The organism is Capnocytophaga sp. oral taxon 863 str. F0517, assembly GCF_000466425.1.
Classification (GTDB): domain Bacteria; phylum Bacteroidota; class Bacteroidia; order Flavobacteriales; family Flavobacteriaceae; genus Capnocytophaga.
The window spans coordinates 114,688-230,030 of record NZ_KE992171.1; the positions used below are offsets into that span (position 1 = coordinate 114,688).

97 protein-coding genes and 4 tRNA genes (1 of these 101 running past the window's edge) are annotated in these 115,343 nt (G+C 42.4%); 52 read left to right on the forward strand and 49 right to left on the reverse strand.

Features of this window, described 5'->3' with window-relative positions; all coding sequences use genetic code 11:
- Nucleotides 1-280: 280 nt before the first annotated feature.
- The 10 genes from HMPREF1551_RS09870 to HMPREF1551_RS09910 all read left to right on the forward strand — a co-directional run bounded on the left by HMPREF1551_RS09870 (nt 281) and on the right by HMPREF1551_RS09910 (nt 7,257).
- Complete coding sequence (locus HMPREF1551_RS09870) at nt 281-730, forward strand: hypothetical protein (RefSeq protein WP_021628988.1); 450 nt, start codon at nt 281-283, stop codon at nt 728-730.
- A gap of 181 nt (nt 731-911) precedes the next feature.
- Nucleotides 912-1,253: a hypothetical protein gene (locus HMPREF1551_RS09875; protein WP_021628989.1), complete on the forward strand. Its 342-nt coding sequence runs from the start codon at nt 912-914 to the stop codon at nt 1,251-1,253.
- Nucleotides 1,254-1,349: 96 nt separating this feature from the next.
- Nucleotides 1,350-1,907, forward strand: coding sequence for a hypothetical protein (locus HMPREF1551_RS09880; protein WP_021628990.1), 558 nt, complete (start codon nt 1,350-1,352; stop codon nt 1,905-1,907).
- A 200-nt stretch (nt 1,908-2,107) separates the two neighbouring features.
- Nucleotides 2,108-2,698 (forward strand): DUF416 family protein, encoded by a 591-nt coding sequence (locus HMPREF1551_RS09885; RefSeq protein WP_021628991.1) that lies wholly within the window; start codon nt 2,108-2,110, stop codon nt 2,696-2,698.
- A gap of 68 nt (nt 2,699-2,766) precedes the next feature.
- Nucleotides 2,767-3,834: a hypothetical protein gene (locus HMPREF1551_RS09890; protein ID WP_021628992.1), complete on the forward strand. Its 1,068-nt coding sequence runs from the start codon at nt 2,767-2,769 to the stop codon at nt 3,832-3,834.
- A gap of 59 nt (nt 3,835-3,893) precedes the next feature.
- On the forward strand, nt 3,894-4,427 hold the full coding sequence (locus HMPREF1551_RS09895; RefSeq protein WP_021628993.1) for a hypothetical protein: 534 nt from the start codon (nt 3,894-3,896) through the stop codon (nt 4,425-4,427).
- A gap of 11 nt (nt 4,428-4,438) precedes the next feature.
- A complete protein-coding gene (locus HMPREF1551_RS13715; protein WP_021628994.1) occupies nt 4,439-4,594 on the forward strand; it encodes a hypothetical protein in 156 nt (51 codons plus the stop codon).
- A gap of 132 nt (nt 4,595-4,726) precedes the next feature.
- Nucleotides 4,727-5,101 carry a fluoride efflux transporter CrcB gene (gene crcB, locus HMPREF1551_RS09900; protein WP_021628995.1) on the forward strand — a complete coding sequence of 125 codons (375 nt, stop codon included), beginning with the start codon at nt 4,727-4,729 and terminating at the stop codon, nt 5,099-5,101.
- Between the two features lie 131 nt (nt 5,102-5,232).
- Nucleotides 5,233-6,594, forward strand: coding sequence for an ATP-binding protein (locus HMPREF1551_RS09905; RefSeq protein WP_021628996.1), 1,362 nt, complete (start codon nt 5,233-5,235; stop codon nt 6,592-6,594).
- 72 nt (nt 6,595-6,666) lie between these two features.
- A complete protein-coding gene (locus HMPREF1551_RS09910; protein WP_021628997.1) occupies nt 6,667-7,257 on the forward strand; it encodes a Uma2 family endonuclease in 591 nt (196 codons plus the stop codon).
- Nucleotides 7,258-7,353: 96 nt separating this feature from the next.
- On the opposite strand, the gene HMPREF1551_RS09915 is transcribed toward HMPREF1551_RS09910, so the two are convergent.
- The 19 genes from HMPREF1551_RS09915 to HMPREF1551_RS10010 all read right to left on the reverse strand — a co-directional run bounded on the left by HMPREF1551_RS09915 (nt 7,354) and on the right by HMPREF1551_RS10010 (nt 28,815).
- Complete coding sequence (locus tag HMPREF1551_RS09915) at nt 7,354-8,217, reverse strand: cbb3-type cytochrome c oxidase N-terminal domain-containing protein (protein ID WP_021628998.1); 864 nt, start codon at nt 8,215-8,217, stop codon at nt 7,354-7,356.
- 194 nt (nt 8,218-8,411) lie between these two features.
- Nucleotides 8,412-10,607, reverse strand: coding sequence for a cytochrome-c oxidase, cbb3-type subunit I (gene ccoN / locus HMPREF1551_RS09925; RefSeq protein ID WP_021628999.1), 2,196 nt, complete (start codon nt 10,605-10,607; stop codon nt 8,412-8,414).
- Nucleotides 10,608-10,628: 21 nt separating this feature from the next.
- The gene (gene ccoS, locus HMPREF1551_RS09930; protein WP_021629000.1) at nt 10,629-10,847 is read right to left on the reverse strand and encodes a cbb3-type cytochrome oxidase assembly protein CcoS; all 219 of its coding nucleotides are present in this window, start codon (nt 10,845-10,847) and stop codon (nt 10,629-10,631) included.
- A gap of 105 nt (nt 10,848-10,952) precedes the next feature.
- On the reverse strand, nt 10,953-11,600 hold the full coding sequence (locus HMPREF1551_RS09935) for an alpha/beta fold hydrolase (protein ID WP_021629001.1): 648 nt from the start codon (nt 11,598-11,600) through the stop codon (nt 10,953-10,955).
- A 5-nt stretch (nt 11,601-11,605) separates the two neighbouring features.
- Nucleotides 11,606-12,016 (reverse strand): copper resistance protein NlpE N-terminal domain-containing protein, encoded by a 411-nt coding sequence (locus tag HMPREF1551_RS09940; protein WP_034544619.1) that lies wholly within the window; start codon nt 12,014-12,016, stop codon nt 11,606-11,608.
- A gap of 16 nt (nt 12,017-12,032) precedes the next feature.
- The gene (locus HMPREF1551_RS09945; RefSeq protein WP_021629003.1) at nt 12,033-12,977 is read right to left on the reverse strand and encodes a glycosyltransferase family 2 protein; all 945 of its coding nucleotides are present in this window, start codon (nt 12,975-12,977) and stop codon (nt 12,033-12,035) included.
- Nucleotides 12,978-12,986: 9 nt separating this feature from the next.
- A complete protein-coding gene (locus HMPREF1551_RS09950) occupies nt 12,987-13,493 on the reverse strand; it encodes a DUF4199 domain-containing protein (protein WP_021629004.1) in 507 nt (168 codons plus the stop codon).
- Nucleotides 13,490-13,885 (reverse strand): hypothetical protein, encoded by a 396-nt coding sequence (locus HMPREF1551_RS09955; protein ID WP_021629005.1) that lies wholly within the window; start codon nt 13,883-13,885, stop codon nt 13,490-13,492. Before HMPREF1551_RS09955 ends, HMPREF1551_RS09950 begins: the two co-directional genes overlap by 4 nt.
- 1 nt (nt 13,886) lies before the next feature.
- The gene (gene pyrE / locus HMPREF1551_RS09960; RefSeq protein WP_021629006.1) at nt 13,887-14,525 is read right to left on the reverse strand and encodes an orotate phosphoribosyltransferase; all 639 of its coding nucleotides are present in this window, start codon (nt 14,523-14,525) and stop codon (nt 13,887-13,889) included.
- Between the two features lie 5 nt (nt 14,526-14,530).
- On the reverse strand, nt 14,531-17,410 hold the full coding sequence (gene infB / locus HMPREF1551_RS09965) for a translation initiation factor IF-2 (protein ID WP_021629007.1): 2,880 nt from the start codon (nt 17,408-17,410) through the stop codon (nt 14,531-14,533).
- A gap of 70 nt (nt 17,411-17,480) precedes the next feature.
- Nucleotides 17,481-18,716 carry a transcription termination factor NusA gene (gene nusA / locus HMPREF1551_RS09970; RefSeq protein WP_021629008.1) on the reverse strand — a complete coding sequence of 412 codons (1,236 nt, stop codon included), beginning with the start codon at nt 18,714-18,716 and terminating at the stop codon, nt 17,481-17,483.
- An 8-nt stretch (nt 18,717-18,724) separates the two neighbouring features.
- The gene (gene rimP / locus HMPREF1551_RS09975; RefSeq protein ID WP_021629009.1) at nt 18,725-19,189 is read right to left on the reverse strand and encodes a ribosome assembly cofactor RimP; all 465 of its coding nucleotides are present in this window, start codon (nt 19,187-19,189) and stop codon (nt 18,725-18,727) included.
- Between the two features lie 131 nt (nt 19,190-19,320).
- Entirely contained in the window at nt 19,321-19,989 is a 669-nt protein-coding gene (gene mnmD, locus HMPREF1551_RS09980) for a tRNA (5-methylaminomethyl-2-thiouridine)(34)-methyltransferase MnmD (protein ID WP_021629010.1), read from the reverse strand.
- The gene (locus tag HMPREF1551_RS09985; RefSeq protein WP_021629011.1) at nt 19,986-23,975 is read right to left on the reverse strand and encodes an AAA domain-containing protein; all 3,990 of its coding nucleotides are present in this window, start codon (nt 23,973-23,975) and stop codon (nt 19,986-19,988) included. Before HMPREF1551_RS09985 ends, mnmD begins: the two co-directional genes overlap by 4 nt.
- A gap of 118 nt (nt 23,976-24,093) precedes the next feature.
- Complete coding sequence (locus tag HMPREF1551_RS09990; RefSeq protein ID WP_021629012.1) at nt 24,094-24,903, reverse strand: enoyl-ACP reductase; 810 nt, start codon at nt 24,901-24,903, stop codon at nt 24,094-24,096.
- A gap of 178 nt (nt 24,904-25,081) precedes the next feature.
- Nucleotides 25,082-25,528, reverse strand: coding sequence for a PIN domain-containing protein (locus HMPREF1551_RS09995; RefSeq protein ID WP_021629013.1), 447 nt, complete (start codon nt 25,526-25,528; stop codon nt 25,082-25,084).
- Between the two features lie 3 nt (nt 25,529-25,531).
- Entirely contained in the window at nt 25,532-25,798 is a 267-nt protein-coding gene (locus HMPREF1551_RS10000; RefSeq protein ID WP_021629014.1) for a hypothetical protein, read from the reverse strand.
- 143 nt (nt 25,799-25,941) lie between these two features.
- Nucleotides 25,942-28,536 (reverse strand): DNA mismatch repair protein MutS, encoded by a 2,595-nt coding sequence (mutS, locus tag HMPREF1551_RS10005; protein ID WP_021629015.1) that lies wholly within the window; start codon nt 28,534-28,536, stop codon nt 25,942-25,944.
- Between the two features lie 3 nt (nt 28,537-28,539).
- Nucleotides 28,540-28,815, reverse strand: coding sequence for a twin-arginine translocase TatA/TatE family subunit (locus HMPREF1551_RS10010; protein ID WP_021629016.1), 276 nt, complete (start codon nt 28,813-28,815; stop codon nt 28,540-28,542).
- Between the two features lie 218 nt (nt 28,816-29,033).
- Here HMPREF1551_RS10010 and HMPREF1551_RS10015 point away from each other — a divergent pair, with 218 nt between their 5' ends.
- Nucleotides 29,034-29,738: a phosphoadenylyl-sulfate reductase gene (locus tag HMPREF1551_RS10015; protein WP_021629017.1), complete on the forward strand. Its 705-nt coding sequence runs from the start codon at nt 29,034-29,036 to the stop codon at nt 29,736-29,738.
- 23 nt (nt 29,739-29,761) lie between these two features.
- On the opposite strand, the gene HMPREF1551_RS10020 is transcribed toward HMPREF1551_RS10015, so the two are convergent.
- Nucleotides 29,762-30,415 carry an alpha/beta hydrolase gene (locus HMPREF1551_RS10020; protein ID WP_021629018.1) on the reverse strand — a complete coding sequence of 218 codons (654 nt, stop codon included), beginning with the start codon at nt 30,413-30,415 and terminating at the stop codon, nt 29,762-29,764.
- Nucleotides 30,416-30,556: 141 nt separating this feature from the next.
- On the reverse strand, nt 30,557-31,807 hold the full coding sequence (locus tag HMPREF1551_RS10025) for a dihydroorotase (protein WP_021629019.1): 1,251 nt from the start codon (nt 31,805-31,807) through the stop codon (nt 30,557-30,559).
- Nucleotides 31,808-32,113: 306 nt separating this feature from the next.
- On the opposite strand from HMPREF1551_RS10025, the gene HMPREF1551_RS10030 reads away from it, so the two are divergent.
- The 5 genes from HMPREF1551_RS10030 to HMPREF1551_RS10050 all read left to right on the forward strand — a co-directional run bounded on the left by HMPREF1551_RS10030 (nt 32,114) and on the right by HMPREF1551_RS10050 (nt 36,891).
- Nucleotides 32,114-34,675 (forward strand): TonB-dependent receptor, encoded by a 2,562-nt coding sequence (locus tag HMPREF1551_RS10030; RefSeq protein ID WP_021629020.1) that lies wholly within the window; start codon nt 32,114-32,116, stop codon nt 34,673-34,675.
- Between the two features lie 177 nt (nt 34,676-34,852).
- Nucleotides 34,853-35,230 (forward strand): hypothetical protein, encoded by a 378-nt coding sequence (locus HMPREF1551_RS10035; RefSeq protein WP_021629021.1) that lies wholly within the window; start codon nt 34,853-34,855, stop codon nt 35,228-35,230.
- Between the two features lie 6 nt (nt 35,231-35,236).
- Nucleotides 35,237-36,190, forward strand: a complete 954-nt coding sequence (locus HMPREF1551_RS10040; RefSeq protein WP_021629022.1) for a transketolase family protein — start codon at nt 35,237-35,239, stop codon at nt 36,188-36,190.
- 1 nt (nt 36,191) lies between these two features.
- On the forward strand, nt 36,192-36,512 hold the full coding sequence (locus HMPREF1551_RS10045; protein ID WP_021629023.1) for a translation initiation factor: 321 nt from the start codon (nt 36,192-36,194) through the stop codon (nt 36,510-36,512).
- 19 nt (nt 36,513-36,531) lie between these two features.
- On the forward strand, nt 36,532-36,891 hold the full coding sequence (locus tag HMPREF1551_RS10050) for a diacylglycerol kinase (protein ID WP_021629024.1): 360 nt from the start codon (nt 36,532-36,534) through the stop codon (nt 36,889-36,891).
- Nucleotides 36,892-37,028: 137 nt separating this feature from the next.
- Here HMPREF1551_RS10050 and purE read toward each other — a convergent pair whose 3' ends face one another.
- Nucleotides 37,029-37,502, reverse strand: a complete 474-nt coding sequence (gene purE, locus HMPREF1551_RS10055; protein WP_021629025.1) for a 5-(carboxyamino)imidazole ribonucleotide mutase — start codon at nt 37,500-37,502, stop codon at nt 37,029-37,031.
- A 227-nt stretch (nt 37,503-37,729) separates the two neighbouring features.
- Here purE and obgE point away from each other — a divergent pair, with 227 nt between their 5' ends.
- The 4 genes from obgE to HMPREF1551_RS10075 all read left to right on the forward strand — a co-directional run bounded on the left by obgE (nt 37,730) and on the right by HMPREF1551_RS10075 (nt 42,050).
- Nucleotides 37,730-38,728 (forward strand): GTPase ObgE, encoded by a 999-nt coding sequence (gene obgE, locus HMPREF1551_RS10060; RefSeq protein ID WP_021629026.1) that lies wholly within the window; start codon nt 37,730-37,732, stop codon nt 38,726-38,728.
- A 153-nt stretch (nt 38,729-38,881) separates the two neighbouring features.
- Complete coding sequence (locus tag HMPREF1551_RS10065; protein WP_021629027.1) at nt 38,882-39,352, forward strand: hypothetical protein; 471 nt, start codon at nt 38,882-38,884, stop codon at nt 39,350-39,352.
- Nucleotides 39,353-39,443: 91 nt separating this feature from the next.
- Nucleotides 39,444-39,713: a 30S ribosomal protein S15 gene (gene rpsO, locus HMPREF1551_RS10070; protein WP_021629028.1), complete on the forward strand. Its 270-nt coding sequence runs from the start codon at nt 39,444-39,446 to the stop codon at nt 39,711-39,713.
- A 135-nt stretch (nt 39,714-39,848) separates the two neighbouring features.
- Nucleotides 39,849-42,050, forward strand: a complete 2,202-nt coding sequence (locus HMPREF1551_RS10075; RefSeq protein ID WP_021629029.1) for a polyribonucleotide nucleotidyltransferase — start codon at nt 39,849-39,851, stop codon at nt 42,048-42,050.
- A gap of 134 nt (nt 42,051-42,184) precedes the next feature.
- On the opposite strand, the gene secA is transcribed toward HMPREF1551_RS10075, so the two are convergent.
- Nucleotides 42,185-45,547: a preprotein translocase subunit SecA gene (secA, locus tag HMPREF1551_RS10080; RefSeq protein ID WP_021629031.1), complete on the reverse strand. Its 3,363-nt coding sequence runs from the start codon at nt 45,545-45,547 to the stop codon at nt 42,185-42,187.
- Between the two features lie 707 nt (nt 45,548-46,254).
- Here secA and HMPREF1551_RS10085 point away from each other — a divergent pair.
- Nucleotides 46,255-46,686: a hypothetical protein gene (locus HMPREF1551_RS10085; RefSeq protein ID WP_021629032.1), complete on the forward strand. Its 432-nt coding sequence runs from the start codon at nt 46,255-46,257 to the stop codon at nt 46,684-46,686.
- A 2-nt stretch (nt 46,687-46,688) separates the two neighbouring features.
- On the opposite strand, the gene HMPREF1551_RS10090 is transcribed toward HMPREF1551_RS10085, so the two are convergent.
- A complete protein-coding gene (locus tag HMPREF1551_RS10090) occupies nt 46,689-48,599 on the reverse strand; it encodes an ATP-dependent DNA helicase RecQ (RefSeq protein ID WP_021629033.1) in 1,911 nt (636 codons plus the stop codon).
- A 127-nt stretch (nt 48,600-48,726) separates the two neighbouring features.
- Here HMPREF1551_RS10090 and hemC point away from each other — a divergent pair, with 127 nt between their 5' ends.
- Nucleotides 48,727-49,647: a hydroxymethylbilane synthase gene (hemC, locus tag HMPREF1551_RS10095; protein WP_021629034.1), complete on the forward strand. Its 921-nt coding sequence runs from the start codon at nt 48,727-48,729 to the stop codon at nt 49,645-49,647.
- Nucleotides 49,648-49,698: 51 nt separating this feature from the next.
- Here hemC and HMPREF1551_RS10100 read toward each other — a convergent pair whose 3' ends face one another.
- A complete protein-coding gene (locus tag HMPREF1551_RS10100) occupies nt 49,699-53,283 on the reverse strand; it encodes an AAA domain-containing protein (RefSeq protein WP_231374978.1) in 3,585 nt (1,194 codons plus the stop codon).
- 231 nt (nt 53,284-53,514) lie between these two features.
- On the opposite strand from HMPREF1551_RS10100, the gene HMPREF1551_RS10105 reads away from it, so the two are divergent.
- The 4 genes from HMPREF1551_RS10105 to HMPREF1551_RS10120 all read left to right on the forward strand — a co-directional run bounded on the left by HMPREF1551_RS10105 (nt 53,515) and on the right by HMPREF1551_RS10120 (nt 58,008).
- Nucleotides 53,515-54,702 carry a phosphoglycerate kinase gene (locus HMPREF1551_RS10105; protein WP_021629036.1) on the forward strand — a complete coding sequence of 396 codons (1,188 nt, stop codon included), beginning with the start codon at nt 53,515-53,517 and terminating at the stop codon, nt 54,700-54,702.
- Between the two features lie 246 nt (nt 54,703-54,948).
- The gene (locus tag HMPREF1551_RS10110; protein ID WP_021629037.1) at nt 54,949-55,815 is read left to right on the forward strand and encodes a DUF58 domain-containing protein; all 867 of its coding nucleotides are present in this window, start codon (nt 54,949-54,951) and stop codon (nt 55,813-55,815) included.
- On the forward strand, nt 55,815-57,413 hold the full coding sequence (locus tag HMPREF1551_RS10115; protein ID WP_021629038.1) for an LPXTG cell wall anchor domain-containing protein: 1,599 nt from the start codon (nt 55,815-55,817) through the stop codon (nt 57,411-57,413). The genes HMPREF1551_RS10110 and HMPREF1551_RS10115 overlap by 1 nt, the downstream gene beginning before the upstream one ends.
- Before the next feature lie 10 nt (nt 57,414-57,423).
- Nucleotides 57,424-58,008, forward strand: coding sequence for a non-canonical purine NTP diphosphatase (locus tag HMPREF1551_RS10120; RefSeq protein WP_021629039.1), 585 nt, complete (start codon nt 57,424-57,426; stop codon nt 58,006-58,008).
- 100 nt (nt 58,009-58,108) lie between these two features.
- Here the strand turns inward: HMPREF1551_RS10120 and HMPREF1551_RS10125 are convergent.
- The 6 genes from HMPREF1551_RS10125 to HMPREF1551_RS10150 all read right to left on the reverse strand — a co-directional run bounded on the left by HMPREF1551_RS10125 (nt 58,109) and on the right by HMPREF1551_RS10150 (nt 61,494).
- Nucleotides 58,109-58,183: transfer RNA gene (locus tag HMPREF1551_RS10125), tRNA-Pro, on the reverse strand.
- 5 nt (nt 58,184-58,188) lie between these two features.
- Nucleotides 58,189-58,262: transfer RNA gene (locus tag HMPREF1551_RS10130), tRNA-Arg, on the reverse strand.
- A gap of 40 nt (nt 58,263-58,302) precedes the next feature.
- Nucleotides 58,303-58,377 (reverse strand) — tRNA-Pro (locus HMPREF1551_RS10135).
- A gap of 21 nt (nt 58,378-58,398) precedes the next feature.
- Nucleotides 58,399-58,482: transfer RNA gene (locus HMPREF1551_RS10140), tRNA-Ser, on the reverse strand.
- Nucleotides 58,483-58,685: 203 nt separating this feature from the next.
- A complete protein-coding gene (locus HMPREF1551_RS10145) occupies nt 58,686-60,620 on the reverse strand; it encodes a DUF349 domain-containing protein (protein ID WP_021629041.1) in 1,935 nt (644 codons plus the stop codon).
- Between the two features lie 148 nt (nt 60,621-60,768).
- Nucleotides 60,769-61,494, reverse strand: coding sequence for a 16S rRNA (uracil(1498)-N(3))-methyltransferase (locus HMPREF1551_RS10150; RefSeq protein WP_021629042.1), 726 nt, complete (start codon nt 61,492-61,494; stop codon nt 60,769-60,771).
- Nucleotides 61,495-61,660: 166 nt separating this feature from the next.
- Here HMPREF1551_RS10150 and HMPREF1551_RS10155 point away from each other — a divergent pair, with 166 nt between their 5' ends.
- The 7 genes from HMPREF1551_RS10155 (at nt 61,661) to HMPREF1551_RS10185 (ending at nt 68,438) form a co-directional block, all read left to right on the forward strand.
- Complete coding sequence (locus HMPREF1551_RS10155; protein ID WP_021629044.1) at nt 61,661-62,224, forward strand: DUF1599 domain-containing protein; 564 nt, start codon at nt 61,661-61,663, stop codon at nt 62,222-62,224.
- Nucleotides 62,211-63,308 carry a BT_3928 family protein gene (locus tag HMPREF1551_RS10160; protein ID WP_021629045.1) on the forward strand — a complete coding sequence of 366 codons (1,098 nt, stop codon included), beginning with the start codon at nt 62,211-62,213 and terminating at the stop codon, nt 63,306-63,308. Before HMPREF1551_RS10155 ends, HMPREF1551_RS10160 begins: the two co-directional genes overlap by 14 nt.
- Nucleotides 63,308-64,132, forward strand: coding sequence for a twin-arginine translocase subunit TatC (gene tatC / locus HMPREF1551_RS10165; protein WP_021629046.1), 825 nt, complete (start codon nt 63,308-63,310; stop codon nt 64,130-64,132). Before HMPREF1551_RS10160 ends, tatC begins: the two co-directional genes overlap by 1 nt.
- Before the next feature lie 10 nt (nt 64,133-64,142).
- Nucleotides 64,143-64,793, forward strand: coding sequence for a hypothetical protein (locus HMPREF1551_RS10170; RefSeq protein WP_021629047.1), 651 nt, complete (start codon nt 64,143-64,145; stop codon nt 64,791-64,793).
- Between the two features lie 150 nt (nt 64,794-64,943).
- The gene (locus HMPREF1551_RS10175; RefSeq protein WP_021629048.1) at nt 64,944-66,848 is read left to right on the forward strand and encodes a helicase associated domain-containing protein; all 1,905 of its coding nucleotides are present in this window, start codon (nt 64,944-64,946) and stop codon (nt 66,846-66,848) included.
- Nucleotides 66,829-67,563: an LPS export ABC transporter ATP-binding protein gene (gene lptB / locus HMPREF1551_RS10180; RefSeq protein ID WP_021629049.1), complete on the forward strand. Its 735-nt coding sequence runs from the start codon at nt 66,829-66,831 to the stop codon at nt 67,561-67,563. Before HMPREF1551_RS10175 ends, lptB begins: the two co-directional genes overlap by 20 nt.
- A gap of 29 nt (nt 67,564-67,592) precedes the next feature.
- Nucleotides 67,593-68,438: a transketolase gene (locus HMPREF1551_RS10185; RefSeq protein ID WP_021629050.1), complete on the forward strand. Its 846-nt coding sequence runs from the start codon at nt 67,593-67,595 to the stop codon at nt 68,436-68,438.
- Between the two features lie 41 nt (nt 68,439-68,479).
- Here the strand turns inward: HMPREF1551_RS10185 and HMPREF1551_RS10190 are convergent, their stop codons facing one another.
- Nucleotides 68,480-69,547 carry a branched-chain amino acid aminotransferase gene (locus tag HMPREF1551_RS10190; RefSeq protein ID WP_021629051.1) on the reverse strand — a complete coding sequence of 356 codons (1,068 nt, stop codon included), beginning with the start codon at nt 69,545-69,547 and terminating at the stop codon, nt 68,480-68,482.
- Nucleotides 69,548-69,848: 301 nt separating this feature from the next.
- On the opposite strand from HMPREF1551_RS10190, the gene nirK reads away from it, so the two are divergent.
- The 5 genes from nirK (at nt 69,849) to HMPREF1551_RS10215 (ending at nt 74,986) form a co-directional block, all read left to right on the forward strand.
- Entirely contained in the window at nt 69,849-71,282 is a 1,434-nt protein-coding gene (gene nirK / locus HMPREF1551_RS10195; RefSeq protein WP_021629053.1) for a copper-containing nitrite reductase, read from the forward strand.
- A gap of 49 nt (nt 71,283-71,331) precedes the next feature.
- On the forward strand, nt 71,332-72,105 hold the full coding sequence (locus HMPREF1551_RS10200; protein WP_021629054.1) for a formylglycine-generating enzyme family protein: 774 nt from the start codon (nt 71,332-71,334) through the stop codon (nt 72,103-72,105).
- 79 nt (nt 72,106-72,184) lie between these two features.
- Nucleotides 72,185-72,838 (forward strand): SCO family protein, encoded by a 654-nt coding sequence (locus HMPREF1551_RS10205; RefSeq protein ID WP_034544621.1) that lies wholly within the window; start codon nt 72,185-72,187, stop codon nt 72,836-72,838.
- Between the two features lie 86 nt (nt 72,839-72,924).
- Nucleotides 72,925-74,352 (forward strand): L-serine ammonia-lyase, encoded by a 1,428-nt coding sequence (locus tag HMPREF1551_RS10210; RefSeq protein WP_021629056.1) that lies wholly within the window; start codon nt 72,925-72,927, stop codon nt 74,350-74,352.
- 1 nt (nt 74,353) lies between these two features.
- The gene (locus HMPREF1551_RS10215; RefSeq protein ID WP_021629057.1) at nt 74,354-74,986 is read left to right on the forward strand and encodes an endonuclease III domain-containing protein; all 633 of its coding nucleotides are present in this window, start codon (nt 74,354-74,356) and stop codon (nt 74,984-74,986) included.
- A gap of 173 nt (nt 74,987-75,159) precedes the next feature.
- Here HMPREF1551_RS10215 and metE read toward each other — a convergent pair whose 3' ends face one another.
- Nucleotides 75,160-77,466 (reverse strand): 5-methyltetrahydropteroyltriglutamate--homocysteine S-methyltransferase, encoded by a 2,307-nt coding sequence (gene metE / locus HMPREF1551_RS10220; RefSeq protein WP_034544641.1) that lies wholly within the window; start codon nt 77,464-77,466, stop codon nt 75,160-75,162.
- A 286-nt stretch (nt 77,467-77,752) separates the two neighbouring features.
- Here metE and HMPREF1551_RS10225 point away from each other — a divergent pair, with 286 nt between their 5' ends.
- The gene (locus HMPREF1551_RS10225) at nt 77,753-80,512 is read left to right on the forward strand and encodes a TonB-dependent receptor (RefSeq protein WP_021629059.1); all 2,760 of its coding nucleotides are present in this window, start codon (nt 77,753-77,755) and stop codon (nt 80,510-80,512) included.
- A gap of 80 nt (nt 80,513-80,592) precedes the next feature.
- On the opposite strand, the gene HMPREF1551_RS10230 is transcribed toward HMPREF1551_RS10225, so the two are convergent.
- Nucleotides 80,593-82,593, reverse strand: coding sequence for a hypothetical protein (locus HMPREF1551_RS10230; protein WP_021629060.1), 2,001 nt, complete (start codon nt 82,591-82,593; stop codon nt 80,593-80,595).
- Between the two features lie 53 nt (nt 82,594-82,646).
- The gene (rpe, locus tag HMPREF1551_RS10235) at nt 82,647-83,294 is read right to left on the reverse strand and encodes a ribulose-phosphate 3-epimerase (protein ID WP_021629061.1); all 648 of its coding nucleotides are present in this window, start codon (nt 83,292-83,294) and stop codon (nt 82,647-82,649) included.
- 356 nt (nt 83,295-83,650) lie between these two features.
- On the opposite strand from rpe, the gene HMPREF1551_RS10240 reads away from it, so the two are divergent.
- The 6 genes from HMPREF1551_RS10240 (at nt 83,651) to HMPREF1551_RS10265 (ending at nt 91,361) form a co-directional block, all read left to right on the forward strand.
- Nucleotides 83,651-84,514, forward strand: a complete 864-nt coding sequence (locus HMPREF1551_RS10240) for an RNA polymerase sigma factor RpoD/SigA (RefSeq protein ID WP_021629064.1) — start codon at nt 83,651-83,653, stop codon at nt 84,512-84,514.
- Nucleotides 84,515-84,631: 117 nt separating this feature from the next.
- Nucleotides 84,632-87,115: a tetratricopeptide repeat protein gene (locus HMPREF1551_RS10245; protein ID WP_021629065.1), complete on the forward strand. Its 2,484-nt coding sequence runs from the start codon at nt 84,632-84,634 to the stop codon at nt 87,113-87,115.
- A gap of 2 nt (nt 87,116-87,117) precedes the next feature.
- Entirely contained in the window at nt 87,118-87,516 is a 399-nt protein-coding gene (locus tag HMPREF1551_RS10250) for a polymer-forming cytoskeletal protein (RefSeq protein ID WP_021629066.1), read from the forward strand.
- Complete coding sequence (locus HMPREF1551_RS10255; protein ID WP_021629067.1) at nt 87,497-87,718, forward strand: AtpZ/AtpI family protein; 222 nt, start codon at nt 87,497-87,499, stop codon at nt 87,716-87,718. Before HMPREF1551_RS10250 ends, HMPREF1551_RS10255 begins: the two co-directional genes overlap by 20 nt.
- 47 nt (nt 87,719-87,765) lie before the next feature.
- The gene (locus HMPREF1551_RS10260; RefSeq protein WP_021629068.1) at nt 87,766-89,484 is read left to right on the forward strand and encodes a phospho-sugar mutase; all 1,719 of its coding nucleotides are present in this window, start codon (nt 87,766-87,768) and stop codon (nt 89,482-89,484) included.
- A gap of 44 nt (nt 89,485-89,528) precedes the next feature.
- The gene (locus HMPREF1551_RS10265; protein WP_021629069.1) at nt 89,529-91,361 is read left to right on the forward strand and encodes an ABC transporter ATP-binding protein; all 1,833 of its coding nucleotides are present in this window, start codon (nt 89,529-89,531) and stop codon (nt 91,359-91,361) included.
- 36 nt (nt 91,362-91,397) lie between these two features.
- Here the strand turns inward: HMPREF1551_RS10265 and HMPREF1551_RS10270 are convergent, their stop codons facing one another.
- Both HMPREF1551_RS10270 and HMPREF1551_RS10275 read right to left on the reverse strand, forming a co-directional pair.
- The gene (locus HMPREF1551_RS10270) at nt 91,398-92,294 is read right to left on the reverse strand and encodes an ion transporter (protein WP_021629070.1); all 897 of its coding nucleotides are present in this window, start codon (nt 92,292-92,294) and stop codon (nt 91,398-91,400) included.
- 57 nt (nt 92,295-92,351) lie between these two features.
- Complete coding sequence (locus tag HMPREF1551_RS10275) at nt 92,352-92,762, reverse strand: BrxA/BrxB family bacilliredoxin (protein WP_021629071.1); 411 nt, start codon at nt 92,760-92,762, stop codon at nt 92,352-92,354.
- A gap of 236 nt (nt 92,763-92,998) precedes the next feature.
- Here HMPREF1551_RS10275 and HMPREF1551_RS10280 point away from each other — a divergent pair, with 236 nt between their 5' ends.
- From HMPREF1551_RS10280 to HMPREF1551_RS10290, 3 genes are read left to right on the forward strand one after another with little or no spacing between them, the layout of a single operon-like run.
- A complete protein-coding gene (locus HMPREF1551_RS10280; protein ID WP_034544622.1) occupies nt 92,999-93,466 on the forward strand; it encodes a hypothetical protein in 468 nt (155 codons plus the stop codon).
- Nucleotides 93,467-93,510: 44 nt separating this feature from the next.
- The gene (gene ribB / locus HMPREF1551_RS10285) at nt 93,511-94,638 is read left to right on the forward strand and encodes a 3,4-dihydroxy-2-butanone-4-phosphate synthase (protein ID WP_021629073.1); all 1,128 of its coding nucleotides are present in this window, start codon (nt 93,511-93,513) and stop codon (nt 94,636-94,638) included.
- Between the two features lies 1 nt (nt 94,639).
- Nucleotides 94,640-95,800 (forward strand): GlmU family protein, encoded by a 1,161-nt coding sequence (locus HMPREF1551_RS10290; protein ID WP_021629074.1) that lies wholly within the window; start codon nt 94,640-94,642, stop codon nt 95,798-95,800.
- 99 nt (nt 95,801-95,899) lie between these two features.
- On the opposite strand, the gene HMPREF1551_RS10295 is transcribed toward HMPREF1551_RS10290, so the two are convergent.
- The 5 genes from HMPREF1551_RS10295 to mrdA form a co-directional block, all read right to left on the reverse strand.
- A complete protein-coding gene (locus HMPREF1551_RS10295) occupies nt 95,900-97,195 on the reverse strand; it encodes an NAD-dependent succinate-semialdehyde dehydrogenase (RefSeq protein WP_021629075.1) in 1,296 nt (431 codons plus the stop codon).
- A 129-nt stretch (nt 97,196-97,324) separates the two neighbouring features.
- On the reverse strand, nt 97,325-99,472 hold the full coding sequence (locus HMPREF1551_RS10300; RefSeq protein ID WP_021629076.1) for a prolyl oligopeptidase family serine peptidase: 2,148 nt from the start codon (nt 99,470-99,472) through the stop codon (nt 97,325-97,327).
- A gap of 42 nt (nt 99,473-99,514) precedes the next feature.
- Nucleotides 99,515-101,671: a prolyl oligopeptidase family serine peptidase gene (locus HMPREF1551_RS10305; RefSeq protein ID WP_021629077.1), complete on the reverse strand. Its 2,157-nt coding sequence runs from the start codon at nt 101,669-101,671 to the stop codon at nt 99,515-99,517.
- Nucleotides 101,672-101,801: 130 nt separating this feature from the next.
- Nucleotides 101,802-103,067: a rod shape-determining protein RodA gene (gene rodA, locus HMPREF1551_RS10310; RefSeq protein ID WP_021629078.1), complete on the reverse strand. Its 1,266-nt coding sequence runs from the start codon at nt 103,065-103,067 to the stop codon at nt 101,802-101,804.
- 8 nt (nt 103,068-103,075) lie between these two features.
- A complete protein-coding gene (gene mrdA, locus HMPREF1551_RS10315; protein ID WP_034544623.1) occupies nt 103,076-104,941 on the reverse strand; it encodes a penicillin-binding protein 2 in 1,866 nt (621 codons plus the stop codon).
- Between the two features lie 564 nt (nt 104,942-105,505).
- Between mrdA and HMPREF1551_RS10320 the strand changes: the two genes are divergently transcribed.
- A complete protein-coding gene (locus HMPREF1551_RS10320; protein WP_021629080.1) occupies nt 105,506-106,957 on the forward strand; it encodes a hypothetical protein in 1,452 nt (483 codons plus the stop codon).
- A 109-nt stretch (nt 106,958-107,066) separates the two neighbouring features.
- On the opposite strand, the gene HMPREF1551_RS10325 is transcribed toward HMPREF1551_RS10320, so the two are convergent.
- The 5 genes from HMPREF1551_RS10325 to HMPREF1551_RS10345 form a co-directional block, all read right to left on the reverse strand.
- Nucleotides 107,067-107,891 (reverse strand): hypothetical protein, encoded by an 825-nt coding sequence (locus HMPREF1551_RS10325; RefSeq protein ID WP_034544624.1) that lies wholly within the window; start codon nt 107,889-107,891, stop codon nt 107,067-107,069.
- A 91-nt stretch (nt 107,892-107,982) separates the two neighbouring features.
- Nucleotides 107,983-109,536 (reverse strand): DUF4301 family protein, encoded by a 1,554-nt coding sequence (locus HMPREF1551_RS10330; RefSeq protein WP_021629082.1) that lies wholly within the window; start codon nt 109,534-109,536, stop codon nt 107,983-107,985.
- A complete protein-coding gene (locus HMPREF1551_RS10335) occupies nt 109,533-110,081 on the reverse strand; it encodes an AAA family ATPase (RefSeq protein WP_034544625.1) in 549 nt (182 codons plus the stop codon). The genes HMPREF1551_RS10330 and HMPREF1551_RS10335 overlap by 4 nt, the downstream gene beginning before the upstream one ends.
- Complete coding sequence (gene pnuC / locus HMPREF1551_RS10340; RefSeq protein ID WP_021629084.1) at nt 110,027-110,719, reverse strand: nicotinamide riboside transporter PnuC; 693 nt, start codon at nt 110,717-110,719, stop codon at nt 110,027-110,029. The genes HMPREF1551_RS10335 and pnuC overlap by 55 nt, the downstream gene beginning before the upstream one ends.
- Nucleotides 110,703-110,963 (reverse strand): thiamine-binding protein, encoded by a 261-nt coding sequence (locus HMPREF1551_RS10345; RefSeq protein WP_021629085.1) that lies wholly within the window; start codon nt 110,961-110,963, stop codon nt 110,703-110,705. The genes pnuC and HMPREF1551_RS10345 overlap by 17 nt, the downstream gene beginning before the upstream one ends.
- A gap of 136 nt (nt 110,964-111,099) precedes the next feature.
- Between HMPREF1551_RS10345 and HMPREF1551_RS10350 the strand changes: the two genes are divergently transcribed.
- From HMPREF1551_RS10350 to hflX, 3 genes are read left to right on the forward strand one after another with little or no spacing between them, the layout of a single operon-like run.
- Nucleotides 111,100-111,765 carry a vancomycin high temperature exclusion protein gene (locus HMPREF1551_RS10350; RefSeq protein WP_021629086.1) on the forward strand — a complete coding sequence of 222 codons (666 nt, stop codon included), beginning with the start codon at nt 111,100-111,102 and terminating at the stop codon, nt 111,763-111,765.
- Between the two features lie 2 nt (nt 111,766-111,767).
- On the forward strand, nt 111,768-112,481 hold the full coding sequence (locus HMPREF1551_RS10355; protein ID WP_021629087.1) for an SAM-dependent methyltransferase: 714 nt from the start codon (nt 111,768-111,770) through the stop codon (nt 112,479-112,481).
- Nucleotides 112,482-112,517: 36 nt separating this feature from the next.
- Nucleotides 112,518-113,735: a GTPase HflX gene (hflX, locus tag HMPREF1551_RS10360; protein ID WP_021629088.1), complete on the forward strand. Its 1,218-nt coding sequence runs from the start codon at nt 112,518-112,520 to the stop codon at nt 113,733-113,735.
- Here the strand turns inward: hflX and HMPREF1551_RS10365 are convergent.
- Both HMPREF1551_RS10365 and HMPREF1551_RS10370 read right to left on the reverse strand, forming a co-directional pair.
- Entirely contained in the window at nt 113,732-114,577 is an 846-nt protein-coding gene (locus HMPREF1551_RS10365) for a 1,4-dihydroxy-2-naphthoyl-CoA synthase (protein WP_021629089.1), read from the reverse strand. The genes hflX and HMPREF1551_RS10365 overlap by 4 nt on opposite strands.
- On the reverse strand, nt 114,577-115,343 hold the 3' portion of the coding sequence (locus HMPREF1551_RS10370; RefSeq protein WP_021629090.1) for a S41 family peptidase. Its footprint extends 679 nt past the window's final position; 767 of the gene's 1,446 nt are visible here — the last part of the coding sequence; its start codon lies beyond the right edge, outside the window — the gene reads right to left on this strand; it ends in the stop codon at nt 114,577-114,579. Before HMPREF1551_RS10370 ends, HMPREF1551_RS10365 begins: the two co-directional genes overlap by 1 nt.

The window sequence follows — 115,343 nt, forward strand, 5'->3', positions numbered from 1 at the left end:
GTATATATTTCTAGTTCTTTAACTATTGATTCGCGTTAGTAATAGAATTATAGAAAAATAACCCCAACAAATATAGATAATGACAAGCGATTTTAAAAATAAAGTAGATTCCTATCTTTCTTCAGAAATAGGTAGACTTTTTATTCGATATAAGAACTTATGTTGATGGAATAGCTACTTTTAAAGAACAAGAATATCCCTTTGAACTCTTCTGTAATGGTACAAAAGTAAGCGGGAGTTTGCAGGAATATTTATTAATGGAAATAGAAGAGGAACAAAAATGATAACAAATCGATTAAAGAAACTACTTCTTGAGAACAATATGGTTATTGATTATAAAATTAGCTCTACAGAGTTTAATACTAAGAAAGAGTTTATAATCAACATGTATCAATCCAAAGGATATGAATCAATTAATGATTCATTGATACTCTTTTTAGGGTATTTCCTAAATAAAAGTTTCTCAGCAAGAGGTAATAATATAGATTTTACCTTGGAAAAAGTATTGACAAACAAGAACAAAGGGAGTTATTCCTACATAGAGAGTTGTTTTGACTTAAAAAACTTAATTCCTTTTGCAATGGCGTATGATGATTATTATACGTTGGTTATTGGTGAAGATAATAGCGTTTATGCGGAAGGGTTTGAGCTTCTATTTTATGGAAGAGATCCTTTTGAAGCTATGGAAAACTTGTTACAAGGCACTCCTATAGAGGCATTTAAGTTTTAATCTGTAGATTTCATAAGACACAAAAGGAAGTTGTTACAGGCTTTTACTAAATATCCTCCGTACGTTCCTTGTAGTTTGTAACTTTATTACAAAACGAAGCAGTAAGAGTATGGTGTAATTATATTCCTAAAAATTTTCTGGACAGCCACAGTTTGGAAAAAAACGTCATTAATGTATAAAAATGGATAATTCATTAGAAAAACTTAAACTTTTAGGCAAAATGCCAAATGAAGATCTGGACAATGACTCTCAAGATGTACTTGATTTATCTAATAAATATAGAGAGTTATTGATGGAAATAGAAGAACCTATTTCTATAGAAACTGGTTATACTCTTTTATCTTTTTTACCTTCTAAAAAATTTTATGGTTTAGAATTTGAAATCTTGTCAAAAATAGAAACTATAGAATTAAATAATGAAGAGCAGATGAAGAGCTATGAGAACCTTATAAATTCTTGTCCTAATGAAGAGATTAGAGATAATTTAATAGTTGGATATGAAAACTGGAAAGAAGACTGTTAGTTAGATGATATTTCAAATGTGTTGTTAAATCCTCATTGATAAGGCACGAGCTACAAGCTCGCTCCAGCGGAGGAAATATAATTAATAAATATAAAAATGGAAGATTTCAGTTCATATTTAAAGGGAATAGATGAAAAAACATCAAAAATACCAGAAAATAATTTACTTTTTTTGGGTAGTTGGTTTTGTGAAAATTTACTTCAAAGGTGTAAAAATCATATTCAAGTTTTATTGACTGATGAAGAGGTTTCTTTGATAAATGAAATCCTAAGTTATTTGTGGAATCTCGTTGATGAGAAGGAACAAATGGATAGGAGTAAAATTAATTTGTTGTACGAAAAACTCAATGACATAGATGAAACAGATTTAGATGCAACAGACTATCAACAAGAAGAAATATATCAGCTAATAATTTATCTAGATGAAGTTTTAAAATATTGCAAATCAGGTATAAGAGGTTTTGAAAATAGTATTTCTCAATCAATTATAAATGTAATTGATATAATGCTACAAGATGAAGATAAGGATATTTTATCAAAGGAAGGATTTCAAGATGCTTTGGTTCAAAATGAAATTAAAGCCCAATTTGAAATGATATCTTTGCTCAAAGAGAAAAAATTAACAAGTGAGTTTAAACATTGGTTACGCAAGTAAGGGGGGAAGTAATTGATAAGGAATGAGTAACACACTCTTATTATAGTAGGCACGAGCTAAAGTCGCTGAATATCTGTAAGCGAGTATGTGACTTGCGCCAGCAGGGGGGCGAACTTATAAAAGAATACTTTGTGGGATAGATGAACATAATTGCTTAGGGCAATTGAAAGATAAAGGTATGAAAATAGATTGTAATTAAAATGAATATCAAAAATTTCAAAGAAAAGCTAATAGAGAAATTATATAGCTTATCTGATATAAACAAATCTATATATTCTATGTATTGCATGGAAAGAATCTATGGGTTATATTTGTTATATACAGAAAAATTCAATATAAATACTATTTATGCTAATCAAATAAAGCAAAGATTATGGGAAAGTATTTTTTATAGCAACAAGGATTTAAATAATTTGAATAGAGAAATAGAAAATATTTTGCCAAAAGAAGATTTTCAAGGATGGGAAGTTGCATTAGCAATTAATATGAGTATTTGCTTTGATATATCTTTTAAATCAATGAATAATGATCATAAAAATGAGGTGTCGGGTTTATATGTATATGATTCTATATTCCAAGTATGCTGTTTTTTATCTCATAAAAAATTTATAGATAAATATTTACTTAACAGAATAGAAAATAGTGTTATTATTGCAGAAGAAGTAAATTATCAAATTCAGTATCTTCAGTATTTAGAAGACAAAAAAGTGTCATTAGAAGAATTAAAATTTTATAAAAATTATTGGGAGAATAATACTCTATCCATTCAATATATAAAAGATAAATGGTAGAATAATGTTTCAGATGTGTTGTTAAAAAAATTCTACTCGAACTACACCAAGAATCCAAAAAAAAGTAAATGGAAGAAAAAGCATCACTAATTTTCAGAAAAATGGACTTAAATAAGATATTGCATTTCACCCTGTTGAGGTTTTGCGGGGAGCAGCAAGAAGAAAAAGAGGAACTTTTGAAAATTACAAACTACCAAAATGAGGAAGGTGATTTTCTGTTGGCTACACTGCCTAAAAAAAGAGGACTTGATGAACTGCTATATGCACTGAAAAATGATGTTTTGTATGATAAACTCCAAACAGAGATTTCTCATTCTTGTTTTGAGGATGTCTTTTCTCTTTTAGAAGTCTGTTTAAGAGCTTTTTATTACTACGACAACCATTATATCAATGATAGGTTACAGTTCTTTTCGTTGATTCAGTTACTTAAAAAAGAGAATACTGAACACGCCTTTAAGTATTTATTGTTCTTTAACCCTTGTGGAGAAACTTTTATAGATAGTAACCAACTCACAAAGCAGGGGTATTTTATGGATAACATAGCTATTGATATAAAAGAGGTTTTTGAAAAGCTGTTTTCTGCTGTCTTTGAGCTAAAAAACAAGAAAGAATGTTATTACCCAATAGCTAAAAAGGATATAGAATGCTTGTATTCTCTCTTAAAAGAAATGGTATATACTATTTTTGGAGCGCAAACGCTTACGCTTTCGCAGGCTGTAAAAACGTTTTTTGAGATAGACGAGGATAGAGAAAAGCTATACTTATCTCTTTCAAAAGCTATTGATTTTTACAAGTTAGTTAGCTTTGATAATGAAGATAATAGCGCCTCTCATTATTATATGAGAGATTATATGGGAGAAGAAATTCCTACTATAGAAAACAAAGTTTGTAGGAGTGCTAAAACTAAATATAAAAGTGAATGCTTGATAGATAGTTATCTTTTTAAGTATGCTAAAACTCCTGATGAGTTCATAGCTTTTTTGGGCTTTTTAAAAGCGCATAATTTTCAGCAATATATAAAATTCTCTATACTCTTGTTTTCACACCCTCTTATTATTTTCGATTGGGAGTTTAAAAGGGCTTTATGCCATTCTAAAATAAGAGAAGTTTTGCCCCAAGGGGGGGATATGCTATGAATCTATTAGACAAACTTAAAGCAATCATACAAAAGAACAACTAATTTCTTTTTACCATTATGAAAGAATTATTTTCAATAAAGTCTTTTCCTGCTGAAGGGTTAAACAAACGAGATGTTGAGGATAGTACTGTAAGTGAGGCTTTGCAAACTATCTATCCTAAAAATAAATCTTCTAACTTATGTATGATATGGGAAGGGGTGGCTTTGGATTTAGAAATGCACGATGAGGTTGCCGATATTTATTGGGATATTGTCAAAATGCTATACGATATGTATGAACAACCTTTATCCGAAACAAAAGTGCATTGGGGTAGTAATGTATTTATGGCAGAATGGATAATAAAACCCTACAATGATATGCTTTCCATTAGTGCTTATTGGACAGTTTTAAAACACAAAAAGCATCTTTTGCCTGAGCTGAACACGCCTAATGATACAATTCACATCAAAAGAGAGGTTTTTATTGCTTATTGGTTACAATTACTAAGAAAAATACAGGTTGATTTAAAGCAACAAGGTTATAATGAAAGTAATTTAGAAGATTTTTACCATATTGATACTATTTTTAAACATTATTATTTTCATATTTAAATTAAACTACAATGAGAACTGTAAAGAAAAAAGCAACTAATATACAATTAAAATATACTCCATCAGTAGGTTGGATATCAATTTTGGTATTACAAACTACTCTTGAGCGATTGCTAGAAATAGGAAGAGGGAAAAAGAATATGAATATTTCAAAACCTTTCTTATAAGAGAGAAATTCGGACTGTTCACTATACCAACACAGAAGATAAGGCAGAACGTTATGGTAAGAATATGTCCGCTAGATGTAATATTAAAATCTCAGTAAATGAGCTATTTATGACGATACAAACACTAAAAAAATGACAAAAGAAATACTATTTGTAGGATTGGGTAGCTTTGTAGGTGGAGCCCTACGCTATATACTCTCTGGAGCCTTTAGTAGGGTAGGACGTGAGTGGGCATTTCCCATAGGTATTATGGTGGTGAATGTCTTAGGCTGCTTTTTGATAGGGCTGCTGTATAGCTACTTCAAAAATAGGGTAGGGGAGTCTCTTTTGCCTTTATTGCTAATGACAGGGGTTTTGGGTGGTTTTACTACTTTCTCTACCTTCTCACTTGAAACCGTCCAGTTATTAGAACAGCATGAATATCTAAAAGCAACTCTTTATGTAGTAGGAAGTGTAGGATTGGGAGTAGGAGCGTGCTTTGGAGGAATGAGACTGTTGGGTAATTAGGTAATTATTTCTTTGGATTTTTGCAAAAAACGGCAATTTATTTCTTTGGATTTTTTTAAAAATGGGCGAATTATTTCTTTGGATAATTTAATTTTTGTATCTTTGCCCTCTGATATATAACTACTTATAAGATGTATTACCCAAGGTTAATAGACAACTACTTAAAAGAATGGGCTTTGCGACCTGCTCGTAAGCCTTTGTTGCTAAGAGGTGCCCGTCAGGTGGGCAAATCAACAGCCGTAAGACAGTTGGGCAAACAGTTTGAGAATTTCGTAGAAATAAACTTAGAAAAACAACCTTCGTTTATACCATTTTTTCAGGGCGACCTCGATGTGAAGCGTATAGTACCCCAGCTTTCGGCTATGGTGGGCAAGCCTATAATAGCTGGGCAAACACTGCTTTTTATAGACGAGATACAGACCTCCGCCGAGGCGATTATGGCATTGCGTTTTTTTAAAGAAGATATGCCTGATTTGCACGTAATAGCAGCAGGATCGCTCTTGGAGTTTGCCCTCGAAACATTGCCAACCTTTGGGGTAGGGCGTATCCACTCTATGTTTGTCTACCCAATGACCTTTGATGAGTTCCTAAGGGCTAGTGACGAAACTTTGCTGTTGGAAGCGCGCAATAGTGCTACTGCCGAAGCGCCTTTACCTCTTCCCTTGTATGAGAAGTTAGTAGGGTTATTTCGTTCTTACATGTTGGTAGGGGGTATGCCTGAGGTAGTAGCCAAGTGGGTAGCCACACGCGATTATTTGGCATGTCAAGAGGTGCAAGATGATATTGTACTTACCTATCAGGACGATTTCCCTAAATACCGAAAGAGAGTAGACCCAACCTTGCTCAGGCTTACCCTGCAAAGTGTAGCTCTACAAATAGGTAGAAAGTTTGTCTATTCACAAGTGGGGGGAGGATATAGCACCCATGAGGTGAAAAAAGCGTTGGAAATGCTCATTTTAGCAGGGATAATCACCCCTGTAACGCAGACCAATGCCAATGGACTACCCTTAGGCAGTGAAGCCGACCCTACTTATAGGAAAATGCTACTGCTTGATAGTGGGTTACTACTGCGTTGGCTTGATATGACGGGTGATATCACAGCGCTTACTGCTCAAATACTCACCCAAAACCCTACTGACTTAGTAAACAAAGGGGCACTTACAGAGATGATAGCAGGGCTTGAATTGTTGCGCTACCGTACCCCCAATATGCGACACGAGCTGTTCTATTGGGTGCGCAAAGCCAAAAATGCACAAGCTGAGGTAGATTATCTGGTACCCCACCAGTCGGCAGTATTGCCTATAGAGGTAAAAGCAGGTACACAAGGAGGCATGAAGAGTCTGTGGCTGTTTATGCGCGAAAAGAAGCTGAAGAATGCTGTTAGAGCCTCATTGGAGAACTTTGGAGTGTTCACCTATACCGATACAGAAGATAAGGCAGAACGTATAGTAAGTGTATGTCCGCTGTTTGCTTTATCGCAAATGGGGCAGTAAGTTCTGAAAAATGATTTGGCAATTTGGTGATTTATCACTATCTTTGTCTCTGATAATCTAAAAATACTTACTATGAGTGACATTATTACCAATATTGAACAATTAGACCCTATCAATGGTGTATATACCTATGCTGACTATGTACTTTGGAAAATAAAAGATAGGTTGGAAATCCTCAAAGGTAAAATCTTTAAGATGAGTCCAGCCCCTGCTATTTCTCATCAAAAAATATCTGGGAATTTGTATGGCGAGATGTATCATTATTTCAAAGGAAAATCTTGCAAACTTTTTGCAGCTCCTTTTGATGTCGTACTCAAGAACAAAAAAGGCATAGAAGATAGCGTTGTACAACCTGATATCTGTGTGGTGTGCGACCCTAAAAAATTAGAGAACGATAAGCGTTGCTTAGGTGCTCCTGATCTGATTATTGAAATACTATCACCAGGCAATACTAAAAAAGAGATGCGTGATAAATACGAACTCTATGAAGAAGCAGGTGTCTACGAATATTGGGTAGTACGCCCTATTGACAAGGAAATTACCCAGTTTGTACTTGAAAATGACAAATACCGCGCTCTTCCTCCTATCATAGAGGGAGATATGATTTCTTCCACTAAATTTCCAGAATTGACAGTAGCAACAGAGGATATTTTTAGGCTATAAATATAGGGGAAACTAAAAAACACTTATTATATCAACAAAAAAAGTGCTTGTAGTTCTAAGTTCTACAAGCACTTTTCAATTAACAATTGATAACGATTATTCTTTTTTCCAGATGATATCTCCTTCAGGAGCTTTAGGGCTAGCTGGAGCGCTTCCTTGTAGGGAGAGCACATAGCTAGCTACCTGTTGGCGTTGTTTAGGAGATAGGGTAGCCTTCCATGCAACCATACCTTTACCTTCACGTCCTCCTTCAGAGATGGTGTGGAACACATTCTTGATACCACCACCTAGGATCCAGTGATCATCGGTAAGGTTAGGACCTATACCTCCACCAGCGTCAGGAGCGTGGCACATGATGCAGTTGGCTTGGAAGATGCTCTTCCCTTCTTGTAGGCTGGCTTCATCAGAGAGTTCTGTTACGCTATCGGCATCAATCATACCAGGGTTGGCTTTTTTGAAAGCCTCAATGGCTAACTTGGCATCGGTAAGCTCTTGCTCATACTCGGCTTTTTGGTCAGCTCCACCGAACACTTCGTACTTGAACAGATACACTACAGCAAAGATAATACATGCATAGAAAAGATAAGTCCACCAAGGGGGGAGGTTGTTATCAAGCTCTTGGATACCATCGTAGTTGTGGTCAAGGATAATCTCAGATTCCTTTTCCAAAGGCTTTTGGTCAAGCATTTTGGCGACAAAGCGTCCCCACCAGCTGTTTTGTTCGGCTAATGCTCTCTGGCGTTTCTGTTCGTCAGAAAGCAAGCGGTCTAAAAGGTCTTCCTTGCGGTAGGCAATCATCTCGATACCAATAAGGACAAGGGTTAAAAAGATCAGAAAGCCGCCAATGGAAGGGATAGAAGTGATCGCCGAAGCCGCTTCTGTCCCATATATATATTCTAACAATAAGGCAGCGAAACCTACAATGATAAGAATACGTATTAAAGCTAATAAATTTCTCATAAAATGTTGTTGTTTTGATCGTCGTCGTTTAAAGGAAGGTTACTTATCTCATTCAAGTCCTTTTTCTTATAGGAGAATACCCACCAGAAAAGGGCAATGAAAAAAGTAAAGCAAATAATCAAAGAAATAATCGGGTAAAGTGAAACACCTTCAATGGAAGCCATATGGTGTTTGATAAACTTCATCATAACGAATTATTTTTCAGCGGTTTCTTTCTTTGCTTTGATATCTACACCCAATCGTTGTAAGTAGGCAATCATAGCCACGATTTCACGTTTTTCGATGGGGATAAATTGCTCTCCACGAACCTCGGCATTTTTCTTAGAAGTCTCATAGTCAGCTACAAAGTTAGGATCGTTCTGCAAGCTATTGGCGATAGCACGCGCTTGTACGGCTAAGTTTTCGTGGGCAAACTTGAAGTCGGATTCATTGTAAGGTACACCTAATTTGGCAAGGGTACGCATCTTCTCTAGGAGCCTATCGGTGTTAAGCTCATTCTTAATCAGCCAAGGATAAGAAGGCATGATACTTCCTGCAGAGGTCTGTCTGGGGTCTAGCATGTGGTTGAAGTGCCAGTTGTTGTTGTACTTACCACCCAAGCGGTGCAAGTCTGGCCCGGTACGCTTACTTCCCCATAGGAACGGACGATCATAGACGAACTCTCCAGCCTTGGAGTATTCTCCGTAACGCTCTACCTCACTACGGAACGGACGTACCATTTGGGTATGACAGCCCACACAACCTTCACGGATATAGAGGTCGCGGCCTTCCAATTCAAGTGGTGTATAAGGTTTTACTTCGGCTATGGTAGGAATATTTTCTTTAACCAATAGGGTTGGGATAATCTGTACCGCACCTCCTATAGCTACAGCTATAGTAGCCCAGATGGTCATTTGTACAGGTTTTCTCTCAAGCCAGTGGTGAAGTGTTTCACCTGCTACTCTTCTCTTGCTGATAGGAGCTAAGGCAGGTGCCTGAGCAAGCTCATCGGTGACAGTTTGTCCCTGGCGGATGGTCTTCACTACGTTGATAACAGCCAAGATAGCCCCAGTGATGTAGAGGGTACCTCCGATGGCACGCATAGCGTACATAGGCATAATAGCATTGACAGTATCAAGGAAGTTTCCATATACTAAGTTTCCATCAGGGGAGAATTGTTTCCACATAGTGGCTTGGGTAAAGCCTGCGATGTATAATGGAATGGTATAGAAGACAATTCCTAAGGTACCTATCCAGAAGTGGGTGTTGGCCATACGTACAGAATAGAGGTTGGTTTTCCACATCTTAGGCACTAAGTAGTAGATCATACCAAAGGTAAGGAATCCGTTCCAGGCCAAGGCTCCTACGTGTACGTGGGCGATAATCCAGTCGGTGAAGTGCGCAATGGCATTTACATTCTTCAGAGCTAAGGTAGGACCTTCGAAGGTAGCCATACCGTAACCGGTAACAGCCACTACCAAGAACTTAAGCACAGGGTCGGTACGTACCTTATCCCAAGCCCCACGTAGGGTAAGTAGCCCATTGATCATACCACCCCAAGAAGGAGCTACGAGCATCACGGAGAATACTACCCCAAGGTTCTGTGCCCATTCAGGAAGGGCTGTATAGAGCAAGTGGTGAGGCCCAGCCCACATATAGATAAAGATCAAGCTCCAAAAGTGAATGATGGAGAGTCGGTACGAATATACCGGTCTGTCGGCAGCCTTAGGAATGAAGTAGTACATCAGTCCCAAGAAAGGAGTCGTTAGGAAGAAGGCTACCGCATTGTGTCCGTACCACCACTGCACCAAGGCATCTTGTACTCCTGCATATACGGAGTAGCTCTTCATAGAGGTAAGGGAGATAGGGAACTCTAAGTTGTTGAAGATGTGTAGCAAGGCCACCGCTACGAAAGTAGCCAAGTAGAACCAAATAGCTACATAGATGTGGCGCTGTCTTCTCTTGATAAGGGTTCCAATCATATTGGCACCCCAAGCCACCCACACAATAGCGATGGCAATATCAAAAGGCCATTCTAGCTCCGCATACTCCTTGGAGGTGCTAAAGCCCATAGGGAAGGTAATTGCGGCTCCTAGGATGATCAGCTGCCAACCCCAAAAATTGAGTTTGCTCAAGAAATTACTATACATACGTGCCTTAAGCAAACGCTGCATAGAGTAGTAACTCCCTGCAAAAATAGCATTCCCTACGAAAGCGAAGATGACCGCATTGGTATGCAATGGACGCAAGCGACCAAAGCTCAACCATGATATACCTTCGGTAAGCGTAGGAAACAGAAAGTAGTAGGCCAATAGCAAGCCTACCCCCATCCCTACAACACCCCAAAAGAGGGTCGCATAGATGAAGTTCTTAACAATTTTGTTGTCGTAATAAAATTGTTCCATTTCCATAAAAAAATGATTTAGCAAGTTTTAAGTTGTTGTTTGCTTTTCTTTCTTGTCTTTGTGGTAAGACGTATCTATTTTGTCCTCCTCTCGGGCAGGAGGTACTAATTCATCTTCAAAAAGCATGCGAATAGCAGGACTTTCTACATCTTCATACTGGCCGCTGCGGATAGCGCGTAGGTACAAAAATAAGAATAATCCCACCACTATAGTGCTTATAGATATGAGCATATAGATGACACTCATCAGCTGTCAAATTTGGTGCAAATATAATATTTTTTTCCGAAAGCAAAAAATAAAATTTTGCTTATTTTTCACGTTTTATTTCATTAGTTATTTAGTTACAAGTCACTAACTACTAAATCGTTCTATAAGTGGAAAGAAATGCTCCCTGAACCAGCGAAAACGGCTGAGGATCATAATATGGGTACCATTGTGGATACGAATACAGTCTCTGATGTTTTTTTCAGGAAAGACGATGTCTTTATCTCCTTGTATATGAATGCACTTCTCTGGTAGAATAACAGGAAATTGCCAGTCGAGCAACTCTCGAGCACACCAAGCCAAATAGTGAGGCGATGCAAGGCCTATATATTTGGAATATAGTTTTTTATATCGCTTGGTATGCTTCCAAATTTCAAAACTGGCCAACCATTCCAAAGGTAGCAGATGGTGCAGCCTCAGCCATTTGCTCCATCGCATCCAGCGGGGAAGTTCTTCTGCTGATTTGATACAGGAGATAAGCACTACCCCTCTATAGGCTGGTAACAAAGTAGCAATCTGTTGTACCAACACTCCACCTAAGGAGACTCCTACAAGAATGGGATTGGGCGCGGTAATCTGCTGGGCTATACGAGCAGCGTATGCCGCAAAAGATTCTTTAGGTAAGGGTTCGTCCCAGTCCAACAGATGTACCTCATATTCTTCAGGCCATTCTATATACTGAAAAATACGCGAGCTGGCCGCCATACCGGGCATACAATAGACAGGGATAGCCATTTTACTTATTTTTGATGTAGCGTAACCTTTGCTTCTTCCTCTGGGGATAATTTTTTATTGGGGTCTGCCAAATAGATGAGTACTTGGGCATCTACCTTGTAATATTCCTTTTTTCCATCTTCTCCTATGAGGGCAATGGTCTTATCAGCGCCATTCCATTCGAATTTTCCTTTATGAGTGACAGGTTCATGCCCTGGGAATACGACTGTTTGGGTATATTCATTATTGCTACTCAATAGGATAGTAGTATCAACCAATTCTTGGGTCTCTTTCTCTATAACGCCTTCATAATGAATTCCTTCTTCAGTGGAGGTGTTGGCCTCTGTGTTTGTTTCTTCCTTTTGTGGAGCGGATTCCTTAGGGGTGTTGTTACAAGCCATCAAAGCGAATAACGAAAAAATATATAAATATCTCATTATATAGAATATTAAATTAACTAATAGTTTCTCGGATATGATATCTTGGCTCCGTCTCTCGGCTTCTTAGTACCAATTCAGCCAAGAATCCAGCTAAAAAGAACTGCGTACCTATGATCATGGAGGTGAGTGCCAAAAAAAACTGGGGTCGATGAGTGATCAGGCGTCCTGTAGGGTCTATAAAGAGCTTATCTATCCCTAAGTAAAAAGCAAAACAAAAGCCTATGAAGAACACCAATACGCCCAAGGCACCGAATAAGTGCATGGGACGCTTGCCAAATTTGGAGAGGAAGCCTATGGTAAGCAGGTCTAAAAAGCCATTGATAAAGCGTTCCATACCGAACTTTGTCTTTCCATATTTGCGAGCCTGATGAATCACTACTTTCTCGGTAATGCGCGAAAAGCCGGCACTTTTGGCCAGCACCGGTATGTAGCGGTGCATTTCTCCTCGTACATCTACTGTTTTGACAACCTCCTTGCGGTAAGCCTTTAGGCCACAATTAAAATCGTGAAGGGTAAGTCCTGATACCTTCCGAGCTGCCCAATTGAAGAGCTTGGAGGGTAGATTTTTGGTGAGCTTATGGTCATAGCGCTTTTTCTTCCAGCCCGACACAAGGTCATAGCCTTCTGTTTGAATCATCTGGTAGAGTGCTGTAATCTCCTCAGGGCTGTCCTGCAAGTCGGCATCCATGGTAATGACCACTTCGCCTTCAGCCTTGGCAAATCCAGCATTGAGCGCCTGGGACTTGCCGTAATTTCTTAGAAAGCGAATTCCCTTCACATGCTTATCTTTGGCTGAAATCTGTTGTATAACTTCCCAAGAATGATCCGTAGAGCCGTCATCTACAAAGAGGATTTCATAAGAAAAAGCCTCTCGCTCCATGACCTGCTGTATCCACTGGTGGAGTTCAGGTAGGGATTCTTCTTCGTTGAATAAGGGAATGACGACCGATATTTGCATGGATGAGGATTAATTTCTGTTGAAAATTTTGAAAAAGGAACTCGCCAAAAGGGAGAGGATGAGACCAAAAAGCATATTGGAGGCGATCGATTGGTTGAATTGTATCCATGACGACTTGTTGCCTTCCAAGGTGGTACGTAGCTTCTCTATTTCTTGGGCATCTGCCTCTGGATGTTGGGCTATATAGGCCTCCAATTGTAAATTATTGAACATATCCAAGTGTGTAGGGGCTATATAATTAATAAATACGACCCAGAAAATAGCTGTAATGACTGCAAAAAGAATAGAGATACCCAATCCTATTTTCATCATCTGCCGGAAACTACGTTCTTTACTCTGGTAGATTCCTAAAAAAATACACAAAGCAAGGAGTAAAATAGGTAAAATACCAAAGAGAAACACCGTAAGGGGCTTACCATTATAGCTATCTAAAGAATATTGTAGCATCGTAAGGGTAATACTAGCGATCCCCATGAGCCCCCCATATCTTAGCATGAGTTTTTGGTGTTTTTTCATAAGGTCTTTGTTTTTTCAGCCATGGTTTCTAGGAGCTTGGTAATAGGGCTTTTGACGACCATAGCCAGCATCGGATTGAACTCCCCTTCGAAGGTATAGCTAACCTCTGTTTGTACTTCTGATTTGGGGTCAAGCCCAATGCGAAGGGTGAAAGGGAGTTTGCCTTCTGGAGCTCCATAGACCAATTCGCTCATTGGAGTGAGTTTTTTCTTTTCTAAGAAAATCTCAGGCATGCCTTTTAGCGCAAAGGAAAACGAGGTATTATCCTCAGCAGCGCTAAAGTGCGCCAAGCTTTCGGGCATAAGGTCTTTGAAAAGGGCTACATTCTCTAATTTCTCATAGATACCATTAACAGGTAAGCCCACGGATACGATAGGGGAGGTGATTTTCATATTAGTTCCATTTATCAGGGGCTAAGCGCCACTTAGCCAAGGTTTCCAATTGCTGTTCAGAAATATAGTTTCTGTCTTTTGCTTCTTCTAATAAGGAATTATATTGGCTAAGAGTATCTAAATGGACACCAGCGGATCGGAAATTGTTTTGAGCTACTTCAAACAAATAAGAAAAAATAGCCACCATACCAAGTACCTCTAAGCCGCTTTCTCTCAAGGCTTTTACAGCGCCTATACTACTCATTCCGGTACTGATGAGGTCTTCGATCACAACGGTTTTCTCTCCCGAGGTGAAGGCGCCTTCTATTTGGTTACCACGGCCATGCTTTTTCGGTTCAGGACGTACATACACAAAGGGAAGTCCTAAGCGGTCAGCCACGAGCATTCCCATGCCGATAGCTCCGGTAGCCACTCCTGCGATGAGCTGTACTTCAGGATATTTTTCCCGAATAAAGCGGCTCATGGTAAGGGCTACTTTTTCCCTTGCTTCAGGGTAGGAGAGTAGCATGCGATTGTCACAATAAATAGGTGATTTCCAGCCCGAAGCCCAGGTGAAAGGCGCATTAGGACTGAGCTTAATAGCCTCAATATCAAGTAAGGTACTTGCTACATCTTTAGCAATGGAAGCGGTTATTTCCATGATAGTTATAATTTTTTCTTGACAGCGACTTCTTGGAAGGCTTCTATAACGTCTCCTTCCTTGATGTCATTATAATTCTTGATTTGCAGACCACAGTCATAGCCCTTGCTAACCTCCTTCACATCGTCTTTGAAACGCTTGAGAGAGGAGAGCTCTCCGGTATAGATGACTACATTCTCTCTTAAGAGGCGTATCTTGGAATTGCGATAGATTTTTCCATCGGTAACCATACAACCGGCGATAGTACCCACTTTGGAGATCTTGAAGAGTTCTCGGATTTCCACAGTACCGGTGACCTCCTCACGCATTTCAGGGGAGAGCATCCCTTCCATCGCATCCTTGAGGTCATTGATGGCATCATAGATGATAGAGTAGGTACGAATATCGATTTCTTCCTTCTCGGCCAAGGAACGTGCATTGGACATAGGACGTACATTGAAGCCAACGATAATCGCATTGGAAGCTGATGCCAAGAGGACATCGGATTCGGTGATGGCACCCACTCCCTTGTGAATGATAGAGACTTGGATCTCTTCGGTAGAGAGCTTTTGGAAGGAGTCGGTGAGGGCTTCCACGGAACCATCCACATCCCCCTTGAGGATAATGTTGAGTTCCTTGAAGTCGCCCAAGGCAATACGGCGACCGATTTCGTCCAAGGTAATATGGCGCTGGGTACGTACGGACTGCTCACGAAGGAGTTGGGTACGCTTGGCAGCTATTTGTTTGGCTTCTTTTTCATCTTCAAATACATAGAATTTATCTCCCGCCTGTGGCGCACCATCTAATCCTAAGATGGTTACCGGAGTAGAAGGGATCGCTTCTTTTACATTTTTCCCACGCTCATCCTGCATAGCACGGATTTTCCCTGAATGGGTACCAGCCAGTACATAGTCCCCAATTCTGAGGGTTCCTTCTTGTACCAATACAGTGGAAACATAACCACGACCTTTGTCCAAAGCGGCTTCTACGACAGTACCCACTGCATGTTTGTGAGGATTGGAGCGAAGCTCTAAGATCTCCGCCTCTAAGAGGACTTTGTCCAAGAGGTCGCTCACCCCGATCCCTTTCTTGGCAGAGATGTCTTGGGATTGGATTTTTCCTCCCCATTCTTCCACCAAAAGGTTCATGTTGGCTAAGTGTTCTTTAATTTTTTCAGGATTAGCCGTAGGCTTGTCTATCTTATTGATAGCAAATATGATAGGTACCCCAGCAGCTTGCGCATGGCTGATGGCCTCTTTGGTTTGTGGCATGATGTCGTCATCGGCCGCAATGACGATGATGGCGATGTCGGTAATTTGAGCACCACGAGCACGCATAGCTGTAAAGGCTTCGTGTCCAGGAGTATCAAGGAAGGTGATACGTTGCTTACTACGCTTGAGAGTTACCGAGTAGGCACCTATGTGCTGGGTAATACCTCCACTCTCTCCGGCGATAACATTCTCATTGCGGATATGGTCGAGCAAGGAGGTCTTTCCGTGATCCACATGTCCCATCACCGTTACGATAGGGGCACGAGGTATTAGGTCTTCAGGGCGATCTTCTTCGGTAGGAAGTACCTCATCAATACCAGCGGTGGAGAACTCTATTTGGAAGCCAAACTCATCGGCAACGATAGAGAGGGTCTCAGCATCCAAACGTTGGTTCATGGTGACAAAAATACCTAAGGACATACAAGCTCCAATGACCTTATTTACAGGTACATCCATCATTGTAGAGAGTTCGTTGACTGTAACAAACTCGGTCACACGTAGGATTGTACTTTCTCTTTCTTGTTGTGCGATTTCCTCCTCGCTTCTATGGCGATGGCTATCGCGTTTTTCTTTACGATACTTAGCCCCCTTGGATTTGACAGATTTTCCTTGTAGTTTTTCCAAGGTCTCACGTACTTGTTTTTGTACTTCTTCCTCGGTAGGTTCTGTTCTTACAAAGACTTTTCCGTCTTTTTTCTTATTGTTTTTATTCCTATCCTTGTTATCTCTGTTGTTAGTATTTCCAGACTTTTGCGCATTGCCGTTGGCAGGGGTTTCTTTTTCAGAAGAAATACGTTTGCGCTTGCGCTTGCCTTGCTTATCAGCAGCGGCAGCACCATCTTTAGTTTTATCCTTGTCTTTTCCGTTCTTTTTCTTTTTAGGCCGTTCGAACTGAGACAAGTCTATCTTTTCACCTACGAGCTTAGGACCGGTGAGTTTGGTATATTTGGTTTCTATGACCCCAGGTTCTGGTTCTGTTTGAGGTTTTTTCTCTTCTTTTTTAGCAGCATCTTTAGAAGAGGCGACAGGCTTGCCAGAGAGTAGTTCTCTACTCTTGTTTTTGAGATCTTTTTCTTGTTTGTTAAGGACTGTTTTAGTCTCTTTCTTATCTTTTTCTTTGTCCTTATGTTTGCTTTTATCATCCTTATGTTTGTCGGAGGTGTTATCCTCATGAGTGATTTCCTTAGGTAGTTCTTTTTCTACTACTGTAGGTTGCTCTGGAGCTACTTTCTCCTCTTCAGGTGTATTTTTAGGTTGAAGCTCTTCTTTGGCAGCCGTTTTCTTAGGTTGATCAAGGTCTATTTTTCCGACAACTTTAGTGCCAGCAATAGTGGCTGCCTTGGCGCGAATAACCTCTTGTTCTTTTTGTGCCTTTTCCTGTCTTTCTTTCTCTAAGAGTTCTTGGCGGATAGCCTCTTTCTCACGGCGTTGCTCCTCGGTGATCTCCTTGGAGGTCTCACGACTTTTTTTGTCAGAGCGGAACTCTTTCTCTAACAGAGCAATCAGTTCTGCTGGAATTTTAGTGTTAGGTTTGGACTCTATAGTGTGCCCCTTTGATTTGAGAAACTCAACAACTCTATCGGTAGAGATGTTGTATTCTTTTGCTGCTTTATTTAATCTTTTATCCTCGGCCATAAATTTTTCTAAGCTCGTTTTTATATTGGTTAGATATGTGTTGGTTGTGTATGATTAGGTTTTAGCGGATTTAGTTTTCGAACTCTTCCTTGAGAATGCGCAATACCTCTTGGATTGTTTCCAGTTCTAAGTCTACTCGTTTTTCGAGTTCTTCGGCACTGTATTCCAAGACACTCTTGGCAGTATCAAGCCCTATACGGCGGAATTCTTCTATTACCCAAGGCTCAATATCATCCTCGAATTCAGAGAGTTCCACATCTTCTTCAGCACCTTCACGGAATACATCAATCTCGTAACCGGTTAGTATACTCGCCAGGCGTATATTGCTTCCTCCTTTACCAATAGCCTTGGAGACTTCCTCGGAGGCCAAGAGTATCTCGGCACGCTTGGTCTCTTCATTGACGGTGATAGAGGTAATTTTGGCAGGTGCCAAGGCCTTGCTAATAAATAGGTTGATATTGCTTGAATAGCTGATCACATCTATATTTTCATTGCCCAGCTCACGTACAATGCTTCGGATACGTGCTCCATTGACTCCCACACAAGCCCCTACTGGGTCTATGCGATCATCATAGGTATCAACGGCAATTTTAGCTTTTTCTCCAGGGATACGAGCTACTTTCTGGATCGTAATAAGCCCATCGGCAATCTCTGGAATTTCTTGTTCGAAAAGGCGTTCCAAAAATACCGGTGAGGTACGAGAGAGAATGATAGAGGGCTTATTTCCCTTGAAATCCACAGACTCGATAATTCCCTTGGTAGTTTCTCCTTTTTTGAAGAAATCAGAAGGGATTTGTTTGTCTCTTGGTAAGAGAATTTCATTACCTTCATCATCGAGCAAGATAACGGTTTTGCCCTTGATGTGGTGTATCTCAGCGGTGTATATAGTACCGATGAGTTCTTTGAATTTTTTATAGACAGTATTGTTGTCATACTCATGTACCTTGGAGATGAGATTCTGGCGTAGCGCCAAGATCGCACGTCGGCCTAATTGGCTGATTTTCACCTCTTCGGAAACCTCTTCTCCTACTTCAAAATCGGACTCTATCTTCAGCGCTTCGCTCAGTGGGATCTCTGCATTGGGGTTTTCCACCATTCCATCATCTACAATAATACGGTTGCGCCATATCTCTATGTCACCTTTGTCGGGGTTGATGATAATATCAAAATTCTCATCTGAACCGTATTTTTTCTTCAAGGCAGTCTTGAACACCTCATCCAAGATGGACATTAGTGCCTCGCGGTCTATGAGCTTGTCGTCTCTAAATTCAGAAAAGGATTCTATCAAATCGAGATTATTTTCCATGAGGGTATCTAAAATTTTAATTTTAATGTTGCTTCTTTAATATCTTCTATAGGGAGAAGGAAGGTCTCGGTAACGGTAATTTTTCCTTTTCCCTGAGGTTTGGGCTGGCGAGAGGTTACCTCAAGGGTTATTTTCCCTTCGCTTACCGTTTGGAGGATCCCTGTGTGGCTGGCTGTAGCGGTCTTTACCTCTATCTCACGGCCTATGTTTTTAGTATATTGTCTCTCTAAAGTCAAGGGAGCAGCGATACCACAGGAACTTACTTCTAAGGAAAAATCTTCTTCCTCTCTATCCAAATTATGCTCAATGGCACGGCTCAAGGCGACACAATCCTCTATGCCAACACCGTGGTCACCATCAATAATTACCTTGATGAGGTTGTCCCCACCTACTGAATAGTCGATGAGAAAGAGATCAGGATGTTCCTCTAATCCCTTGTCTATCAGTTCTTTTACACGTTCTTTTAAGTTCATATAATTATAAAAAAAGAGGACTTAACTGCCCTCTACCTCTTTAGTACCAATTCCGAGGGCAAAAATACAACTATTTATTCTAAAAAACAAATAATTATTAAAAAAATATTTCTCTGTATTCCATGAGGGGACTACTCCATTTCTTTTTTAGCACGGAGCATGTCTCGCTTTCCTAAGGCTCCAGGGAGCTTTTCTACCTTGAAACCAACGGCTTGCATGGCTCGGCGGGCGCTTCCTTTGGAGGCATAGGTTACCAAGATACCCCCTGCCTTCAGTGCCTTGTACATGCGCTCAAAAATGGCCTCTGTCCATAGCTCTGGCTGTACACTGGCCGAAAAAGCATCAAAGTAGATAAGGTCAAAACGCACTTGGTCGCTGATCTGCTCAAAGGATTGTAGGCGTTTTTTAAGGGTAAAGGTGGGGGAGAGGGAAACCGTCTCCTCCCATGGGGCGCTGTGTAGTTGCTGGAAAAAGGCTTGCTTTTGTTGTACTTCCAGTATCTCGGTATAGTTCAGGCAAGCAACTTCTTCAGGGGTGAGGGGATAGGCCTCCACGCCTTCGTAATGAATGGTTTGTCGTAATCTCTCATGTTCTAAGAAGGTAATAAAGGCATTCAGCCCTGTACCGAACCCTATCTCTAACAATTGCACCTCTTGTCCGGCGAAAAGTTCCAAACCTTGGCGGATGAAAACATGATAGGCTTCCCCTATGGCTCCTCGCATGGAGTGATAGTGTTCGCCCCAGTCTTCTATTTCCAGGGTAGTGGATCCGTCCTGAGTGTGTATGATTCTTCTTTTCATCGGAGGGTAAGTGTTTTTTTAAGGTTAGAAAGGGTATTTTCGATGGGCATATCGGCATGGATACGCATATAGTCAAGGCCTGCTTCCTTCAGGATTAGCTCCTTGTGTAGGTCTTCCAAATAGCCCATGGATTGCTGATAGATGGGCTTGCTCAGGCATTCGAGGGCGATAGATTTCCCCGTAGGGGGGGCAAGTAATATATCAATTGTATATCCACCGAAAGGCTCGTCTTGGCTTAGCTTAAGGGTAGGAAATTCCCTCTGTAGCAAGGCAAATATGGCTTCTTTGAATAATAATTGCCCAGGGGTTGTAGCCTCTTTTCTTAGGGCACCGTAGTGGCTGAGCTGTTGTAATACTTCCTCCATAGCTTGGAAAGTTCCCTCACTTACCGCCTTGGTATAAGCCAGATAGGCATAGAGGACAGCCTTGCGGTTATTGGCCTGCTCTTGGGCTAAGGCATCGGCATAATTGAGGAAAACTCCTTCAGGGATGGAGTTGCATACATAGATTTTTTCCTTGGCACGAGTGATGATTACATTGAGCAATTTGTAACCTTTTTGCTGGTTCAAGGGGCCAAAACTTTGGGTAAACTTGCCGTCTTTCTTTTTGCCGTAGGTCACCGAGAGGATAATGATATCGCGCTCATCTCCCTGGATATTCTCTAAGTTTTTGATAAAGAGGCCTGCTTTCTCCAGTGCGGTAAGTTTTTCGGCAAAGGCTTGTTCATGCTCTTGGCTCTTGAGCCATAGGAGCTTTTTGCGAATCAGGTTGCGCTGGGTGATGTTGAAGGTAGCCACTCCTACCGAAGGGTAACTACCATCCTCCCTTGGGGTGATTTCCCGAAGAATCTCTATGACTTTGAGGGCTTCGGCTTCATTGGTATAGTCATGAAAGGTACCATCTACCTGATAGAAGCAGATGGGGTTTTCACTCTCAAAGCGAGGCAAGGGGCGCAATTTTCCATTGTAGAAGGCTATATTGGAAAAGTTTATCAAGTAAGGATGCTTCGAGCGGTAATGGAAGTCCAAGTGATGCTTGTCATACTTGTAGTCAAGAGCAAAATCAAGTAGGGATTCTACCGATAGCAGACTGTTTTTCTGAAGCGCTTGGTCTTCATCTTCGATTTCTTCCTCGTCTTGGTAGTTGCCTTCGAATATTTTACTGAAGTAGTTGCTTGGAGGCATTTGGTGTTCGTCTCCTGCGATGATGACCGTCTTCCCCTTGAGAATAGCCGGGAGATTGTCTTCCAATTTGAGCTGACTGGCTTCATCGAAAACCACATAATCGAAGTAGAAGTTCTTCCCTTGGAAAAGATTGCAACAGCTATCAGGGGTGGTGAGTATTATGGGGAAGAAGGTGGTGAATAGGTCGGTATCTCGACTGGCGATCTCCCTGAGGGATAGTCGGTTGTGCTTTTCACTTCTACGCTTGTTGTATAGGTTGGCTACGGTTAGTTCTTTGTGTTGATTTTCAAAATTCTTTACAGCAGCTATTTGAGCTTGATCCCAGTATCGGCTAATGATCTCCTGTTGGCAGGAGGCAAAGTCCTGATGCTTTGTCCTAAAATCCTCATAGGTATTGGCAGAAAAGGGAGTGAGTGTTTCTGATTTTTCGAGTAGGAAGGCCTTGTAATAGGCGTATAGGAAGGAGGCTTCCCAGTGGGTAGCTTGGGCTTGTATCAATAGGGATACACATCGTTGGAGTAAAGGGCTGAGGGGCTGCTCGAAGGCGAACCATTGGTAGCCGGCTTCCAAGGGATTGTTGTGATCGTTTTGGTAGCGTGCATGTTGGTCAAGGCAGGCTTCTATGTAGTTTTTAAAATCAAAGAAAGTAGTCCCCTCTATAGGGGTGGCGATATAGTTGGCCTCCTTGATCTGTTCTTTGAGTTGCGCCAAAGCTGCGACGAGCGAGCGCAAGGTGTCGTTGGCAAACTTGGGATCGGAGTAGTGGGCTACATCCAAAACGGCAAAGTCTTCTTCGATCTTTTCCTCGAACTGGGCTTTGGTTTTACGGATTTCTTCTCGGTAGCCGAGCACCTGCTCTTTGTTGGCAAAGAGGTTGTCAGTGAGCCAGAGGCTAGTGAAGTTGGGATGTAGGCTTATTCGTTTGATTTCTTGCAAGAGCCATAGCAGTCGTTTTTGCTGCTTTATAGCTTCTTTGCGTTGGCTTAGAAAGAGCGCACTAAGCCTATAGAAAAGCCCTTCGGTACGCTTGCGGTTGTACTGATCGGCATCCTGGGGGAGCAGACTGGTGAGGGCTTCCATCTCATCTATATAAGCGGTGAGCTGTTGGACTTGTTCGGATAGTTCTTCCTTACGCTTGTAGAGATATTCTCCTTTGTATTGTTGGTATAAGCTAAGGATGTGTGCCCATTGTTCTTTGTAACTACTGAAAGCCGTCTCTATATGGTGGAGGGTCTGCTGGTAAGGCTTGGCAATGAGGGTCTTAGGGTGGTATAGGTATCCTTTTTGGTAAGGGGCAAAAGGGGTATAGAGCCGTTGGGCAGGGCGGAGGGTCTCTCTAAGGACGTTATGCTCCTGATCACTGAAGTGTAGGGGCAATCCTTGTAGGGAGATAGGGGTATGCTCGGGGGCATATTGGAGCATTCGGCCGCTAAGCTCTGTCCAGTTTTCTCCCGAAAGTAGGGGGGTGAATAGTTCCTTGTGGTGCTGGTTGATAGCCTCTTTTAGTTGTTTTAATCCATTGATTTTTAGTTCTTTTTCCTCTTTAGGGTAAGGGAGAATGGCTTTTTTGAAAGTAGGGTCGTCCAAGATGTTACGTACGGTATCCACCACCCATTTTCTATCGGCGATACTGTCCTTGATAAGGATGGTGTATTTGCCCAACCCTCTTTTTTGTAAGGCATGGAGTAGCACTTCCAAGGCGGTTTGTTTTTCACATACCACCAATACTTTCTGTTGGTTCTCCAAGGCATTGACTAAGATAGCGGTAAGGGTCTGGCTTTTTCCCGTCCCTGGAGGGCCTTGTATGAGTAGGTGTGATTGCTGTCGGAGTTGTTCCAATATTTCTTGTTGGGAGGGGTCTGTAGGGATACTGGTGAAGCTTTGGAAGTCCTCCTTGGGGGTGCTATTACGGGGTTCGAACTGTTCCTTTAGTGTTTGGTAATCGTTGATGATGTTCTGCTTTTGTACCTCAAAGAGGGAGAAGAGGCCTGCTTTTTCAATGAGGGCATCTCCTTTTTGTGGAAGGAGGGCTTCGTAGGCTGCTTTGGTCTTGATAGGAAGTATCTTGGCGTAGTTGTTTTCTAAAAAATCAAGGTTTTGACTGATTTTTAGTTGTTGGAGAAGGAGAGTACATATTTGGAAGAGCTCTCCCTTGTCTATCTTCCCATCTTCAAGCATTTCGTCAGGGATAGGAGCAAGGGTGATATGGGAGTCATTCTGCAGGTGATTGATAAGCACTTCGTTCAGGTAGATAGGATCGTCCTCATGACGGCTGACTTCCCAGGTGTTGAGCTGGGAGGTAGGTCGTATCCTCACCGACCAAATAAGCACTGGTGCTACTGTAATCTGTCCGTCCGAGAGGTCACGCCTGGCCAAGATAGGAAAGCCAAAGCCTAAGGCATTGACTCCTTTTTCTTGAAAAATGGCCTCACTTTGGAAGATAAGATTATCTACCCCATCGGCTAATTTTTCTAAGAGTAAAGTTTTTTCTTCCAAGGCCTTATTATCCGAGGGAGCCTTTTTAGGCTTAGGTACTTCTAAGGTATCTACGATGGTATATTCACGCTCATCTATATTCGTTGTGGGGGTGTCGTGTAGCGAAAAGGTGAATTTGAGGTTCTTCAGAGTGAGTAAGTCCAAGACAAAGCGCTCTGGAAGGCTCTCAAATATAGTAGAAAGCCTCGATAGGTCAAACTTATAGCGAGAGTTGTTCACTACTGCATTGAGGTGTACCCCACGGCGGTTGCCTACTTTTAATTTCTGCTGAAAGAGGTCAAAGATTTCTTTGTTGAAAGGCTCCATAATAATGACTAATGATAAGTGACAAATGATAAATAGTTAAGCTAGTAGCAAATGGTATATAATAAAAAACTATCATTTAGAATAATGATAGTCTTTCGTGTTGTAAAAAATATAAAAATTATTTACTCATATGAGCAATTACTTCAGGGGTTACACCTACATTGGAGAAGCCGCCATCGTGGTAGAGGTTCTGCATGGTAACCTTGCGGGTAAGGTCGCTGAAGAGGGTCACAGTATAGTTGGCACAATCATCAGCAGTAGCATTACCAAGGGGAGACATCAGCTCTGCATAAGTAATAAAGCCATCGAATCCCTTTACACCTTGTCCGGCAGTGGTCGGAGTAGGGGATTGGGAGATGGTATTGATACGTACATGCTTATCCTTTCCATAGAAGTAACCAAAACTACGAGCGATGGACTCCAAGTAAGCTTTGTTGTCAGCCATATCATTGTAGTCAGGGAAGGTACGTTGGGCAGCGATATAGGTAAGTGCTACGATGCTACCCCATTCGTTCATGGCATCATTCTTATGAAGCGCTTGGCATACCTTGTGGAAAGAAAGTGCCGAAACATCCCAACCTTTGGCGTAAAAATCATAGTTGGACTCAGTATAAGGGATGTTCTTGCGAACATTGACCGACATACCTATGGAGTGTAGTACAAAATCTAGTTTGCCACCGAGGATTTCCACCGCTTTGGTGACCAAGTTTTGCAAATCGTCCATATTGGTGGCATCGGCAGGAATGATCTGAGCACCTGTTTTTTCAGCCAATTCATTGATTTTTCCCATGCGCATCGCAATAGGCGCATTGGTAAGGACAAACTGACCTCCTTCTTCATGTACGCGCTCAGCGGTTTTCCATGCAATGGAGTTCTCATCTAAAGCACCAAAGATGATGCCTCTTTTTCCTTTTAATAAATTATACATAATATATTGTATTTAATTCTGTTGCACAAAAATAAGTATTTTATATTACTATATTACATTACCTAAGTTAGGGTTTTCTTTTATTTTTTTATTTACAGATATAGATAAAATTTTCTCTTTATACTTGAGAATATTTAATTGAATAGTGAAAAGTTTTTGCAAAGATACAATATAAAAACTATATTTCCTTTTTATATAATCTTTCTTTTAATTCTTTTGTAGAAATACAAATATCATATCCTTTTTTCTTCAAACCATTGGAGAGTACTTTATCCAAAGTCCATATCTTATGACCTGTTTCTAAATAAAGTTCTACAAAGGGAGCATCCTCAGTATCTATAGTAGCAACTATTTCTGCTGCTTTTCGGATATTTGGTATTGAAATATCGCTTTCTTTATAAAATATAATGTTTTTTGTAAACTTCTTTATAAGAGACAAAATTTCTTTTTTTGTTCTATGTGTATTTTCTATTATAGTAGGAAGATGTTCTTTCACTTCTTCTAATAGAAAAAGAGGAGCTATAAATTGGATCTTCTGCTTCTTTGCAGTTAATATAGAGGCTACAACTCCTTCAGGAGCATAAAGGCAGCTGAAAATAATATTACTATCAGAAATGACTACCATTTATTATATAACTTGTTCTTTTTTAAGACGTTTTTCCCTCTCTTCATTCCAACGTTGAGCTATTTTCTTATTTACAGATTTAGACATAGATAGAATTTCCTCTTTATACTTGAGAGGTAACCCATCTTCATCCTCTTCTAATGACTGAGAAATGAGTTCAGACTTAGCTTTTCTACTGTTTACAATTTTTACAAAATTAAATTTTTTTAAATATTCTATAACTTCCAAAGCCTGTCTGTTGCTATCATCAATGGTTACTATATATTCCATAGCTATATATTTAATTGAATAACAAGTAGTGAAAAGTTTTTGCAAAGATACAATTTTTTCTTGTAAATAACAATTAGTTACTTCTCATTAGTCGTTTGTCATTAGTCGTTTGTCATTAGTCGTTGGTCACTTGTCGTTAGTCACTACTTCTTGAGCATTTTCTTAATACTATTGAGCTTCATCAGTGCCTCTATAGGGGTGAGATTGTCTATATCGGTATGAATGAGCTGTTCTTTGATACTTTCCAAGAGGGGATCGTCCAATTGGAAGAAACTCAGCTGCATGCCTTCTTTGTTATTCTTAAGTTGCTCTTTATGGTCTTCTAACTGGTGGGTTTTCTCTAATTTCTGAAGGACTTTTTCTGCCTTTTCTATTACATAGGTCGGCATTCCGGCCATTTTGGCTACATGAATACCGAAGCTGTGTTCGCTACCACCCTCCACAAGCTTGCGCAAAAAAAGGATACTCCCCTTGACTTCCTTGACCGATACGGAGAAATTCTTGATTCGGGCAAACTCATTTTGCATCTCATTGAGTTCGTGATAGTGAGTGGCAAAGAGGGTCTTGGCATGAGTAGGATGTTCATGAAGATACTCCGCTATAGCCCAAGCAATGGAAATACCATCATAGGTGCTGGTACCACGACCTATCTCGTCCAAAAGAATTAGACTCCGCTGGGAGAGGTTATTGAGAATCAGGGCTGCCTCATTCATCTCGACCATGAAGGTGGATTCTCCCTGGGAGATATTGTCACTGGCACCTACACGGGTGAATATTTTATCTACGATGCCTATTTTTGCTTGCTGGGCAGGGACAAAACTGCCTATCTGTGCCAAGAGGACGATCAGGGCGGTCTGTCTCAGTAAGGCTGACTTACCACTCATGTTGGGCCCGGTGATCATCATAATCTGTTGGCTTTCATTATCAAGATAGATATCATTGGCAATATAGGGCTGAGTGGGGGGGAGCTGCTGCTCTATCACGGGGTGGCGCGCCTCTTTGAGCTCAATCGTGAGGGAGTTGTCCAACTGGGGGAGGGTATATCCACGTTCTATGGCCAAGGTGGCAAACCCACAGAGGGTGTCTATCTCACCGATCACGACAGCTGTCCGCTGAATGGGGGCAATATAGGTGATGATCTCCTGAACCAAAGTGCTGAAATATTCCTGTTCCAAAGCTGAAATACGCTCCTGAGCATGGAGGATTTTTTCCTCATATTCCTTGAGTTCTTCACTGATATAGCGTTCGGCATTCACAAGGGTCTGTTTGCGTATCCAGTGGGCGGGGACTTTGTCTTTGTGTACATTGCGCACTTCGAAGTAGTAGCCAAAAACATTGTTGCTATCTATCTTCAGGGACGAAATATGAGTCTGAGCGATCTCACGTTCCAATAGCTGATTGAGGTATTCCTTACCCGAGTGCGAGAGGTGGCGCAGCTCGTCCAGCTCGGCGGAGAAGCCTTCGCGAATCGTATTGCCCTTAAGGATATTTACCGGAGCTTCCTCGTCAAGGGTACAAGCTATTTTCTCGCATAGCGATTGTAGGTCTTCGATACGTTCTATAAGCTGCCTAAGGGCTTCCTCTTCCTTGGGAAGGGGGAGTGCCTTCAGGGGGAGTATAGCCAGCAGAGCGTTCTTCAGGTAGATAAGCTCTCGAGGAGTAATCTTTCCGGTGGCTATCTTGGAGAGAAGCCGTTCTATGTCATTGACTTTCTGTAAGTGAGAGCTTACTTGTTCTCTAAGGGAAGCATGTGTAACAAGGGTATGTACTACCTGATGGCGCTGTTGGATTTGGCTAAGCTGGGTCAGGGGTAGGGCGAGCCAACGCCTTAGTAGGCGACTGCCCATGGGGGTGAGGGTCTTGTCTATCACCTCCAAGAGACCTACACTATCTGCTTGGCCTCCTCCATATAGCTCTAAGTTTCGTATGGTGAACTTGTCCATCCATACATATTCGTCGCTGACAATGCGCTTGATATGGGTGATATGCTGTAACTGATGATGCTGGGTCTCGGACAGATAGTGCAGAATGGCTCCTGCACTGATCCACCCATGGCGCATCTGCTCTACCGCAAAACCTTTCAAGGAATTGGTTTGGAACTGTTTGGTAAGGGCTTGGTAAGCGAAGTCTTCTTTGTAGACCCAGTCTTCCAGACCAAAATAGTGCCAGCTGCTGCCGAAGGCCTCTTCGATTTCTTGGCGCTGTTTTTTAGAGATAAGCACCTCATTGGGCTGAAAGTTCTGTAGTAGCTTCTCTATACAAGGGAGATCCCCTTCAGCTAAGTAGTATTCCCCTGTGGAAATATCCAAGAAAGATACTCCAGAGAGGGGAGAGCCGAGCCAAATGGAGGCTAAGAAATTATTTTTTTTGGTTTGTAATAGATCGTCATTGAGCGCCACCCCAGGGGTAACCAGCTCTGTGACACCGCGCTTGACGATGGTCTTGGTGAGCTTAGGGTCTTCCAATTGGTCACAGATAGCCACCCTATAGCCCGCCTTGACCAGCTTAGGAAGGTAGTTGTTCAGGGCATGGTAAGGGAATCCAGCAAGGGAAGTGTCCTCACTGCCATTGTTGCGGGAGGTCAGTACGATGCCTAATACTTGTGAGGTTTTGACGGCATCCTCCTTGAATGTCTCGTAGAAATCACCTACCCTGAACAGTAGCAAGGCATCCGGATACTTAGCCTTAATCTGGTTATACTGTTTCATCAAGGGGGTCTCTTTGCTCGTCTTTGCCATGAGTTATCGGTTTCGTTTGATACTTCCTAAGGGGTCTTCTAAGCCTTCTTTGGCTTTTTCTATCTCTTGTTTTACATCATCAATCAGGGAGGTATCTATCCCTGATTTCTCTACACTTTTGTTGATCTCTTCTTTGATTTCGGAGGTGGCATCTCTTAGCTGTCGCATCCCCTTACCCAAAGTACGGGCTATTTCGGGTATCTTATTGGTGCCAAAGAGCATCACCGCTACAAAGAGGACAAATAACAATTCGGGAGTACTTATAAAAAGTGGTATCATCTATCTATAGGAATTTTTTGCAAATGTACAAAAAATATACCAATTCTCAAAAACAAACAAAGTAGCTATTTTTAAAATATAAAGAGCCTATTATCAAGAGATTGTAGTTATTTGTATATAATCTAAAATAATTTATAGAAAACAAAGGATGAATTAACCATTAACTATAAGTCATGAACGATTATTTTTCGTATTTTTGCATTTCCAAACACAGTATAATGAATTGTGAAATAGAAGCCTTGCTCCATAAGACAGTCTCCCTTTCTGAATCAGAAATACTTGCGCTGCTTACCGAGCATTATCCCGATAAGGTGGTCTTCTCTACCAGTTTTGGAATGGAGGATCAGGTAATTACCGATTTTATCATCAAGGGGCATTTCCCTGTCAAGATTTTTACCTTGGATACGGGGCGTCTGTTCTATGAGACCTACACCACTTGGGAGCAGACCCAAGAGTATTACCATACCAAGATCACTCCTTACTATCCCCAAGCAAAAGCGATAGAGGAGTATGTGCAGGAGAATGGTATCAATGCCTTCTATCAGTCCGTTCCACTGCGACATGCTTGTTGTCATATCCGCAAGGTAGAACCACTCAAGCGAGCTTTGGCAGGCAATAAGGTGTGGATCACCGGGCTTAGAGCCGAGCAATCTCCTCACCGAGAGCAAATGCCTATGGTGGAGTGGGACGAAAGTAATCAAATTATCAAGGTACACTTACTGTTGCACTGGAAAACCGATCAGGTGATGGCCTTCCTTCGCAGCCGTGGTATTCCCTATAACCCCTTGCATGACAAAGGGTATCCCAGTATTGGCTGTGCCCCCTGCACTCGTGCCATCAAGGAAGGGGAAGACTTCCGCGCAGGTCGCTGGTGGTGGGAGCACAAATCCAATAAAGAGTGTGGATTACATATCCACAAATGATCACAAAAATTACAAAATCACATTTATTCTTCTTGTTCTATCCAGGTTTTCATCGCATAGAACATCTCGGCCGAAAAGACATGTCCTGAAGAAAATGTTTGGTAACTATACGAAATATGGTGCTTCTTGAAGAACTCAATAGTATCTTCAGCCCATTCCAAGGAGATAATTTCATTGGAATAACCGTGTAGCAAACAGATTTTTAGGTTTTCAAAATTATTCTTTTGGTAATTGAAACTCAATAGTTTCTTATCTATATAGCTATTGATAGCTATGACACGCTGTACCTTATTAGGGAAAGAAAGGGCTAACGAAAGGCTGAGGATACCCCCTTGGTCAAATCCCATAAGGGTGATCTGTTCCATATCTATATTGAACCGATCACAGGCTTGTCCTATGAAGGTCAAAAGTTTGTGCTGGGTGGCTTGTGCTTGCACTATATCGCACCATTTTGAGGATCCAAGCTCAATGGCATACCAAAAAAACTGATTTTCAGTTAGCTTATAGGGAGCTTGTATCGATATGACAATATACTCCTGTGGGAGTTCGTTGGCTATGGAGAAGAATTCCTCTTTGTTTTGTCCATAACCATGTAGCATGAAAATGGCGGGAGATTTGCCATTCTCCTGCTCTATAATAGCAGGTCTTACCAAATAATTTAAAGAGAAGCCTTTCATCTTTTGGTAGTAAAATGGTAAAAATAGCTTATACACCTATATAGTGACTATATAGGAAAAGGGCATAATTTTTCTGTAAGCGTTTTTTCTTTAGAAGTTAGACGAATAAAATAGGATACTTTGGTAGAAGTTGGAGTAGCATTATCTTGAGAACCATTGACCTCTTTGGGAGATCACACCCAAGACTTTTCCTTTGCAGTTTTCACCAACAAAGGCACAATTTTTAGAAGAAGATTGGATCAAATCTTTGGTCAATACCCACTCTCCCTTATCGGTAAAGAGGGTTAGATCTGCTTTCTGGCCTACTGTGATAGGCGACACAGGTAAGGAGAAACGTTTTTTAGCAGCAGTAAGCATTTCCACCGTTTTTTCCACGGAGAAGTGTTGTAACATAATTCCTAAGGTAGCCTCAAGACCTATGCTTCCGAACTCTGCAAGGTCGAACTCCTTAGCTTTACATTCTATATCAAGGGGGCAATGGTCAGAAGTTACCATATCTATAACCCCGCTTTCCACGCCTTTGCGGAGGGCTTCTACTTGCCGCGCATCACGCAAAGGGGGAAGTAATTTGTAGTCAGTATTGAAGTCGCCTAAGACTTCATCTGTAAGGTGTAGATTACTTACTGCCACACTACAGCTTACATCTAGGCCTTTGGCCTTGGCAGCAGCTATTAGAGCGACAGATTTTTCAGTAGAGATAGTCGGAATGTGTAATCGTCCACCTGCGTATTCGAGGATGGAGAGGTCTCTCTCCACAATAATTTCTTCTGCAAGAGCTGGTATTCCCTTCAGTCCCAATCGGGTAGAAGTGATATGTTCATTCACGACCCCCTTGCCCATGATGGAGCGATCGCAGGGGAAGGAAATCACAATCCCGCCAAATGGAGCGGTATACTGGAGGGCTATCTTGAGCAGGTTGGCCTGAGGGATTCCCCTCTTGTAGTCTCCGAAAGCCACTGCACCTGCTTGCTGCATGTCATACAGCTCCGCTAGATATTCTCCTTTGCTCTCTAAGGTAAGTGCCCCTATAGGGTATAATTGGGTGATAGCCCCTTGGGTAGCATTCTTCAGATAGCCTACTTGGCTTCGCGTTTCAGTAATAGGATGCGTGTTAGGGTTGAGCATTACCTGAGTGAAACCACTCTCACAAGCTACCTTCACTCCGTGAGCTAAGGTCTCGCGCTCCTCATAACCCGGTTCCCCAAAACATACACTGCTATCAGCCCAACCTTGTGAAATATAACAATCCTTTAATACGTTGTCTGCATCTTCACAAGCAATTTCAGTGGCAATCTGCTGGATAATTCCATCTTTTATCAGGACATCTTGTGTCGTTCCGTGGTGGGAACTTGCCTTGTCTATGATAGTTACGTGTTTTAATAAAGTTTTCATATTTCCCTTTATATTTCACCACAAATATAGTACATTTAATTTTAAAAAGCAAGTGTTTTCATGGTTATTTTTGTGTTAAAATTCTCTAATAAAACAGAAATCTGTCTTAGAGGAAAGGAAATGCTCTTTTAGTTAGTATTATTTATGAGATGTAAATGTTAAAAATAGAGCTATTTTCGATGGATTGATACTTCTTTTTTAGGAAAATAAAGTGAAATAGTTAAAAATAAATTTATTTCTCAAGGGCTTGTTATGTCAAAAAAAATGTGTAATTTTGCACAAGTCTAAATAAAAAATATTTTATATATGATTTTGCTCAAAAATCTCTTACTATGGATTGCGATTCTATTGGGGACATCCCTCCATGCGCAATACAAAATCAAGGGTAAAATCCTTGATGAAAATAAGTTACCAATCTCCCAGGCATTGGTAAAATCAGTGGCTACAGGGGAGCAGACCCTTACCGACGAGAAGGGGGGCTACCTCCTTTCCCTCTCCGATGAGCATCCTTCGCTTCAGGTTAGCAAAGAGGGCTATGCGCCCTTGGAGTTCCCCGTGGTACTCCAAAACAACGAAAATAGGGTTACCTATGTGGAAACAATCCTTCGCCGAGGTGCAGAAGAAACACTCGATGGTATCGTAGAACTACAACCGGTGGTAATCTCCGATAACCCAAGTTTGGTGGCCAACTCCGTAGGTTTGGCTAAAGTGAAACTCGATAAAATAGCCGGTGGTACCAACTTAGCCGACTTGAGAAACCTTAATATTCAGCGCTCTCAAACTCTCAAGGATGCGCTCCAGCGAGAACCTGGGATTATTATCCAAGATTTCTTCGGTGGTAATGACCAACCACGCCTTAATATTCGTGGGTCAGGTATCCAAAGTAATCCTCAATCTCGTGGGGTGGCGCTCTCTCAAGATGGGATTCCGATCAACTTCGCCGATGGTTCTTATATAATAGGTGTATTGGAACCTCAAGTTAGCAACCTTGTAGAGGTCTATCGTGGGGCTAATGCACTCGAATATGGCGGTGCTACCCTCGGTGGAGCGATGAACTTCGTAACCAAAAATGGCTATAACGCTTCTCCTCTCAGTGTAAAGATGGAAGCTGGTAGCTTTAATTACTTCAATAGTACCATCTCTTCTGGCTTCTCTGCTGGGCGCAATGACCTTTTCGTGGCTTCTTCCTATAACCATAGCGATGGCTATCGTACTTATAACAGTTCCAAGCGCTTCAATGCTTTGCTGAACGTAGGCCGTAAGTTTACCGACAAGTTCGAGGCACGTCTCTATGCCTCCTTTACCGATCTCTATTTTGATATCCCTGGCCCGCTTACCCGCAAGCAAATGGAAACCGACCGCAAGCAAATCAACAAAGCGCCTAAGATGACTTTTCCTTATGCTTTTGGGCCTAATGTACTACGCGACAAACCAAATCGCAGCAGCAAAATCGCTCGCTTTGGTACCAAATTGGCTTATCAGATCAATGCTCATAACCAAATCTTAGCGACCCTTTATTACCAATATGCCGATGATGCCTTTACCTATCCTATAGCCAATGGGGTACGTCAGGACTTCAATAATGACTATGGGGTACGCCTCTCTTATACCAATACCACTGAGAAAAACGATTTTACCCTTGGCCTGCAGTACAGCCAAGGCCTGATGCACCAGTCCCGCTACCACAACAATCGCGGTAGCTTTGGGGCACTTTTTGCCAAACAAGACCTTACCGCCAACCATGCTGTAGCTTATCTCTCTGATACCTACAAGATTACCCCTTCTCTCTTGGCGAATGTAAGTGTACAAGGTAGCTACGATACTCGTAAGGTAGAGGATAAGTTCACAGGAGCTAAGCGTCCGTTCCTTTTTGTTGCACCTAATGGCTTGCAAGCTCGTGCCTTGCCTAACCCCAATGTGACTACTCCTGTAACAGGTGATTTCACTTACAATGCGATCAATCCTAAGGTAGGGCTTATCTACAAGCTCAATGATCGTGCACAGGTTTTTGCTAACTTCTCTCGTAGCTATGAGCCTCCTACTTTCTTGGAGATTGTACGCTTGACAGGTAGTGCTATACCTAATCCAAATCGCCCCCCTGTGCCTGATCCAAATCGCCCCCCTGTGCTGTATAGCAATAGTTCTTCTAATGTTAATTCAGGACCTACCACCATTACCATCTCTGACCTTAAGGCTCAGCAGGCCTCTACAGTTGAGTTAGGTACCAAAGGGAACTTAGGACAGGCCTTCATTTGGAATGTAAGTGCTTACCACTCTTGGGTGAAAGATGAGATCTTCACCATCGCCGATGGTAGTGTCGGGGTAGGAGGTAATACGGTTAATACGCCTTATGCAACTATCCACCGAGGGGTAGAAGCTGGTTTGCAATCTACTTTCCTTACTCATGTGTTCTCTGCCAAAGAAGATACCTTTACCCTTTCGGTAAACTATAACTATAGCGACTTTTTCTTTGACGGGGGAGAGCTTAAGGGCAACCAAATCGCAGGTATCCCTACCCATTACCTCTTTACAGCACTTACCTACAAGCACCCTATAGGGATCTTTGCTGAGGTAAATCTCGAATCCCTTCCTATAAAGACCCCTATTGACCATAAGAATACTTTATACCAAGATCCTTACAGCCTTGTAGGGGCTCGCTTGGGTTACAAAAAAGGCCAATGGACTTTCTTCTTGCAGGGTAATAACTTAGCTGATAAGGTATATGCTTCTAGTTATTTGGTACAAGCGGAAGTTACCGCACCTAATCCTCCTAGACCCCTTAATCCTGCACCTACTCCTGATGATAAAACCAACTTTATCCCTGGGGTAGGAAGAAACATCATAGGAGGGCTCTCCTATACTTGGTAGTTGGAATTTTTTACATCTTTCATAGAACTTTGTCAGCGCAAAAACGCTGGCAAAGTTTTTTTGTCTAATAGAATTAAAAATAGTATCTTTGCACGCCGAAAGTAAGCATTATGAAACTGACTACTCTGTTGGAAACAAAAGGGATAGATCCGCAGCCGCTACAGGATTTCAAACCTCATGGAGACGATACAAATCATGGCCATTTGTCTCACCCCACCTTCCCTGCTGGATACTTTACTGCCATTTGTTCAAAAAGAAACAGCCTTTAAGGAGTCACTATTTGTGATAACCTATGCTATAGATACTTTAGGGATCACCCACCAATATGAGCCTGCCAGACCCTTGATAGCAGAACTGCTTATGACAGGACGTTTTGCCGACTATTACAGGCGTAACGAACTGTATCAAGGGGCGTTTAAGGTAGAAGAGACCCAAATAGGGAAAGTGGGAGAGGCACTCTTTAGGCTGTTCACCATCCCTTTTATGTTGTTGAGTCTTCTTTTTGTGGAACTCAAAGATAGGTTTAAAAAGGAAAATAAAAACGTTAAAAAATAACATCTGATGAAAAAATATACCGATACAGGCAAAAAGGACACTCGAAGTGGTTTCGGTGCAGGACTTGCCGAACTGGGACGTAAAAACCCGAATGTAGTGGCGCTTTGTGCCGACCTTATTGGCTCTCTCAAAATGGAGAAATTCCAAGAGGAGAACCCTACTCGCTTCTTCCAAGTGGGCATCGCCGAGGCCAATATGATGGGCATCGCCGCTGGCCTTACCATAGGAGGGAAGATTCCTTTTACTGGTACTTTTGCCGCCTTCTCCACCGGACGTGTATATGACCAAATACGCCAGTCTATCGCGTATTCCAACAAGAATGTAAAGGTGTGTGCCTCCCACGCGGGATTGACCCTCGGTGAGGACGGTGCTACCCACCAAATATTAGAGGACATAGGGCTGATGAAGATGTTGCCCAATATGGTGGTTATCAACCCTTGTGATTATAACCAGACCAAGGCCGCTACCCTTGCTATAGCCGACTATGTAGGGCCGGTGTACTTGCGTTTTGGCCGCCCTGCGGTGCCTAATTTTACCCCAGAAAACCAAACCTTTGAGATAGGTAAAGGCCTATTGCTCAACGAAGGTACCGATGTGACCATCATTGCCACAGGCCACCTCGTATGGGAAGCCCTCTTAGCTTGTGAGGCCTTGGAACAAAGAGGAATTTCGGCAGAGGTGATTGATATTCACACCATTAAGCCTTTGGACGAAGCAATGATACTGGCTTCTGCTCGTAAGACCAAAGCGGTGGTAACCTGTGAGGAACACAACTACTATGGGGGCTTAGGGGAGAGTGTAGCCCGTGTATTGGCACAGCACTACCCTGTACCACAAGAGTTCGTAGCGGTCAATGATACCTTCGGAGAAAGTGGTACTCCTGCCGAGCTAATGAAAAAATATGGTCTTGATAAGGAGGGTATCCTTAGGGCTGTAGAAAAGGTGCTTAAAAGAAAATAAGATGCTCAGAGAACAACTCCAAAAGCTATTTCCTGACCACAAGGAGGAAGTACTCCCCGAAGAACCGACCTCCAATATTTGGCTACAGGACGACCCTCTCTTATGCAAATACGAAAAATGCAATGGCAAGCCTCTCACCCTGATTGAGGGCTACACCGGTGCCGATGCCGATTTCAAATTATTGGCCAAGGAACTTAAAACCCGCTTAGGAGTAGGGGGATCCGTGAAGAAAGAAAAAATTATCATTCAAGGGGATTATCGTGATAAGATTATGGAATTTCTCAAGGAAAAAGGCTTTAAGGTAAAAAGAGTAGGAGGGTAAGTTTTATAACATATTGAAAATGAAGAAATTTATAATCGGGCGTATCAAGAGTATGGGGTATGCCTTACAGGGGTTTTGGCTGCTCATTCGTACCGAAGATGCCATTATTACCCATAGCATAGGCTGTTTGTTATTTGTAGGCTTGGGGTTGTATTTTCAGATTACTACTGACCAATGGATGTTTCAGTTTTTAGCTTTTGGAGCCCTCTTAGCCGTTGAGGGACTTAATACAGGCTTGGAGAAGCTCTGCGACTTTGTCCACCCCGATTTTCATCAGAAAATAGGAGAGATCAAGGACATCGCCGCAGGAGCCGTCACCATGATATTCCTCGCTGTGGTAGCCGTATTAGCGTTTATTTATATACCATACCTGATATAATGATTAATGCCAATCAATAGTAGAAAATAATTGTATAGTCCAAAGAATTGTCTTTGCCAGCATCTGTGCAGAGGCGCAATTTATCGCGTCTTATAAAGTTAGCAAATAATATTTTAACTATTGATTCATATCATTAATCATTGAACATTAATCATTAAAACTGCTGCTTCCAACGATTTTTTGTATTGGGAGATTCTCTCTTGTATCTCTTTGTGAGCAACCCCCAAAATCTGGGCAGCGAGAATCCCTGCATTCTTAGCTCCATTCAGCGCGACCGTAGCCACGGGTACTCCTGCGGGCATTTGCAAGATAGAAAGTACAGAGTCCCACCCGTCTATTGAGTTACGGCTCTTGATAGGCACCCCAATTACAGGCAGCGGGCTTACAGCTGCAAGCATACCAGGAAGGTGTGCCGCCCCTCCTGCTCCTGCGATAATCACATCTATCCCCTCCAAATGGGCATTTTTCCCAAAGGAAATTAGCTTCTCAGGGGTGCGATGGGCAGAAACAATATCCACTAAAACAGGGATTTGCATCTCTTTTAAGAAGTCTATGGCTTCTTGCATGACGGGAAGATCACTCTGACTTCCCATGACTACAGCTACTTTCATTACAATAATAAATTAAAATAGAAAGCAAAGATACAAAATTAATGATTAATGAGGTAATGATTAATGATTAATTAACTCAATAAACTAATTTGATAATGAGCCAATTTGTCAATTTGCTAATTTGGTAATGAGTTAATTTGCCAATTTGTCAATGAGTTCATTGTCTAATTGTCTCATTGACAAATTATCTAATTGGCAAATTATCACTTTTAAAACTAATTAAATTTATGACAGAAGGAAATTTCACCGATTACGTAAAAGTATATGTTCGATCCGGCAATGGGGGCAAAGGCTCCACCCACCTACATAGGGAAAAATTTGTAGAAAAAGGCGGTCCTGATGGGGGTGACGGAGGGCGCGGAGGCGACATTATTATCCGTGGCAACAAGAACCTATGGACACTCATCAACTTTAAGTTCCAACAGCACTTCCGTGCTGAACATGGGGGGGACGGTGGTGCCAATCGCAGTACCGGTGCCGATGGAGCGAGTGTGTACTTAGAAGTGCCGCTGGGAACCATCGTCAAGGATGCCCTAACCGACGAACCGCTTTTTGAGATTACCGAGGATAAGGAAGAGAAAATAGCCCTCAAAGGGGGCAAAGGCGGACTGGGCAACTGGCATTTCCGTACTTCCACCAACCAGACTCCACGCTATGCGCAGCCAGGTATCCCCGGGGAGGAGCGCGAACTGCTCTTAGAGCTGAAAGTCTTGGCCGATGTAGGCTTGGTAGGTTTTCCTAATGCGGGCAAGTCCACTCTGCTATCGGTACTGACTTCGGCCAAGCCCAAAATAGCCGACTATCCTTTCACTACTCTTAAGCCCAATTTAGGGATTGTACAGTATCGTGATTTCCAATCCTTCGTTATAGCTGATATTCCTGGAATTATAGAAGGGGCTTCTGAAGGAAAGGGCTTGGGGCACTATTTCCTACGTCATATAGAGCGTAATTCGGTGCTACTCTTCCTCGTCCCTGCCGATAGCCCCAATATAGTAGAGGAATATCATATCCTTCTGCGTGAGCTCGAACGCTATAATCCTGAGCTATTGGATAAGCAACGTATCCTTGCTGTTTCCAAAGCGGATCTCTTAGATCAGGAGCTTAAAGAGTTGATAGAAACAGAGTTAAAAATAGCCGATTTGCACCTCCCTTATTGCTTTATTTCCTCCGTAGCAGAACAAGGAATTATGTCTCTGAAAGACAAATTGTGGAAAGCGCTTCAATAATTATGGTAAATTAATACTTGAAAATAGGCTAAAAGTCACAAAAAAACTTAAATTAAAGAAACAAAAATAACATTTATTTAATCGACAAGATTGTATCAAAATAGTTTTTTTCTTTTAATTTTGCGCCGCTTAAAAACTTAAAAAAGGCTACAAATGAAAAGAGCCATAGTAGACTATAAAAAACTAACGAAAGACATCTTAGCCTTGCTGGTGGAGAAGTATCCAGAAGGCTATCAGGATCACGATGTTATCCGATTCAAAAATGCTAAAAACGAGACCGTAGAGGCACTTGAGGTTCGTACCGAGGATACCATTTATTTGGTAAAGGTAAGTACTCGCTTGGCTTCCACGATGGAACGTTATGATGAAGATGATGATGACTATTATGGAGAGGGTATACAGGCCGACACCTTAGAAATGTCCAGAGAGGACGAACTCGCCCTACGTAAGAAAAAGGACATTTCTAAGACATCATCTCACTTGGATGATGATGACGAGGAAGAGGAAGATGACGAGGAGGACGATTACAAAGATGATTATGACGAAGAGGATGAGGAGGATCAGGACGAAGAGGATGACAATGAAGAAGATGATGACGAAGAGGAGGACGACGAGGATGATTAAATATTTTTTTAAAAAAAGTTGTATGTGAAAAATATTTATATTACCTTTGCCCCCGATTTAAAATACATAATAATCATTAAATAATATTGGAATGTATCTAACAAAAGAAACCAAAGCAGAAATCTTCAAAAAACATGGTGGTAGCGAGACCAACACTGGATCCGCTGAAGGACAAATAGCCCTTTTCACCTTCCGAATCAACCACTTAACGGAGCACTTGCGTACCAATCGCAAAGACTATAACACCCAACGCTCCTTGGTGAAGCTCGTAGGTAAGCGCAGAAGCCTACTGGACTATCTCAAAGAAAAAGATATCGAGAGATACCGTGCTATTATCAAGGAATTAGGCATCCGAAAATAATTTTGTAATCATACAAAAGGGGCTTTATGCCCCTTTTTGTCTATATAAAAGGCCATAAAATAGCAGTTTTTCATTGGAAATAAACGTAAAACACACAACACAACACTATTTGTTTCATTTTTAATAAAAACTTTTATGATTCCAGAAGTAAAAAAAGAAATTATTGCTCTTGGTGATGGACGTACTATTTCCATAGAAACGGGCAAGCTCGCCAAGCAGGCAGATGGTGCTGTGGTGGTACAAATGGGTAACGCTATGCTCCTGGCTACCGTAGTGGCCAACAAAGAAGCGGGAGAAGGGGTGGACTTCCTTCCCCTAACGGTGGATTATCGCGAGAAATTTGCCGCTGCAGGTCGCTTCCCTGGTGGCTTCTTCAAACGTGAGGCACGCCCCAGCGACCAAGAAATCTTGACGATGCGCTTGGTGGATAGGGTTTTGCGTCCGCTATTCCCTAAGGAATATTACTGTGAGGTACAGGTGATGATTCAGCTGATGTCTCACGATGAAAATGTGATGCCTGATGCCCTAGCAGGATTGGCTGCTTCGGCTTGCTTGGCAGTATCGGATATTCCTTTCGATGGGCCTATCTCTGAGGTACGTGTAGGACGTATCAATGGGCAGTTCATCATTAACCCCAGTACCCAGCAATTGGCCGAATCCGACATGGATATCATGGTTGGGGCTTCTAAGGAGTTTGTAGCCATGGTAGAAGGCGAGATGGATGAGGTTTCTGAAAAAGATATGGCCGATGCCATCCACTTCGCTCATGAGGCTATCAAAGTACAGATAGAAGCTCAGGAACGCCTTCGCGCTCAAGTAGGAAAAGCGATACGTGCCTATGAAGTACCTCAGGAAAACGAAGAGGTAGCTAAGAAGGTGTACGACTTCTGCTATGACAAATGCTATGCTATCGCCAAGGAAAATACGACCAAGCATGAGCGTAGCGATAAGTTCGATGCGGTAAAAGAGGACTGCAAAGCGCTTTTCACCGAGGAGGAACAAGAAGAACATGCTGCCTTGATAAGCAAATACTTCTCTAAAGCTCAAAAAGAGGCGGTGCGCAACTTGATTCTTAATGAAGACCTCCGCTTAGATGGTAGAAATACCAAGCAAATACGTCCTATTTGGTGTGAGGTAGGCTACTTGCCTTCTCCTCATGGTTCGGCTATCTTTACCCGTGGGGAAACACAGTCCCTCACTACCGTGACCTTGGGTACTTCGCGTGAGGCCAACGTGATCGATATTCCTTCTGAACAAGGAGAAGAACGTTTCTACTTGCATTATAACTTTCCTCCTTTCTCCACAGGCGAAGCACGCCCTCTTAGAGGTACCTCTCGTCGTGAGGTAGGACATGGAAACCTTGCCCAACGTGCCCTCAAGCGTATGATTCCAGAGGATTGCCCTTATACCGTACGTGTGGTATCCGAGATTTTGGAATCCAATGGTTCTTCTTCTATGGCTACCGTATGTGCTGGTACCTTAGCCCTTATGGATGCGGGTATCCAAATGAAAAAACCGGTTTCAGGTATTGCCATGGGGCTTATCACCGATGGGGATAAATACGCGGTACTTTCGGATATCTTAGGGGACGAAGACCACTTAGGAGATATGGACTTCAAGGTCACTGGTACCAAAGACGGGATCACTGCCTGCCAAATGGATATCAAGATCAAAGGACTTACCTATGAAATTCTCGAAAAAGCCTTGGAGCAAGCTCGTGAAGGTCGTATGCACATCTTGGGTAAAATCACTGAAACAATAGCTGAACCGAACCCAACTGTGAAGCCTCATGCGCCTAAGATTGTTCGCCTTGAAATGCCTAAGGAATACATCGGTGCCTTTATCGGTACAGGAGGTAAGAATATCCAAGACCTACAAGCACGTACCAAAACAACGATTGTGGTAGAGGAAGTAGGCGAGTTGGGTATTGTAGAAATCCTCGGTACGGATGCCGATGGTATCCAAGAAGCTGTAGATGCGGTATACCATGTATCTTTCGAACCTGTAGAAGGGGAAATATACAAGGTGCGAGTGGCTCGATTGGTGGATTTTGGTGCTTTTGTAGAATTTGTACCTGGTAAGGATTCACTCCTACATGTATCTGAAATAGCTTGGGAACGTGTGGAAAATCCATCCGATGTGCTTAAGGAAGGAGATATCATCGAAGTGAAGTACTTGGGTATCGATCCTAAGACTAAGAAAACCCGTGTATCTCGTAAGGCACTCTTACCACGTCCTGAAAATCTTGAAAAGCGTGAAAGACCTCATGACAAGGAAAGGCCTCACTCTGATAAGGAAAGAAAGGACAAACCGCATTTCAAAAAGGATAAGAAATAGCCTTTGAATGAATAATAAATTAAAAATGAAGTGTTACTTAGTAATACTTCATTTTTTTCTTTTGACTATCTTATCAAAAAAAGAAGTAACCCGATCGGGTTACTTCTTTTTTAGTATAGTGTATGATCAGAGCCTTAGCGCTTGAGTACCCAATCTCCTTTTTCCAAGAAAGGAATGGCTTGTTTGTACTTCATTTCCTTGATTTCTCCATTGCGAATATTTTGGATAGTCACCTTGTCATTGCGCCCTATTTTCGGTTGATCTCGTACAATAGGTTCGGTTACTTGTGGGGCAGGGGAGGCCTGCTGTCCAGCTTCTCGGTTTCTTTGGGCGAGTTCGTCAGAATTAAGTACCTCTTCCTTGCTGGTCTGTAATTGCTCAGGAGCACGTTTCACCTCATGGGCTTGCTCGATGGCAGGTTCTGCTTGGGGTAGGTGTGCATGGAATAGGAAGGCTACAATCTCTTTATTGACCTTATCTACCATATCCTTGAAGAGGTTATAGGCCTCGAGCTTATAGATAAGCAAGGGGTCTTTCTGCTCATGAGTAGCCAGCTGAACGGATTGTTTGAGTTCGTCCATTTGGCGAAGATGGGTCTTCCAAGCATCATCGATGATGGCCAAGGAGATATTCTTTTCAAAGTCTATAATAATTTGCTTTCCACCGCTTTCATAGGCTTCCTTGAGGTCGGTTGCGATATTGAGTCCTTTCTGTCCATCAGTGAAGGGGACTACAATACGTTCGAACTGGTTATTTGGATCTTCGTATACCTGTTTGATCACAGGATAAGCTATAGTCGCATTAGTCTCACTATGTGCTTTGTATAGGGTGAGTAGCTCTGGATAGAGGAGCTTGGTCAGATCCTTGATCGACTTCTTGTGGAACTCTTCTTCAGAGACAATAGGTTGTATACCAAAGTACTTAAAGTGCTCGTACTCAAAGTTTTTATAATCATTACCGGGCTTGTTGCTTTCCAAGATAGTTTCGAGGGTATCATAGATAATATTGGCGATATCCACCTGTAGGCGTTCCCCATAGAGGGCATGGCGACGGCGCTTATAGATTACCTCGCGCTGTACATTCATCACATCATCGTATTCGAGCAAGCGCTTACGGATACCGAAGTTGTTTTCCTCTACTTTTTTCTGTGCTTTTTCTACGTTTTTAGTGATGATAGGGTGTTCCAATACCTCTCCTTCCTTGAGGCCTTGTCCTAAGCGGTCGAGGAACTTGATGGCGCGTTCCATACCATAGAGGCGCATTAGGTTGTCCTCGAAGGAAACGAAGAACTTGGAGCTACCGGGGTCACCCTGACGACCAGAACGACCGCGCAACTGCCTATCCACACGGCGTGAATCGTGTCTTTCGGTACCGATAATGGCCAAACCACCGGCTGCTTTCACCTCATCGGTGAGCTTAATATCCGTACCACGTCCGGCCATGTTGGTGGCTATCGTTACCACGCCCTTCTTACCAGCTTCGGCGACGATCTCTGCTTCTTTCTTGTGGAGCTTGGCGTTCAATACATTATGAGGAATATTGCGGAGCTTAAGCATACGGCTCAAGAGTTCAGATACCTCCACAGAGGTGGTACCGATAAGCACCGGTCTGCCGGCCTGAGAGAGGCTGACAACCTCTTCAATCACCGCATTGTATTTCTCACGTTTGGTTCTATAGATTTGGTCATTTTGGTCTTTGCGGGCAATAGGACGGTTGGTAGGAATTTCCATCACATCCAGCTTGTAGATTTCCCAAAACTCACCAGCTTCGGTAGTGGCTGTACCGGTCATACCCGAAAGCTTGCGATACATGCGGAAGTAGTTCTGTAGGGTGATGGTTGCATAGGTTTGGGTAGCTGCTTCCACCTGTACGTTTTCTTTGGCTTCAATAGCCTGGTGAAGTCCGTCGGAATAGCGACGACCATCCATGATACGTCCGGTTTGCTCATCCACGATCAACACTTTGTTGTCGATCACCACGTATTCTATATCCTTTTCGAAAAGGGTATAGGCCTTGAGCAATTGGTTTACAGTGTGGATACGTTCGCTTTTCTCACCAAATTCTTGGTATAGCTTATCTTTCAGGGCGTTTTCTTCCTCTTTGGAGAGGTTTTGTTTTTCGATATTGGCGATTTCTGCACCTATATCAGGCATTACGAAGAAGTTTTTGTCTTCTCCCTGTGACATTTCGTTGATTCCCTTATCGGTAAGCTCTATTTGGTTGTTTTTTTCGTTGATAACAAAGAGGAGATCCTCATCTATCTTGTGCATCTCACGGTTGTTATCCTGCATGTAGTAGTTTTCTGTTTTCTGAAGGAGCTGCTTCATACCCTCTTCGCTTAGGAACTTGATAAGTGCCTTGTTCTTGGGCAATCCACGGTGCACACGTAGAAGGAGCACCCCTCCTTCTTTGGTATTTCCTTCTAAGATGAGCTTTTTAGCCTCGGCCAAGACATTGGTTAGGTGTTTGCGTTGTTTCTCCACCAAGGCCTCTACAGCGGGTTTGAATACGTCAAATTCGTGAAACTCTCCGCGAGGCATAGGCCCGGAGATAATCAGCGGGGTACGAGCATCATCGATAAGTACAGAATCCACCTCATCGACTATGGCATGGTTATGGGGGCGCTGTACCAGCTCGTCAGGGGTATGTGCCATATTGTCACGTAGGTAGTCGAAACCAAATTCGTTATTAGTACCATAGGTGATATCGGCTGCATAGGCCATACGGCGGCCGGCGGAGTTAGGTTGGTAGTTATCAATACATTCTACACGGAGGCCATGGAACTGGAAAAGAGGCGCCATCCAAGCGCTATCTCGGCGTGCCAAGTAGTCATTCACTGTCACCAGGTGTACCCCATTGCCAGTAAGCGCATTGAGATAAAGAGGTAAGGTAGCCACTAAGGTTTTTCCTTCCCCTGTTTGCATCTCGGCAATTTTTCCTTGGTGTAGGGCGATCCCCCCGATGAGCTGTACATCGTAATGCACCATATCCCAAGTGATGGCCTTTCCGGCGGCATCCCAAGAGTTCTTCCAAAAGGCTTTGTCCCCCTCTGTGCTTACATAGTCTTTCTGGGAGGCCAGCTCTCGGTCGAAGGGAGTTGCAGTCACCTCAAGAGTAGGATTATCCACAAAGCGCTGAGCGGTTTCCTTCACCACGGCGAAGGCTTCAGGTAGGATTTCGTTAAGTACTTTTTCTCCAGCCTTGTAAGCCTCATCGGTTAGCTTGTCTATTTCAGAATAAAAATCTTCTTTTTGTTCGATGTCATCGGTAGCATCAGCTTGTTCCTTGAAGTGCTGTATTTTTTGTTCGTACTCGGAGCGAGCCGCTGCAATACGTTCCTTGAAAGCTATCGTCTTGGCACGTAATTCATCATTACTCAAGGACTTGTATTCCCTCTGATGGGCATTGATTTGCTCCACCAAAGGGGCAATCTCTTTCATATCTTTCTTGGCCTTATCACCGACAAAGATTTTTATTAGTGAACTTATCAAACTCATAAAATGTATTTATATATTTAATTTAAAAAACGAATAAACATCTCAAAAAATATACCATAGTTGTTTTAGCTGACAAAAGTACAAAAAATATCGGTTACTAATCTAAAAAAACTGACATTTTTTCAGTTTTAGCTGATAATGAAAGATTTGTATAGGTAAATTATTGATTTTCAATATAATTCATTAGTCTTTTATTCCCCCTCTACACGTATTGTATTTTTCATTCTGCTGGTGCAAACCTTACAACTCGTGCCTTTCTTTTATAGATGCGAATCAATAGTTAAAACAATACACTTTATATAGTAATTCATTGATATTCAATATATTTTTTTTTACATCCCCCTCACATACTCCGCTCTCGCGGACTTCCCTCAAGGGGGGAGTTACGGAGTGGTATCAAGCAGGGTGGTGAAAGTTCAACCTAAATATGCTGATAACCAGCATGATAGTTCAACGGTATCCTACATCACATACTCCGCTCTCGCGGACTTTCCCCTTGAGGGGGGCTAGGGGGATGTCACAAAAAACCTTTGACAATCATACAAATTAACTATAATCCATTTTTCAACTATTGATTCGCATTATTAATAATTAACAATTTATTAGTGCTGCTACTTATTGACTTTACTTTTAAAATGTTGTAATTTTGCAACTTAAAAGATTATCAGACTCTTTTAATTTTATGATTTCTATAAAACCCTAACAAGATGAAAAAACAACTTATACAAGTGCTATGGGGCATAGCCAATGGACAGCCACAACAGCAGGGCGAGAAAACGGTTTATCCTGCGATACGAGAACAACTTAGCGCTATCAAAGCGCTTATGAGTATTGAGGAATGGGATGAGGAGGAAGCTCCTACGGAAAGTAGGATAGCTTCTACAGAAAATAGGAAAACTCCTACAGAAATTATTAAAACTTCTACAGATGATATAAAGATAGCTGAAGAGAAGATGATAAATGCTACAGAAAATAATACAATGCCTACAAAAAATGCTGCAACACCTACAAAATGTAAGGATGCTTCTGTAGAACTATCGGTTGAATTGTCAAAAAAACCTTCTATAGTTCCCAAACAAAGATCTAAACCTAAAAAGAGACGCTTTATCAGAGGAACCAACATACCGATAGTCTCATGAGACTATCGGTTGTTGATAGAATATTGATTTCCTTGAAGCACCTGAATCCTTTCTGCATCTAAGAGTAAGGTGAGTACATGTAAGATTTCCCATTCGTGATAGCCACTTTCCTGGCAAATTTCCTGTGAGGTCATAGGGTGATAAGCAATGAGTGATAATAGCTCTTCTGAGATAGCCTTGATACGCTCTTTGGAGAGATTTTTTTGCTTTCGCTCTATACAATAGGAACAGATGCCACAAGGCTCCTTGAGGGATTCTCCAAAATAGCCCAGAAGAAATTGTTGGTTGCAGCACTCTTCTTGTTCTATGTATCGGAGTACTTCTCTGCATTGGGTTTCCTTATGTTGGTTGTACCATTTTACCTGTGGAGCGATATAGTTGATAGTTCTATCATCATCCCGAGGCATAAGGAAGGTGATTTCGGCATCGGTATTCTCACTTTTATAAGCGATGACCCCGTCTTCATGGAGTTTTTCTAATTTTTTCTGTACTTCAGCGGTTGTGGTATGTAGGTTGGAGGCTATTTTCTCTACTCTAAAGGAGATGTTTTGCTCATGAATACCGGCATATTTGCGCATGAGAAAGAAAAGAAGCTCCTTTAGGGAGGTGTTTTGAGACAAATAGTGGATAACCTCTTGGCTGGATCGCAATATTTGTACGCTGGCTTTTCTAGAAAAGGCTTGACTTAGGGCAAGCACCCCATTGCGATCCAAGATCTCCAAGGCCTGATATACCTTCAGTGCATCCATTTGCAATCGGGTGGCAAAGTCGGCCAAGTTGAATACCTGAGTCGTGTGTTCTCCTTCACCTATGGCTATTTGAAAGTAGCTGCACAGCTTGGGATACAGCTCCTTGAGGAAGGGAATAGAGACTTGGCTTCGCTGGGTATCTACTAAGAGTTTCTTTACATCATTGTCGTTGTATAATAAGATGGCAAAGGCCTTGCGATTGTCTCGTCCAGCACGCCCTGCCTCTTGGAAATAGTCCTCCAAGGAGCTGGGTAAGTCCCAGTGGATAACGGTGCGTACATCGGCCTTGTCGATTCCCATACCGAAGGCATTGGTAGCGACCATCACCTGCACGTCGTCTAACTTCCACATGCTTAGCCGTCGCCCTTTCTCTTCGGGGGAAAGTCCTCCGTGGAAGCTGGTAGCTGAAAAGCCTTCTTCGACCAAATGCTGAGCAAGCTCCTCACTGAGGCGGCGGTTGCGGACATATACGATGCTACTTTCCTTGTTCTTGAGCAGGATACGCCTAAGTCTGTCCCATTTGTCTTCTATATAATAGGTCATATAGGCCAATTGAGAGCGGACAAGGCTTCCCTTGATGACAGTTGCTTTGGGCATTTCCAATAGCTCCAATATATCCTTCTCTACCCTTTCGGTAGCGGTGGCCGTAAGGGCAATGATAGGGAGCGTAGGGAACCACTCCCGAAGCCTGCGACACTCCAAGTAGGAGGGGCGGAAGTCCTTGCCCCAATGGGAGATACAGTGTGCCTCGTCGATTACGATATAGCTTAGCGGGATATGCTTTAGCCGCTGGCTTACCTGCTCATTGAGTAGGCGCTCGGGGGCTATATAGAGAAACTTATAGGCTTCACTCTGTACATTGTTCAGCAGCCGTTCCATCTCATGATAGGGGATAGAACCCGTAAGGGCTAAGGCCGAGATACCTCTTTCGGTAAGGTTGCGTACCTGGTCTTCCATCAGCGAAATCAAAGGAGAGATGACCAAGCACACTCCCTCCCGAAGCATGGCGGGAACCTGAAAGCAAAGCGACTTCCCCCCTCCGGTGGGGAGCATCGCCAGGGTATCCTTCCCCTCAAGAATAGCCTCAACGATAGGTTCTTGGGCAGGACGAAAGCTATCATACCCCCAATGCTTCTTGAGTATTTCTAAGGCAAGTGCCTCCATATAGATGATGTTTTGAGCCGACAAAAATACAAAATTAATGCTTAATAGTCAATGATTAATGCTTAATTGTTGATTTTGTTTGTATAGGTGCATAAAAAGTACTATCTTTGTCCGTCATTTATAACCCATGGAAAAAGTATTACGCATAGGTACCCGCGATAGTGAGTTAGCGCTTTGGCAGGCTAAGAAGGTACAATCTTTGTTAGAGCATTTAGGCTATGCCACCACCTTAGTACCGGTAAAGTCGCAGGGCGACCTGACCTTGGATATCCCCCTATACGAGATGGGGATTACAGGGGTATTTACCAAAGTATTGGATGTGGCCATGCTTCAGGGAACCATCGATATAGCGGTGCATAGCATGAAGGATGTGCCTACAGCCCTCCCGCATGGGATCGTCAAGGCAGCTGTTCTCGAGCGTGCTAAAGTGCAGGATGTACTTGTCTATAAGGAAAACTTAGATTTCCTCTCCCTTCCCAAGGCGACCATAGCTACTGGGAGCCTGCGCCGCAAGGCGCAATGGCTGCGAAGGTACCCCACTCATAAGGTGGAAAACCTCCGTGGGAATATTGCCACCCGCCTGCATAAGCTCCAGGAAAACCCATGGCAGGGGGCGATCTTTGCTGCTGCTGCCCTCGAGCGCTTGCAACAAGAACACCTACAGACCCACGTTTTGGATTGGATGACCCCCGCTCCCGCTCAAGGTGCCATCTTAGCCGTTGCCATGGCACATGATACCTATGCCCTCGAAGCCCTCGCCCAAATCAATCACCCCGCCACCGATAAGGCTACCGATATTGAGCGCCGCTTTCTCAAGCGCTTAGAAGGAGGCTGTACCGCCCCCATCGGAGCCCATGCCACCCTCGAAGGGGATCAACTCTCCTTTGTCGGCAACCTCTTTTCCTTGGATGGTACCACCGTCATAGAAGTCAGCAAATGCGTTTCCCTCCACGCTCTCGGGGATTTCCCCGAAGCCTGTGCCGAGGAAATCCTCTCCCAAGGGGGTGCTGAACTGATGCAGCAGATAAAAAAGGTGACAGGGAGGTAGGAAGGATAAAAAGATAAAATATCCCTCGCGCCGAAGGCGCGAGGGATATTTTTAGAACTTTATATTAAGGTTTGTTTTGACCTTTTCTATGTATGAGCTAACCTCTCCTTCCAATAATATCGTGGATTCTTTATTGGCATAGTCTTTATCTCTAGAAGCAGATAACCAATTAAAAGAACCTTCCATAAGTATTTTTTGATCTACACAGATAGTTTTGCTATGAATATGAGGATGTATGATAAGAGTAGCCCCTGCTCTCTCTATGGCATCCCTTCCTCTTTTAGAGTATTCCCTGAGCCTACCTTTTTCTATATCAAAGGTCATATCGGTAATAATTACAATTTTCACTCCTCTTTCTTTGGCTTCAGTAATGAGTGAAACAATATTGTCTCGCTCAATAGCATTGATAGAGATAAAGGGGGAGCAAATAATCAGTTCCTTTTCTGCTACTCTAAAGCATTCTTTTAGAATATATTGGTGATCAGCTAAGCTGTTCAGATGCTTACAGCGAATTTGGCTGTCCCTATTAGGGAAAAGAATTTCCTGTTGATATACAAAATGATTATCAAGAGCACTTCCTTCGGTACTATATAATAAGTTGGCCAAGTAGGAAGCGGGAGTATTCATGCCAGGTCTGAAGATATTCATATTGGCAAAAACAATAAAGGAATGTTTGGCACGGGTAGTGGCTACATTGAGCATATTCTTTTTACCCCCATAGTTCATAAAAACATTTTCAGTGAGATCGGTATTGGTAGCTGAGAATAAAATGACAGGGCGTTCAGCACCTTGCAGGGCATGTACGGTACCTATGATTATCTTTTCGCTTATTTCCTTGGGAAAACGCTTGTTTATCAGCTCTTTTAGGTATTCTTTTTGAGCAGAATAAGGGGTGATGATAGCTACAATTTCATCTAAAGACTTTCCATAAGCCTGTTCCAATTCAGTCTCTTTACCTTCGAGCCAAACCGCTATGGCCATAGCTTCTGCTTCGTTTCTTTTGCTGGTAAGGTATTTTTCACAATTACCCTCTACATGTAAGTAGCCTAAAGGAGGTAAGTCATGGGGCTTGTTATGAGTCTTACCACCGAGTAGTTTTAGGCTATTTTGGTATACATATTGGTTGGCATAGGCTACAATATTATCTAAGCAACGCCTGTGTTCCCTTAGGAGTACGCCTTTTTCTGTAGTTTTATTAGCTGTTTGATAACTATATGGAGATTTGTACAAAGCCATTTTCATCACGCTACCATCGGAAGCAAGATATCCTCTTTCACTAAGTTCTTTGAAATCATTGTCGTCATTTACAATGTGGTATTTTTCCATATTTTTATAGTCCAAAGGAGGTGCTATGCTCCAAATAGGTTCTATCTGATAGATATCACCTACTGAAAGAATCTTTTTGGTAAGATAGAAAGAAGCTACCGCTACTTCAGGAGATACTTGTCCAGCCTCATCTATGATCATATAATCGAAGAGCTGAGCATGATAAGTTGTTCCATTTTGATTAGAATAGAAAGTACAGAACTTTGGGAAGGTATGAAAAGTAGAGATAAATAAAGGTACTATTTTAGCTAAGCGTCTTTTTTTATCTAAGTCATTATTATTGTCAGGATTATTAGCTCTTATCTTCTGTTCTTCTATAAATTCAGCCTCTCTATAATGTACACAGAGCCAAAATAGCACATTTCTCAAGGAGATGTCCATTCTTACAGCCATATCATCAGCTGTAGGAAGATACTTATATTCATCTCCTGTTTTACGTATAAGATTTTCTAATCTATCACCGTATTTTTCATCCCATTTAGCAATTAATTCATTATAGCTTTGATATATTTTATCTATTTTTGATTTTATTTCTTGTAGTTCATTTTGCTTTTTTACTAATTCTTTGAGTACATTTTCGTTTTTAAGTAATAGTTCATCAGTTTCCGATTGCAAAAGGAAATATTTATGCAAAGGAATATGACTGTATAATCTCAAATGATCCTTTAGAATAAGTTTGAAAGCATTTTCCTTTATTTTTTTAAAACCAAAAATAGAAAAATACTTAATATAGAAAGGAAAAGATAGATATCTTTGTTCTAGATCTTTTTTATATATCTCTAAAGTGCGAAGCAGATTATTAGTTTTTATAACCTCTTCATTATTTTTATCTATGATAAGAGCTAATTCTTCTTCACAAGAAAAATGATGTTTTCTTAAGAATTGATTTATAGTTACTTTTTCATAAGTAATACGAATACAATTGTCAATACTCTTTTTATAACCTTCGATGAGGCTTCTTAAATAATTTTTGGCTTGGGTTATATTGGTAATTTTATTAGGATCAGCGTTAAATTTTTCTTGATTCATATAAGCGAAGAACTTATCAAGAAAATATTTTTCATATTGGATCGCATATCCTTCATTATCTATTTCTAAGCAGAATCCGTCTTTGAAATCTTTGGTATATTGATAGTTTTTTATATCAGTTTTTGAGGATGAGATAAGATATAAGCCAAAAGAAGATACTTTAGGAATCCATCGATCTTTCAGAGGGTCTTGTTTCTTGTTATCCAACTTCATACTATCCAAGATATTGGTGATAGCTTGGTTATTGGTAGAGCAGCCTACGATCAGAGGAGCTGGAGCATTCTTCAATACGGCATTGACTATGATATTAGCAATGAAGGCTTGCAGTATGGTTGTTTTCCCAGTGCCTGGAGGACCATTAATAGCAAAAATATCATTAAGAGATGCATCTTGATATTTTCCAAAAGCCTCTCGCTGTGATTCAGAGAGCGGAAACTCATCACCCATATACCCATAATGAGTATCAGGAAGTGTGATGGCTATATGGTCATAGTCTGTAGATGTTTTTACAGGAGCAGAATCCAATAATTTTTCCAATAAGGTATGTTTATAGTCGGTGTCCTCTTTTTTAACCAAAAAATTATATAGGTTAATGATATTATTGGTCATACTGTTATTGCGATACTTACAGATTTTGAACTTAACAATAGGGGAACTTTCTGTAATGATCTGTACATCAGCATATTTTTTACCGGTAACCTTAATAAAATAGTTTTCACAGTCTTTCCAATATTTGTCCCATGCATCTCTGTTGAAGAGGTAGTTAGCGTTCTCTCCATCCAATTGGTCTATATCAGCGATGATAGGATTTTCATGAGGGTTAGGGGCTAAGTATTCACGTAAGAAAAGGGGAATATCATCTTCCTTGGGCGGGAATAATTTTCCGTCCTCTCTCATATAAGCAGGAATCCAATAGGGGTAATGAGTGTCTTCTTCTTTTATGGCAATAGCATGTTCTCTTTCAGGCTGCATATATACAGGAGCAATCTCTATTCTGTAGAATTTCAAAGGATTTTTACTCCAAAGTTCGTGGTTATTTTTGTCAAATTTGACCACTTCAACCTCTTTTCCCTCGGTATATACGGCATCGAAAGAATCTTTATCAGAGATATAATCACCAAATTTGAAGCAATAGGGGTCATATTTTAGGAATTCACTAATTATTTTTATCTCATTATTTTCAAAACAAGAGAGATTAAAATTCTCTTTGATAATAGGTTCTTTTAGCATATCATTTTTACGACCTCTTGAGGCATCGATCAAGGAGGCTCTATAATACAATAACCAATTTTTAACAGACTTACTAATCATTATTTTTTTACTTATAAAATTAGGCCGTAAAAGTATAAACAATTTTTCAAAATCCCTAATATTTTCACAAATAAATTTTTATCAATTGGCTTATTGAATCATTAACAAATTACCTTATTAAATTCTTGTTTATTACAAGAAAAAAACCTATATTTGCGCGGCTTTGCCAAATAAGCGAAAACAAGATTAAATTTACCATATATGAAGACCATCAACGATATTTCTTGTAAGGGCAAGAAAGTGTTGGTACGTGTGGATTTCAACGTGCCTGTCAATGAGCAATTTGAGATTACCGATACCACTCGTATTGAGGCTGCTAAGCCTACCATTCTTAAAATCGTTAAGGATGGGGGAAGTGCTATTCTCCTCTCTCACTTTGGACGCCCTAAAGGGAAAGATGATAAGTATTCTTTCTCTCACTTAGTAAAACAAATAGGTCAAGTATTGGGGGTTCCTACTCATTTTGCCCCTGATTGCATAGGGGAAGTGGCTGAAAATACGGCTAAAAACCTACCCGCCGGTGAGGTGCTCCTATTGGAAAACGTACGCTTCTATCCTGAAGAAGAAAAAGGGGATGAGGCTTTTGCTGGCAAGCTCGCTAAGCTCGGGGATATCTATGTCAATGATGCCTTTGGTACCGCACACCGTGCCCATGCCTCTACGACTATCTTGGCCAAATTCTTCCCCAAGGATAAGTATTTCGGTTACCTCCTTGCCAAAGAGATCGAAAGTATTGATAAGGTGATGAAATCAGGAGAAAAACCTGTAACGGCTATTTTAGGTGGTTCTAAGGTATCGTCCAAGATTACCATCATTGAAAATATTTTGGACAAGATCAACCACCTCATCATCGGAGGGGGGATGGCCTTTACCTTTATCAAATCCCAAGGCGGCCAAATAGGAAACTCTATCTGTGAGGATGATAAGCTGGATTTAGCTTTGGATATTTTGAAAAAGGCCAAAGAAAAAGGCGTACAAGTACACCTACCTGTGGATGTAGTAGCAGCTAATGATTTCAATAACAATGCTTCTACTCAAGTGGTGCCTATCGACCAGATTCCTAATGGTTGGCAAGGCTTGGATGCGGGAGAAAAATCCTTGGAAATCTTCAAAAAGGTACTTCTCGAATCCAAAACAATTCTTTGGAATGGCCCTGTGGGGGTATTCGAGATGCCTAACTTTGCCAAAGGTACCATCGCAGTAGGAGAGTTTGTCGCAGAAGCTACTGCTAAGGGAGCTTTCTCTCTTGTAGGAGGGGGTGACTCCGTTGCTGCGGTAAAACAATTTGGCTTCGAGGACAAAGTAAGCTATGTTTCCACCGGTGGAGGCGCTATGTTAGAAAGTTTGGAAGGAAAAATCCTCCCAGGTATCAAGGCTATTAACGACTAAGCAGTGGCTTAAAACATACATGAATAAGGGCGAAATTTTTTCGCCCTTGTTTTATATAAAAAAATGGTAAAAGAATAATGATTTTCTTAATCGAATAATAATGTTCTAGGAACCAAGCAAAAAGATTTCATATTTACAAAAACTTTTAGAAACAAAATTGTAGTTTTGCATGATATTTGAGGGTAATGATAAATGGTTAATTATTAATGACTAACCATTGACCATTAGCCATTAACCATTAAAAAAATGGATACCAAGGAAATTCTTAAAAAAGTAAGGAAGATAGAGATAAAGACCAAGCGTTTGAGCGATAATGTCTTCGGGGGGGAGTATCATTCAGCCTTCAAGGGGCGCGGGATGACCTTCAGCGAGGTGCGCCCTTACCAGTATGGAGATGATATCCGCAATATCGACTGGAATGTAACGGCTCGCTATAATGAGACTTATGTCAAGGTCTTTGAGGAAGAACGTGAACTAACGCTGATGCTCCTGGTGGATGTTAGTGGTAGTGAGCTTTTTGGCTCTTTGCAGCAGTTCAAAAATGAGATTCTAACAGAGATCGCTGCTACCTTGGCCTTTGCTGCCTTGCAAAATAATGACAAAACAGGACTGATCCTCTTCTCCGACCAAGTGGAGCTGTATATCCCTCCTAAAAAGGGCAAATCGCATATATTGCGTATCATACGAGAGTTGATTGAGTTTCAGCCCAAAAACAAGAAAACAAATATTGCAAAGGCCTTTGAGTTCCTGAACAAGGTGACCAAAAAACGTACCATTACTTTCGTACTATCGGATTTTATAGACAAAGATTATCAAAAACCCTTGCAGATAGCCGCTCGCAAGCACGACCTTACCGGAATCCGGCTCTATGACCCCAGGGAAGAGACCTTACCCAATGTGGGACTGATATTGGCGCAAGATGCCGAGAGCGGAGCACTTTCTTATTTGGATACCACTTCCGCAGCGCTGCGCAAGGCCTATGAACAATTCTATCGGGAACGTACCGACTATTTCGAAACGACCTTCCGCCGCTTAGGAGCAGGTGTACTTCAGTGCCGTACCGATGAGAGTTATTCCAAAAAACTATTAGGATATTTCAAATACAGAGCTTGATGAAGTATATAAGAATTAGTTTGTTTTTCTTCCTTCTTCCTGTCTTTCTCTACAGTCAGCAGGTGGATATAGCTACCTCTGCCGACCGAAAAGAGATCAAGATAGGGGAGGAGATACGCTATAAAATTACCGTACAAACGGAGGCTAATGCACAAGTTTTTTTCCCAACTCCAGAACAGTTTGTCCCTTTCGAGGTTATCCGTGAAAATAAAATAGATACCTTGCGCGAACATGACAAGGTACGTTTTATTAAAGAATATGGCCTCACTCAGTTCGATACGGGGCATTATGTCTTGCGACCTTTGCGGATTGATGTCAATAATCGGGAATATAAGACAGATTCGTTACTTTTGGCAGTACGAAATGTAGTGATAGATACCCTAAAACAGCCTCTTTATCCAGTAAAATCGGCCATTGAGATTGAAAAAGTAAAAGATAAGTCTTCTTCTTGGCTCCTTTGGATCGGGATATTGCTCTTTTTAGGAATAGTAGCTGGTGGATATTGGTTTTTCTTCAAAAGGAAAAGACAAAAAATAGAGAATCCAGAGGCTATTCTCCCTCCTTTTGATAGGGCACTGCTCAAGCTCAAGAACTTGCAGAACTCTCGCTACCTGATAGAATCTAATCATAAGGAATATTACTCCGTACTTACCGATATCATTCGCAAATATTTAGAGGAGGAGATACACATCTCTGCTACCGAAAGTACTACGGATGAGCTTTTGGCTAAGCTACAAGTATTCTTGGATGCCGGTAAGCTCCATCTTTCCCCTGAGGTGTTGGAGGAACTTAAGACGGTACTCCATAAGGCTGATTTGGTCAAGTTTGCCAAGTCCAAGCCGGAGGATTTTGAAGCCGAGAACGACCGTAAGTCCATAGAAACAATCGTGGTAAAAACCAACGAAGGCCTACCTGATATAGTAGAAACAGAGGAAGAAAATGAGCAAGATACCTACCAGAGAAAGCGTATGGAAGTCTTGCAAAAGAAAAAACGCAACCGATATATTGCTATTATTGCTGCCGCAGGATTATTGCTTTCGCTTATGGTATGGGGGACTTGGTATGCCTTTACCATGGGGCAAAGGGAATATATCAATATGGAAAACTGGATTACCAGCGCGTATGGTTATCCTCCGGTGACCCTATCGACCCCTCATGTGCTCAAACGTGAGAAAAATAGCACCGATCAGGTGCGATTCCTCTATAAGCAAGCAAAAGATCCGCTTTCTATCATGCTTATATCAACCAATTTGAAAGAATATATAGGAGATGCAGCGGCTAATGCAGAAGAAACTCAAGGAGAAAATGCGCTTAATGAGTTGGTGCTTAAAATGATAGAAATGGAACTGATGCGGTATTTCCAAGGAGAAAATATCATGATTAAGGATGATCCTTATACTACTGTACAAGGGATCGCAGGTCATAAGGTATTCGGTTCTTTTACCCAGCGTGCCAAGGAGCCTGAGCCGATGCGCTATCAAAGTTTCTTTTTCATACAAGGAGAGAATTTGCATATGTTGCTTTTCGCCTATCCAGAGAAGGAAAGAGCAATGAGTGCTTCCTTAGTGGAAAAAATCATGACAACGATTCATATGTAGTTTTTTTAAAATGAAATTAGTATTTGCTACCCATAATTCCCATAAGCTCAGTGAGGTACAGCGTATGCTTCCTCCGGGGCTGACCCTGCTTACCTTGGATGAGATTGGTTGCCATCAGGAGATACCCGAGACGGCTGATACCATAGAGGGAAATGCCATCCAGAAAGCCCGATATGTCAAGGAGCGATATGGCTATGATACTTTTGCTGATGATACAGGCTTGGAAGTAAGGGCATTGGACAATGCCCCAGGGGTCTATTCTGCGCGTTATGCAGGAGAGGCAAAGGACAATGAGGCCAATATCAACCTATTGCTTGAGAACTTACAGCAGCAATCCGACCGAGCGGCACAGTTCAAAACGATATTTGCCCTTTGCTTAGGGACGGAATTGTATACCTTCGAGGGGATAGTTCGTGGAGAAATCACCCACGAGCGGCACGGAGCGGGAGGTTTTGGCTATGATGCAGTATTCTTACCGGAGGGCTACAAAGATACTTTTGCACAGATGACACAAGAGCAGAAAAATCGTATCAGCCACCGCGGGCGCGCCTTACAGAAGCTAAGTGCCTTTCTTGAGCAGAGAAATGAGAAATAATAAAAAATAGAGATACTTGAAAAAGTATCTCTATTTACTATGGTACAATTTGTTAAACAAGTGTTCTTAGTAAGAATGAAGATTTTATAGATAGAAACAGTCGGGGTGGCAGGATTCGAACCTACGACCTCCTGGTCCCAAACCAGGCGCGATAACCGGACTACGCTACACCCCGAAGCGTGATCACGACAGGATTCGAACCTGTGACCGTCTGCTTAGAAGGCAGATGCTCTATCCAACTGAGCTACGTGACCTCATTTTAAAATAAAAATTAACTATGCCACAAAAATAAAGTCGGGGTGGCAGGATTCGAACCTACGACCTCCTGGTCCCAAACCAGGCGCGATAACCGGACTACGCTACACCCCGAAAAAAGTATCAATAAATATGCGGAGAGACTGGGACTCGAACCCAGGCGACAGTTACCCGCCGACAGATTAGCAATCTGCTCCGTTACCACTCCGGCACCTCTCCTAAACCATAACTATAAATTCATTATGCAAATGATATTTCCCATTTGCGGGTGCAAAGTTACAACTATTTTCTGTATAAAACAAATATTTTCCAATATTTTTTTACCAAAAATAATTTTATTCCTAAGTAATTGATTGTTAGTAAAAAGCTGCCCTTATGGGCAGCTTCTAACAAATAGTATGACACTCTTAGAAGTTATGAGCTTACTCCTGAACGGCATTTTCAGCCTCCTTTTCTTCTTTCTTTTCACGTAAGCGAAGCTCCTTTAGCTTCTCTTCCCATAAGGCTAAGGATTCACGCTGTTCATCAATACTCTTGAGTGCCTCTTTCATAAGAGGATGATTCTGGTCTATATTGGTAAAGAACTGTAGGTTGTTTTCCAATTGAAGGATATCCTTGCGAATATCATCAATCTTCTTACGCACGAAGATTTCCTCTCTTGCCAAGGAATCTTCCCCTTCAGGAAGGTGCTCTAACTTATTGTTATACTTGATAAGCTCTATTTGTTTCTTATCAAAGTTCAATTTTTTATAGATAGCGCTCATGATCTTGTTGAAGCGAGTATCCAACACACGCAACCGCTCAGGGAGCTTGCCCAAGCTATTCCATTTCTCTTGGAGATTTTCGAGTGTTTTTATATCCTCATCCTTATTACCACTAAGCATGAAGGCCTTTAGCTGGTCGAGCAATACCTTTTTGTGCTCTATATCCGCGTTTTCCTGCTTATGTTGGTGTTTTCTTTCCTTGTGGAGGCGGTCGAAATAATGGTTACAAGCCGCACGGAACTCTTCCCACATAGCATTGGAGAGTTTTCGAGGGATGGCTCCTATTTGTTTCCAATCCTCCTGTATCTTTTGGATAAGGGGGGTTACCATTTCCCAGTCTGAACTATCTTTGTGTTCGTTGGCAATATCGATAAGCTCTTGACGCTTGGCTATATTCTCGTTCTGTGTCTTTTTGTTTTCTTTGTAGAAATAGTTCTTTTGCTTGCTGAAGGTACGGATAGCCTCTATGAAGCGTTGCCAAATAGCATCGGACTCTTCTTGTGGTACACGACCGATTTTTTGGAATTCCTCACGGAGTTCATTTACTTTAGCTATCGCCTTTTGGTACTCACTATGAGAGGAGCGTTTCTGTTGGTTAATTTCCTCAATTTGGCTGATGATACCCAGCTTTTTATGCTTATTATCTACAAAAGAAGCCTCTAAGCGCTTTAGGAAAGCCTGTCGCTTATCGTGAATTTCTTTGGTAATAGCGCTGAATTGTTCCCATAGCTTTTCTCGATACTCTTTCTCTACAGGGCCGGTTTCTTCTTTCCATACCTTGTGTAAGAGTTGGAGTTCGCGGAAGGCCTTTTGTACATCGCTTTCTTGGAGTAAGGCCTTTGCTTTTTCTATGAGTTTGTTCTTTTTCTCCAAGTTTTGCTTGAAATCATTCTCTTGATAATTGCGAGTAAGGCTTAGGTAATCAAAGAAATTGTCTGTATGGTGATTGAAGTTGTTCCAGATATCATTGTAATATTCTCTTGGAACGGCTCCTATCTCATACCATTTTTTCTTTAGGTCAAGGAATTTGCGTAATAGGGTATTGGTATCCCACGCTACATCGTCCTTACCTAGGGAGATAAGGTTCTTTATTTCATTGATAATCTCTTGCTTTCGTTCTAGGTTGGCCTTAAGCTCTCCTTCGAGTTGCTTTTGGTGTTGTCCCTTGAGCTGTTTGTATTGCTGATAAATTTTGTAAAAGCTATCACGAATAGGCAAGGAGAAAGAAAAGTCCTTATCTTCGGCATCTTCTTGGCTTAAGAACTCAGCACGTTTTTCCTCCACAAGCTGGGCATAGCGATTGTCAAAAGCCCGCTTGATAGCCTCCACATGTGGCTTGATAGAGGTGATTTTTTCTGTATCAATCAGTTTCTTTAATTCACGTTCAAGGGTTTCCAAGTCCAAACTATCATAGTTCAGCATGGGAATTTCATGGCGTTTTTTCTCTTCCGTATCTTCGGCACTACGAGCATTTTCCTGCTGTATCTCGTTTAGAAAATCAGCAGTAGGGGTTCCAATTGTTGTCTGCTCTTGCACTTCTTCAATGCTTTTAGGAGAAACATCTTGGAGTGATTTTTTTTCGTTTTCTAACATAGAATGAAATACTATTGTGATTAATTTTCCCCCAAAGTTACAATTTTTTTGTCAATTTGCCAAAAAAAGTAGTAAAAAAATGCGATATTCAAAAAATAATTATCTGCAATAGATTGATAATGAGTTGAATACAATTTTGGAAATAGAATTATTTTTTTTCACTAAAAGCGTTGGCAACGCTCGAACAAGCCACCACGGCTGCCGTTTCGGTACGTAGGCGGTGGGGGGATAGCACCACTGGAATGAAGCCTTTTTCCAATGCTTTTTGGATCTCTTTTTCTGAAAAATCTCCCTCCGGACCTATTAATATGGTAATATTTTTCACCTTATCGGGCAGGGTACTGATTTGTTCGAAAAGGGATTGCCTATTGCCTTCTTGGCAATGAGCGATATACTGGGCATCGCCTGGTGCTTGGTCGAGCCATTCCAGTAGTGAGATTGCGGGGTTCAGCTTGGGCAGATAGTATTGTAGTGATTGTTTCATAGCCGAGAGAAGTAGCTTTTCGAATCGTTCTATTTTGACGACTTTTCGCTCGGAGTGCTCACAGATGATGGGGGTAATCTCTTGCAGTCCTATCTCCATTGCTTTCTCTAAGAACCATTCATAGCGTTCGTTCATCTTGGTCGGGGCGACGACCATATGCAGGTGATAAGCAGCCGCCGGCATAAGTTCACATGATTGGATATGGGCTAGGCACTTTTTATCACCAATCTCTTGGATATAGGCATGGTATAGGTGTCCCTTTCCATCAGTAATAGAGAGCAAATCTCCTGTCTTTTTTCGTAAAACCTTGTGTATATGAGTGCTTTCCTCCTTGTCAAAAAGCACATTTTCACTCTCGGGGTTCACGGTAGGGTGGTAGAATAACTGCATCTTTTTTTGGGGACAAAAATAAGGATAATTTGTCAATGGGCAAATGGGGCAATGGACAAATTCGTTCATTCAATTAAACAAGAAATAATTTTGATTATAAAAATATTTTTTATACATTTGCTCCGTGTAACAAAGAAAGCTATAGGTACAAATTTCTATAGGGAATATGGACAAAACGATTTCGCAATATGATAAGGTAATAGCCCATTGCCTGTCTATATTTACAGATAAGATGAAGGATTATGGGAGTGCGTGGCGTACGCTGCGTTTGCCTTCGCTTACCGATCAGTTATTTATCAAGGTACAGCGTATACGAACGCTTCAGGAGAAGCAGGAGAGAAAGGTAGAGGAAGGGGAGTTGCCGGAATTTGTAGCTGTGGTCAATTATTCTGTGATGGCACTGATTCAGCTGAAGCTATCGGTGGCGGATCGTCCTGATTTGAACATTCCCCAAGCGGTGGCTTTGTATAAGGAAATGATAGCGGAGACACAAGCGCTTATGCTGCGCAAGAATCATGATTATGGAGAGGCGTGGCGCAATATGCGTATCAGCTCATTGGCGGATCTTATTTTTCAGAAAATACTTAGAATCAAACAAATAGAAGATAACAAAGGAAAAACCCTCATCAGTGAAGGGGTGAAGGCTAATTATCAGGATATGATCAATTATGCTGTCTTTGCACTCATTCTTTTTGAGGAAATTAGTGAAACAAACAATGAAAAAAATTAGTACTTCTATCATCCGCCTTATTGTGGGGGTGGTATTTATCATCAGTGGATTTGTCAAACTGGTCGATCCTATAGGATTTTCTTTTAAGTTAGAGGAATATTTTGAGCCACCAGTACTTGATATGCCATTTTTTATTCCCTATGCTTATCCTATTGCTATATTTGTCGTAGCTTTCGAACTTATTTTAGGTGTATTGCTACTTTTGGGCTATCTAAGGAACTTCACCCTTCTTTCTCTTTTAGGACTTACTATCTTCTTTGGATTCCTTACGTTCTATTCCGCTTATTTCAATAAGGTGACCGATTGTGGGTGTTTCGGAGATGCACTTAAGTTCACCCCATGGGGGTCATTTACCAAAGATATGATTTTATTGGCCTTGGCACTCCTTCTTTGGGTAGCAAGAGAACATATAAAACCTATCTTTACCAGCAAAATATCGGCAAGCATTCTCTCACTTACGCTCTTGGGTTGTATTATTTTGGTGGCTTATACCCAAAAACATCTTCCTATTATCGATTTTCGCCCCTATAAAATAGGAGTAAACATTCAAAAAGGCATGGAGATACCAGCCAATGCCCCCAAGGCAGTGTATGATTACCATTGGAAATTCAAGGTAGGGGATAGGGAAGAGATTATCACCACTCAGGGGGCTTACCCTGAGGTGGAAGGAGGTACCTATCTGTCAGTCGAAACAGAATTGGTATCCAAGGGCTATGAGCCCCCTATTCATGACTTTGTAATACAGAACCAAGGAGAAGAAGTCACTCAAGAACTCTTGGCTGAGCCTAAGTTATTGCTTATCACTTCTTATAATCTTAAAAAAGCAAACATGGAGGGCTTTGCCCCCATCAAGCAACTTACCGATAAAGCCATAAAGGCAGGTTACAGAGTAGTGGGGCTTACCCCCTCTCCTGAAGAGGCTAAGGCGCTATTGGGACAATATGGGCTGAATTTTGACTTCTATGCAATGGATATCACCCCACTGAAAACCATGATTCGTGCCAATCCAGGAATACTTCGCCTCGAAAAAGGGACTATTATGCAAAAAGTAAGCTATAACGACACTGAAAAAATAGAATTGTAATGGAACAACCACAAGAGGAGATGTCTTTCTTGGCACACTTAGAAATACTACGCTGGCATATTATTCGGGCTACCATGGTAATTATAGCAGTGGCTTTGTTGGCTTTTTTCTTTAAAACATATATATTCAAGTATATTATTCTTCCCCATACGCAAGGGGATTTTCCTACCTATCAGTTTTTCTGTGAAATAGGGCGCTATTTTGGCTCTGAGACCGATTTTTGTCAGCAGAAATTACCTTTGGTTATACAGAACCGAACCATGACAGGGCAGTTCTCCGCTACCTTGTGGATCTCTTTCTGGACGGGCTTAGTGGTAGGATTCCCTTACTTGATGTATGAAATGTGGCGTTTTATCTCCCCAGGGCTTTATCAGAAAGAGCGAAAGATGGCCAAAGGCTTCATAGGGATTACCTCCATCTTATTCTTCGTGGGGGTACTCTTCGGCTACTATATTATAGCCCCATTATCGATCCATTTTTTTGCGACTTATTCGGTAGTAGATGGAGGGCAAATGGTTAAGAATGAGATAGATATAGCCTCTTATATAGATATGCTACGCTCCTCGGTGATCTCCTGTGGGCTTATCTTCGAACTTCCTGTAGTGATTTACTTCTTGGCCAAATTGGGCATTGTTACTGCTGATTTTCTACGCAAGTATCGCAAGCATGCAATCATTGTAACCCTTATCTTGGCAGCTATTATTACCCCTCCCGATGTAGCCAGCCAGGTAATCGTCTCTATTCCTATACTGATACTCTATGAAGTAAGTATTTTTGTAGCTAAGATAGTACAAAAAAGACAAGAAAGAACTAAATTAAATTGATATACCAAAAATGAATTTTACACCTGATTTAAGCCAATTACCTCATTGGCAAGCACTTAAAAAGATATGTAAGGCACAATCAGTACTGGATTTGCTTATCTGTGGGCAGGAGTTCGAGACCTATCATCGATATATGCCCAGTAGCCAAGAGGAATATGAGGGACAAGAGGCTCGTATAGGCTTTGATTTTGAGGAAGAGGATGGCCCTTCTCTTCATTTGTTCTTTACTGAAAAAGGCTGTATCATTGTACCCAGTGTTTGTGAGAATTTCCAAGGAACATCGGAACATTTTGAGAAGCAAATCCCTAAGGATTTTCAATCTTTTTATAGGAAAAACTATCAGGAACAAGAAGTGCCGTTCGTGATCTATGCACAGGAAGACAAGCCATGGCAGCTCCTTACGAATTTTGAGATAGAGCAAGAGCTATTCACCCTCAAGCACCTATCTGAGGATCCGGAATTCTACAAAGATTGGGCTATTATTTTCTTTGGAGAAGAAACCGAATACCTTAATGATGACGCCTCTACCGAAACTATTGAAGCGCTTTATCAAGGAAAAATTCTTACTGAGAAAATGGTATATACCATTGTCAGTGGGGTGCAGGACTGGCTCTTCTTGGAAGAAGAACTCAATCGTATCCCGTATCGTTTTGATTTTTAAGGAATTTTATTTGCTTAAAGGATTCATTTTCTAATGTGATAATCAAGATCTTTGGACAGGAAAAAGAAGGTAGGAAAATAAATAAAGATAATGCAAATAAGTGAATTGTTAGAAAATAATAGAATAAGCCTACGCACTTACAATGTTTGTATGGAACAGCGATGGTTTTCCTCAGAGGATATCCGCAATTATTACAATAAGAATAAAAACTTTGAAGGGATAAAAAACTGTGGAAAGCGGTCAGCCGAGGAGCTTATGCGTATTTCATCTTTGGATTTCTTAGAGAAGGTAAAGGAAGAAGACCTGCTTAACAAGCAACTTTTGGCCTCTTTTAAGAAATTGACCCCACCTCAAAAAGAGATAATTGAAAGCTATATCAAGATGCTTACAGCCAACCTCTCTCCTCGGCTAAAGAATACCTTGGATCTATATTTCATACAAGGAATCTCCTTGCAGGCCTTTGAGCTTTTTTATATGAAAGCTCAAGAGAAGGCAATCAAAATAAAAGGTATAGGACGAAGAAATATCTTGGACTTAGAAAATTATTTCGATAAGATAAAATACTTCATTGTAGAGGTTAGTAAGGTGGAGAACTCTGAAAAAGTATTGTTATTCAAGGATTTGTGTGTTGATAAGAATATCTATCCCTTGAATGATATCCCTGTGATGGTAACTCGCTTGGGATTCTTCAAGGTGGTGGACTATCTGCTTACAACACCCATCCTATTCGATGAAAGTAAAATAAAGCTCTTTTCCAAGGCATTCAAATTCTATCGTCACACCACAGGTTTGAAACTCAGGGAGATAGGAAAGCAGATGAATATTACCCATGAACGCGTGCGACAAATTCGAAATCAGACGATTTGTGATTTATTTAAGAAATTGCCTATAGTTCGAGCCTTTGATGATGAGTTGCTCGTACAGAATCATATACAAACATCTGGAGATATTATTTTTCTTACTCCCGAACAGGTAGCTGTAATCAACCAGAAGAGCCATACCGACTTTACCGATGGTTTTGTTCACTTCATCCTTTGTATTTATTTGGATAAATATCAGTTGGTAGGTAACCTTTCGGATGTTCTTTTTCCTCATTTCTCTAAAAAGAAAAACAGACATAATTGGAAGAATATCTATTTGGTAACCAAGGATATACATCCTTATTTGGATTGGGAGACATTGGTCTTGGACATCTGTTCATTGCTTGAGAAGAAGACAGCGAAGCAGTATGAGATCTCTCTTAGGGAGAAAATAGCCCCTTACCTTGCCGCCACTCCTTATCTTTTAGATCGTGTCTCGAAGGTGGTTGCCCTTATACTCCGCCAAGAATTTGACCTACAAATAAAAGGGGATACCCTCACCATCCCTCGTAATACTTACAAGCAGATCAATGAATATGCCTATGAGGCCTTAGAAGCCTTGGGAACTCCCTCCTATGTAAAGGAAATAGCAGAAAAAGTGAAGGAACTCTACCCCAAGACAAATTTCACTTATGCGGGTATTCGTTCGTCTCTCAAGAGAGAATATGGATTTGTCCCTATCGGGAGAAGTAGTAATTTTGGACTGAAGAAATGGGAAAATACAGTGGAGAACTTCAAGGGAGGTACCATTCGTGATATTACCAAGGAGTTTCTCCTTCAGCAGAAGGAGCCTCAGACGCTGGAACAAATCACCTCCTATCTGCTTCAGTATAGGCCTCATACCAACGCTAAAAGTATCTTGACCAACCTTAAAGCAGATACTTCCGACACCTTTATTTTCTTTAACAATTCTCAGATTGGTCTCACCCAAATCACCTATCCAGAGGCCTATGGCTTACAGGTGGAGCAACCGGTTAAGAAACGCACTTGGGAAGAAAACTATCAGGCAATGACCCTCTTTCTCCAAAAAAACAATCGCTTGCCACTTTCTTCGGACAAACATCTCGAGGCCATTGTCCTATACCGGTGGATGAGTGTACAGCGAAACTTAATAAAAAATGGACGTGTCTCCCAGGAAAAAAAAGACCTCTTTCAGGCACTTATAAATAGAAATTATGAAGACATTACGAGCTGAAAATATAGTAAAAGAATACAAAGGACGTAAGGTGGTCAAGGGGATCTCCTTGGAAGTCAAGCAAGGAGAAATTATAGGCCTCTTGGGGCCTAATGGAGCCGGCAAGACTACCTCTTTCTATATGATAGTAGGCTTTATCAAGCCCAATGCAGGACATATCTTCCTCAATGACAAGGAGATAACCCGCTATCCTATGTACAAGCGCGCCCAAAATGGGATTGGCTATTTGGCACAAGAGCCCAGTGTGTTTAGAAAAATGAGTATAGAGGACAATATCTTATCTGTTCTACAGCTCACCAAGCTCACCAAGAAGGAACAGCTCTACAAGATGGAATCCCTTATCGATGAGTTTAACTTAGGACATATTCGTAAGAATAGAGGAGACCTGCTCTCCGGTGGGGAGCGTAGGCGTACCGAGATTGCACGCGCCTTGGCCACCAGTCCCGATTTTATTCTCTTGGACGAACCCTTTGCAGGGGTCGATCCTATTGCGGTGGAGGATATACAGAATATTGTCTTCCAACTGAAAAACAAGAATATAGGAATCCTTATCACCGACCACCGTGTGGAGGTAACCCTACCGGCAACCGATCGCACTTACCTGATGTATGAAGGAGGAATCCTCAAGGCTGGACTTCCCGAGGAACTCGCCTATGACCCTATGGTCAGAGAAGTATATTTGGGAAATAACTTTGAACTCAAGAAAAGAAATTAAAAATAATTACACTTAAAAATAATCATATAATGTCAGATATTCAACAACTTACCGACCTTACCACCCAAGTGCGTAGGGATATTTTACGAATGGTACATGCCGTAAATTCAGGACATCCGGGAGGCTCCTTGGGCTGTGCGGAGTTCTTAGTGTGCCTCTATAATGAAGTGATGGACATCAAGTTACCTTTTGCTATGGATGGGCATGGGGAAGATTTGTTTTTCCTCTCCAACGGTCATATATCTCCGGTATTCTATAGTGTACTGGCTCGCCGCGGTTTCTTTCCCGTAAGTGAGCTCGCCTCCTTCCGTAAGATCAATACCCGCTTGCAGGGACATCCTACCCCTTGTGAAGGCTTAGAAGGGGTACGTGTAGCCTCTGGTTCCTTAGGACAAGGACTTTCGGTAGCCATAGGAGCGGCCTTGGCCAAAAAGCTCAATGGAGATAACCATCTTGTCTATACCCTACATGGTGATGGCGAATTACAAGAAGGACAGATATGGGAAGCGGCCATGTATGCCGCTGGAAAAGGAGTGGATAACCTGATTGCGACGGTGGATTACAATCAAAAACAAATCGATGGCCCTACCGATGTGGTACTTCCCTTGGGTGACCTCAAGGCTAAGTTCGAAGCCTTTGGCTGGCAGGTAGTCTCCATAGAGAAAGGAAACGATATAGCCTCTATTTTAGAAGGACTTAAGGCAGCCAAAGCCCTCACCGGTAAGGGTAAGCCTGTATGTATACTCCTACATTCTGAAATGGGGAATGGAGTAGATTTCATGATGGGTACCCATGCTTGGCATGGTAAGGCGCCTAATGATGAACAGTTGGCCAAGGCCTTAGCTCAAAATCCGGAGACCTTAGGTGATTACTAATAAAATAAAGGGCGAGCCACCGAGGCTCGCCCTTTGTTTTATTATACTCTTACACGCCATCCGAAAGGATCTTCAGACTTGTTGTATTGTATATTAAGTAAATATTCCTTGATACGAGCCGCATAGCTATCCTTAACCTCTGGTAGGCGATATTCCTTACCTTCGTAGCCGAAGGCTGCCACAGGACTCACCACTGCGGCTGTACCACAGCCGAAAATCTCTTTTAGGGTACCGTTTTCTACCGCTTGCAATAGCTCAGTAACGGTAATGGAGCGAGATTCAAAAGCAATACCCAACTTCTCGGCTACAGCCATCACACTTCGGCGGGTAACCCCATCCAAGATACGTTCGGTAGGTGGGGGAGAGATAAGGGTATCTCCTATACGCACCACAATATTCATAGTACCACATTCTTCTAACTTCTGGTGGGTAGCATCATCCGTCCAGATAATCTGTTGGTAGCCCTCTTCCTTGGCTAAGGCCGTTGGATAGAACTGTCCGGCATAGTTGCCCGCAGCCTTGGCAAAACCTACCCCACCGTTGGCCGCACGGCTGTAGTGGTCGGCTATTTTCACCTTTACCTCTTGTCCGGCATAGTAGCTCTGTACAGGGGAAGTGATGATCATAAAGCGGTACTCACGGGCGGGATTGGCCTGTACGCCAAAGGAAGTCCCAATCATAAAAGGACGAAGATAGAGTGCATTGCCAAAACCAGGCTGTACCCAGTCTCTGTCCAAATCCACCAACTTTTTTAGGGCTTCGTCAAAAAGATCTTCGGGGAATTCGGGCATAGCCATACGCTTACAAGACTTGTTGATACGAGCATAGTTCTCTGTAGGGCGGAAAAGGAACACCGCTCCTTGGTCATCCTTATAAGCCTTCATCCCTTCAAATACAGCCTGTCCGTAGTGGAACACACTCATAGAAGGCTCTACCGTGAAAGGCCCATAAGGCACAATACGCGGATCTTGCCACTTACCATCCTTATAATCACAGATGAACATATGGTCAGAGAAGATTTGCCCGAAAGACAACTTAGAAAAATCAACCTCCTGTAGTCTACTCTTAGCTACTTTTTCAACAGAAATAGAAAATTTTGTAGTATTCATTATTTTCTTTTTAAGAATTAAATCGCAAAGTTACGAATTAAATAATGAATAGCCGACAATTAAAAATTAATTAACGGTTAATTAAGGAATAAGGAGCGGTAGGAATTTTAGAGGGATAGAGCTGTAGGAAAGCAGGAAGGAACATCTTTGGAAAATAAACATTTAGAGATTTTAAGTTTTGTATTTTAACGTTTATTTGTTGTGCAAATAATTCATTATTTCTTACTATTTTTTTTGCAAAAACATTTGTTATTTTAGAAATAATTCTATACCTTTGTGGCACATATAAAAATACTAATAAATGAAGAAGTATACAACAAAACTCATGACTCTTGTTATGACTGCTTCCTTGCTTGGTGCTTGTGGAGGCGGCGAAACAGAACAAAAAACGACTTCTATACCTGCAACTGATATTGTTGCAGAAGGCGAACAGGAGATGGCAGAGCTTACCTCTCCGCCTTATGTACCTAAGCCTGTGGGTACTCGTGCGGCCAAGAAGCTTAAGGTAGATTTGGAAATCATCGAGCAAGAAGGAGAAATCATGGATGGTACCAAATATCTATTTTGGACATTCGGAGGTACAGTACCAGGTAGCTTTATCCGTACTCGTGTAGGGGATGAGGTAGAATTTACCCTCAAGAACCATCAGGACAATAAGCTCCCTCATAATATTGACCTACATGCTGTAACAGGTCCAGGAGGGGGAGCCGCAGCAAGTTTGGTAGCGCCAGGGCAACAACGTACCTTCAGCTTCAAGTGTCTTAACCCTGGACTTTACGTATATCACTGTGCACAGGCACCAGTGCCTTTGCATATTGCCAATGGGATGTACGGACTTATCTTAGTAGAACCTGAAGGAGGTCTTCCTCCAGTGGATAAGGAGTACTACGTAATGCAAGGGGATTTCTATACCGATGGTGCCTATGGAGCAGGTGGTACTCAGGCTTTTAATCAAGAAAAGGCTTTGAAAGAAACACCTGACTATATTGTATTCAACGGTAAGGTAGGTTCGCTTACTCAAGATGGTGCCCTTACTGCCAACCCAGGAGAAACCGTACGTCTTTTTGTAGGAAACGGTGGCCCTAATATGGTATCTTCCTTCCACGTGATTGGGGAAATCTTTGATCGCGTACATGTAGAAGGGGGTAGTCTTTTGAATGAAAACGTACAGACCACCCTTATCCCTGCCGGTGGGGCTGCTATTGTAGAGTTCAAGGTAGATGTACCAGGCTCTTATGTATTGGTAGACCACTCTATCTTCCGTGCTTTCAACAAAGGTGCGCTTGGGCTTTTGGTGGCTAATGGAGAAGAAAACCGTAAAATATACGCTAAAAATGAAGCAGTTCCTTATGTGTCGGATCTAAAAATCTCTACCACTCCTAAGGATGAGGCTATCATGAATAAGACCAAAGAACAACAAATCGCCGACGGTAAAGGAATCTATACCAAAGTGTGTGTGGCCTGTCACCAAGCACAAGGACAAGGTATGGAAGGAGCTTTCCCTCCATTGGCCAAATCAGACTTCCTCAATGCCGATGTAGATAGAGCCATAGATATCGTACTACACGGAAAACAAGGAGAGATCACTGTAAATGGCAAGAAATACAACAGTGTGATGACCCCTCAGCCACTTTCTGTACAAGAAGTAGCCGATGTACTTACCTATGTATATAATACTTGGGATAATAGTAAGAAGGTTGTTACCCCTGAAATGGTACAAAAAATTAAAAAATAATTCAATAAGGGGTGCCCAAGGCACCCCTATTTTTTAAACCTTATAGCTTATGAAAAAACTACTCTGTATATCTTCCTTTCTTTTTCTTTTGCAAGTGGTAGCCCAAGAGGCTACTCCTATGGTGGAAATCAAAGGGGGAACTTATATCCCTATGTACGGGGTCAAAGAAAAACAAAAGGAGACCAAGCCTGTGAAAGTGGCTTCCTTTCTCATGGATGTATATCCGGTGACTAATGCTCAATATAGAGATTTCTTAGAGAAGAATCCTCAATGGCAACGGTCTAAAATAAAAAGACTCTATGCACAGAAGAGTTACCTCTCGGCATGGAAAGGAGATTTGGACTTTGCTCCCCTTGATCTGGAGGCTCCTATCACCAATGTCTCTTGGTTTGCCGCTAAAAAATATTGTGAATGCCAGGGCAAGCGCCTCCCTACTACTGACGAATGGGAGTATGTAGCCCAAGCGGATGAGACATCGATCAATGCTCGTGACAAAAAAAGCTATTCTGATTATATTACCAATTGGTTACAGACCCCTCGTACCTATGAAAATAAAATAGGAAGTACGAAAAAAAATTATTGGGGGGTATATGATATGTATGGCTTAGTATGGGAATGGGTCAGTGACTTCAATAGTGTGTTCTTCTCCGGAGAAGCACGCAAAGACAATTTCGGGGATGACGGTCTTTTCTGTGGAGGGAGTGCCCTCAATGCGTCAGACCTGACCAACTATGGGGCTTTCATGCGCTATTCCCTTCGTGGCAGTCTCAAAGCAAACTATACAACTAAAAACTTAGGCTTTAGATGTGCGAAGAATAAATGACAATGAAGCGTGAAAAATGAAGAATAAAAAGTGGATAATTAATAATTAACAAATGACAATTATGAAAAGGTTTTTTATCATGGCTTTAGGGGTGCTATTACTCCAAGGCTGCAAGAACAACTCAACAACATCCTCAGCAGATGCTAAGGAGGCAGAACAAACCCATGTGGAAACTACCGCTGCTCAAGAGCAGGGAGAGGTGACCAAGGCTACCGAGATTTCAGATATCTCTATCTACAATCTTCCTGAAACATGGACAACCCAAAACGGGAATGATATACAATGGAAGGACTTTAAGGGGAACGTATTGGTGGTGGTAATGATATATACCTCCTGCAAGGCGGCTTGCCCGATCCTAATTGCCGATATGCGCGATATACGCAAAACGGTCGATGCTTCCGATATGCCTCATAAGAAAAAGGTAAAGTACATCTTAGTGAGTATAGATCCTAAGGTGGATACCCCTGAACACCTCAAGAAATTTGCCCAAGAAAGCGGTATGGATGATGACCAATGGGTCTTCCTACGCTCCGATGAAGAGAAAACCCGTGAGTTTGCCGCAGTATTGGCTGTGAACTACAAGCAAATCTCTCCGGTGGACTTTTCTCACTCCAATATTATCAGTGTTTTCAATGCAGATGGAGAGCTTGCTGCACAGCAAGAAGGCCTAGGAATTGATCGTACCAGCATCGTACAAGAGATCAGAAAACAATTAGAAAAAGTGACTGAATAAGAGGATTCAATCAAGAGTGAAAAAATAGTAATTTGGCTTTAGTATATGCTTATAAATTCGTATTTTTGTGCCCCTAAAAATTTTGTATGGAATACGTAAGTGTTTTTGAAATGCTTAAGATAGGAGTAGGTCCCTCCAGCTCCCATACTTTGGGGCCATGGCGTGCAGCTGAGACCTTCTTAAACGAACTCCGAGAAAGACAAATTCTAGAAAGAGTACAAAAGGTACAAGTAGACCTCTATGGATCACTTTCGCTTACAGGAAAAGGACATGCCACCGACTTGGCTGCTATGTTGGGCTTGAGTGGTACTGATCCGGAGTATATCCCTATTGATAGTATCGCTACTATCATCAACGCTATCAATCAAGATAAGAAATTGCACCTGGCTGGCGAGTGCTTCATTGATTTTGATCTAGCCACTCAGGTGGTTTTCAATAGAAGGTTCTTACCCTTCCATGCCAATGGAATCACCTTTACAGCCGAAGGGGAGGGGATGGAAACTTATGCCTCTACGTTCTATTCTATAGGAGGGGGCTTTATCGTCAAAGAAAAAACAGAAGAGGACAAGCCTTCTCAGGTAGAGAAGGTTCATTTTCCTTACGAATTTAACTCGTCCAAGGAGCTTTTAGCTCATTGCCAAAGAGAAGATAAGAAGATTTCTGAAATCATTTTCGAGGACGAGAAAGTACTCCGAGAAGAGGCTAAGATACATTCGGAACTCTTGCGCGTATGGCATACCATGCAAGAGTGTGCCTATATAGGTTGCCATACCGAAGGTATCCTCCCTGGAGGGCTCAATGTAAGGCGTAGGGCTTATGATATTCACAAGAAGCTCTTAGGAGAAATTCCAGCCTATGAAGGACTTGATGCTTGGCTGGCAGCCATTAGAAATAAAAAAGTAGAATTCCGCGAAATTCTCAAGTGGGTTACTTGTTTCTCCTTAGCGGTCAATGAGGTCAATGCCTCTTTAGGCCGAGTGGTAACCGCCCCTACCAATGGTAGTGCAGGGGTGATTCCTGCTGTATTGCTCTACTACTTAGCAATAGACAACCACCAAGCAGGCGATAAAGAAATCGAACAATTCCTGCTTACAGCTGGGATCATTGGTAGTCTTTTCAAAAAAGGAGCCACTATCTCGGCAGCAATGGGAGGCTGTCAGGCTGAAATAGGAGTGTCCTCGGCTATGGCAGCGGCAGGCCTATGTGAGCTATGGGGTGGTACACCCGAGCAGGTGATGATCGCAGCAGAGATAGCTATGGAACACCACTTAGGACTTACCTGCGACCCTATAGGGGGGTTGGTACAAATCCCATGTATAGAACGCAATGCGATGGGGGCGGTGAAGGCTATCAATGCGGCTGAACTCGCTCTGGAAACAGACCCTAAAAATGCCAAGGTACCTTTGGATAAGGTTATCCAAACCATGTGGCAGACCGCCCAAGATATGAATACCAAGTACAAGGAAACCTCCGAAGCAGGCCTTGCGGTAGCTGTAAGTGTAGCCGATTGCTAAGATGACTAAGAGAGAGAAAGTACGCCTTATCATGGAGAAGCTCGACGAGCTCTTTCCTGACCCACTTGTTCCTTTGGATCATAAAGATCCTTATACGCTGCTTATAGCTGTAATTCTTTCAGCCCAGTGTACCGATGCAAGGGTGAACCAAATTACCCCACTGCTCTTTGCCAAGGCGGACAACCCCTATGATATGGTCAAGCTAAGTGAAGAGGAAATACGAGAGATTATAAAGCCGGTGGGACTTTCCCCTATGAAGGCACATGGCATCTATCATCTCTCTCATATACTGATAGAAAAATACGAGGGGCAGGTGCCCCAGTCCTTTGAGGGCTTGGAAGCCCTTCCTTCGGTAGGGCATAAGACGGCCAGTGTAGTGATGAGCACAGCCTTTGGCGTGCCCGCCTTTCCGGTAGATACCCACATACATCGCATGCTTTTCCGCTGGGGGCTCTCCGATGGCTCTTCGGTGGTGCAAACCGAAAAAGATGCAAAAAAAGCCTTTCCTAAGCGAAAATGGAACAAACTCCATTTGCAGATTATCTACTATGCCAGGGAATATTCCCCTGCTCGTGGCTGGAGTCTTGACAAAGATGTTATTACAGCAATGATTAATACCAATAATGATCAATGATTAATGGCAATAATGATCAATGATTAATGGCAATAATGATTCGAATAATTGACATTATTTGTAAGCAAAAAAGAGGTAAAAACAATTTGTTTTTACCTCTTTTTATAATAATAATTTTTATAAATTAATCATTAATCATTAATCATTAATCATTAATCATTAACCATTAACCATTATTTCTTGTATTCCTCGCGGAGTTTCTTAGCTGTTTCCACCATGGCGGTAAGGGCTGATTTGGTTTCTTCCCAGTGACGAGTCTTCAGACCGCAGTCAGGGTTTACCCAAAGGTTGCGGAAAGGAACAACAGCGATGGCTTTTTTCATCAGCTGGTAGATTTCGTCCTTAGAAGGTACACGAGGAGAGTGGATGTCATATACTCCAGGGCCTATTTCGTTAGGATACTTGAAGTCGGCAAATACATCCAAGAGTTCCATCTGAGAGCGAGAACATTCGATGGTGATCACGTCTGCATCCATGTCGGCGATGGCCTCGATCATATCGTTGAACTCGGAGTAGCACATGTGGGTATGGATTTGGGTTTGGTCTTCCACGCCAGAGGCAGAGATACGGAAGGCCTTGATCGCCCAGTCAAAATATGCTTGCCAGTCAGCCTTACGTAGCGGTAAGCCCTCACGGATAGCAGGTTCGTCGATTTGAATAACCTTGATACCTGCTTTTTCGAGATCTACTACCTCATCACGGATGGCAAGGGCTATCTGGGTAGCTGTTTCAGAACGAGGTTGGTCATCACGTACGAAAGACCACTGTAGGATAGTCACAGGCCCGGTGAGCATACCTTTTACAGGAAGCTTAGTGAGGGACTGTGCAAACTTACTCCAGCGAACAGTCATAGGTTTTGGACGAGATACATCTCCGTAGATAATAGGAGGTTTCACGCAACGAGAACCGTAGCTCTGTACCCAACCGAATTTGGAGAAAGTATAACCGCTGAGGAGCTCTCCGAAGTATTCCACCATGTCGTTGCGCTCGAACTCACCATGTACCAATACATCGATACCGGTTTGCTCTTGCCAACGGATAGACTCTTCGATTTCTTTTTCCAATTTTTGGTCGTATTCTGCTTGAGAAAGGGTACCTTTGTTGAAGGAAGCTCTCCAAGAACGCACCTCAGCTGTTTGAGGGAAAGAACCAATAGTAGTGGTAGGGAATAGCGGTAAGTGTAGGGCTTCTTCTTGTACCTTTTGACGGGTAGCGAAGGCACTCTTACGCTGGCTATCCTTATCAGTAATAGCCTTAACACGAGCTTTTACTTCAGGATTGTGGATAAGGGTAGAAGTCTTGCGGTTTTGAGCAGCCTTTTTGTTTTCCTCGAAGATAGCCTTTACCTCAGGGCTTAGGTCATGACCTAAAGTAAGGGACTTGAGGGTAGCCAATTCTTTAACTTTTTGCTTAGCGAAGGCCAACCATTGCTTGATCTCAGGGGTAAGTACCTTTTCGTTGTTCTCCAACTCCAAGTTACAAGGAGAGTGGAGCAATGAAGAAGAGGTCGCCAAATAGATACGATCCTCACCGATCACTTCTTTAACCTTTTCGATTAGGGCAAGAGAGTGTTCGAAGTTGTTTTTCCAAATATTACGTCCATCTACAATACCGATAGAAAGTTTTTTATCCTTAGGAAGTGCTTTTAGAACACTATCAAGTTGAGCAGCTGCACGTACTAAGTCGATGTGTAGTACATCAAGTGGTAGAGATACAGCCAGTTCGGTATTGTTGTCCAAAGCACCGAAGTAAGTGGTAAGGATAAATTCGGTATTAGGGAATTTGGCCTTAAGCTCAGCATATACTTTTTTGTAAGTGGCGGCTGCACCTTCAGGGAGGTCAAGTACCAAGTAAGGCTCGTCAATCTGGATGGTTTTAGCTCCAGCATCCACAAGGCTCTGTACCAGCTCTATGTATACAGGGAGTAAGCGATCGGCCAGTTCCAAGCGGTGGAAGCCAGCTTCTTTTTCTTTACCTAAGAGTAGGTAAGAGACGATTCCAAGGAGAACAGGTTTGGTTTCAACCCCATGTTTTTTAGCTAAGTTGTATTCTTGTAGCGGTTTATTTACCTTGATAGAAAAGGCTTGATTTTTAGTAAATTCAGGTACGATATAGTGGTAGTTGGTATCGAACCATTTGGTCATTTCAGAGGCAGTAACATCGATTCCATCCTTTTGGTAACCACGAGCGATGGCAAAGTATTGCTTAAGTTCAGAGAGGCTTTGGGTAGGGGCAAAGCGCTCAGGGATGGCATTGATTGTAAAGGAAAAATCCAATACTTGGTCATATAACGAAAAATCGTTAGAAGGGATAAGGTCGATACCCGCTTCTTTTTGCAAAGTCCAGTTATGTACACGGATTTGTTCCGCTACAGCAAGCAGCTCTTCTTCACTGAGTTTTCCCTCCCAGAAGGCTTCATTGGCTTTCTTAAGCTCTCGCTTCTCTCCGATACGCGGATAGCCTAATACATTTGTTTTCATATTCAATAATTTATTTCTAATGATACTTAAAATAAGTTTTTGCTTTTCAGGGTGCAAAGATATAATATAATATTCTAACATCAAAATTTTTTTTGAAAAAAATATATGATGTAAAAATATTCTATCAAAAGCGTTTTATTGTAGCATAAATATCTAAACTAAAAGATTTAATAATGGATATGACTCAATAGCTTAAACATTAACAAAAAATTACATATAAGAATAACAAAAAGTCGCTATTTTTGCAGCTTTAAAAACAACAATAACGAACTAATTCTTTAAGAAGATGAACAGACTCAATCATTGGCTGAGCCTCTTGGCTTTCTTCATGATGGCTACGCTCTCGGCACAAACCATTACGGGTACCGTAATTGATGAGGAGACAAAGGAACCTCTCTTAGGCGCGAATGTGCTTATCAAGGGAACTACTCATGGTATTTCTACCAATGAGAAAGGGAAATTCTCCCTGACAGCAACCGATAAAAAAGGAATCTTGGAGATTTCTTTTATTGGCTTTAAAACCAAAGAAGTACCCTATACCTTGGTAGGAGGGAAGGCTAACATCCAGGTGAGTTTGCTTGCAGAAGCAGAAGAACTTACAGGGGTGGTAGTTACCGGAAATGCGCTTTTGAATATGGCTAAGGAGCGTTGTACGCCCGTGGCAGTATCTACTATAGGAGCAGCCGAGATTGTCAATAAGCTGGGAAATAATGAGTTTCCTGAACTGCTCAAACGTACCCCTTCGGTATATGCGACCAAGTCCGGTGGGGGCTATGGAGATTCTAAAATTAATATTCGAGGCTTTGGAAATGAGAATATTGCGGTGATGATCAACGGGATGCCCATTAACGACATGGAAAATGGTAAGGTGTATTGGACCAACTGGGCAGGAATTGCCGATGTAACCTCGACCATGCAGGTACAGCGCGGCTTAGGAGCCTCAAAACTTGCCATAGCCTCTGTAGGAGGAACTATCAATATTGCCACTCGTGCGGCTGATATGCCTGAAGGAGGGCGTATATCTGCCACTTATGGAAATGACGGTTTCTACAAGGGATTGGCAGCTTACAATACTGGAAAAAACAAAAAAGGCTGGTCAGCCTCTGTATTGTTAAGCCGTACAGGAGGAGCCACCTATGCGGACAATACCCAGTTTTTAGGTGATAACTACTTCTTTGCCTTAGGCTATTCCCCTAATGATCAGCATGCCCTTCAGTTCATGATCACAGGAGCCCCCCAATGGCATAACCAACGTGGTAGCTCTATCAGTATTAAAGATTATTTGTATTATGGTAAGGATGGTGAGCCTAATCGCCGTTATAATGCTGATTGGGGTTATAAGAATGGAGAGGCCTTCAGCTTCCGTCGCAATACTTATCACAAGCCTGTGATGATGCTTAACTGGGACTGGAACTTAAGTGAATCTTCTTCTTTTAGTACCGTAGCTTATGCTTCTTTCGGACGAGGGTATGGTTCAAACTATATGGGTAATGCTACTGACTCCAATCGAAAAAAAGTATATGCTTCGCACCTTAGAACACCAGATGGCTTAATCGATATGGATAGAGTCATTCGCTATAATCGTGGGGAAGATATTTCTGTACCAGGACAGACTATAGTTCCTAATCCCTCGCCTAATGTAGCTACCAGTCGATCAGGTTTCTCGAGAAAAGTCAGTGTCAATTCACATAACTGGTTTGGCTTCTTAACCAATTTCGAGCAAAAACTATCTGAAAACCTCTCCTTCAGTGTAGGATTGGATGGTCGTTATTACAAAGGCTATCACTATGAGGCACCTAGTGATCTCTTAGGAAATGAATACTTCTTGGATGACTCCAATAAAAACCTGACACAACCCCGCCGTGTGACTTATACCGCTGCTGATAAGCCTAGTTACAATCCTTTTAATACCAGCATAGACCCCTTAGAGGATCAGATTACCTATAGTAACTATGGCAATGTACGCTGGATGGGGCTATTTGGCCAATTGGAATATACTACCGAAAAGCTCTCTGCTTTTGCTCAATGGTCAAGCTCTGTACAGGCCTTCCAACGTATCGATAACTTCCTAAGACCTGGAACCCTTGCCCTTGCAGGCCGACCTGAAACGGCTATGGATAAGGAGACTTCCTATAAGGGAATCCCAGGCTACAATATCAAAGCTGGAGCCAACTATAATATCAACAATCATCACAATGTATTTGCCAATGTAGGGTACTACTCTCGTCAGCCTTTCTTCGATGCGGTATATCCTAACTATAAAAACTTCTTAGCTGCAGACCTTACCAATGAAAAAATATTTGGAGTAGAGCTCGGCTATGGATTTAAAATGGATAATTTTGCTGCTAACCTAAACCTCTATCGCACTACTTGGAATGACCGTCATATTCGTAAAGACTTTCAATGGGACGGAGGGAATCAATATTTCATAGAATTATTTGGTGTAGATGAGATACACCAAGGGGTAGAGCTCGATGCTTCTTATCGAGTAAATAACTATCTTAAGTTTGTGGGAATGTTCTCTGCAGGAGATTGGACTTACCAAGGTGATGCACAGGCTAATACCTTCCTTGCAGCCGATAATACAGAGTATATCCTTACAGGAAAAACGACTCCTTCTTTTGATGTAGATTTGAGTAAGCTCAAAGTGGGTGAATCGGCTCATATGACGGCTAATCTTGGGGTGGATATTACCCCTTTTGAGAACTTCAACATCGATTTGAGCTGGCACTATGTCAATAACCTCTATGCGAAGTTGGATATATCAGCTTTGGTTGAGAATCCTAACCTTACTAGCCTTAAGCTCCCTGCTTATCACCTCTTTGATGGCGGTATTTCTTACAAATATCCTTTTGGGAAGACCCAATCTATTACTCTTTTGGCCAATGTGAATAACCTCTTGGATACGACCTATATCGCAGAGTCTGATACCAATAATTTGGTCAATGGAGGAACTACTGCTACTTACAAAGGAATCGATGTAAGCAACCGAGTGTTCTTCGGCTTCGGTCGTACCTGGAACGTAGGACTTAAGTATCAGTTCTAATAGAAGTATCAATCACTATAAAACAAAAAAACTACCTGACTGTCAGGTAGTTTTTTTGTTTTTTAATATAAGAGTAACAGCTATTTGAACCATGTTTTTATTCTGCCAAAGAGTCCTTTGGGGAGTATATCAATTCCCAAGCCAAAGTTGCTGTCGCCTATACGATTGTAATCTTCTTTGAGGGCTTGTATATTGGCTAAGGTAATTTCTATATTCGTTAGGGGGGTATAAGTAATTTCTACAGATCCAGAGGTTTTCTGAATAGTTTTCTTAGTGATATAAGTAAAATATTCATTTTGGATATTCAACTCCTGGATCGTATATTTCTCCTTGGTATCGATAGGCTTATCGGCTTGGAGTTCTATCAGATAATGTTCGCTATCGTAGTTATGCCAATAGCTACTGTCCTTATGTCGGAATTCGAGCAAATCTTTTTTCAGTACGGAGTGGTCAAAGTACATAAGAAATTCCTGGCCTTCTTTGTTGGTGAAGTAAGGCTTTAGGATCGTAGCTTCATAGGCGATTACCAATTCGTTTTCCTTCTTGTCGTCATGTTCTATTTTGATGGTAGCCTCCTTGAAGATCTCACGGATGTCCTGCTCGCTCCTATCGTTGATATAGTTAAGGTTGTAGAAGAGGAAGCGGTTCCAGCCATCGATGAGTTCCTTTTTGTTGGTTTGCCTAAAGTAATTACGCATGTTATTAGCGCGGTTATAGCGATAGGTAGTTCGAAGATTAATCTTTCCCTTATCGCCATGGACAGCAATCTTTACATGTTCGTCAATACAAGGTAGGTCGAAGTGGGTAGCCTTTCTTACCTGTAGGGTAGCCTCAGGCTTGATTTCCATATAGTGACAGAAGCTCAGTATGGTACGTTTCTGTAAGCGGCCAAACTCATTGCGGGAGGTGGCATCCACGAAATAGTCCTCATCTTGGTAGTGAATCTTTACAATCACATGATTGAAAGATAACAAAGAAGGGAGGTAATACTTCAGATAGAAATCCGCATTGTAGTTGACCAAGGCGATAGAGGTCTCCACCTTCAGGTAGTCCAATATGGTCTTGAGCAGCACACATTTGGCCTTGCAATCTCCTTGTTTGTTTTGGAAGGTAATGGCAGGCGCTTGTGGCTTGTGACCATTCATCTCGTCCGCATTGTAAGTATAATAGATGTTATTCTGTACATACTCAATGGCGAACTGTATTTGTTCCTCCAAAGAGGGGAGTTTGTCCATTTTCTCCACCAAATCAGGAGCAAAAGCCCTTAGGTCGGCCTCTTTGAATACCTCCTCATAGAGCGGATAGATATAGTTAGAGAGATCTTTCCAAGTACTTTCGGTAGCAAAATCGATGAAAGGGAATATTTCTCGGTTTACATCAACCGGGTTGATATAGTCCGTGTGTTCTATTTCGAAAATTTCCCCTTTTTCGAGGTATTCTATCGGTTGGTCTAAGACATTTCCTTCCTGATCGCGGAAGAAGAAGCGCTTGTAGGCCACTTTTTTCTCTCGGTTATTGATGAATTTGTACTGATACTTCCCATAAGCCCAATAAGTATCGGGGGTCAGGTAGATATGCTTTACAAAGTCACGGCGTACGAACTCCTTTTCGGAGAATACCTTTGTGCGGGTATCTTCCAAGATAAGGATATCATAGAGGCGTAGGTCACGGATAGAGATATTGATCTTCTTAGACTTACTAATGATACCTCCATTGCTATTATTCTCATTATCCAGTATTTTGATATTGGTATCGGGGAGCTTGTCGATATATGCTCCTTCTCGAATAACGGCAATACGATGGATATCATAGCATTCGTTTTCCTCCAAGATCATATCGTTCATGGAGGCACGTTCTAAGTTTTCAGGTTGGGTAAGGGTATAGGCCATCAGGGCATAGTCCGCATTTTGCTGATCATCCACATAGAAGTATTTGTTCAGCAGATAGCAGAAATCCCTTCCTTCGTCTATTTGTTTGGTAGCGAAGGGCGTATCCTCACACAGCTTGATGAGTTGTTCGTTGGTTAAGGTATCAGCCCACTGAGGTGCAGGCTGTATGTTATACCCCTGTTTTATTTCCATAGTTTAGAATTTTATGTTTTAGTATAGATAAAGTAGTGTGCTGTGGCCAAGGCTCAGCAGTTTTCTTTCAGTTCGGCGATTGTTTTCTCCGGATCTGCGGCGGAGAAGACGAAGTTACCAGCCACAAGTACATCGGCACCAGCGGCCACCAGCTTGGGTGCATTTTGGGCATTGACTCCTCCGTCCACCTCTATGAGTGTTTTGGCATGAGATTTGAGGATCAACTCTTTAGCTTGGGCAACCTTCTTGTAGGTGTTCTCTATAAAAGATTGTCCTCCGAAGCCAGGATTGACACTCATCAGCAGCAATACATCCACCTCCGAGATAATATCCTCCAGCATACTGATAGGCGTGTGAGGGTTCAGGGCTACTCCGGCAAGCATCCCTTCCTTTTTGATTGCCTGAAGGCTACGGTGCAAGTGAGTGCAAGCCTCGTAATGTACCGATAGGATACGACTACCCAAGCGGGCAAACTCAGAGATATATCGGTCAGGATCCACGATCATCAGGTGTACATCCAAGGGCTTTTGGGCATGTGCCCCAATGGCTTTCAAAACCGGCATACCATAGGAGATATTGGGGACGAAGACTCCGTCCATGATGTCTATATGGAACCAATCGGCTTGGCTGCGATTGACCATCTCAATGTCTTTCTGTAAGTTAGCAAAATCGGCTGCTAATAATGAAGGTGCTATAAGCATAATAGATAATAATTGCGTTTCTAAGCTACAAAGATACGTTTTTTTTTAAGGAAACAAAATAAAAACTGAAAAAATGTCAGGTATACTTCGGCTGACACCCCCTTAGCTTGATTGTCAGGGTCACTGACAAAAGAAAGCTTTAAAAACAAAAGAATATGTTATTATACAAATAATATTACCAAATAAAGTTATATTGTAAAATATTACTATCAAACTTCGTTAATAAAATCAAATTTGGAATGATTTTTGTTAATGTAATTTCTCTGTTTGAAAGAATAAAGAAATAAGACAATAGATTTAGCAAAACCCTTCCATATTTGGACTCTAATTGAAAATTAAACGCTATAATTAAATAAATGAGACAGCTTAAAATCACTAAGCAGGTTACCAATAGGGAAACCGCTTCATTGGACAAGTATTTGCAAGAGATAGGTAAGGTAGACTTGATCTCTGCCGATGAGGAAGTGGAGCTTGCCCAGCGTATCAAATCGGGAGATAAGATAGCTCTGGAGCGCCTTACCAAGGCCAATTTGCGCTTTGTGGTCTCTGTAGCCAAGCAGTATCAGAACCAAGGACTTACCTTGCCCGACCTTATCAATGAAGGGAATATGGGGCTGATCAAGGCCGCTCAACGTTTCGATGAGACACGTGGATTTAAGTTCATTTCCTATGCGGTATGGTGGATTCGCCAGTCCATTCTTCAGGCCTTGGCCGAACAATCACGTATTGTGCGCTTGCCTTTGAATAAGATAGGCTCTATCAATAAGATCAACAAGATGTATGCTTACTTAGAGCAGACCCATGAGCGGGTGCCTTCAGCGGAAGAGATAGCCAAAGAACTGGACATGTCGGTCAATGATGTAAAGGAGTCTATGAAGAACTCAGGGCGACACATCTCCATGGATGCTCCTTTGGTAGAAGGGGAAGACTCCAACCTATATGATGTCTTACGCAGTGGCGAATCGCCAAATCCAGACAAGGAGCTGATGCATGAATCCCTTAAGACAGAGATCGAACGCGCCTTGGAGACCCTTACTCCTCGTGAGGCAGACGTAATTCGCCTTTACTTTGGATTGGGAGAGAACTATCCTATGACCCTTGAAGAAATAGGGGAGACCTTCGAGCTTACCCGTGAGCGTGTACGGCAGATTAAGGAGAAGGCCATCCGTAGGCTTAAGCATACCTCCAGAAGTAAAATACTGAAAACGTATTTAGGTTAATATTACTCGATATAAGCTACTCCCACAAGGGTAGCTTATATTTTCTTATAAATTGTTTAATCTTGTTGGTTTATTCAAAAAAAATCACTAACTTGCGCCTTGTTATTATTTTCTTAGATGAAATTGCACAAACTTATAATCTCTTTGATACTGATAGGGCTTCTATGGGGCTGTACCACTAAGTCGGACACCTATTACAACCGTCAGTTTCGTATGATTCCTACCATGTATAATGTGTTGTACAATGGGAACTTAGCCCTCGAAAAAGGGAAGAAAGAACTTGCTGAGAAGCATACTGAAAATTATTTTGAGATCTTAGAAGTGGAGCCAGAGGTGCGCTCCCAAATATATAATCTCAAGGGAGAAGGAAATCCCGATTTTGACCGTGCAGAGGAGAAAGCCATCAAGGCGATCCAGCGCCACTCCATGGTCTTCGATGGGAAACAGAAAAATCGAAAAATAGACGATGCCTATATGCTCTTGGGCAAGGCTCGTTACTACAATGGGCGCTATATCCCTGCTATGGAGGCCTTCAACCACCTGCTGACCAACTATGGAGAGACCAATCAGCGCTACAATGCCGCCGTATGGCTGGAGAAAGCCCATATCCAGCTCGGAAGAGAGCTCTTAGCCGTAACAGCTTTGGAGAAGATACTCCAAGAAGAACATCCTAAGCGCAGAGATCGTGCGGAGCTGCATGCTGTCTTGGCGCAGGCCTTTATCAACTTGGAACAATATCCCAAAGCCATAGAAGCACTCCAACAAGCCAGTGTGGAGACCCGAAAAAGACCCAAAAGAGGTCGTTATTACTACATCATAGGGCAGCTCTTCGAACGATTGGAACAGCGTGACTCCGCTAAGGCTTATTACCAAAAGACGATAGCTCTGAACTGGAAAATACCTCGCCGCTTATGGGTAGAAGCCCAGGTAGGGAAGGCACGTACCCAAACCCTTACCCCTGAGGAAAAAGTTGCCTATGTGGAGCAACTCCGAAAAATGGAAAAACTCTACGAACACAAAGACCTGCTCGACCTTATCTATTACCAACATGCACTATTCTTAGAATCGGAAGAGAAACCTAAGGGAGCAACAGAATACTTCTTGCGCTCTTTGACCAAAAATAAAGACAATGAGGGGCTTCGCCAGCGTACACATGAACACTTGGCAGACCTCTATTTCAAAGAGAAAAAGTATCCTCTGGCTTATGCTCATTATGATAGTACCCTTGTATATATCCCTAAAAATACACTTGCTCACCTCTATATGCGCAGGAAAAGGGATAACTTGGAGCAAATAACTGTCTTCGAGCGTACCATAGCCAAGGCAGATAGCCTTTCTCGCATTATGAAGATGTCCAAGGAAGAACAAAGAAGCTATTTCCAAAAACATATAGATTCCTTAAAGCAACATTCCCAGACCTCTGGAGCGGCTACTATTACGGATTTTGGAAGAAAGGTAGCCCAAGAATACACTCCTTCTCAAGAGGGCGGCTTTTATTTCTATTCACCACAGACGGTAGCCTATGGGAAACAGCTCTTCAAGCAACAGTTTGGAGATCGCCCGCTTTCGGACAATTGGCGTTGGTCACAACAGTTGGTAGCACAGCAATCTTCGGATACGAACATTGATAGCCTTGAACAAGGACAGGCTGTACTGGAGAAGTACCTCAAGCAGTTGCCTTCTTCGCAGGAGCTGATAGCTCTTGAGAAGGAGCGAGAGACAGCCCTCTATGGGCTGGGGGAACTCTATTGGGAAAAATTTGCTGATGGTAAGCTCGCCCAGCAGCGACTTAATCGCTTGCTCACCCTCACTCAAAATGACAAACTCAAGGAAAAGACACTTTATCTCCTATATAAGATAAACGAAGAGAAGAATCCAAAAGAAGCGGAGACTTATAAGCAACAATTGCTGGCTTCTTATCCTAATTCAGAATATGCCAAGCCACTCTTAGGACAGCTAAGTACCAATGAAAAAGAATTGGATGCTCAATACCAAGTGTTAGAAAAACAGTTGGAAGCCCAACAATTCCAAGAAGTACTAACCTATATAGATAGCCATAAGTCACAATATAAGACCTCCTCACAGGCACCCGAATGGGAATTGCTCCGTGCCAAGGCCATAGCTCGCTTGGAAGGAAAGGCTGCCTACATACGCGCATTGGAAGCTATTGTGCAGGAATACCCTAATACCACCCAAACTGATGACCTTCAGGATAAGCTAAAGATACTCAAAGCACAGAGTCAAACGCCTACTTTCCTTACCGATGAAGAGGCCTCCTCTTGGAAATTAGTTGTAGAAAACATGGATGCTACAGAGCAGCAACGGCTTAAGGATTACTTAGAAGAAAATGGATTTGCCTATATCACCCTAAGTCAAGATGTATATAATGATAAAGAGCAACTGCTTGTCCTTCATGGTTTTATGTCTCGACAGATGGCAGAAGGATTCGTGCAACGGGTCAATAATTATTTCCAAACACAAGCTAAGGAAAAAAATCAAGAAAAAGATAGATTTTTTAAAGAATTTTTCGTAATTTCGTCAGAAAATTACGCTATCCTACAAGTGTATAAAAACAAGGATGAATATATAAAAAATAACTAACAATGTTTAATAAAGAAAATAAGAAAACCATGGCAGTAGACAACTCAGTGGCGGGGAGCAACCGCATCGTAGCAGGTACTAAAATCAAAGGAGAGGTAAATTCCGGTTCTGACTTTCGCATAGACGGAGAAATAGAAGGTACGATACAGACCTCCGGAAGGCTTGTAGTAGGAAAAACAGGCCTTATCAAAGGAAATATCATCTGTACCAATGCCGATATAGAAGGAACTGTACATGGTACCTTAGTGGTGAAGAGTACCCTTAGCCTTAAGGCTACTGCTGTAATAGAAGGTGATGTACAGACGGATAAGCTCGCTATAGAACCAGGAGCGGTATTCAACGTAACTTGTAAGATGGGAGTAAAAAGCGCTCCTGTAGGCAATGAACCCGCCAAAAAATAACCTCAATAACTGGGTAAAATTCTCACAAGTAGGCTTGCAAATGGCTGTTACCATAGCCATTTGCGCCTATTTGGGGTATCTGTTAGAGGCGAAATATCCTACTGTAGCCCCTTGGGGGATAGTGGGAGGGAGTCTCTTTGGGGTATTTGTAGCCCTCTATCATGTGATCAAACAGGTCAGGGCAATGATGGGTGACGAATGAGACTAACAATTAAAAAGATAAAGATATACTGTATAAAGTGATAGATTATGGACTTATTACAAAAAAGTAAAGAAAATGCTCAGTCGTGGCTTAGTGCCACTTTTGATGAATCAACACAACAGGCAGTGCGCCAAATGCTTGAAGGGAACCCTGATGAACTAACAGAGTGTTTCCATAAGAATTTGGAGTTTGGTACCGGCGGGATGCGTGGTATTATGGGGATAGGTACCAACCGAATGAATCGCTATACCTTAGGGAAAAACACCCAAGGGCTAAGTAACTACCTCAAGAAGGTATATCCCAACGAACAAGTGAAGGTGGTGATCGCCTATGACTGCCGCCACAACTCTCAGGATTTCGCTAAGGTAGTGGCTGATGTCTTCTCGGCTAATGGAATCAAGGTGTACCTCTTCTCAGAGCTACGTCCTACCCCTGAACTCTCCTTTGCCATACGTTACCTTAAGTGCCATAGCGGTATTGTCCTAACAGCCTCCCACAACCCACCAGAATACAATGGATACAAGGTGTATTGGACAGATGGTGGCCAGCTGGTACCTCCACAGGACAAGGAAGTGATGGAAGCTATCGATAAGGTACGCTTCTCTGATATCAAGTTCGAAGCCAATGAGGCCTTAATAGAAAAGATTGATACCCAGGTAGATGAGGCCTTTATCGAAGCCTCTTTGAACAAGGCAAACTTCCCTATTGCGGGTAAGGCAGATCTGAAGATTGTCTATACTCCTTTGCATGGAACCTCTGTAACCATTATACCGAAGCTCTTGGAGCGTGCCGGCTATACTTCTCTCTATATAGTAGAAGAACAGGCTACTCCCGATGGTAGTTTCCCAACGGTGAAATCACCCAATCCAGAAGAGCCAGAAGCCCTTACCATGGCTCTGAAAAAGGCGGAGGAAGTACAAGCAGATATAGTTTTCGGTACCGACCCCGATAGCGACCGTATCGGAATTGCGGTGCGCAACCTTCATGGTAAAATGGAGCTGCTCAACGGAAACCAAACCATGCTACTGATGACCAAATACCTTTTGGATAAATGGAAGGAAAAAGGAGAGCGAACCGGACGAGAGTTTATCGCCTCTACCATTGTTTCCACCCCTATGATGCGTAAGCTCGCTGAAGCCTATGGGGTAGAATACAAAGAAGGCCTTACAGGATTCAAGTGGATAGCCAAGATGATTAAGGACTTCCCAGACCAACAGTTTATCGGGGGAGGAGAAGAAAGTTTTGGCTATATGGTAGGCGATTTTCTCCGTGACAAGGATGCGGAAACCTCTGCACTATTGGCAGTAGGGATTGCCGCTGAGGCTAAGGCCAAAGGAAGTTCTTTCTTCCAAGAATTGCTCAAGATGTATCAGGAATTTGGCCTCTACCAAGAATACTTGATTTCGGTAGTGAAAAAAGGTATCAGTGGAGCGGAAGAGATCAATCAAATCATGAAAAATCTTCGTGAGAACCCTGTGAAGACTATCTTGGGAGAGAAGGTAGTGCGTATAGAAGACTACCAAACCTCGGTAAGTTACAATCCACTCACAGGAGCAGAGACCACTATACAGATACCTAAGTCCAATGTGCTGATTTACTATACAGAAAATGGAATGAAGGTAGCGGCTCGCCCCAGTGGTACCGAACCTAAGATCAAGTTCTATTTCAGTGCCAATGCCCCCTTGGCCTCCCTTGAGGCTTATGAGGAAACACGTGATGCTTTGCTTGCTAAAATCAAGCAAGTAACTAAGGAATGGAATTTGTAATTAATTGATTATTAAAAAGAAACGATTTTCTTATACATTATTGAATGAACGTAGCCAATATCAAGCGCCTCTATCCATATGTACTTCCCTATAAGAGGTTTGCTTTTCTGAATGTGTTTTTTAACATTCTCTATGCCCTTTTTAGTTCCTTATCTTTTGTGGCATTGATTCCTATGTTAGAGGTACTTTTTGATTCCAATGCAAGGATCTATGAAAAGCCTGTATATAAGGGAATTGCTCAAGCAAACATCTATTTTAAGGAATACCTGAACTATCAGGTTACTCAGCAGGCAGGAGGAGACCCTGTGCAAGCCCTATCCTATATTATAGCCTTGGTATTATTCTTATTTTTTCTTAAGAATATCTTTAATTATTTGGCAGTGATATTCATTGGTCTTTTGCGCAACGGGGTATTGAGGGATTTGCGAAATATGATGTATAAGAAAATCATTTCTTTGCCGATTTCCTATTTTTCAGAGAAACGCAAGGGAGATGTCATCGCAAGAATTACAGGAGATATTAATGAGTTTCAGGTTTCTTATCTCAGCATATTGGAGCTGATTGTAAGGGAACCACTTACGATTATCTTTACCATCATCATTATGTGTGGTATTAGCCTGAAGCTGACCCTCTTTGTGTTTGTCTTTATTCCTCTGTCAGGCTTGGTTATCTCACGAGTAGGGAAGTCGCTTAAGAAACATTCTGGGCGGATACAAGCCGAGCAGGGTTATTTTCTCTCTATTATAGATGAGACCATTATGGGACTTCGTATCATCAAGTCCTTTAATGCCCAAAATACATTCATCAAGCGCTTTACCGACTCTACTAAGCGCTATAATTCTTACGCCAATAACCTCTCCTATCGGCAGAACTTAGCCTCACCTATTAGTGAGTTTTTAGGAATATTAGTTATCGGAATTCTCCTATGGTATGGCGGGACTATGGTATTGGTAGACAAGACTTTGGGAGGATCTGAATTTATAGCTTATATGGGGTTGGCTTATAATATATTGACTCCTGCTAAGGCCATTAGTAAGGCTTCTTACCAGCTCAAACAAGGGGATGCTGCTGCTATGCGTGTTTTGGAGGTAATCCATGCCCAAAATCCTATCTTTGATAAAGAAAATGCTATAGAGAAAAAAGACTTCCAAACGGCTATTTCCTTGAATAATATTTCCTTCAAGTACGGAGAAGACTATGTACTGAAGAATTTTTCACTGGAGATTCCCAAAGGGAAGACGGTAGCCTTGGTAGGGCAATCGGGTAGTGGAAAGAGTACCATAGCCAACCTTATCGCACGTTTCTATGATATCAATGAGGGAAGTATCACCTTCGATGGTATAGATATTCGTGATCTTAAGATACAGTCGCTCCGCGATCTCATAGGGATTGTCTCTCAGGACTCTATTCTCTTTAACGATACCATTACCAACAATCTTCTTATAGGAAAGGGAACCGCTACAGCAGCCGAGCTAGAAGAGGCTGCCAAGGTAGCCAATGCCTATGACTTTATCAATGCCTTACCAGATAAGTTCCAAACCAATATAGGGGATATGGGAGGGAAACTCTCCGGAGGGCAGAAACAACGCTTAAGTATCGCTCGTGCAGTGCTGAAGAATCCACCTATTATGATTTTGGATGAAGCTACTTCAGCTTTGGATACCGAAAGCGAAAAATTGGTACAGAATGCCTTAGAAAAAATGATGCTCAACCGCACCTCCTTGGTGATAGCACACCGCCTCTCGACTATCCAAAAAGCAGATGTTATAGTGGTGATGGAAAAAGGAAAGATTATAGAACAAGGTAACCACACCACCCTTATGGCTAAAAATGGTACCTATCGCAAACTTGTAGAAATGCAATCCTTTAGTGAATAAAAATTGAGGAGTGAAAAGTGAAGTGCTTTTCACTCTTTATTGTTTTCTACCACATTGAGGGCAATAGAGCGCCCCGTCGGGGAGGGGATAGGCACCACAGCCCCTACAATGGCCATGGGTATGACTGTGGGAAAAGCTATAATCGGCAGGAGGCGCCTTGTCGGAGGTAGAAGCTATCTGAGGCTTTGGGTTTTCTTTCTTTTTGTAAGTACGTGAATATTCGGAAGTTACAATTCCGGTAGGTACCGCTATGATGCCATACCCTAAGATCATGATAATAGAGGCCATAATCTGTCCGAAGGCAGTGGTGGGCACTACATCTCCATAGCCTACGGTGGTAAGGGTGACGATACACCAATAGATACTGCGTGGGATACTGGTAAAAGCCTTATCATGAGGTTCGATCACATACATTAGAGCTCCTAAGATCACAGAAAGTACCAAGACAAAATAGATAAAAACTAAAATCTTCGTTTGGCTATTCTTCAACGCTCGCTTTAGCTGATTGGCTTGCTGGGTGAATTGTACCAAATCCAGGATTCTAAAAATACGCAAAAGCCTAAGAATGCGAATGATAGAAAGGAATTTAGATTTCTGCACGAAAAAAGAAAGATATATCGGAAGGATAGAAATCAGGTCGATTACTCCATAAAAGCTAAAGACATAACGCCTCCAGTTGGGCGTACAAATAATACGCAAGGCATATTCTATAGAGAAGAATACAGTAATGATCCATTCCAAGACTACTAATAAGGTATGTATATGTTCGTCAATGATTTGGATACTTTCAAAAATAGCCAAGAAAGCACTTAGTAGGATAAATCCTAAGAGAATTAAGTCAAAGAGCTTTCCTGCAACAGTATCTCTTCCATAGATAATAGCATAACCCCTTACTTTTAGGAGCTTGTATTTAGATGCTAAGAGTTTTTTCATCTCAAACCAATAAAAAATCCAATGAAAAAGACCTTTTCATTGGATTCAGTCTTTTACTTAACAAAATTCATTATAGGCTGCCTCTAAGTTTTCAGCAATTGCTTCAGCAAAACGGCCTTCTATATGGTGCCTCTCCAACATATGTACCAGTTCTCCATCCTTGAAGAGGGCGATACTGGGGGAAGAAGGAGGGAAAGGAAGCATATAGTCACGCATTTGAGCCGTAGCATCGATGTCGAAACCTGCAAAAACGGTTACTAAGTGGTCGGGTTTTTTGTTGCTTTCAAGGCTTAGCAAAACTCCAGGGCGGGCATTTCTTGCGGCACAACCACATACGGAATTAACCACAACAAGGGTAGTACCAGGACGTTTTATGGCCTCATCTACAGCTGCTACTGTATGCAGAGATTCAAAGCCTGCTTGTTCAAGCTCCGCTATCATAGGAGCTACTATTTCTGGTGGATACATAATTTTTAGTATTATTTATTCGCGGGACAAAGGTACAAAAAATAATGATTAATGGTGAGTGGTCAATGGTTAATTGTCGATGGCTAATCGTTAATTTTTAGAAAAATAATACTTTAAAAATAGGTACATTTGATATAAGTTTGGGAGATATTAATTATACCGAATGCACGTTAAAAAAGTGCAGTATAAGAAAAAAAGTTGTACTTTTGCAAGAGAAATCTTTTAAGAGGAGGGCTATGAAAAAACTGGGTTTCTTTTTGTTGTTTCTTCCCTTATGGGTTGCAGCACAGGATTTTGAGTATTGGGGAGTGAGGGCAGCCTACACCCATACCAATAGGTCTCATAACTTAGGCTTTGTGGGGGCATCTCTCAATACGGAGTATAACTGGGTGAGTCGTTCGCTCTATGCAGGAGTACACTTGGGGGCACAAAATACCCTTGCTGAGGATGGGCGTAAGCAGTCCAAAATGGAAATCGTACCAGAGGTAGGTTATGAGTTCAACCTTATTATTTTGGGCTTGGGAGCTTCGCTCAACACCCATGCTTTTCAGCCTCGTGTAGGGCTTTCCTTTTTCAATATTTACCAAACCTATGTAGGGTATTCGATTCCTTTCCGTCGGGATACAGTTTTCAAAGGGCTCACTTTCACACTCGTGCTTAATTTCTCAAATGCAGAAAGTAGCGATGATCTCAGGCTGTGGTAAGCTTGTAGTAAAAGAAAAATTCATAACAATATAAATATAAATTAATGAACCAAGAAATAAAACTCAATACCATAGAAGAGGCTATTGAGGACATCAAACAAGGAAAAATCATCATTGTGGTAGATGATGAAGACCGTGAAAACGAAGGGGACTTTATCGCCGCAGCGGAAAAGGTAACTCCTGAAATGATTAACTTTATGACCCAATATGGGCGCGGCTTACTCTGTGCTCCCTTATTGGAAAAACGTTGCAAAGAATTGGGCTTGGACATGATGGTGGAGAACAACACCGTATTGCACCATACCCAATTTACGGTTTCTATAGACCTCAAGGGAGAGGGTTGTACTACAGGAATTTCTGTATTTGACCGCGCTAAAACGATTAAGGCACTCGTAAAACCAGAGACCAAACCGGAGGATTTTGGGCGCCCCGGGCATATATTTCCTCTCAAGGCTAAGGAAGGTGGCGTACTTCGCCGCACTGGCCATACCGAAGCAGCGGTGGATTTAGCCCGATTAGCAGGCCTGGAACCAGCGGGAATTCTTATTGAAATTCTCAACGAAGATGGCTCCATGGCGCGCCTGCCACAATTGGTGAAAGTAGCAGAAAAACACAATCTTAAGATTATCTCTATAGAGCACTTGGTAGCCTATCGTATGCGCCATGATAGTCTTATTGTTAAAAAAGAAGACTTTTCTATAGATACCGACTATGGTACCTTCCGCTTACGAGCTTATGAGCAAACCACTAACGGGCAGATTCACCTAGCTTTCACCAAAGGGACTTGGGCTAAGGACGAACCCGTACTTACCCGTATCCATGCCAACTTTATTAGCAACGACATCTTGGAGCTTTTGCGTAAAAAAGACAACGAGCTCAATCGTATCTTCCAACAGATAGAAGCAGCCGGTAAGGGGGCTTTTATCGTGATCAACCAAGGAGGTTACTCCCAAAATCTCTTGCACCGTATCCAAGCCATCAAGGCTGCCCAAGAGGGCAAATCCGAACCTTCGCAAGTGCCTGCCGCTCAGGTGAAAGATATAGGTATCGGAGCTCAAATTCTGATAGATTTAGGAATCTCTCATATGAAACTTTTGACCAACTCCGAACCTTCTCGCTATGTGGGGATGTCCGGCTATGGCTTGGAAATTACAGACTATGTAAGCTACTAAGATGAAAATAAAACAACTTCTCTTTGAGGATAAAAACATTATAAAAGATTTTTTCCCTTTGACTTTTACCCGCCCCTCGGCTGAGTTGCGTGCGGGTATCTTGACCTTTGCCGAGCGCTGGCAACGGCTCTTAGGGGTAACACAAGTGTCTTTTCTCACTACGGATTACCTACAAGAAAAGTATCCTTATACAGGTGCTTCAGAGGAGATTACCCTCTCTATTTACGCTAATTTCTTGCCTACCCCTCGCCTCTTAGAGCGATTGGGTTGTCTTGAGGTAGGGGAGTCTATTGCTTATCAGGGTAAGACCTTGGTTTTTTTGGGAAAGAGTATCACGCTTTCTTCTATCCCTCCTATAGAGTGGGAAGAACCTTTGGTAGTCTTTGAAAAACCTACCGACCTTTTTACCTATAATGATAAGGCGATAGATTTTGATTTTGAGCTACTTACAAAAGGGCGTACCTCTGCACCACTCTCGCCTACTAATGGCTTTTTGGGCGATAAGGCCAACCTTTTTATAGAGGAAGGCGCCAAGGTGGAGTTTGCTACCCTTAACTGTCAGAAAGGCAAGATCTACATAGGCAAGGATGTAGAGGTCATGGAAGGGAGCCACCTGCGTGGGCCTATTGCCCTTTGCGAACATGCTACCGTGAATATGGGGGCTAAGCTCTATGGAGCTACTACTATAGGCCCTTATAGTAAGGTAGGGGGAGAGCTAAGCAACTCCGTTATTTGGGGCTATTCCAATAAGGGGCATGATGGCTTCTTAGGCAATTCTGTATTGGGGCAATGGTGTAACTTGGGGGCAGATACCAACGTCTCCAACCTTAAGAACACTTATAATACTATACAGCTGTGGGACTACCAAAACGGAGGCTACAGTTCTTCAGGCTTGCAATTCTGTGGAGTGCTCATGGGCGACCATTCCAAAACAGCTATTAATACCCAGCTCAATAGTGGTACTACTGTGGGGGTCTTTGCCAACCTTTTCTCAGCTGGATTTCCGAGCAAATATATCCCCAACTTTGCTTGGGGTGTCTCAGCGGAGAAATACCGCTTGGAGGAGGCTTTCGCCGTAGCCGAGCGAGTGATGGCACGTAGGGGGATTGCTTTTGACCAGAAGGAACAAGATATACTCCAGTGGTTGTTTGATAACCAATAGGTAAATTTACTTCTTTATAGATTATATATCCCCTTGTAGGTATGAAGGAATACTTACAAGGGGATTTTATGAGTCCTATTCTCTATCAAGAGAATTTTTCTACTTTACCACTACAGTTTTGATATTGGCAAACTCCCATACACCAAAGTAGGAGAGCTCACGACCATAGCCTGAGTTCTTGATACCGCCAAAAGGCAAATGAGGATCGCTGATAAGCATTTCGTTGATATATACCGCTCCTTCGTCAAAGCGAGAGGCTTGTGATTTTACAAAATCTACATTCTGGGAGAAAATAGCTACTCCTAAGCCAAAATCCGATTGGTTGCTCAGCGCAATGGCCTCTTCAAAATCTCGAAAAGTAGTGATAACCGCTACTGGGCCAAAGGTCTCTTCCTTGAATACTCGCATGGTAGGGGTTACGTCAGTAAGTACTGTGGGTTCGTAGAAAGCTCCTGTACGCTTTCCCCCACAAAGTAGGGTTGCCCCTTCCGAGAGGCTTTGCTCGACCATCTCTTCGATTTCTATAGCCAAATCTTCTCGAGCCATAGCCCCTATTTCGGTGGAGAGGTCATACTTATCACCTTGCTTAAGGGCTTTGACCTTTTCGGTAAAGGCTTCTATAAATGCCTTGGCAATGGACTGCTGAACCAAGATACGTTTACCAGCAATACAGCTCTGTCCGGCGTTCTGCATACGAGCATTGACAGCTGTAGCAACAGCCCTGTTAAGGTCTGCATCTTCACAGACGATAAAGGCGGCACTGCCTCCGAGTTCCAAAACAGATTTCTTGAGATACTTACCTGCACACTGGGCTACTGACCTACCCGCAGGCTCGCTCCCGGTGAGGGTTACTCCCTTAATGGCAGGGTGAGCGATGATGGCCTCTACATGGTGGCTGGCTAAGGGGAGGTTCTTGTAGATGGGAAAACCTAAGGTCTCATCTTGGAAGATCTCGTCCAATAAGGCAGCAACGGTAGGGACATTGGAGGCGTGTTTTACCGCCAAGACATTACCTAATAACAAGTTGGGGATTGCCACTCGGAACACCTGCCAAAAGGGGAAGTTCCAAGGCATCACAGCCAAAAGTACCCCTAAGGGGTCTAAGCGAACATAACTTTCACTCCAACTGCTCTGTAAGGGTTGGGGGCGGAGAAACTTGTCTATATGATTTAGGTAATATGAGCAAAGAGAGGCACATTTCTTGACCTCGGCTATGGACTGAGCCAAGGGCTTATTCATATCGGTAGTGATAGCGCTGGCATATTCTTCGGTATGAGTAAGGAGTCTTTCCTGGATACGAGTTATAGTCTGCTTTCTTGAGGCTAAAGGGAGGGCTTTCCAAGCCAGGTAAGCGCTTTCCAGTTTGCTTACAGAGGTAAGGGCTTTGTCTAACATCTTTTTAATTGTTAATTGTTAAATGTCAATTATTAATTATTAATGACTAATGACGAATCCTGCTAAACTTTAGAAGAGATTCGTCATTTGTCATTTGTTACTTATCATAGACTGATTTCTGACTACTGTCTACTGATTAGGTAGTTTCTTATATCCCATATTCCATAGGGAGAAGGCTTGTTCGTCGGCATAGCTTTCGATCATCTTGCTTACAGGAGTACCAGCGCCATGTCCGGCATTGGTCTCTATGCGGATGATAACAGGAACGTTTCTACAGGCTTGTTTTTTCTGTAATTGGGCAGCAAACTTAAAGCTGTGGGCAGGCACCACACGGTCATCATGGTCGGCAGTGGAAACCATGGTAGCAGGGTAGCATACCCCTTCTTTCACATTATGTACAGGGGAGTAAACTTTTAAGTATTCAAACATTTCCTTACTGTCATCGGAAGTACCATAATCATAAGCCCAGCCGGCACCTGCGGTAAACTTGTGGTAGCGGAGCATATCCATTACCCCTACTCCAGGTAAGGCTACTCGCATGAGGTCGGGGCGCTGGGTCATCACAGCTCCTACCAATAGACCTCCGTTGGAAGCTCCCTTGATAGCTAATTTCTCTTTAGAGGTATATTTTTCCTTGATTAGGTATTCGGCAGCAGCGATAAAGTCGTCAAATACGTTTTGTTTTTTGAATTTGGTACCATCGTCATGCCATTTTTTACCATATTCTCCCCCTCCACGGATGTTAGCAGTGGCATATACCCCGCCATTGTTCATCCAAATGGCGGCACTTACTCCGAAATAAGGATAAGTAATGGAGTTGAACCCGCCATAGCCATAGAGTAGGGTAGGAGCGGTGCCATCGAGCTTGGTTGTTTTCTTATAAGTGATGGTCATAGGAACCTTGGTGCCATCCTTAGAGGTATAGAATACTTGTTTGGATTCGTACTCATCGGAGTTGAAAGCAATAGAAGGTTTCCAATATTGGGTAGTTTCCCCACTTTCCAAGTTGAGTTTGTAAATACTTGTAGGAGTACAAGTGTTAGTAAACCAGAAATAAGTATCTTTTTGGTTTTCTTTGGAGGAGAAACCACCAGCCACCCCAATAGTAGGAAGCTTAATATCGCGGATGAACTTACCGGAGAAGTCATATTGTTTTACTTCTGTGAGGGCAGCAACGGTATATTTGGCTAAGATATAGCCTCCGGCAGTGGTAATATCCAATACATTTTCACTTTCGGGAATAAGATCAGTCCAGTGCTCAGGGGTAGGATTCTTGATATCAGTTACGACCACCTTTCCGTTAGGTGCATTGAGGTTGGTGAAAAGATAGAGCTTATCTCCCTTGACATCGATTACTGAAGTGTCGGAAGAGTAATCGTTGAGGATAGCTACTAAAGGAGCATTTGCTTTTGTTAAGTCCTTGATAAAGAGCTTGTTTCCAGAAGTAGCATCGGCACCGAAAATAACGAGGAATCTTTGATCATCAGTTACATAAGCATCGCAGTAGCGGTTTTTTTCTTCAGGAGTACCCCCGAAGATCAGCACATCCTCTTTTTGAGAAGTGCCGAGCTTATGGTAGTAGATTTTGTTTTGGTCTGTTTTTTCAGAGAGTTGGCTTCCCTGAGGTTTGTCATAGGAAGAGTAATAGAAACCTTCGTTTCCTTTCCAGTTACCTCCACCAAATTTCACATCTACGATAGGGTCGCCTACTTTTTCTTTAGTTTTGGTATCCAGTACTATTGCTTTTTTCCAGTCACTACCAGCCTCAGAGATAAGGTAGCAAACTAAAGAACCATCCTTGGAGAAGTTGATTCCGGCCAAGGAAGTAGTACCATCGGCGGCGAACTGGTTAGGATCAAGAAAAACTTCTTCCTTACCTTCTTTGTCCTTGCGGTAGAGTACACTTTGGTCTTGCAATCCGTTGTTACGATAGTAGTAGGTGTAGTCTCCTTCTACGAAAGGAGCGCCAGACTTTTCATAGTTCCAAAGTTTTTCCAATTGTTCCTTGATCGTCTTGCGATAAGGGATAGCATTGAGATAATCGGTAGTGAATTGGCTTTGTGCTTTTACCCAAGCCTCGGTCTCGGTACTTTTATCATCTTCAAGCCAACGATAGGGGTCGGCTATTTTTTGGCCGAAGTAGTCGTCTTCTACGACTTGTTCTTTGGTTTGGGGATAAGTTAAGTCTTTCATCTGTTCTGTTTGTTCAGGTTGAGGGTTGTTCTTACAAGCCGAAAGGGCAAGCAAGCAACTGAGGGGAATAGAAAAATACTTCATATTAGTTGTTAATTATTAATTCTTCACGCTTTGTTTTTTATTTTACTTTTCATTTGGTAGTTTCTTATACCCCATATTCCAAAGGGTGAAGGCTTGCCAGTCGGCAGTTTGGTCAATAATTTTACTTACCGGTGTGCCTGCTCCATGGCCTGCATTGGTTTCTATACGGATAAAGACGGGGTTCTTGCAGGCTTGTTTGCTTTGCAGCTGGGCGGCAAACTTGAAGCTGTGGGCGGGTACTACACGGTCATCATGGTCACCAGTGAAAACCAGGGTTGCGGGATAGCAAGTACCCTCTTTCACATTATGTACAGGGGAGTATCCCTTTAGGTATTGGAACATCTCCTTACTGTCATCGGAGGTACCATAGTCGTAAGCCCATCCGGCACCAGAGGTGAATTTGTGATAGCGAAGCATATCCATCACCCCTACATAGGGGAGTGCTACTCGGATAAGGTCAGGTCGCTGAGTCATTACCGCTCCTATGAGTAGGCCTCCATTGGAGCCTCCTTTGATAGCGAGTTTCTCTTTGGAGGTATATTTGTTGTCTATCAAGTATTGGCAAGCAGCAATAAAGTCGTCGAAGACATTTTGTTTTTTGAATTTGGTGCCATCGTCATGCCATCTTTTACCATATTCCCCTCCTCCACGAATGTTGGCTACAGCAAAGACACCTCCATTGTTCATCCAAGTGGCATAAGTAACGGCAAACCAAGGGGTGTAGCTGATATTGAAGCCACCATAACCATAGAGACAAGCAGGAGCACTGCCGTCCAAGGGGGTACCTTTCTTATAAGTAATGATCATAGGTACCTTAGTGCCATCTTTGGAGGTATAGAATACCTGTTTGGATTCGAAATCATTGGAGTTGAAGTCTATCTTAGGTGCCCAAAAAAGAGAGGTATCACCTTTCTCCAAGTGTAGCTTATAGATGCTTAAGGGGGTATAGAAGTTCTCAAAGGAGAAAAAGCTTTCGGTTTCGTCCTCTTCAGCGCTTTCCAAATTTACAGTACCCAAGGCAGGGAGCTTGATGTCTCGGATGAATTTTCCATCAAAATCATATTGTTTTACCTGGGAGATAGCATCTTTCATATAGTGAGCCAAGATGTACTTTCCGGCCACCACAGGAGTGAGTACATTTTCTGTTTCAGGGATAAGGTCTTTCCAGTACTGTGGCGTAGGTTTTTTGATGTCAGCCACTACGATACGTCCATTGGGTGCATTTAGGTTGGTCTGGAAGTATATTTTTTCTCCCTTGATAGCCAGTACAAAGGTATCGGAATCATAGTTGTCAAGGATGGTAATCATAGGGGCATTAGGCTTTCTAAGGTCTTTGATCCACAACTTACCTCCTGAGGTGGTCTCCTCACCACGTATGATGAGGTAGTTTTCGTCGCTAGAGACATAGCCGCCTACGTAGCGATTTTTTTCTTCTGGTTTCCCTCCAAAGACTAATATATCGCTTGATTGAGGGGTGCCGAGCTTATGGTAGTAGAGTTTGTTTTGGTCCGTTTTTTCGGAGAGTTCACTTCCTTTGGGTTTGTCATAACTACAATAGTAGAAGCCTTCATTTTTATACCAAAATCCACCTGAGAATTTGATATTTACGATGGTATCGCCTATTTGTTGCTTGGTTTTGGTATCCAAGACAATGGCTTTGCGCCAGTCGCTTCCTCCTTCGGAGATAAGGTAGCAGATCAGGGAACCATCTTTACTAAAATTGACTTGGGCTAAGGAAGTGGTGCCATCGGCAGCGAAGGTATTGGGGTCGAGGAAGCGTTCCTCTTGCCCCTCTTTGTCCTTACGGTAGAGGACATCCTGATCTTGTAAGCCGTTGTTTTTATAATAATAGGTATAGTCTCCAGCGTGGAAGGGAGCGGAGAGTTGCTCGTGGTTCCATAGTTTTTCGGCTTGTTCTTTTATTTTTTGGCGATAAGGAATGGCATTTAGGTAGCCGAAGGTTACTTGGTTTTGGGCTTTTACCCAGTTGGCAGTCTCTTGGCTTTGGTCATCTTCGAGCCAGCGATAGGGGTCGATTACTTTTTCTCCGAAGTAGGTATCTTCTACGTTTTCTTTTTTAGTTTCAGGATAGGAGAAATTTTCCCAAGGCTCGGGTTCCTGGGTAGCCTCTTTGGGGTGTGGGTTATTACAAGCCACTAAGGCAAGTAAGCAACCCAGTGGAATAGAAAAATACTTCATATTACTTGTTAAAGGTTAATTGTCAATGATTAGTGACAAATATACGTCTTTTTTTCATAATGACAAAAAGATATTTAAAATAAAAAAATTAAGGGGTATAGGATTAAAGAAATCACCTGATCACCTTATCTTAGTGTTTTTCCTTGTTGGTACTCAGTCTTAGGAAGATGAACAACAGCATAGTGAAGCCCCATAGTCCGGAGCCTCCATAGCTGAAGAAGGGGAGGGGAATTCCTACCGTTGGCATGGTGCCGATGACCATACTAATATTGACAAAAAAGTGTATGAAAAAAATAGCCGAGACACAATAGCCATAGACGCGGTAGAATTTACTCTTTTGATTTTCAGCCAGGTACCATATTCTTAGACAAAGCAGCGCAAAAAGGAGGGTCACGGTAGCCGTACCATAGAAGCCCCATTCCTCGCCAAGGGTGGTAAAGATATAGTCGGTATGTTGTTCGGGGACGAAATCCCCCTTGGTGAGCGTTCCTTCGAGGAAGCCTTTTCCGGAGAGCCCGCCAGAGGAGATGGCCGATTCGGCTTGGAGGGAATTGTAAGCGACCGTTTGTCGGAGGGTTTGGCTGTCGGTAATTTCATTTTCAAGGCGTAACCAAAGGCTAAAGCGGTCACGGTGGTGCTGCTTGAACACATTATAGAAAATAAAATTGGCCGAGTAGGAAGTTAGCACACATAGGCTTATGAGCAAAAAAATATTCCGATAAGGGGTATGTCCATTACGTTGCTTTGCCCAATAGCCATAGAGAAGGGCTAAGAAGATAAAGAAGGTAATGGTATTGCCCATGCCAAACTTCAGGGTGGAGAGGAAGACCGTCAGGAAGAGGAGCATCAAGAAAATAAAGGAAGAGCTCATTCCCTCACGGTTTAGAGCAAAGATAAAAGCCCCATATACTAAGGTACTACCGGGGTCGGGCTGGAGGATAATCAGAAAACAAGGGATCATGATGATCACCACAGTATAGATCAAGTCCTTCAGCCGCCTGATGTCCGTTTGGATATGGCTTAGCTGTTTGGCAAAGAGCAGGGCGGTGGCTGTTTTGGCAAACTCGGCAGGCTGTATCGTCACAGGCCCAATGGCATACCAAGCCCTTGCCCCATTGATTGTTTTACCAAAGATAAGTACCCCGACTAAGAGGATCATGGCAAAGATATAGAAAATCTCGGCCGAATTTTCATAGAATTTAGGTTCGATAGCCAAGATAAAAAGGATTAGCAGCACGCTGGTACAGACAAAAAAGAGCTGTTTGGTAGCGTGTTGAGAGAAGTCCAAGAGATTGGTGGTCTGTTCGTTATAACCGGTAGCATAGATACAGACCCAACCGATGGAGACCAAGGCGATATACAGCAGGACACTGAGCCAATCGAGGTGTTTTAGCATAGGCGAATTTATTGGTTAATAGAGAAACGTTTTCCGGAGTAGGGCTTAGCATATTCGTCCTCTAAGCTCTTTTCGATCATTTTTTTCTCAAGCTCCTTTCTTTTAACTTTTTTGGTAAGGTATTGTTCTATCATCAAGGAGGCGATAGGCCCGGCGATACGGGCACCAAAGTAGCCGTTTTCCACTACCACTACGATGGCTATTTTAGGGTCTTCGATGGGAGCCATAGCCATGAAGATGGAGTGGTCGGTCAGCTGCATGCGCTTGCCATTGACCCTGACATAGTTCTCGGCTGTACCGGTTTTGGCCGCTACATTAATGCTGTCTATCTGAGTGCCTCGGGAGGTACCACCGGTATAGGAAAGATTCATTCCTCGGATGATAGGGTCGAAGTACTTAGGGTCGATGCGAGTGTGCTTGATTTGGGTATATTCGGTAAAGGGGGTCGTCTTCCCATCTATTTTCCTGACGATATGAGGGGTATAGTAAGATCCCTTGTTGGCTATGGCGGCTAAGGCATTGGCCAGCTGTAAGGGGGTCACCAGCACCTCGCCTTGACCGATACCATTGGAGATATTGGAGGTAGCACGCCATCCATCTACCCCATATTGTCGGTCATAGAAGGCCGCATCGGGAAGGTAGCCCTTACGGCCAATCGGGAAGTCACTTCCTAAGTAAGCCCCGAAACCAAAGCTCTTGAGGTCTTCTGCCCAAGCGGTCAGTCCTTGGGTTGGAGTAGGATATTTCTCAATGATTTTGCGGTATTCGTGCGCAAAGTAAGCATTGCAAGAGGTAGCCAAGGCATGGATCATATCGATAGGGGAGGCATGTCCATGACACTTCATGATGCGATTTCCATAACGATAGCCTCCATTGCAAGAGACCAAGCTACTGGGGGTCATCACTCCCTCTTGTAAGCCTAAGAGAGCGGTGAAGGGCTTAAAGGTAGAACCAGGAGGATATTCGGCCAGGAGGGCACGATCGAAGAGAGGCTTGGCAATGGAATCATTGTAGAGCATGGTATAGTTCTGGGAACGCTTGCGCCCTACCAGCAGGTTGGGATCGTAGGAAGGGGCAGAGACAAGGGCGAGAATTTCGCCAGTTTTGGGTTCTATAGCCACGATACTGCCTCGCTTGCACTGCATGAGAATCTCCCCATAGCTTTGTAAGTCGTTGTCGATGGTCAGTTCCAAGGATTTCCCTGCCGTAGGAAGGGTATCGTAGATACCATTCTTATAGGAGCCAATCACTCGGTTGAATTTGTCCTTTTGCAGATAGCGTACCCCCTTTTTGCCTCTAAGGAAGTCCTCATATTGCTTTTCTACTCCTTGGCGACCGATGATCTCACCGGCCAAGTAGTAAGGATTGTTCTTAAGTTCCCAATCATTGACCTCACTGATGTAGCCCAATACATTGGCCCCCGCGAAGGTCTCATAGTGCCTAAGTAGGCGTTTCTGCATGAAGAAGCCAGGAAACTTTCGGAGTTTCTCCTGTAAGGGCGCATATTCTTCCTTGGAGAGTTGGCTTACAAAAACAGAAGGCTTGCGGTAGGAATACGTCTTAGCCTTGGCCAAAGTCTCACGAAAACGCGCTATATCAATACCCACCAAGGAACAAAACTCCAAGGTATCCAATGCCTTGACCTCACGAGGTACTACCATGATATCGTAAGCCGACTGGTTGGTGACCAATAGCTTCCCATTCCTATCATAGATATACCCTCGTTCGGGATAATCATAAGAAATTTGTAGGGCTACATCACTGGAAATATTATCTTTATGAGTGTCTTTGTTGAGAATCTGCAAATAAAAAAGCCTTGCTAATATAGATATTGTTCCTACACAAATAATAAAAGGGAGGAATATTTTTTTCATCATTTCTATATATGCCTATTCGATGTGGCAAAAATAATCATTTTTTTTTAATTGGAATGAATTTTTGGCACGAAAATTGTTTGCAATTATTAGCAATTAGAGGTTGGTTATGAACGGTTGATGATTTCTCTTTAAAACTTAAATAAATGATAAATCGTATTTTTGATTAATTAAGAAATATTGACTGTTTTTTTTTTTTTTTTTTTGTAGTTATAAATAGTTAAAATTACTTTTAACTTTCAAAATAATTTATTGAAACAGAGATATTTATTAAAAATATAATTCTTAATAAAAGACTAAAATGTTTTTTTACGCTATTGTGAATAAAAAAATAATTCGTACCTTTGCAAAAAAATTAAAACGATGATATAAAACCAAGAAAAAGCTAAACAAAAACCACTAAAGATTAGAAGAGAATCAAATAAGGCTCCCTATTGGAAGTATTTCCTTAATGGCTCCAATAGTAAGGCAGCGATAAGTTCCTTGAGAGAGAGTTGCCTATTTGCATCCATCACAAAACAAACAAGATATGGAAAAAAAATTATTAAATCACTTCACAAAAATATGTCGAGAGTAAAACAATTATTGCTATTCAGCTTGTGCTCTACCTTTGCCTTGGCACAAGAAACTGGAAAAAAAGATTACAAAAATGATTTAGAAGGCAAAGTAAAAAGTGTTCGCATTACTACCTATGTGGCCATGGACAAGGGAGGTGGAAATTATGGAAAAGGAAGTATAGCCAAGGGAATGGATAACATGCTTACCCATTATGATAAGAAAGGAAATGTTACCGAGAGGGTAGTTTATTATACCAATGGTGCGGTATGGTATACCAAAAAGTATATATATGAAGGTTATAATATGAGCAAGCCAGCTGAGAAGCCAGCGGCCAAGACCCCAGAGCCTAAAAAAGAAAATGAGGAGGGGATTACACATGAAAGTCTCAAAGGGCGTGTAACCTATCGCTACGATAAAAAAGGACAAAAAACAGAAGAATCTTCTTTCGATGCCAAGGGGGCACTCCTATGGCGCTATGTATATCGCTATGATACACGAGGCAATATATCCGAGAGAGATAGTTATGATAACCAAGCCATTTTGGTCTCTCGCGAATCCAACCGCTATGATTCCAATAATCATATCATAGAGAAAGTGATTACCATGAAAAACCAGACCGCTTACAAATGTACTTGGAAATATGATGATAAGGGGAATACCATAGAGAAAGAGGAGTACTTCACCGAGCTTATCACTCCAGAGAAAGTAGATCGATTGGTGATAGATGAGGTCAATACCAAGGGGGTAATAAGGAAAAAACTCAAGTATGCCTATGATGCTAAGGGTAACAGAACGGAGGTAAATATCTATGATGCTCAGGAGAGAGCAACTCCAAAGCCTGCGGCACCAGCTCCTAAGCAGGAAGAAGCCTCTAAAGAGCCTACCTATGAAGAAATAGAAGATCCTAAGCTACTCTTTACCAATGAATATGATAACTTAGGAAACCTTTGGAAAAAAGATACTTATGTGTATGACAAGGCAGGACAAATTATTGAGGTCAAGAGTGTGGATAATGAGCAAAAACCTTTCTTCCGCTATGCTTACAAATATGATAGCCGAGGTAATGAAATAGAACGTATCAACTATGACAAGAGCAATGAGGTAATCCAAAGGACAACCCAAGTATTCGATGACCAAGGACAACTTATCGAACGTGCGGAATATGACTCCTATGGAGAGCTTATCCAAAGAAACACCTATAAATATAATGAAAAAGGCCAAAGGATAGAACAAAAAGGCCATAATACAGATAACTCTCTAGCATTTGTAATCAAATATGTCTATAACAATGTAGGAGAATGTGTACAATCTACTACCTTCAATAATAAAGGAGAGGAAACCTCTAAGCTTATTCAGCAATATAAAGTGGATGCCCATAAAAACTGGACAAACCGTACCCAGTATTCCAATGGAAAGGCCACCTATATCACCGAACGTGTGATAGAATACTATAAATAATCGAAGCTTATAAACTATAAAAACTACTTTTAAAGAAGAAAGAGGCTGTCCAAAGAAATTTTCGGACAGCCTCATTTCTTTCCAATATAGGAACGTAATTTGTTATGTGTCAGAATGTAACCCCAAAGGAAAGCATCATGGCCGAAAATTTCGTAGCAGCTAAGTTGTTATATTGATACTTGAGTCCCCCCTGATATTGCTGGTGATAGTAATTGGCACCCACGGCAAAGGAGAAGATCTCCGAGTAAGAAAAAGCTGTATATTGCAACTGATAAGCTAGTGAAATAGGTCTATAAACAAAAACTTCCGCATCTTGGGTCATGGAAAAGCCAAATTGGTTAATGCCATTGCCTATATAACCTGCCCCTAACCCCCAGCTAAGGCTCATTTGCTGAGAGCGAATACGAAAATACTGAGCCGTGAGGGAGACAAAATCCAAATGCTCGGTGGGGACACCGAGCTGCTTTTCCCAAAAGTGTTGGTAGGAAAGTGTTGCTCCAAAGCGACTACCCATACGTACTTTGCCTTGTAGGTTGTTTTGGAAGATGTGCATCCCCATGGAGACTTCATTGCTAACAGATGCACGAAACAGCGTAAAATCCTCTATGATTTGTTTCTCATAGGTATAGTCGCCCTTGCCCTTATAATAGGGATAGGGATTAAGTTCCGCCGTTCGCATACGTCCGTACCGCTCATAGCTGCTTTCCACCAATAGGTTGTAGCCCAAGACAAAGGTTAGGTCTAAGAGCATGGGTAAAAAGGTAATATCGTCCCAAGCGGAATGAACCTGATAGCTCCCATCAGTGGAAGTGTGATACTCCTCACTTCCTGAGCTGTTTATAGGTGGGGAATCAAGCCTTTCCTTGGCTTCCTTGAGAGTTCCCTGCCCATAGGCTATCCCACAAAATAGAAAAAAAAGTAAAAAATGTTTCATAATAGTGACAAAAAAAGTAAAAAAGTGAAAAGTGAAAAATGAAGAGAGACTCATCATTTATCGCCATTCACCTTTCACTTGTCGTCAGTCATTAGTAATTGCCTTGGTGGTTTTTCTTAAGCAAATCATTGACGGATTTCACAGGGTTGAAGGTAATCTGAGGGACTTCCACAAAGATACTGATCCAGCCGGCCATAGCTCCGTTCCATAAGCCAGGGAGTTCTAAGGCCTTGAGAGGGTGACCGTTATAGGATTTTTCGGTGATGAAGCTCAGCTTCTTGTCCTGGAATTCCTCTAAGGCAAATACCTCTCCCTTATAGTTCTTGATACAGCAGACGATATCCACTGGGTTGAAGTGAGTAGAGGCCTGTAGGCGTTCCCATTGTTGGGGATTGTCCTTGTCTATCTGTGCCATTTCGATGATTTGTAGGGATTCGTTGCCATCGGCATCTTTCACCCAGAAGGGGCCACCGCCTATTTCACCTTCGTTCTTGACCATACCACATACGCGGATAGGACGGTTCAGTACCTGATAGATGTACTCTATCATATAGCGTTTGGCAAACTTATGTACATAAGGAGGTACCTTGATATTGAGTTCGGAGAGGAACTTGAGGATATCGGGGATTTCTTTCTTCTTGAGTTTTTCCTTTTGGATTTTCTGAAGGATTTTATGCACCTTGGCGCGGGTATCCTCGAGCTTACCGGCCAAGACCTCCTTGTAGAAGATAGCCTCATCGGCATAGGATTCTACCACCACATTGTCGATATTCTTGATAAAGATAATATCGGCATTCAGCTCGTTGAGGTTCTTGAGCAAGGCGCCATGTCCGGCAGGGCGGAAGAGGAGCTTGTTGTTCTCATCGCGGAAGTACTCATTATCAAGAGTAAGGGCTACCGTATCCGTGCTCTCGCTTTGGTGGGAGAAGCTCACCTCGAAGTGTACTCCATATTGTTTTTCCAAGCTGGGGCGTATCTCGGCCAATTGGTTGAGAAAGAGGGTGCTATATTCCTTGTTGATAGTAAAATGTAGATTGACCACCTCGCCCTGAGCGGCATAGAGGAAAGCCTCGCGGAAGTGTTCTTCGAAGGCGGTCACTACCTTTTCTCCATATTTGTGGAAGGGGAATAGTCCTTTGGGTTTGTTTTTGTAGTTAAAAGGCTCTTCCTTGAGTAGGATATGAGCGATACGGAGCTTCTGTTCATCTTCACTAAGTCCCTCGAAGGCCTTATGTTGCTCAATATACTTTTGCAAGGCATCGTAGAAAGCGAATTGTGGGAGGTGATGGAAGAAAATCTCTGCATTGGCATTGCCGCTTTCTTTGATATATTCATTAAAAGTCTGCTTTTTGGGGTCAAAATCGCTTTCGAAGGCAGAAAGGAACTGGAACATACGGGTAGCGGAGCCCGAAGCAGGGACGAACTTGAGGATGTCCAAGCTATTTTTCTTCTTTTGGTAGGTGGCCACATACTGGATGGCATCCTCGCGAGAGAAGGCTAAGATACCATTGCCTACATGGGCAGGAGCTACCAAGTTCACAGGAGGAACTCCTTCGAGGAAAATAGCCACTTGTTCTTGTAACTTACTGACTTTGATTCCTTTTTCTCCTAAGAGAAGTTGGTCGTACTCGGTTAATTCTTTCATTTGTTTAGTATTAGATTGATTTGTTCTATTCTATGGTCTATTCCTCCTTTCAACAGGTGAAAGGGGATTGTTTTTTTCTCTAAAAAGTTCTTGAAAAAGGAGAAAATCTCCTCTCGTTCATGAGGCTTATCCCTTAAGTCATCGGCTACCCAAGGAGTATCGATATAGGTAAGGAAGATATGATCATACTTATGACTTAGGGCTTGCTTTTCTATCATAGGATCACATTTCCCATAATAGATATAGGAATAGACGACCAATTCCAAGAGACAAGTATCACAAAAGAGATAATCATTGGCCTTGAGTAGGGCTTCGTTTTCCAAGCGTATTTGTCCCTTAGCGATAGGTAACAAGTCGTCCCAAGAACATACCGCGCGCTGCTTGTCCCATTTTTCTTGTAGGTAGAGGCGCATATATTCCTCCACCCACTGGGTATGGTGCAGGGCAGCCATTCGCTGGCTAAGGGTCGTCTTCCCGGTGGATTCAGGCCCTACGAAGGCGATGCGCTGGCAGGTGCTTGGTCGTTGTATAAGATCTTTTTCCATTCTATATAAGCTAAAATAGCGATAAGGGTATAGACGATGTATATTAGGGAACTGAACAAGAATCCCTTATAGGCATATAAGGGAACAGAGATGATATTGCCCACGATCCAAAAGAGCCAGTTCTCTATCTTGCGCCTTGCCATAAGCCACATCCCGACTAAGAAAATGGCGGTAGTAGTGGCATCCACCCAGTCCGTCCATACAAAATACTTGAAGCCCAACTCGGTACCCTCCATAGAGAAATCATGGTTGATATAAGGCCTAAAGTAATAGACAAACATGACAAAGAGCCAGCTAAAAAGGGCGAGCCATAGCGTACTTTTGGTCTCGGAGAGGTTCATCTTGCCTATTTTCACATGCACACTATCCTCTCTGTGCTTCGCCCAAAGGATCCAGCCATATAGGCTCATAGCGGTATAGTAGGCGTTGATAAGCATATCGCCGAAGAGCCTTCCTACCCATAGGAGGTATACATAGAGCACTGTACTGACGATTCCAGTGGGGTATACCCATATGTTTCTCCTTTTAGAGAAGAAGACACTGATAAGGCCGAAGCTCCCACCTAATAGTTCGATAATTACCAAGTGGGTGGGGGTTCCCTTATATTGAGAGAAAATCCAATCAAAAATAAGGTTCATAGTTGTGTCGGTCGGATTTTACTATTTTTATGTAAATGAGGCCACTTTCTATAAGATCAAATACCTCCTTGACCTCCTGGGTAAGGACTTCCATCACACGGTCGTACTCTCCGTATACCTGGGTACTAAGTGGATTTTCATATACGATAAGCCCAGAGGTGCGGAGCTTCTTGATAAAGTGAATGACAGGTTCTCTGAATCCGTCCTGAAGAGGACTAAGGGTAAGTTCTACAGATACTTTCATGATAAAAGGTGCTTTTATTTTCGGATAGCAAATATACTAAAAAAAAAGGAAATAACATATATTTTTTGAATATATTTTTTGATAAAAGTATAAATAGTAGTAACTTTGCCTGCTGTAACCGTAATTCCCTTCTAGCATGGCAATGAAAATAGGTTTCTCCCGAGAGTTCTTGAAAAAGAATATGTTTTTTGTACTTTTTCTTCTTCTGATGGCTGTGATAGTGCTCCACAATGCTGATAGTACGATTCGCAAGGCCAGCGAGGGCAAGCTCTATACCGAGCTCGATAGTATCCCCAAGCGGAAGGTAGGCTTACTCTTAGGTACCAGTAAGTTGCTTAAGAACGGGCAACCCAACCTGTATTTTCAGTATAGGGTGGAGGCTGCTGCTGCCCTTTTCAAGGCTCGAAAGGTGGATTTCATCCTCATCAGTGGGGATAATAGCCGCCAGGGATACGATGAGCCTTCGGATATGCGGGAGGCACTCATCGCCCTTGGGGTGCCCCAAGAGCGTATTTACTTGGATTATGCAGGCTTTCGCACCTTGGATTCGGTGGTCAGGGCTAAGGAGATCTTTGGGCTTACGGAGCTGACCCTTATCTCTCAGGAGTTCCACAACCAGCGCGCACTCTACCTAGCACAGAAGCATGGAATCAAGGCCATAGGCTTTTGTGCTCGGGATGTGGATAAGTACTTTGGCTTGAAGACGAGAGTTCGAGAGTACTTCGCCCGTGTGAAAGTGTTTTGGGACTTGACTTTTGGGGTGCAGCCCAAGTATTTAGGAGAAAAAATAGAAATACAGTAGTTATGCAGGCGATAGGAAATTTGTATCTGATACCCAATTTGTTAGGAGAGACACAGGCAGATCAGGTCTTACCCCCACGGGTAAGAGAGGTGGTACTACAGTGCAAGCACTTCATTGTGGAGAATGCCAAGAATGCGCGGCACTTTATCAAGCAGCTTGCCCCAGAGCATCCACAAGCGGAGTTGGAGCTTTTTGTGCTGAACAAGCATACCTTGGAGGAGGACAAGCAGCAGTTTCTATCTCCCTGCCTTGCAGGCTATCCCATGGGGATTATCTCCGATGCAGGTTGTCCTGCCATTGCAGACCCAGGCAGTGATATCGTACGTATGGCTCACCAGAAGGGGATACGAGTTGTACCTTTGGTAGGGCCTTCCTCCCTATTGCTTGCCCTAATGGCCAGTGGGCTGAACGGGCAGTCCTTTGCCTTCAACGGCTACCTGCCTATAGATAAAACAGAGCGCAAGGCCGCCCTTAAGCGCTTGGAAAAGAGGGCTAAAGAGGAACGCCAGTCCCAACTCTTTATAGAGACTCCTTACCGTAATGAGGCTTTATTAGATGAGATGCTACAGCAGCTCTCCCCACAGACCTCCCTATGTGTGGCCACCAATATCACCCTCTCCGAGGAGTCTATACATACTTATACCGTAGGGGAGTGGCGGCATAAGCGCAAAGGACTGCAATTGGACAAACAACCGACGATTTTTATTTTGTTATAACTCAAAATTTAAAACTCAAAAATCAAAATTTTCAGCATGCTTGAAAAGAAAAATTTAGACTATGAAAAGGTGGTGCTGGTAGGTGTAATTACCGCTACCCAAAATGAAGAAAAAGCCCACGAATATTTGGACGAACTGGAGTTTTTGACCTACACCGCAGGTGGAGAGGTGATCAAGCGCTTTACCCAACGCCTTGATACCCCCAACCCGAAGACCTTCATCGGAACGGGAAAAATGGAGGAGCTTACCCAGTTTGTCGAGGAAAATGAAATAGGCACTGTTATCTTTGATGACGAACTGACCCCCGCTCAGCAGAATAATATAGAAAAAATTCTAAGAATCAAAATCTTGGATAGGACTACCCTTATCTTAGATATCTTTGCCCAGCGTGCCCAGACCAGCTATGCCCGTACTCAGGTGGAACTGGCACAGTATCAGTATCTGCTACCTCGCCTTACCGGGCTTTGGACACACTTGGAACGCCAGCGAGGGGGGATTGGGATGCGAGGCCCTGGAGAGACGGAGATAGAGACCGACCGCCGTATCGTGCGCGACCGCATCGCCTTGCTTAAGAAGAAGCTCGAAACCATAGACAGACAGATGGCCACTCAGCGTAGCAACCGTGGAGCTTTGGTACGGGTTGCCCTGATTGGATATACCAATGTGGGCAAATCGACCCTGATGAACCTTATTAGCAAAAGTGAGGTCTTTGCTGAAAATAAGCTCTTTGCGACCCTTGATACTACAGTGCGCAAGGTAGTCATTGGCAACCTGCCTTTCTTGCTGAGTGATACGGTAGGTTTTATTCGTAAGCTCCCTACCCAGCTTATCGAATCGTTCAAGAGTACCTTGGACGAGGTCAGGGATGCCGACCTATTGCTGCATGTGGTGGATATATCTCACCCCAATTTTGAGGATCATATCGCTTCAGTGAACCAGATATTGGGCGAGATACAGAGCATCAACAAGCCTACCCTCATGGTCTTTAATAAGATAGATGCCTATACCCACCAAACTATAGCCGAAGATGACCTTATGACAGAGAAAACCTCTCGACACTTCACCTTAGAGGAGTGGAAACAGACTTGGATGAACCGTATGAATGGAGATGCCATCTTTATTTCAGCTGTTAATAAGGAAAATATACAAGAGTTTCGAGAAAAAGTATATAAAAAAGTAAGGGAAATACACATTACGCGCTTCCCTTACAACAATTTTTTGTACCCAGAGGTAGAAATAGAGGAAGAATCCTAATTAGGAATCCACTTTTTCTCAAAATTAGGTTTTCGTTTTTCAAGGAAAGCATCACGCCCTTCCTTGGCTTCGTCGGTCATATAGGCCAAGCGAGTGGCCTCACCGGCAAAAATCTGTTGGCCTACCATGCCATCGTCGGTAAGGTTCATGGCGTATTTGGCCATTTTGATAGCGGTAGGGGACTTGCGTAGGATCTCTTGTGCCCACTCATAAGCGGTATATTCTAACTGTTCGTGGGGGATTACAGCATTGACCATCCCCATCTCGAAGGCCTCTTGGGCGGAGTAGTTACGCCCTAAGAAGAAGATCTCACGTGCCTTTTTCTGTCCGACCATTTTAGCTAAGTAAGCAGAGCCATAGCCGGCATCGAAGCTGGCTACATCGGTATCGGTTTGCTTGAAGATGGCATGTTCTCGGCTGGCCAAGGTCATATCGCAGACTACATGGAGGCTATGGCCACCCCCTACTGCCCAGCCAGGCACTACTGCAATAACCACCTTGGGCATAAAGCGGATCAGCCGTTGGGCTTCCAATATGTTCAGCCTATGGGCCCCATCGTCACCTACATAGCCCTGCTTGCCTCGTACGCGCTGGTCACCCCCACTACAGAATGACCACACCCCATCCTTGGGCGAAGGGCCTTCGGCAGAGATGAGCACGCAACCGATGGAGGTGTCCTCGGTGGCATCTCTCAGGGCATCAATGAGTTCGGAGGTGGTACGTGGACGAAAAGCATTTCTTACTTCAGGACGGTTGAAGGCAATACGAGCCACCCCATTACATTTCTTATAGGTGATATCTTCGTATTGTTTGGCTATTTGCCAAGGAATTTCAGTATTCATTATTCAGTAGGATTATCTATATACATACGATTAAGGGTAGGAGATAGGCTTCGGCAGTGGTCGAACTCGTCCATCGAAAGCCTATAGGCCGCTCTGCGGAAGCGCCCCCTTAGGGAGGCCTCCTGTTGGGGCATGCTGGTAATCAGTTCCATGGCCTTAGCCAAGAGTGGTTCATTTTCATCGCCCAAGGTACCTAAGTTTTCAGCTTTTTCTACTATATGGAAATCGGGCACCAAGCCTGATTCGTAAGCTCCGAAGCCACTGGCATTTTCCGAGCGGAGTACAATGGGCTGCATCGCCCACTTACTACCGGGGGTCTTGTCCTTCAGGGTGACAGAGGCCAAGTTCTTCCCCACGGTCTTATCCCCAATTTGGACTACTTGCAGGTAAGGCTTGAGCCCATTGATGATCAGCTCCGAAGCTGATGCAGTATGCTTGGAGGTGATTATATATACTTTGGGAAGGTCAAGGCTGTGGATAGGAGTACCTGAGATGTTGTTCTCGAAGTTATAGGCTCGTTTCCAGTAATTGAGCATCTTGGGGTTGGAGGTCTGTTTGACAAACACCTCATTGGTATTAGTACCCCTGATCATACTGGCCAAGTAGATGGCCGTCTGTACGCTACCTCCACTGTTGTAGCGCAAGTCCAATACCAAGTCGCTTACCCCATCGGCCTTGAACTGGGAGAAAACTTCGTTTAGCTCCTTGTCATATTTGCTTACAAAGGAGTTATACACTAAGTAACCTATCTTCTTCCCATTGCGTT

Bases quoted from the DNA above. Each gene is read 5' to 3' on its own strand.
- HMPREF1551_RS10260 (WP_021629068.1), top strand. From the start codon at position 87,766: ATGGACTTATTACAAAAAAGTAAAGAAAATGCTCAGTCGTGGCTTAGT.
- HMPREF1551_RS09985 (WP_021629011.1), bottom strand. From the start codon at position 23,975: ATGGAGCCTTTCAACAAAGAAATCTTTGACCTCTTTCAGCAGAAATTA.
- HMPREF1551_RS09875 (WP_021628989.1), top strand. From the start codon at position 912: ATGGATAATTCATTAGAAAAACTTAAACTTTTAGGCAAAATGCCAAAT.
- HMPREF1551_RS10035 (WP_021629021.1), top strand. From the start codon at position 34,853: ATGGAGACGATACAAATCATGGCCATTTGTCTCACCCCACCTTCCCTG.
- HMPREF1551_RS10155 (WP_021629044.1), top strand. From the start codon at position 61,661: ATGGACAAAACGATTTCGCAATATGATAAGGTAATAGCCCATTGCCTG.
- secA (WP_021629031.1), bottom strand. From the start codon at position 45,547: ATGAGTTTGATAAGTTCACTAATAAAAATCTTTGTCGGTGATAAGGCC.
- HMPREF1551_RS10000 (WP_021629014.1), bottom strand. From the start codon at position 25,798: ATGGAATATATAGTAACCATTGATGATAGCAACAGACAGGCTTTGGAA.
- HMPREF1551_RS09915 (WP_021628998.1), bottom strand. From the start codon at position 8,217: ATGAGAAATTTATTAGCTTTAATACGTATTCTTATCATTGTAGGTTTC.
- HMPREF1551_RS10250 (WP_021629066.1), top strand. From the start codon at position 87,118: ATGTTTAATAAAGAAAATAAGAAAACCATGGCAGTAGACAACTCAGTG.
- HMPREF1551_RS10300 (WP_021629076.1), bottom strand. From the start codon at position 99,472: ATGAAGTATTTTTCTATTCCCCTCAGTTGCTTGCTTGCCCTTTCGGCT.
- HMPREF1551_RS10245 (WP_021629065.1), top strand. From the start codon at position 84,632: ATGAAATTGCACAAACTTATAATCTCTTTGATACTGATAGGGCTTCTA.
- HMPREF1551_RS10205 (WP_034544621.1), top strand. From the start codon at position 72,185: ATGGCTTTAGGGGTGCTATTACTCCAAGGCTGCAAGAACAACTCAACA.
- HMPREF1551_RS10190 (WP_021629051.1), bottom strand. From the start codon at position 69,547: ATGAATACTACAAAATTTTCTATTTCTGTTGAAAAAGTAGCTAAGAGT.
- HMPREF1551_RS10230 (WP_021629060.1), bottom strand. From the start codon at position 82,593: ATGGAAATAAAACAGGGGTATAACATACAGCCTGCACCTCAGTGGGCT.
- HMPREF1551_RS10015 (WP_021629017.1), top strand. From the start codon at position 29,034: ATGAATTGTGAAATAGAAGCCTTGCTCCATAAGACAGTCTCCCTTTCT.
- HMPREF1551_RS09950 (WP_021629004.1), bottom strand. From the start codon at position 13,493: ATGAAAAAACACCAAAAACTCATGCTAAGATATGGGGGGCTCATGGGG.
- HMPREF1551_RS10185 (WP_021629050.1), top strand. From the start codon at position 67,593: ATGTCAGATATTCAACAACTTACCGACCTTACCACCCAAGTGCGTAGG.
- HMPREF1551_RS10295 (WP_021629075.1), bottom strand. From the start codon at position 97,195: ATGTTAGACAAAGCCCTTACCTCTGTAAGCAAACTGGAAAGCGCTTAC.
- obgE (WP_021629026.1), top strand. From the start codon at position 37,730: ATGACAGAAGGAAATTTCACCGATTACGTAAAAGTATATGTTCGATCC.
- purE (WP_021629025.1), bottom strand. From the start codon at position 37,502: ATGAAAGTAGCTGTAGTCATGGGAAGTCAGAGTGATCTTCCCGTCATG.
- HMPREF1551_RS10010 (WP_021629016.1), bottom strand. From the start codon at position 28,815: ATGATACCACTTTTTATAAGTACTCCCGAATTGTTATTTGTCCTCTTT.
- HMPREF1551_RS09990 (WP_021629012.1), bottom strand. From the start codon at position 24,903: ATGTATAATTTATTAAAAGGAAAAAGAGGCATCATCTTTGGTGCTTTA.
- HMPREF1551_RS10090 (WP_021629033.1), bottom strand. From the start codon at position 48,599: ATGGAGGCACTTGCCTTAGAAATACTCAAGAAGCATTGGGGGTATGAT.
- HMPREF1551_RS10045 (WP_021629023.1), top strand. From the start codon at position 36,192: ATGCTCAGAGAACAACTCCAAAAGCTATTTCCTGACCACAAGGAGGAA.
- ccoS (WP_021629000.1), bottom strand. From the start codon at position 10,847: ATGAGTGTCATCTATATGCTCATATCTATAAGCACTATAGTGGTGGGA.
- hemC (WP_021629034.1), top strand. From the start codon at position 48,727: ATGGAAAAAGTATTACGCATAGGTACCCGCGATAGTGAGTTAGCGCTT.
- HMPREF1551_RS10115 (WP_021629038.1), top strand. From the start codon at position 55,815: ATGAAGTATATAAGAATTAGTTTGTTTTTCTTCCTTCTTCCTGTCTTT.
- HMPREF1551_RS09895 (WP_021628993.1), top strand. From the start codon at position 3,894: ATGAAAGAATTATTTTCAATAAAGTCTTTTCCTGCTGAAGGGTTAAAC.
- HMPREF1551_RS10170 (WP_021629047.1), top strand. From the start codon at position 64,143: ATGAATTTTACACCTGATTTAAGCCAATTACCTCATTGGCAAGCACTT.
- HMPREF1551_RS09940 (WP_034544619.1), bottom strand. From the start codon at position 12,016: ATGAGATATTTATATATTTTTTCGTTATTCGCTTTGATGGCTTGTAAC.
- crcB (WP_021628995.1), top strand. From the start codon at position 4,727: ATGACAAAAGAAATACTATTTGTAGGATTGGGTAGCTTTGTAGGTGGA.
- rpsO (WP_021629028.1), top strand. From the start codon at position 39,444: ATGTATCTAACAAAAGAAACCAAAGCAGAAATCTTCAAAAAACATGGT.
- mnmD (WP_021629010.1), bottom strand. From the start codon at position 19,989: ATGAAAAGAAGAATCATACACACTCAGGACGGATCCACTACCCTGGAA.
- HMPREF1551_RS10050 (WP_021629024.1), top strand. From the start codon at position 36,532: ATGAAGAAATTTATAATCGGGCGTATCAAGAGTATGGGGTATGCCTTA.
- HMPREF1551_RS10160 (WP_021629045.1), top strand. From the start codon at position 62,211: ATGAAAAAAATTAGTACTTCTATCATCCGCCTTATTGTGGGGGTGGTA.
- HMPREF1551_RS10025 (WP_021629019.1), bottom strand. From the start codon at position 31,807: ATGAAAACTTTATTAAAACACGTAACTATCATAGACAAGGCAAGTTCC.
- hflX (WP_021629088.1), top strand. From the start codon at position 112,518: ATGCTTGAAAAGAAAAATTTAGACTATGAAAAGGTGGTGCTGGTAGGT.
- HMPREF1551_RS09885 (WP_021628991.1), top strand. From the start codon at position 2,108: ATGAATATCAAAAATTTCAAAGAAAAGCTAATAGAGAAATTATATAGC.
- HMPREF1551_RS10275 (WP_021629071.1), bottom strand. From the start codon at position 92,762: ATGTATCCACCAGAAATAGTAGCTCCTATGATAGCGGAGCTTGAACAA.
- metE (WP_034544641.1), bottom strand. From the start codon at position 77,466: ATGAAAACAAATGTATTAGGCTATCCGCGTATCGGAGAGAAGCGAGAG.
- HMPREF1551_RS10110 (WP_021629037.1), top strand. From the start codon at position 54,949: ATGGATACCAAGGAAATTCTTAAAAAAGTAAGGAAGATAGAGATAAAG.
- HMPREF1551_RS09880 (WP_021628990.1), top strand. From the start codon at position 1,350: ATGGAAGATTTCAGTTCATATTTAAAGGGAATAGATGAAAAAACATCA.
- HMPREF1551_RS10355 (WP_021629087.1), top strand. From the start codon at position 111,768: ATGCAGGCGATAGGAAATTTGTATCTGATACCCAATTTGTTAGGAGAG.
- pyrE (WP_021629006.1), bottom strand. From the start codon at position 14,525: ATGGAAATAACCGCTTCCATTGCTAAAGATGTAGCAAGTACCTTACTT.
- HMPREF1551_RS10225 (WP_021629059.1), top strand. From the start codon at position 77,753: ATGAACAGACTCAATCATTGGCTGAGCCTCTTGGCTTTCTTCATGATG.
- rodA (WP_021629078.1), bottom strand. From the start codon at position 103,067: ATGCTAAAACACCTCGATTGGCTCAGTGTCCTGCTGTATATCGCCTTG.
- HMPREF1551_RS10065 (WP_021629027.1), top strand. From the start codon at position 38,882: ATGAAAAGAGCCATAGTAGACTATAAAAAACTAACGAAAGACATCTTA.
- HMPREF1551_RS10020 (WP_021629018.1), bottom strand. From the start codon at position 30,415: ATGAAAGGCTTCTCTTTAAATTATTTGGTAAGACCTGCTATTATAGAG.
- HMPREF1551_RS09995 (WP_021629013.1), bottom strand. From the start codon at position 25,528: ATGGTAGTCATTTCTGATAGTAATATTATTTTCAGCTGCCTTTATGCT.
- HMPREF1551_RS09870 (WP_021628988.1), top strand. From the start codon at position 281: ATGATAACAAATCGATTAAAGAAACTACTTCTTGAGAACAATATGGTT.
- HMPREF1551_RS10240 (WP_021629064.1), top strand. From the start codon at position 83,651: ATGAGACAGCTTAAAATCACTAAGCAGGTTACCAATAGGGAAACCGCT.
- infB (WP_021629007.1), bottom strand. From the start codon at position 17,410: ATGGCCGAGGATAAAAGATTAAATAAAGCAGCAAAAGAATACAACATC.
- HMPREF1551_RS10030 (WP_021629020.1), top strand. From the start codon at position 32,114: ATGATTTTGCTCAAAAATCTCTTACTATGGATTGCGATTCTATTGGGG.
- HMPREF1551_RS10280 (WP_034544622.1), top strand. From the start codon at position 92,999: ATGAAAAAACTGGGTTTCTTTTTGTTGTTTCTTCCCTTATGGGTTGCA.
- HMPREF1551_RS10305 (WP_021629077.1), bottom strand. From the start codon at position 101,671: ATGAAGTATTTTTCTATTCCACTGGGTTGCTTACTTGCCTTAGTGGCT.
- HMPREF1551_RS10040 (WP_021629022.1), top strand. From the start codon at position 35,237: ATGAAAAAATATACCGATACAGGCAAAAAGGACACTCGAAGTGGTTTC.
- HMPREF1551_RS10120 (WP_021629039.1), top strand. From the start codon at position 57,424: ATGAAATTAGTATTTGCTACCCATAATTCCCATAAGCTCAGTGAGGTA.
- HMPREF1551_RS10150 (WP_021629042.1), bottom strand. From the start codon at position 61,494: ATGCAGTTATTCTACCACCCTACCGTGAACCCCGAGAGTGAAAATGTG.
- HMPREF1551_RS09905 (WP_021628996.1), top strand. From the start codon at position 5,233: ATGTATTACCCAAGGTTAATAGACAACTACTTAAAAGAATGGGCTTTG.
- ccoN (WP_021628999.1), bottom strand. From the start codon at position 10,607: ATGGAAATGGAACAATTTTATTACGACAACAAAATTGTTAAGAACTTC.
- nusA (WP_021629008.1), bottom strand. From the start codon at position 18,716: ATGGAAAATAATCTCGATTTGATAGAATCCTTTTCTGAATTTAGAGAC.
- HMPREF1551_RS10215 (WP_021629057.1), top strand. From the start codon at position 74,354: ATGACTAAGAGAGAGAAAGTACGCCTTATCATGGAGAAGCTCGACGAG.
- mrdA (WP_034544623.1), bottom strand. From the start codon at position 104,941: ATGAAAAAAATATTCCTCCCTTTTATTATTTGTGTAGGAACAATATCT.
- HMPREF1551_RS09955 (WP_021629005.1), bottom strand. From the start codon at position 13,885: ATGAAAATCACCTCCCCTATCGTATCCGTGGGCTTACCTGTTAATGGT.
- HMPREF1551_RS09945 (WP_021629003.1), bottom strand. From the start codon at position 12,977: ATGCAAATATCGGTCGTCATTCCCTTATTCAACGAAGAAGAATCCCTA.
- HMPREF1551_RS10290 (WP_021629074.1), top strand. From the start codon at position 94,640: ATGAAAATAAAACAACTTCTCTTTGAGGATAAAAACATTATAAAAGAT.
- ribB (WP_021629073.1), top strand. From the start codon at position 93,511: ATGAACCAAGAAATAAAACTCAATACCATAGAAGAGGCTATTGAGGAC.
- tatC (WP_021629046.1), top strand. From the start codon at position 63,308: ATGGAACAACCACAAGAGGAGATGTCTTTCTTGGCACACTTAGAAATA.
- HMPREF1551_RS10345 (WP_021629085.1), bottom strand. From the start codon at position 110,963: ATGAAAGTATCTGTAGAACTTACCCTTAGTCCTCTTCAGGACGGATTC.
- rimP (WP_021629009.1), bottom strand. From the start codon at position 19,189: ATGAACTTAAAAGAACGTGTAAAAGAACTGATAGACAAGGGATTAGAG.
- HMPREF1551_RS10365 (WP_021629089.1), bottom strand. From the start codon at position 114,577: ATGAATACTGAAATTCCTTGGCAAATAGCCAAACAATACGAAGATATC.
- nirK (WP_021629053.1), top strand. From the start codon at position 69,849: ATGAAGAAGTATACAACAAAACTCATGACTCTTGTTATGACTGCTTCC.
- HMPREF1551_RS10175 (WP_021629048.1), top strand. From the start codon at position 64,944: ATGGAACAGCGATGGTTTTCCTCAGAGGATATCCGCAATTATTACAAT.
- HMPREF1551_RS10350 (WP_021629086.1), top strand. From the start codon at position 111,100: ATGGCAATGAAAATAGGTTTCTCCCGAGAGTTCTTGAAAAAGAATATG.
- HMPREF1551_RS10210 (WP_021629056.1), top strand. From the start codon at position 72,925: ATGGAATACGTAAGTGTTTTTGAAATGCTTAAGATAGGAGTAGGTCCC.
- HMPREF1551_RS10255 (WP_021629067.1), top strand. From the start codon at position 87,497: ATGAACCCGCCAAAAAATAACCTCAATAACTGGGTAAAATTCTCACAA.
- HMPREF1551_RS10200 (WP_021629054.1), top strand. From the start codon at position 71,332: ATGAAAAAACTACTCTGTATATCTTCCTTTCTTTTTCTTTTGCAAGTG.
- HMPREF1551_RS10330 (WP_021629082.1), bottom strand. From the start codon at position 109,536: ATGAAAGAATTAACCGAGTACGACCAACTTCTCTTAGGAGAAAAAGGA.
- rpe (WP_021629061.1), bottom strand. From the start codon at position 83,294: ATGCTTATAGCACCTTCATTATTAGCAGCCGATTTTGCTAACTTACAG.
- HMPREF1551_RS10085 (WP_021629032.1), top strand. From the start codon at position 46,255: ATGAAAAAACAACTTATACAAGTGCTATGGGGCATAGCCAATGGACAG.
- lptB (WP_021629049.1), top strand. From the start codon at position 66,829: ATGAAGACATTACGAGCTGAAAATATAGTAAAAGAATACAAAGGACGT.
- HMPREF1551_RS10145 (WP_021629041.1), bottom strand. From the start codon at position 60,620: ATGTTAGAAAACGAAAAAAAATCACTCCAAGATGTTTCTCCTAAAAGC.
- HMPREF1551_RS10335 (WP_034544625.1), bottom strand. From the start codon at position 110,081: ATGGAAAAAGATCTTATACAACGACCAAGCACCTGCCAGCGCATCGCC.
- HMPREF1551_RS10320 (WP_021629080.1), top strand. From the start codon at position 105,506: ATGTCGAGAGTAAAACAATTATTGCTATTCAGCTTGTGCTCTACCTTT.
- HMPREF1551_RS09935 (WP_021629001.1), bottom strand. From the start codon at position 11,600: ATGGCTATCCCTGTCTATTGTATGCCCGGTATGGCGGCCAGCTCGCGT.
- HMPREF1551_RS10270 (WP_021629070.1), bottom strand. From the start codon at position 92,294: ATGAAAAAACTCTTAGCATCTAAATACAAGCTCCTAAAAGTAAGGGGT.
- HMPREF1551_RS13715 (WP_021628994.1), top strand. From the start codon at position 4,439: ATGAGAACTGTAAAGAAAAAAGCAACTAATATACAATTAAAATATACT.
- HMPREF1551_RS09890 (WP_021628992.1), top strand. From the start codon at position 2,767: ATGGAAGAAAAAGCATCACTAATTTTCAGAAAAATGGACTTAAATAAG.
- HMPREF1551_RS10265 (WP_021629069.1), top strand. From the start codon at position 89,529: ATGAACGTAGCCAATATCAAGCGCCTCTATCCATATGTACTTCCCTAT.
- pnuC (WP_021629084.1), bottom strand. From the start codon at position 110,719: ATGAACCTTATTTTTGATTGGATTTTCTCTCAATATAAGGGAACCCCC.
- HMPREF1551_RS10105 (WP_021629036.1), top strand. From the start codon at position 53,515: ATGAAGACCATCAACGATATTTCTTGTAAGGGCAAGAAAGTGTTGGTA.
- mutS (WP_021629015.1), bottom strand. From the start codon at position 28,536: ATGGCAAAGACGAGCAAAGAGACCCCCTTGATGAAACAGTATAACCAG.
- HMPREF1551_RS10075 (WP_021629029.1), top strand. From the start codon at position 39,849: ATGATTCCAGAAGTAAAAAAAGAAATTATTGCTCTTGGTGATGGACGT.
- HMPREF1551_RS10325 (WP_034544624.1), bottom strand. From the start codon at position 107,891: ATGAAACATTTTTTACTTTTTTTTCTATTTTGTGGGATAGCCTATGGG.
- HMPREF1551_RS09910 (WP_021628997.1), top strand. From the start codon at position 6,667: ATGAGTGACATTATTACCAATATTGAACAATTAGACCCTATCAATGGT.